The sequence below is a fragment of the Clostridioides sp. GD02404 genome (genome assembly GCF_045898275.1).
GTDB lineage: Bacteria > Bacillota > Clostridia > Peptostreptococcales > Peptostreptococcaceae > Clostridioides > Clostridioides difficile_A.
On sequence record NZ_JBJOCA010000013.1, the window covers coordinates 1 to 112,995 of the forward strand.

Annotated in this window: 100 protein-coding genes, 1 other RNA gene, 1 pseudogene and 1 riboswitch; of the genes and pseudogenes, 82 read left to right on the forward strand and 20 right to left on the reverse strand. The window is 28.8% G+C overall.

Annotation, left to right across the window (positions count from 1 at the left end; genetic code table 11):
- The 14 genes from Q3287_RS09475 to eno all read left to right on the forward strand — a co-directional run.
- A partial coding sequence (locus Q3287_RS09475; RefSeq protein WP_407963975.1) for a M20/M25/M40 family metallo-hydrolase occupies nt 1-421 on the forward strand: 421 nt, incomplete at its 5' end.
- A 15-nt stretch (nt 422-436) separates the two neighbouring features.
- Nucleotides 437-2,020 carry an amidohydrolase family protein gene (locus Q3287_RS09480; protein WP_054277602.1) on the forward strand — a complete coding sequence of 528 codons (1,584 nt, stop codon included), beginning with the start codon at nt 437-439 and terminating at the stop codon, nt 2,018-2,020.
- Nucleotides 2,021-2,047: 27 nt separating this feature from the next.
- The gene (gene ssnA / locus Q3287_RS09485) at nt 2,048-3,376 is read left to right on the forward strand and encodes a putative aminohydrolase SsnA (RefSeq protein ID WP_407963976.1); all 1,329 of its coding nucleotides are present in this window, start codon (nt 2,048-2,050) and stop codon (nt 3,374-3,376) included.
- 100 nt (nt 3,377-3,476) lie between these two features.
- Nucleotides 3,477-4,829: a nucleobase:cation symporter-2 family protein gene (locus tag Q3287_RS09490; protein ID WP_054277600.1), complete on the forward strand. Its 1,353-nt coding sequence runs from the start codon at nt 3,477-3,479 to the stop codon at nt 4,827-4,829.
- A 96-nt stretch (nt 4,830-4,925) separates the two neighbouring features.
- Nucleotides 4,926-6,035 carry a 4Fe-4S binding protein gene (locus Q3287_RS09495; RefSeq protein WP_407963977.1) on the forward strand — a complete coding sequence of 370 codons (1,110 nt, stop codon included), beginning with the start codon at nt 4,926-4,928 and terminating at the stop codon, nt 6,033-6,035.
- Nucleotides 6,036-6,251: 216 nt separating this feature from the next.
- Nucleotides 6,252-7,643 carry a dihydropyrimidinase gene (gene hydA / locus Q3287_RS09500; protein ID WP_054271655.1) on the forward strand — a complete coding sequence of 464 codons (1,392 nt, stop codon included), beginning with the start codon at nt 6,252-6,254 and terminating at the stop codon, nt 7,641-7,643.
- Nucleotides 7,637-10,198 carry a selenium-dependent xanthine dehydrogenase gene (xdh, locus tag Q3287_RS09505; RefSeq protein ID WP_407963978.1) on the forward strand — a complete coding sequence of 854 codons (2,562 nt, stop codon included), beginning with the start codon at nt 7,637-7,639 and terminating at the stop codon, nt 10,196-10,198. Before hydA ends, xdh begins: the two co-directional genes overlap by 7 nt.
- 151 nt (nt 10,199-10,349) lie before the next feature.
- Nucleotides 10,350-11,696: an RNA polymerase factor sigma-54 gene (gene rpoN / locus Q3287_RS09510; protein ID WP_054277599.1), complete on the forward strand. Its 1,347-nt coding sequence runs from the start codon at nt 10,350-10,352 to the stop codon at nt 11,694-11,696.
- A 449-nt stretch (nt 11,697-12,145) separates the two neighbouring features.
- Nucleotides 12,146-13,168: a sugar-binding transcriptional regulator gene (locus tag Q3287_RS09515; RefSeq protein ID WP_054271652.1), complete on the forward strand. Its 1,023-nt coding sequence runs from the start codon at nt 12,146-12,148 to the stop codon at nt 13,166-13,168.
- Between the two features lie 59 nt (nt 13,169-13,227).
- Nucleotides 13,228-14,235: a type I glyceraldehyde-3-phosphate dehydrogenase gene (gene gap / locus Q3287_RS09520; RefSeq protein WP_021385974.1), complete on the forward strand. Its 1,008-nt coding sequence runs from the start codon at nt 13,228-13,230 to the stop codon at nt 14,233-14,235.
- A 221-nt stretch (nt 14,236-14,456) separates the two neighbouring features.
- Nucleotides 14,457-15,659, forward strand: coding sequence for a phosphoglycerate kinase (locus tag Q3287_RS09525; protein ID WP_054271651.1), 1,203 nt, complete (start codon nt 14,457-14,459; stop codon nt 15,657-15,659).
- A 25-nt stretch (nt 15,660-15,684) separates the two neighbouring features.
- Nucleotides 15,685-16,428 (forward strand): triose-phosphate isomerase, encoded by a 744-nt coding sequence (tpiA, locus tag Q3287_RS09530; protein WP_054271650.1) that lies wholly within the window; start codon nt 15,685-15,687, stop codon nt 16,426-16,428.
- Between the two features lie 11 nt (nt 16,429-16,439).
- Complete coding sequence (gpmI, locus tag Q3287_RS09535) at nt 16,440-17,969, forward strand: 2,3-bisphosphoglycerate-independent phosphoglycerate mutase (RefSeq protein ID WP_407963979.1); 1,530 nt, start codon at nt 16,440-16,442, stop codon at nt 17,967-17,969.
- A 339-nt stretch (nt 17,970-18,308) separates the two neighbouring features.
- Nucleotides 18,309-19,601 carry a phosphopyruvate hydratase gene (gene eno / locus Q3287_RS09540; protein ID WP_054271648.1) on the forward strand — a complete coding sequence of 431 codons (1,293 nt, stop codon included), beginning with the start codon at nt 18,309-18,311 and terminating at the stop codon, nt 19,599-19,601.
- Between the two features lie 140 nt (nt 19,602-19,741).
- On the opposite strand, the gene Q3287_RS09545 is transcribed toward eno, so the two are convergent.
- A complete protein-coding gene (locus Q3287_RS09545; RefSeq protein ID WP_054277596.1) occupies nt 19,742-20,170 on the reverse strand; it encodes a MarR family winged helix-turn-helix transcriptional regulator in 429 nt (142 codons plus the stop codon).
- Between the two features lie 84 nt (nt 20,171-20,254).
- Between Q3287_RS09545 and Q3287_RS09550 the strand changes: the two genes are divergently transcribed.
- A complete protein-coding gene (locus tag Q3287_RS09550; protein WP_054271646.1) occupies nt 20,255-20,761 on the forward strand; it encodes a GNAT family N-acetyltransferase in 507 nt (168 codons plus the stop codon).
- Between the two features lie 117 nt (nt 20,762-20,878).
- Nucleotides 20,879-21,103: a preprotein translocase subunit SecG gene (gene secG, locus Q3287_RS09555; RefSeq protein WP_003421948.1), complete on the forward strand. Its 225-nt coding sequence runs from the start codon at nt 20,879-20,881 to the stop codon at nt 21,101-21,103.
- 477 nt (nt 21,104-21,580) lie between these two features.
- On the opposite strand, the gene Q3287_RS09560 is transcribed toward secG, so the two are convergent.
- From Q3287_RS09560 to Q3287_RS09580, 5 genes are all read right to left on the reverse strand, one after another.
- The gene (locus tag Q3287_RS09560; RefSeq protein WP_407963980.1) at nt 21,581-22,519 is read right to left on the reverse strand and encodes an AEC family transporter; all 939 of its coding nucleotides are present in this window, start codon (nt 22,517-22,519) and stop codon (nt 21,581-21,583) included.
- 3 nt (nt 22,520-22,522) lie between these two features.
- Entirely contained in the window at nt 22,523-22,897 is a 375-nt protein-coding gene (locus tag Q3287_RS09565) for a VOC family protein (RefSeq protein WP_236877185.1), read from the reverse strand.
- 252 nt (nt 22,898-23,149) lie between these two features.
- The gene (locus tag Q3287_RS09570; RefSeq protein ID WP_054271644.1) at nt 23,150-23,647 is read right to left on the reverse strand and encodes a YbhB/YbcL family Raf kinase inhibitor-like protein; all 498 of its coding nucleotides are present in this window, start codon (nt 23,645-23,647) and stop codon (nt 23,150-23,152) included.
- 123 nt (nt 23,648-23,770) lie between these two features.
- Nucleotides 23,771-24,133 (reverse strand): winged helix-turn-helix transcriptional regulator, encoded by a 363-nt coding sequence (locus Q3287_RS09575; RefSeq protein ID WP_407963981.1) that lies wholly within the window; start codon nt 24,131-24,133, stop codon nt 23,771-23,773.
- A gap of 17 nt (nt 24,134-24,150) precedes the next feature.
- Nucleotides 24,151-24,765: a HEAT repeat domain-containing protein gene (locus Q3287_RS09580; RefSeq protein ID WP_074179913.1), complete on the reverse strand. Its 615-nt coding sequence runs from the start codon at nt 24,763-24,765 to the stop codon at nt 24,151-24,153.
- Between the two features lie 599 nt (nt 24,766-25,364).
- Between Q3287_RS09580 and rnr the strand changes: the two genes are divergently transcribed.
- From rnr to Q3287_RS09605, 5 genes are all read left to right on the forward strand, one after another.
- A complete protein-coding gene (gene rnr / locus Q3287_RS09585; RefSeq protein ID WP_054271641.1) occupies nt 25,365-27,500 on the forward strand; it encodes a ribonuclease R in 2,136 nt (711 codons plus the stop codon).
- A gap of 339 nt (nt 27,501-27,839) precedes the next feature.
- Nucleotides 27,840-28,331, forward strand: a complete 492-nt coding sequence (locus Q3287_RS09590; RefSeq protein WP_407963982.1) for a YfbM family protein — start codon at nt 27,840-27,842, stop codon at nt 28,329-28,331.
- Nucleotides 28,332-29,412: 1,081 nt separating this feature from the next.
- Complete coding sequence (locus Q3287_RS09595) at nt 29,413-30,285, forward strand: ABC transporter ATP-binding protein (RefSeq protein WP_407963983.1); 873 nt, start codon at nt 29,413-29,415, stop codon at nt 30,283-30,285.
- Entirely contained in the window at nt 30,282-31,571 is a 1,290-nt protein-coding gene (locus Q3287_RS09600; protein WP_407963984.1) for an ABC transporter permease, read from the forward strand. The genes Q3287_RS09595 and Q3287_RS09600 overlap by 4 nt, the downstream gene beginning before the upstream one ends.
- Nucleotides 31,501-32,145, forward strand: a complete 645-nt coding sequence (locus Q3287_RS09605) for an ABC transporter permease (protein WP_407963985.1) — start codon at nt 31,501-31,503, stop codon at nt 32,143-32,145. The genes Q3287_RS09600 and Q3287_RS09605 overlap by 71 nt, the downstream gene beginning before the upstream one ends.
- 374 nt (nt 32,146-32,519) lie before the next feature.
- Here the strand turns inward: Q3287_RS09605 and Q3287_RS09610 are convergent, their stop codons facing one another.
- Nucleotides 32,520-33,347, reverse strand: a complete 828-nt coding sequence (locus tag Q3287_RS09610) for an AIM24 family protein (protein ID WP_054271636.1) — start codon at nt 33,345-33,347, stop codon at nt 32,520-32,522.
- A gap of 516 nt (nt 33,348-33,863) precedes the next feature.
- On the opposite strand from Q3287_RS09610, the gene smpB reads away from it, so the two are divergent.
- From smpB to Q3287_RS09635, 5 genes are all read left to right on the forward strand, one after another.
- Complete coding sequence (smpB, locus tag Q3287_RS09615; RefSeq protein WP_054277589.1) at nt 33,864-34,319, forward strand: SsrA-binding protein SmpB; 456 nt, start codon at nt 33,864-33,866, stop codon at nt 34,317-34,319.
- Between the two features lie 157 nt (nt 34,320-34,476).
- Nucleotides 34,477-34,826: a transfer-messenger RNA gene (gene ssrA / locus Q3287_RS09620) on the forward strand.
- A 295-nt stretch (nt 34,827-35,121) separates the two neighbouring features.
- Nucleotides 35,122-35,337 (forward strand): DUF3791 domain-containing protein, encoded by a 216-nt coding sequence (locus Q3287_RS09625; protein ID WP_021426802.1) that lies wholly within the window; start codon nt 35,122-35,124, stop codon nt 35,335-35,337.
- Nucleotides 35,337-35,816, forward strand: a complete 480-nt coding sequence (locus tag Q3287_RS09630; RefSeq protein WP_103950662.1) for a DUF3990 domain-containing protein — start codon at nt 35,337-35,339, stop codon at nt 35,814-35,816. The genes Q3287_RS09625 and Q3287_RS09630 overlap by 1 nt, the downstream gene beginning before the upstream one ends.
- Nucleotides 35,817-35,821: 5 nt before the next feature.
- Nucleotides 35,822-36,052, forward strand: a complete 231-nt coding sequence (locus tag Q3287_RS09635) for a hypothetical protein (RefSeq protein ID WP_407963986.1) — start codon at nt 35,822-35,824, stop codon at nt 36,050-36,052.
- Between the two features lie 116 nt (nt 36,053-36,168).
- On the opposite strand, the gene Q3287_RS09640 is transcribed toward Q3287_RS09635, so the two are convergent.
- From Q3287_RS09640 to Q3287_RS09650, 3 genes are read right to left on the reverse strand one after another with little or no spacing between them, the layout of a single operon-like run.
- Nucleotides 36,169-37,335: a tyrosine-type recombinase/integrase gene (locus Q3287_RS09640; protein ID WP_407963987.1), complete on the reverse strand. Its 1,167-nt coding sequence runs from the start codon at nt 37,333-37,335 to the stop codon at nt 36,169-36,171.
- Nucleotides 37,325-38,077: a Fic family protein gene (locus Q3287_RS09645; RefSeq protein ID WP_169470057.1), complete on the reverse strand. Its 753-nt coding sequence runs from the start codon at nt 38,075-38,077 to the stop codon at nt 37,325-37,327. The genes Q3287_RS09640 and Q3287_RS09645 overlap by 11 nt, the downstream gene beginning before the upstream one ends.
- A gap of 48 nt (nt 38,078-38,125) precedes the next feature.
- Complete coding sequence (locus Q3287_RS09650) at nt 38,126-38,899, reverse strand: helix-turn-helix domain-containing protein (protein ID WP_407963988.1); 774 nt, start codon at nt 38,897-38,899, stop codon at nt 38,126-38,128.
- Between the two features lie 137 nt (nt 38,900-39,036).
- Here Q3287_RS09650 and Q3287_RS09655 point away from each other — a divergent pair, with 137 nt between their 5' ends.
- Both Q3287_RS09655 and Q3287_RS09660 read left to right on the forward strand, forming a co-directional pair.
- Entirely contained in the window at nt 39,037-39,237 is a 201-nt protein-coding gene (locus tag Q3287_RS09655) for a helix-turn-helix transcriptional regulator (RefSeq protein WP_407963989.1), read from the forward strand.
- A 459-nt stretch (nt 39,238-39,696) separates the two neighbouring features.
- The gene (locus tag Q3287_RS09660; RefSeq protein WP_407963990.1) at nt 39,697-39,852 is read left to right on the forward strand and encodes a hypothetical protein; all 156 of its coding nucleotides are present in this window, start codon (nt 39,697-39,699) and stop codon (nt 39,850-39,852) included.
- 100 nt (nt 39,853-39,952) lie between these two features.
- Here the strand turns inward: Q3287_RS09660 and Q3287_RS09665 are convergent, their stop codons facing one another.
- Nucleotides 39,953-40,252, reverse strand: a complete 300-nt coding sequence (locus Q3287_RS09665) for a tyrosine-type recombinase/integrase (protein ID WP_407963991.1) — start codon at nt 40,250-40,252, stop codon at nt 39,953-39,955.
- A gap of 257 nt (nt 40,253-40,509) precedes the next feature.
- On the opposite strand from Q3287_RS09665, the gene Q3287_RS09670 reads away from it, so the two are divergent.
- The 21 genes from Q3287_RS09670 (at nt 40,510) to Q3287_RS09770 (ending at nt 64,167) form a co-directional block, all read left to right on the forward strand.
- Entirely contained in the window at nt 40,510-40,647 is a 138-nt protein-coding gene (locus tag Q3287_RS09670) for a hypothetical protein (protein ID WP_407963992.1), read from the forward strand.
- Nucleotides 40,648-41,106: 459 nt separating this feature from the next.
- On the forward strand, nt 41,107-41,652 hold the full coding sequence (locus Q3287_RS09675) for a tyrosine-type recombinase/integrase (RefSeq protein WP_407963993.1): 546 nt from the start codon (nt 41,107-41,109) through the stop codon (nt 41,650-41,652).
- 26 nt (nt 41,653-41,678) lie between these two features.
- Nucleotides 41,679-42,752 carry a DNA cytosine methyltransferase gene (locus Q3287_RS09680; protein WP_407963994.1) on the forward strand — a complete coding sequence of 358 codons (1,074 nt, stop codon included), beginning with the start codon at nt 41,679-41,681 and terminating at the stop codon, nt 42,750-42,752.
- Nucleotides 42,742-43,791, forward strand: a complete 1,050-nt coding sequence (locus Q3287_RS09685) for a DNA cytosine methyltransferase (RefSeq protein ID WP_407963995.1) — start codon at nt 42,742-42,744, stop codon at nt 43,789-43,791. Before Q3287_RS09680 ends, Q3287_RS09685 begins: the two co-directional genes overlap by 11 nt.
- A 78-nt stretch (nt 43,792-43,869) precedes the next feature.
- The gene (locus Q3287_RS09690; RefSeq protein WP_407963996.1) at nt 43,870-44,727 is read left to right on the forward strand and encodes a restriction endonuclease; all 858 of its coding nucleotides are present in this window, start codon (nt 43,870-43,872) and stop codon (nt 44,725-44,727) included.
- Between the two features lie 49 nt (nt 44,728-44,776).
- Nucleotides 44,777-46,753 carry an AAA family ATPase gene (locus tag Q3287_RS09695; protein ID WP_407963997.1) on the forward strand — a complete coding sequence of 659 codons (1,977 nt, stop codon included), beginning with the start codon at nt 44,777-44,779 and terminating at the stop codon, nt 46,751-46,753.
- Nucleotides 46,743-48,071, forward strand: coding sequence for a 5-methylcytosine restriction system specificity protein McrC (locus Q3287_RS09700; RefSeq protein WP_407963998.1), 1,329 nt, complete (start codon nt 46,743-46,745; stop codon nt 48,069-48,071). Before Q3287_RS09695 ends, Q3287_RS09700 begins: the two co-directional genes overlap by 11 nt.
- Before the next feature lie 855 nt (nt 48,072-48,926).
- Entirely contained in the window at nt 48,927-49,889 is a 963-nt protein-coding gene (locus tag Q3287_RS09705; protein WP_407963999.1) for a helix-turn-helix transcriptional regulator, read from the forward strand.
- A gap of 77 nt (nt 49,890-49,966) precedes the next feature.
- Nucleotides 49,967-50,596 (forward strand): type 1 glutamine amidotransferase family protein, encoded by a 630-nt coding sequence (locus Q3287_RS09710; protein ID WP_407814187.1) that lies wholly within the window; start codon nt 49,967-49,969, stop codon nt 50,594-50,596.
- 495 nt (nt 50,597-51,091) lie between these two features.
- The gene (locus Q3287_RS09715; RefSeq protein WP_054277576.1) at nt 51,092-51,505 is read left to right on the forward strand and encodes a hypothetical protein; all 414 of its coding nucleotides are present in this window, start codon (nt 51,092-51,094) and stop codon (nt 51,503-51,505) included.
- Between the two features lie 60 nt (nt 51,506-51,565).
- The gene (locus Q3287_RS09720; protein WP_407814189.1) at nt 51,566-51,982 is read left to right on the forward strand and encodes a hypothetical protein; all 417 of its coding nucleotides are present in this window, start codon (nt 51,566-51,568) and stop codon (nt 51,980-51,982) included.
- A 12-nt stretch (nt 51,983-51,994) separates the two neighbouring features.
- Nucleotides 51,995-52,195, forward strand: a complete 201-nt coding sequence (locus Q3287_RS09725) for a helix-turn-helix transcriptional regulator (RefSeq protein WP_407964023.1) — start codon at nt 51,995-51,997, stop codon at nt 52,193-52,195.
- Between the two features lie 470 nt (nt 52,196-52,665).
- The gene (locus Q3287_RS09730; RefSeq protein ID WP_407964000.1) at nt 52,666-53,709 is read left to right on the forward strand and encodes an extracellular solute-binding protein; all 1,044 of its coding nucleotides are present in this window, start codon (nt 52,666-52,668) and stop codon (nt 53,707-53,709) included.
- 238 nt (nt 53,710-53,947) lie between these two features.
- Entirely contained in the window at nt 53,948-54,940 is a 993-nt protein-coding gene (locus tag Q3287_RS09735; protein ID WP_407964001.1) for an ABC transporter ATP-binding protein, read from the forward strand.
- Nucleotide 54,941: 1 nt separating this feature from the next.
- The gene (locus tag Q3287_RS09740; RefSeq protein ID WP_407964002.1) at nt 54,942-56,636 is read left to right on the forward strand and encodes an ABC transporter permease; all 1,695 of its coding nucleotides are present in this window, start codon (nt 54,942-54,944) and stop codon (nt 56,634-56,636) included.
- Between the two features lie 671 nt (nt 56,637-57,307).
- The gene (locus tag Q3287_RS09745; protein ID WP_054271611.1) at nt 57,308-58,198 is read left to right on the forward strand and encodes a ketose-bisphosphate aldolase; all 891 of its coding nucleotides are present in this window, start codon (nt 57,308-57,310) and stop codon (nt 58,196-58,198) included.
- Nucleotides 58,199-58,222: 24 nt separating this feature from the next.
- Nucleotides 58,223-60,118 carry a fructose-specific PTS transporter subunit EIIC gene (locus Q3287_RS09750; protein ID WP_407964003.1) on the forward strand — a complete coding sequence of 632 codons (1,896 nt, stop codon included), beginning with the start codon at nt 58,223-58,225 and terminating at the stop codon, nt 60,116-60,118.
- A 215-nt stretch (nt 60,119-60,333) separates the two neighbouring features.
- Nucleotides 60,334-62,241 (forward strand): BglG family transcription antiterminator, encoded by a 1,908-nt coding sequence (locus Q3287_RS09755; protein ID WP_407964004.1) that lies wholly within the window; start codon nt 60,334-60,336, stop codon nt 62,239-62,241.
- Nucleotides 62,231-62,680, forward strand: a complete 450-nt coding sequence (locus tag Q3287_RS09760) for a PTS sugar transporter subunit IIA (RefSeq protein ID WP_054271608.1) — start codon at nt 62,231-62,233, stop codon at nt 62,678-62,680. The genes Q3287_RS09755 and Q3287_RS09760 overlap by 11 nt, the downstream gene beginning before the upstream one ends.
- 329 nt (nt 62,681-63,009) lie before the next feature.
- Nucleotides 63,010-63,786: a nitroreductase family protein gene (locus tag Q3287_RS09765; RefSeq protein ID WP_054271606.1), complete on the forward strand. Its 777-nt coding sequence runs from the start codon at nt 63,010-63,012 to the stop codon at nt 63,784-63,786.
- Between the two features lie 15 nt (nt 63,787-63,801).
- A complete protein-coding gene (locus Q3287_RS09770) occupies nt 63,802-64,167 on the forward strand; it encodes a helix-turn-helix transcriptional regulator (RefSeq protein WP_054271605.1) in 366 nt (121 codons plus the stop codon).
- Between the two features lie 164 nt (nt 64,168-64,331).
- Here the strand turns inward: Q3287_RS09770 and Q3287_RS09775 are convergent, their stop codons facing one another.
- Nucleotides 64,332-65,081, reverse strand: a complete 750-nt coding sequence (locus Q3287_RS09775; protein ID WP_407964005.1) for an EFR1 family ferrodoxin — start codon at nt 65,079-65,081, stop codon at nt 64,332-64,334.
- Nucleotides 65,082-65,443: 362 nt separating this feature from the next.
- On the opposite strand from Q3287_RS09775, the gene licT reads away from it, so the two are divergent.
- From licT to Q3287_RS09790, 3 genes are all read left to right on the forward strand, one after another.
- Nucleotides 65,444-66,286, forward strand: a complete 843-nt coding sequence (gene licT, locus Q3287_RS09780) for a BglG family transcription antiterminator LicT (protein WP_054271603.1) — start codon at nt 65,444-65,446, stop codon at nt 66,284-66,286.
- A 146-nt stretch (nt 66,287-66,432) separates the two neighbouring features.
- Nucleotides 66,433-68,361, forward strand: a complete 1,929-nt coding sequence (locus Q3287_RS09785; protein WP_407964006.1) for a beta-glucoside-specific PTS transporter subunit IIABC — start codon at nt 66,433-66,435, stop codon at nt 68,359-68,361.
- A 97-nt stretch (nt 68,362-68,458) separates the two neighbouring features.
- A complete protein-coding gene (locus Q3287_RS09790; protein ID WP_054277566.1) occupies nt 68,459-69,886 on the forward strand; it encodes a 6-phospho-beta-glucosidase in 1,428 nt (475 codons plus the stop codon).
- Nucleotides 69,887-70,247: 361 nt separating this feature from the next.
- On the opposite strand, the gene Q3287_RS09795 is transcribed toward Q3287_RS09790, so the two are convergent.
- Nucleotides 70,248-70,796, reverse strand: coding sequence for a PadR family transcriptional regulator (locus Q3287_RS09795; protein ID WP_054277565.1), 549 nt, complete (start codon nt 70,794-70,796; stop codon nt 70,248-70,250).
- Between the two features lie 191 nt (nt 70,797-70,987).
- Between Q3287_RS09795 and Q3287_RS09800 the strand changes: the two genes are divergently transcribed.
- The 4 genes from Q3287_RS09800 (at nt 70,988) to Q3287_RS09815 (ending at nt 77,761) form a co-directional block, all read left to right on the forward strand.
- Complete coding sequence (locus tag Q3287_RS09800; RefSeq protein WP_407811498.1) at nt 70,988-72,244, forward strand: OFA family MFS transporter; 1,257 nt, start codon at nt 70,988-70,990, stop codon at nt 72,242-72,244.
- An 18-nt stretch (nt 72,245-72,262) separates the two neighbouring features.
- Complete coding sequence (locus Q3287_RS09805; protein WP_407964007.1) at nt 72,263-74,218, forward strand: FAD-dependent oxidoreductase; 1,956 nt, start codon at nt 72,263-72,265, stop codon at nt 74,216-74,218.
- 925 nt (nt 74,219-75,143) lie between these two features.
- Entirely contained in the window at nt 75,144-76,352 is a 1,209-nt protein-coding gene (locus tag Q3287_RS09810) for a hypothetical protein (RefSeq protein WP_054277562.1), read from the forward strand.
- Nucleotides 76,353-76,381: 29 nt separating this feature from the next.
- On the forward strand, nt 76,382-77,761 hold the full coding sequence (locus tag Q3287_RS09815) for a M20 family metallopeptidase (RefSeq protein WP_407964008.1): 1,380 nt from the start codon (nt 76,382-76,384) through the stop codon (nt 77,759-77,761).
- A 164-nt stretch (nt 77,762-77,925) separates the two neighbouring features.
- Here Q3287_RS09815 and Q3287_RS09820 read toward each other — a convergent pair whose 3' ends face one another.
- Nucleotides 77,926-79,251 (reverse strand): hypothetical protein, encoded by a 1,326-nt coding sequence (locus Q3287_RS09820; RefSeq protein ID WP_407964009.1) that lies wholly within the window; start codon nt 79,249-79,251, stop codon nt 77,926-77,928.
- A gap of 124 nt (nt 79,252-79,375) precedes the next feature.
- A complete protein-coding gene (locus Q3287_RS09825; protein WP_407964010.1) occupies nt 79,376-79,552 on the reverse strand; it encodes a hypothetical protein in 177 nt (58 codons plus the stop codon).
- A gap of 229 nt (nt 79,553-79,781) precedes the next feature.
- On the opposite strand from Q3287_RS09825, the pseudogene Q3287_RS09830 reads away from it, so the two are divergent.
- The 11 genes and pseudogenes from Q3287_RS09830 to gatY all read left to right on the forward strand — a co-directional run.
- Nucleotides 79,782-79,964: pseudogene (locus Q3287_RS09830) on the forward strand (helix-turn-helix transcriptional regulator); the annotation flags it as partial.
- A gap of 27 nt (nt 79,965-79,991) precedes the next feature.
- Nucleotides 79,992-80,207, forward strand: coding sequence for an AbrB/MazE/SpoVT family DNA-binding domain-containing protein (locus Q3287_RS09835; RefSeq protein ID WP_407964024.1), 216 nt, complete (start codon nt 79,992-79,994; stop codon nt 80,205-80,207).
- A 32-nt stretch (nt 80,208-80,239) separates the two neighbouring features.
- Complete coding sequence (locus Q3287_RS09840; protein WP_407964011.1) at nt 80,240-81,415, forward strand: macrolide family glycosyltransferase; 1,176 nt, start codon at nt 80,240-80,242, stop codon at nt 81,413-81,415.
- 293 nt (nt 81,416-81,708) lie between these two features.
- On the forward strand, nt 81,709-82,110 hold the full coding sequence (locus Q3287_RS09845; protein ID WP_407964012.1) for a DUF3139 domain-containing protein: 402 nt from the start codon (nt 81,709-81,711) through the stop codon (nt 82,108-82,110).
- 313 nt (nt 82,111-82,423) lie between these two features.
- Nucleotides 82,424-82,603: riboswitch (Lysine riboswitch) on the forward strand.
- 146 nt (nt 82,604-82,749) lie between these two features.
- Nucleotides 82,750-84,141 (forward strand): YfcC family protein, encoded by a 1,392-nt coding sequence (locus tag Q3287_RS09850; RefSeq protein WP_054271585.1) that lies wholly within the window; start codon nt 82,750-82,752, stop codon nt 84,139-84,141.
- A gap of 13 nt (nt 84,142-84,154) precedes the next feature.
- The gene (locus Q3287_RS09855) at nt 84,155-85,342 is read left to right on the forward strand and encodes a M20 family metallopeptidase (RefSeq protein WP_054277543.1); all 1,188 of its coding nucleotides are present in this window, start codon (nt 84,155-84,157) and stop codon (nt 85,340-85,342) included.
- A 95-nt stretch (nt 85,343-85,437) separates the two neighbouring features.
- Nucleotides 85,438-86,598, forward strand: coding sequence for a glycerate kinase (locus Q3287_RS09860; protein WP_054277542.1), 1,161 nt, complete (start codon nt 85,438-85,440; stop codon nt 86,596-86,598).
- A gap of 254 nt (nt 86,599-86,852) precedes the next feature.
- Entirely contained in the window at nt 86,853-87,605 is a 753-nt protein-coding gene (locus Q3287_RS09865; protein WP_054271582.1) for a MurR/RpiR family transcriptional regulator, read from the forward strand.
- A 101-nt stretch (nt 87,606-87,706) separates the two neighbouring features.
- Nucleotides 87,707-88,627 (forward strand): 1-phosphofructokinase family hexose kinase, encoded by a 921-nt coding sequence (locus tag Q3287_RS09870; RefSeq protein WP_054271581.1) that lies wholly within the window; start codon nt 87,707-87,709, stop codon nt 88,625-88,627.
- A gap of 2 nt (nt 88,628-88,629) precedes the next feature.
- Entirely contained in the window at nt 88,630-90,561 is a 1,932-nt protein-coding gene (locus Q3287_RS09875; protein WP_407964013.1) for a fructose-specific PTS transporter subunit EIIC, read from the forward strand.
- 11 nt (nt 90,562-90,572) lie between these two features.
- Nucleotides 90,573-91,442 carry a tagatose-bisphosphate aldolase subunit GatY gene (gene gatY / locus Q3287_RS09880; RefSeq protein ID WP_407964014.1) on the forward strand — a complete coding sequence of 290 codons (870 nt, stop codon included), beginning with the start codon at nt 90,573-90,575 and terminating at the stop codon, nt 91,440-91,442.
- A gap of 463 nt (nt 91,443-91,905) precedes the next feature.
- On the opposite strand, the gene Q3287_RS09885 is transcribed toward gatY, so the two are convergent.
- Nucleotides 91,906-92,472 carry a CD3073 family putative ECF transporter S component gene (locus Q3287_RS09885; RefSeq protein WP_054271578.1) on the reverse strand — a complete coding sequence of 189 codons (567 nt, stop codon included), beginning with the start codon at nt 92,470-92,472 and terminating at the stop codon, nt 91,906-91,908.
- 164 nt (nt 92,473-92,636) lie between these two features.
- On the opposite strand from Q3287_RS09885, the gene Q3287_RS09890 reads away from it, so the two are divergent.
- The 6 genes from Q3287_RS09890 to Q3287_RS09915 all read left to right on the forward strand — a co-directional run bounded on the left by Q3287_RS09890 (nt 92,637) and on the right by Q3287_RS09915 (nt 98,333).
- Complete coding sequence (locus Q3287_RS09890) at nt 92,637-93,158, forward strand: CD3072 family TudS-related putative desulfidase (protein WP_407964015.1); 522 nt, start codon at nt 92,637-92,639, stop codon at nt 93,156-93,158.
- A gap of 588 nt (nt 93,159-93,746) precedes the next feature.
- Nucleotides 93,747-95,825: a TIM-barrel domain-containing protein gene (locus Q3287_RS09895; RefSeq protein WP_407964016.1), complete on the forward strand. Its 2,079-nt coding sequence runs from the start codon at nt 93,747-93,749 to the stop codon at nt 95,823-95,825.
- Nucleotides 95,825-96,604, forward strand: coding sequence for a PTS sugar transporter subunit IIC (locus tag Q3287_RS09900; RefSeq protein ID WP_021385973.1), 780 nt, complete (start codon nt 95,825-95,827; stop codon nt 96,602-96,604). The genes Q3287_RS09895 and Q3287_RS09900 overlap by 1 nt, the downstream gene beginning before the upstream one ends.
- Nucleotides 96,591-97,406: a PTS system mannose/fructose/sorbose family transporter subunit IID gene (locus Q3287_RS09905; protein WP_223153229.1), complete on the forward strand. Its 816-nt coding sequence runs from the start codon at nt 96,591-96,593 to the stop codon at nt 97,404-97,406. Before Q3287_RS09900 ends, Q3287_RS09905 begins: the two co-directional genes overlap by 14 nt.
- 19 nt (nt 97,407-97,425) lie before the next feature.
- Entirely contained in the window at nt 97,426-97,908 is a 483-nt protein-coding gene (locus tag Q3287_RS09910; RefSeq protein ID WP_044213929.1) for a PTS sugar transporter subunit IIB, read from the forward strand.
- Between the two features lie 20 nt (nt 97,909-97,928).
- Complete coding sequence (locus Q3287_RS09915) at nt 97,929-98,333, forward strand: PTS sugar transporter subunit IIA (RefSeq protein WP_054271575.1); 405 nt, start codon at nt 97,929-97,931, stop codon at nt 98,331-98,333.
- Between the two features lie 471 nt (nt 98,334-98,804).
- Here the strand turns inward: Q3287_RS09915 and Q3287_RS09920 are convergent, their stop codons facing one another.
- Nucleotides 98,805-99,986 (reverse strand): ROK family transcriptional regulator, encoded by a 1,182-nt coding sequence (locus tag Q3287_RS09920; protein ID WP_227832069.1) that lies wholly within the window; start codon nt 99,984-99,986, stop codon nt 98,805-98,807.
- A gap of 208 nt (nt 99,987-100,194) precedes the next feature.
- On the opposite strand from Q3287_RS09920, the gene xylB reads away from it, so the two are divergent.
- Together xylB and xylA are read left to right on the forward strand one after the other, a co-directional pair.
- A complete protein-coding gene (xylB, locus tag Q3287_RS09925; RefSeq protein WP_176702542.1) occupies nt 100,195-101,745 on the forward strand; it encodes a xylulokinase in 1,551 nt (516 codons plus the stop codon).
- 88 nt (nt 101,746-101,833) lie between these two features.
- Nucleotides 101,834-103,171, forward strand: a complete 1,338-nt coding sequence (gene xylA, locus Q3287_RS09930) for a xylose isomerase (RefSeq protein ID WP_407964017.1) — start codon at nt 101,834-101,836, stop codon at nt 103,169-103,171.
- 87 nt (nt 103,172-103,258) lie between these two features.
- On the opposite strand, the gene Q3287_RS09935 is transcribed toward xylA, so the two are convergent.
- From Q3287_RS09935 to Q3287_RS09945, 3 genes are read right to left on the reverse strand one after another with little or no spacing between them, the layout of a single operon-like run.
- Nucleotides 103,259-103,417, reverse strand: a complete 159-nt coding sequence (locus tag Q3287_RS09935; RefSeq protein WP_153885150.1) for a hypothetical protein — start codon at nt 103,415-103,417, stop codon at nt 103,259-103,261.
- Between the two features lie 16 nt (nt 103,418-103,433).
- Complete coding sequence (locus Q3287_RS09940; protein ID WP_407964018.1) at nt 103,434-104,693, reverse strand: DUF1254 domain-containing protein; 1,260 nt, start codon at nt 104,691-104,693, stop codon at nt 103,434-103,436.
- Between the two features lie 14 nt (nt 104,694-104,707).
- Nucleotides 104,708-105,481: a sulfite exporter TauE/SafE family protein gene (locus Q3287_RS09945; RefSeq protein ID WP_054271569.1), complete on the reverse strand. Its 774-nt coding sequence runs from the start codon at nt 105,479-105,481 to the stop codon at nt 104,708-104,710.
- A 335-nt stretch (nt 105,482-105,816) separates the two neighbouring features.
- Between Q3287_RS09945 and Q3287_RS09950 the strand changes: the two genes are divergently transcribed.
- The 7 genes from Q3287_RS09950 to Q3287_RS09980 all read left to right on the forward strand — a co-directional run bounded on the left by Q3287_RS09950 (nt 105,817) and on the right by Q3287_RS09980 (nt 112,848).
- Nucleotides 105,817-107,016, forward strand: coding sequence for a S41 family peptidase (locus Q3287_RS09950; RefSeq protein WP_407964019.1), 1,200 nt, complete (start codon nt 105,817-105,819; stop codon nt 107,014-107,016).
- Nucleotides 107,017-107,347: 331 nt separating this feature from the next.
- Nucleotides 107,348-107,806 carry a helix-turn-helix domain-containing protein gene (locus tag Q3287_RS09955; protein WP_054271567.1) on the forward strand — a complete coding sequence of 153 codons (459 nt, stop codon included), beginning with the start codon at nt 107,348-107,350 and terminating at the stop codon, nt 107,804-107,806.
- 20 nt (nt 107,807-107,826) lie between these two features.
- Nucleotides 107,827-108,183 (forward strand): DUF4180 domain-containing protein, encoded by a 357-nt coding sequence (locus Q3287_RS09960; protein WP_407964020.1) that lies wholly within the window; start codon nt 107,827-107,829, stop codon nt 108,181-108,183.
- Nucleotides 108,184-108,342: 159 nt separating this feature from the next.
- Nucleotides 108,343-109,095: an ABC transporter ATP-binding protein gene (locus Q3287_RS09965; RefSeq protein WP_054271565.1), complete on the forward strand. Its 753-nt coding sequence runs from the start codon at nt 108,343-108,345 to the stop codon at nt 109,093-109,095.
- Nucleotides 109,096-111,003: an FtsX-like permease family protein gene (locus Q3287_RS09970; protein WP_407964021.1), complete on the forward strand. Its 1,908-nt coding sequence runs from the start codon at nt 109,096-109,098 to the stop codon at nt 111,001-111,003.
- Nucleotides 111,004-111,154: 151 nt separating this feature from the next.
- Nucleotides 111,155-111,832, forward strand: coding sequence for a response regulator transcription factor (locus Q3287_RS09975; protein ID WP_054271563.1), 678 nt, complete (start codon nt 111,155-111,157; stop codon nt 111,830-111,832).
- Nucleotides 111,829-112,848 carry a sensor histidine kinase gene (locus tag Q3287_RS09980; RefSeq protein ID WP_407964022.1) on the forward strand — a complete coding sequence of 340 codons (1,020 nt, stop codon included), beginning with the start codon at nt 111,829-111,831 and terminating at the stop codon, nt 112,846-112,848. Before Q3287_RS09975 ends, Q3287_RS09980 begins: the two co-directional genes overlap by 4 nt.
- Nucleotides 112,849-112,995 lie beyond the last annotated feature (147 nt).

Consider the following 112,995-nt stretch of genomic DNA (forward strand, 5'->3'; position numbering starts at 1 on the left):
GGTTGGTGAAACAAGAGAAGGAGTATTAGCTCCAATACAAGCATTATTAGATGAAATGATGAAAGAAGACCCAGAGTTAAATGCAAAAGTTTCTTATGCAGTTGAAAAAGCTGATTGTTACACAGGAAATACTATAGAAAGTGAAAGATTCTTCCCAGGTTGGTTATATGATGAAGAAGATGAATTTGTTCAAGCAGCATATAAAGGATTAAAAGAAGCTGGAATAGATTCAGAAATAACTCAATACTCATTCTGTACAAATGGAAGCCATTATGCAGGTGAGGCTGGAATAAGAACAATAGGATTTGGTCCTTCTAAAGAAAATCTTGCTCACACAATAGATGAGCATATAGAATTAGACCAATTATTCAAAGGTGCAGAAGGATATTATGGTATATTAAAATCAGTTTATAAAAAATAATTAGGAGATGGTTTTGTGAGAACTTTAATAAAACATGGGCTTATAGTAGATGGAAGTAAAACACCAGCATATGAAGGAGATATTTTAATAGAAAATGAGAAAATATTAAAAATATCACAGGATTTAAATGAAGAAGCTGACAAAGTTATAGATGCAAAAGGTAGAGTTATATGTCCAGGTTTCATAGATACTCATAGCCATTCAGACCTAGTGATTTTAGTTAATCCATATAATGAGGTAAAGATTAGACAGGGAATTACAACAGAAGTGTTGGGCCAAGATGGTATATCTATGGCCCCTCTACCTCAAGAACATATATCTTCTTGGAGAAAAAATTTAGCAGGCCTAGATGGTGAAAGTGATGAAATTGATTGGAAATATGAAACAACAGAGAATTATCTAAAAATGATGGATAACAATGGGGTAGGTTTAAATGAAACTTATCTAGTACCTCATGGAAACGTTAGAATGGAAGCAATGGGACTTGAAGATAGACCTGCCACTAAAGAAGAAATTCAAAAGATGTGTGAAATCACAGAGAGAGAATTAAAAGCAGGAGCTATAGGATTGTCTACTGGACTTATATATATACCTTGTGCATATTCATTGACAGAAGAAATTATAGAGATGTGTAAGGTTGTAGCAAAATATGATGGAGTATTTGTAGTTCACCAAAGAAGTGAAGCAGATACAATTTTAACATCAATGGAAGAAATCATAGAAATTGGAAAACAATCAGGAGTAAAAGTTCATTTTTCACACTTTAAGGTTTGTGGTAAATCAAATTGGAAGTATATACCTCAAGTTATAGAGCTTTTAGAAAAAGCTGAAAAAGAAGGAATAAGAGTATCTTTTGACCAGTATCCATATGCAGCAGGAAGTACAATGCTTGGAGTAGTTTTACCTCCTTGGGCACATTCTGGAGGAACTGATAAGTTAATAGAAAGACTAAGTGATGAAAACGAAAGAGCAAAAATGAAAAAAGATATAGCAAATGGAATAGAAGGTTGGGATAACTTTATAGAGTTTGCAGGGATAGACCAAATATTTGTAACAAGTGTAAAGACAGAAAAAAATAAAGACACAATTGGTAAGAGCTTGTTAGAAATTGGAGAAATGAGAGGAAAAGACCCATTAGATGCAACGTTTGATTTATTAAAAGAAGAAGAAAATGCAGTTGGAATGGTAGATTTCTATGGATTGGAAGAACATATAATAGGATTTATGAAAAGAGACGAGCAAAATGTATGTACAGATGGTCTTTTAGCAGGTAAACCACATCCAAGAGCATATGGTTCTTTCCCTAAAATACTAGGAAGATATGTTAGGGAGTTGAATGTACTAACAATTGAAGAAGCTGTCTATAAAATGACTAAAAAAGCAGCTACAAGCTTTAGTATAAAAGATAGAGGCGAATTAAAAGAAGGATATTTTGCAGATATAGTTATATTTGACAAGGATACAGTTAGTGGATGTGATGATTTTATCAATTCTATGCAGTACCCTACAGGTATAGATTATGTAATTATAAATGGAAATTGTGTTGTTGAAGAAGGAAAATACAATAAAATTAAAGCAGGAAAAGTACTTAAAAATTAAATCTTAGCTTTAAGGAGGAATAAATTTATGATTTTAGTGGGGAATGGGAGGCTAATAAGCCAAGATTCTTTAAATCCCTATATGGAAGATGGATGTGTAGTAATAAACGATAATCTAATTGAAGATATAGGTACTACAGAAGAAATGAAAGCTAAATATCCAGTACATGAATTTATAGATGCAGGCAAGAAGATAATCATGCCTGGTCTAATAAATTCACACATGCATATATACAGTTCATTTGCTAGAGGAATGGCAGTTCCAGGAAAACCTTCTGAGAATTTTTTAGAGATACTGAACAATTTATGGTGGAGACTTGATAAGCAACTTACACTAGAAGATACTAAGTACAGTGCATATGCAACGTATATAGAATGTATAAAAAATGGTGTGACAACAGTTTATGACCATCATGCAAGTCCAAATGCAATCGAAGGAAGTTTGTTTACAATATCAGATGTTGCAAAGGATTTGGGAATAAGAACATGCCTTTGCTATGAAGTATCTGATAGAGATGGTGGAGATACAATCCAACAAGGAATCAATGAAAACGTAAACTTTATAAAATATGCTCAAAAAGATGATACAGATATGATAAAAGGGATGTTTGGTCTTCATGCTGCATTTACACTATCTGATAATACATTAAATAAGTGTGCTTCAGAAATGGATGGTCTTGATACAGGGTATCATGTACATGTTGCTGAGGGTATAGATGATTTACAATACAATGTAGACAAATATGGAAAGAGAGTTTTAGAAAGATTTAATGATTTTGGAGTACTAAAGGAAAAGACTATAGCAGTTCATTGTATATATATAAGTACAGATGAAATTAGTCTTTTAAATAAAACGAATACATTTGTAGTTCATAATCCAGAATCTAATATGGGAAATGCAGTTGGATGCTCTCCAGCAATAGAGTTATTAAAAAGAGATGTTACAGTAGGTCTAGGAACTGATGGATATACTAGCGATATGTTTGAATCACTAAAAGTTGCCAATATAATTCACAAACATCACTTAAAAGACCCAAGAGTTGGATTTGGAGAGTCACAAACAATGTTATTCGATAACAATAGAAAAATAGCTAAAGCTTATTATAAAAATGACCTAGGAGTACTTAAAAAAGGTGCTTATGCAGATGTAATAGTAGTTGATTATATACCACATACTCCATTGACAGAAAATACAATAGGGGGACACACTATCTTTGGTATGAGTGGAAGAAGTGTAGATACAACTATTATAAATGGAAAAGTACTTATGAAAGATAGAAAGTTAGTAAACATAGACGAAGAAAGTATTTTAGCTAAAAGTAGAGAATTAAGCCAAAATCTATGGAATAGAATTTAAACATTGTAAAATATAACTTGGACAAAAATAGGAATTTAAATGAAATATATAGATAAAAAATATATGGAATAGAATATTAAATATAGAAGGGAGACCCAAAATGTCTCAAGATAAAAGCCCTAAAATAGCTCCAGTAGATGAAAGGTTACCCATATCCAAATCTTGGGTATTTTCACTACAGCACGTTTTGGCAATGTGTGCAGGAGCAGTAGCAGTTCCTATGATGATAGGAAGTGCTGCACGACTAGATCATGCTAGTATTGTTTTTTTAATAAATGCTTGCTTATTTATGGCAGGGATAGGAACACTCATACAAAGTGTTGGTATAGGAAATATTGTAGGTGCTAAAATACCAGTAATAGAAGGAACTAGTTTTGCCGCTGTGGCAGGTATGACAGCAATAGCCTCATCATATAGTGATTCTCAGGTTGCAATACAGACAGTATTTGGCTCTGTAATCGTAGCTGGATTGTTTTGTATATTACTTGCTCCAGTGTTTGAAAAATTAATAAGATTTTTCCCTAGTGTAGTTACTGGAACAGTTGTTATGGTAATAGGTATTTCACTATTTCCAGTTGGGATAAAGTGGATAACTGACAACAAATTGGAAGCGGTTGAACCAAACTCATTAGCATTAGCTTTGGCAGTATTGGCAATAACTTTACTTTCATTTAAATTCTTAAAAGGAATTTGGAATAGTACAGCTATATTGGTAGGTATAGTACTTGGTACACTACTTTCCATGGCAGTTGGAATGGCAGATTTTAGTGCAGTAAATGGAGTTGGTTGGCTTAACTTAAATGTACCTTTAAAATTTGGAATGCCTAGATTTGAACCATCTGCAATACTATCATTGTGCTTAATTATGTTAGTACTTATGACAGAATCAGTTGGTAATATGATAGCTATCCATGAGATGGTAGATAAAGAAGTAACAGGTAAAAATATCAAAAGAGGTCTATTTGGAGATGGAATATCTACAGCTTTATCTGGAATATTCAACTCATTCCCAATAACTCCATTTGGTCAAAATACAGGGATAGTAGGTCTTACAGGTATAAAATCAAGATTTATAGCAGTTTATGCAGGGGTTATATTGCTAGTACTTGGTTTCTTACCAAAATTTGCAGCAATAATAGGAGCAATACCTAAGCCTGTTCTTGGAGGAGTAGGGTTTGCAATGTTTGGAATGGTAATGGTTGGGGGAGTAAAAACTCTAAGTAAAGTAAAGTTTGATGGAACTAAAAATGGAGTTATAGTAGCAGTTAGTGTTGGTTTATCTATGATACCACTAACAAATCCTGCTTTCTATAATAATTTCCCAACTTGGGTACAAACAATATTCCATAGTGGAATAACAACAGGTAGTTTATCAGCAGTACTTTTAAATATATTCTTCAATGAATTAGGTTCTAAAAAAGAGAAGAATAATAAAGTTGAAGAAGCAAAATAGAAATAATATAAAAAGAAGATAAATAACAAATACAAATACAAATAAAAGAATATAAGCTAAATATTAAAAATATTTAATTAAGGGAGAGATAATAATATGGCTAATTTAAAAGTTAATTTATATGGAATGGAATTCTTAAATCCAATTATGACAGCAGCAGGTCCTGGAGCAAAAGATGGTGCTCTCTGTCAAGAAGCAGCAAAAGGTGGAGCAGGAGCTATATGTACAAAAACTATATCTGTATTACCAGCAGATGTACCAAGACCATGTATGGCAAAAACTAATAGTGGTTTCTTAAATACAGAATTATGGTCAGAGCTTCCAAAAGAACAATGGATAGAAGAAGAATACAAAAAAGTAAAAGAAACAGGACTTCCAGTAATAGTAAGTATGGGATATTCAGCAGAGCAAATAGCTGAGGTTGCTCCTTTAGTAAAACCTTATGCTGATGCAGTTGAATTATCTACTCATTATGTAGGTACAGATGTTGCTCCAATAGTAAATGCTTTAAAAGCAGCAAAAGCTGTTTTAGACGTACCAGTGTTTATGAAAATGAGTCCTCATACTGATATTCAAACTATTGCAAAAGCTGTTGAAGAAGCAGGAGCAGATGGACTTGTAATGATAAACTCATTTGGACCATGTATGGCTATAGATGTAAATACAGGATACCCTATAATGGGAAGTAAAGCTGGATATGGATGGTTATCAGGTGCACCAATAAGACCTTTAGCAATAAGATGTATATATGAAGCTTCTCAAGTTGTAAATATACCAATAATAGGTGTTGGTGGAATCACTTGTGGAAAAGATGTAGCTGAAATGATGATGGCTGGAGCAAGCGCTGTTCAAGTATGTACAGAAGCAATTCTTAAAGGGCCTTCTATCTATGGAAAAATTGCTAAAGAATTAAATGAATTTTTAGATGAAAACGGATATTCTGATGTTAATGAAATAAAAGGATTAACTCATAAGAAAATGGCAGCTAGAGGATTTAGAACTCATTCAGTAGCTCCAGTTGTAGATGATAGCAAGTGTATCAAATGTAAGCAATGTGTAACAAGCTGTGTATATGAAGCATTAGAAGTTACAGATAAATTAAATATAGATGCAGACAAATGTTTTGGATGTGGATTATGTGTAACTAGATGTCCAAAAGGAGCTTTAAGCATCTGCTACAATCAAGTAGAAGCTGTAAATGAATAATATTGTATAGAATTTTAATAATTAACTTAGAGTAATATGTACTGAAATGATAAATATATATGATTAGTAGACGAGCTATAGTAATAATCTAATATAAAGCAATATACAAAACTATTCTAGCACAGTTTAGGTGGTATAAGAGTTCTAGTAAAATTACTTTAAGTTAATTGCTTGAGATAAAATAAATTGATACGTTATAAGTAAGGTGGAGTCTATATGGGAATTGTTTTAAAAGGTGGGAAAGTAGTAACAAGTGAAAAAACTTACTGTGCAGATGTAAGAATAGAAGATGAAAAAATAGTCGATATAGGTTTTGATATATCAAAAGAAAATGATGAAATAGTCGATGTTAGTGATTCTTATGTTATACCAGGAGGTATAGATACACACACTCACTTTGACTTAGATACAGGGGTTACTAAAACAGCAGATAACTTTGAGACAGGAACAAAAGCTGCTATAGTTGGAGGAACTACTACTATATTGGATTTTGCTACACAAGCTAAGGGATGTTCTTTAAGAGAAGGATTAGAAGAATGGCATGAAAAAGCCAAAGATAAATCTTACTCAGATTATGGTTTTCACATGGCTATAACAGACTGGAATGACTCAGTTTGTAATGAAATGGAAGATATGGTAAAAGAGGGTGTATCTTCATTTAAATTGTATATGGCATATAAAGGAAGTCTCCAAGTTGATGATGGTGTCATATTTGAAGCCTTGAGAAAAGCAGAAGAGATAGGTGGAATTATTGGATTCCATTGTGAAAATGGGGATATAATATGTGAACTTGTGGATAAAGCGAGGGCAGAAAATAATTTGTCTCCAAAATATCATCAATTAACTAGACCAGCTATACTCGAGGCAGAAGCTACATCAAGGCTTATGAAGATAGCTGAAGTTGCAAATTCTAAGGTGTATGTAGTTCATCTAAGTTGCAAAGAATCCTTGGATGAAGTTTTAAAAGCTAAGCAAAGAGGTGTGGATGTAATAGTTGAAACTTGTCCTCAGTACCTTCTATTAAATGATAAATTGTATGATTTAGATGGATTTGAAAGTGCTAAATATGTTATGTCACCACCTTTAAGAGATAAAGAAAATAATGAAATATTATGGAATGCTATTTCAGATAGTCAAATAGATACTATAGGAACAGACCATTGTTCTTTTAATTATAGGGGACAAAAGGAGCTTGGAATAAACGATTTCAGCAAGATACCAAATGGTTCTCCAGGTGTAGAACATAGGATGAGTCTTTTATACACATATGGAGTATGTAAAAATAAAATATCTATTAACAAAATGGTAGAAGTAACATCAACTAATGCAGCAAAATTATTTGGAATGTATCCTAGCAAAGGAACTATAGAAATAGGTAGTGATGCAGATATATTAGTCTTAAATCCAAACAAGAAAACTAAAATAGAAGCAAAGAAACAATTGCAAAATGTAGATTATACACCTTATGAAGGGTATGAAGTGGATTGTCAAATAGAACATGTTTATTTAAGAGGAAAAGAAGTAGTTAAAGAGGGAGAGTTAATCTGTAATACTCCAAGTGGGAAATATATAAAGAGGCGTCTAACAAAGGGGGCTAGAGAATGGTAGAATTTATATTAAATGGAAAGAAAGTTGTTGCAAAAGAAGGAAAAAAGCTTTTGGACTTCCTTAGAGAAGATATGAATATAACTTCAGTTAAAAATGGGTGCTCAGAAGGTGCTTGTGGAACATGTATGGTTATAATAGATGGCAAAGCAACTAAAGCATGTGTATTTAAAACTGATAAATTAGCTGGAAAAAACATAACGACTATAGAGGGATTATCAGAAAGAGAAAGAGATGTTTTTGCATATTCTTTTGCTAGCCAAGGAGCTGTACAATGTGGATTTTGTATTCCAGGTATGGTAATTAGTTCAAAAGCACTCATAGACGTTAACGATAATCCTACTGAAGAGGATATAAAGAAAGCTTTAAAAGGTAATATATGTAGATGTACAGGATATGTAAAAATAATTAAAGCTGTCGATTTAGCAGCAAAGATTTTTAGAGAAGATATAGATGTACCAAAAGTAAACTGTAAAGGTCTAGTAGGTGAAAATCTTCCTAGAGTTGATGCAGTAGGTAAAGCACTTGGATATTCTGAATATGTAGATGATATGAGAATTGAGGGTATGATTTATGGTTCAGCAGTTAGAGCAAAATATCCTAGAGCTTTAGTCAAAAAAATAGATATAGAAGAAGCAAAAGCCTATCCAGGAGTTGTTGCAGTGTTAACAGCTAAAGATATTCCAGGAACTATAAAAGTAGGTCACCTAAAGAAGGATTGGGACACTTTAATACCAGAAGGTGAAATAACTAGATATTTAGGTGATGGAATAGTCTTAGTAGCAGCAGAAACTAGAGAAGCATTAGAAGAAGCAAAAAAGCTAGTTAAAATAGATTATGAAGAATTAACACCATTAAGTACTACAGCAGATGCTCTTAGAGAGGATGCTCCAAAGATACATGAGACAGGTAATATACTTGTTAAGGAACATTTAGTAAGAGGAAACGCTGAAGAAAAGATAGAAAATTCAAAATATGTTGTAACTAAAAGATATACTACACCTGCTACAGAACATGCATTTTTAGAGCCTGAGTGTGCAGTAGCTGGTCCTTATGAAGAAGATGGAGTAATAATCTATTCAACAGACCAAGGAGTATTTGCTACTCAGCATGAATGTGCAGACATGTTAGGGTTACCACATGAAAAAGTAAGAGTGATAAATAAAATGGTAGGTGGAGGATTTGGTGGAAAAGAAGATATGAGCGTTCAACACCATGCAGCCTTACTTGCTTATCATACGAAAAGATTTGTAAAGGTACAGTTAACAAGAAAAGAAAGTATTATTGTTCATCCAAAACGACATGCCACAGAAATGGAATTTACGACAGCATGTGATGAAAATGGATATTTAACAGGGATGAAAGCAACTATAATATCTGATACAGGTGCATATGCATCTCTTGGAGGTCCAGTACTACAAAGATTGTGTACTCATGCAGCAGGACCATATAATTATCAAGATATTGATATAACAGGAACGGCAGTATATACTAATAATCCTCCTGGTGGAGCATTTAGAGGTTTTGGAGTTACACAGAGTTGTTTTGCAACAGAATGTAACCTAAATTTACTTGCTGAAATGGCAGGCATATCACCTTGGGAAATAAGATATAAGAATGCAATAAGACCTGGGCAAGTTTTACCAAATGGTCAATTTGCAGATGAAGGAACAGCAATGGCAGAAACGCTAGAAGCTGTGAAAGAAGAGTATGAGAAGCACCCACGTGCAGGTATAGCTTGTGCAATGAAAAATAGTGGAGTTGGCGTTGGTATACCTGATGTTGGAAGATGCAGATTAGTAATAAAAGATGGAAGAGTTCATATAAGAACAAGTGCTTCTTGTATAGGTCAAGGTCTTGGTACTGTTATGACTCAAGTAGTTTGTGAAGCTACTGGTTTACCACCTGAAAGTATAGTGCATGAAGTTCCAGATACTCATCTTACACCAGATTCTGGTAATACTACTGCTTCAAGACAGACAGTATTTACAGGAGAAGCTACTAAAGTTGCATCAAATAAATTAAAAGAAGTTTTAGAATTTGGTAAAACTTTACATGAGCTAGAAGGAGAAGAGTTTTACGGAGAATATTCAAGTGTTACAGATAAAATGGGTTGTGATAAGGAAAATCCAGTAAGCCATGTCGCTTATGGGTATGCGACACAAGTTGTAATGCTAGATGAAAATGGAAAATTGGAAAAAGTAGTGGCAGCGCATGACGTTGGAAGAGCTATAAATCCAATCAGTTTAGAAGGACAAATAGAAGGTGGAGTAGTTATGGGTCTTGGATACGCTCTAACTGAGGATTACCCAGTAGTTAACTCTGTACCTACAGCTAAATTTGGTACATTAGGTTTATTTAAGTCTACAGATATACCAGAAATACAAGCTGTGATAGTTGAAAAGAACAAAGATTTACTGGCTTATGGAGCAAAAGGTGTAGGAGAAATTTGTACAGTTCCTACTGCACCAGCAGTACAAAATGCTTATTATGTATTTGATAAAGAGTTTAGAACTGAACTACCATTACAAAATACTCCATATAGCAAAAAAAAGTAACAAAAAAAAGAAATATTAAATAAAAAAATAGATGAAATTGTAAATAAAAAAAACCCTTTTGCATAAGGTATATTTTAAATGATAGAATATACATATACAGGAGGGTTTTTCTTTTATAAAATAAGTTTAATAAAATTGAGAGGTGAGCAGAATGAATTTTAATAATAGTCTAGAATTAACTCAGTCTCAGAAGCTAATAATGACTACACAACTCAAGCAATCATTATCAATATTAAATATGAGTAAGTTAGAATTAGAAGAAGAGATTAAAAGAGAGGCAGAGAATAACCCATTAGTTGAAGTTGAAAAAAGTGGGGAAATAAATTGGGAAGAATATATAAAGGATATGGACAAGTCAAGACGTTTAGACAGAACAGAGATAAGCTATAATCCTGATAATGAAGTTAATCTAGAAAATTTAGTTAAATATTCGTCAAATTTATATGAGGATTTGAAATTTCAAATAAGCTTATATAAACTTACAGATAAAGAATTGGAAGTCTGTGAGTATATAATTGACAGTTTAGATGAGGATGGATATTTAAGAACTGAGGAAAAAGTAATTGTTGATACTTTAAAGATAGATGAGGAACTTTTTGAAAAATGTTTGATTAGTGTTCAGCAGTTGGAACCTAGTGGAGTAGGAGCAAGAAGTCTTTCAGAATGTCTTATGATTCAAATGGCAAGTTTAGGAATATATAATGAAATTTTAGAGGAAATCGTTACAAAAGACTTAAATTTGATTGCAAATAATAAATACAAAGAGATAAGTAAAAAATACAATATGTCACTACAAAAGTGTGTTGAACTAATAAATATAATTAAAACATTAGACCCAAAACCAGGAAGAACTTGCTCAGTAGAAAAAAGTGTGTACATTCAACCCGATGTAACTGTAGAAAAAATTGATGATGAATTTATTGTATATTTAAATGAAAAAGATTCTTATCAGATAAGAATCAATAATTATTATAAAGACATATTAAAAAATTCACAGTCTGATGAAAGTGCAAAGGAATTTATAAAAGAAAGACTAAATTCAGCAACAGGACTTATGAAAAATATAGAAAGTAGGAAAACTACTGTACTTAAGATTGCAGAAGAAATAGTAAAAGCTCAAGATGAATTTTTGAGAAAAGGGACAAAATATATAAAACCTTTAAAAATGAAAGACATAGCAGAAAAATTGGAATTCCATGAATCTACTATAAGTAGAGGTGTAAATGGTAAATATATGCTGACACCTTTTGGTGTGTATGAATTTAGATATTTCTTTAGTAGTGCCATTGAAACTGAGAATAATGAAATGGCATCTAGTACAAGCATAAAAAAAATTATAAAGGAAACAATAAAAGACGAAAATAAAAAGAAACCTTTAAGTGATGACCATATATCTAAGCTGCTAAAAGAAAAAGGAATCAATGTTGCAAGAAGAACAGTTGCCAAATATCGTGAAGAATTAGGAATTTTATCTTCAAGTAAGAGAAAAGAATACTAATAAGTAAAATACAAATATCAGTAGAACAAGGGGAAAAGGCTAATTAAAAGGGGAATGAAAATTAGGCTAAAAATGTTATGAAATAAAATACTAAAAAAATAGAAAACATAATTTAAATAAAAGTTTGGAAAGAATGATTAAATATTAGAACAAGAAGAATACTGGTATAAATAAAATATTATTAAATTTAATAATTACAAAAGGAAAAACACATAGAGTATAAATAAGACAAAAATATAAAAACATATATAAAAAACCTTATATAAAAAGAAAAAATACTGTACTTTGAAAATGGTGGAGAAATATTCTACAAAACAAAAAAATAAAAAAGTTTTTGAAAAACTATTGAAATCTATACGCAAATCCTATAAAATAAAAATATCTTGTGGGACTTAAATAAACACTAGGGACACAAAAAGTCCCGAAAGGAAAGTAATAAGGAGTATGTTATGAAGAACTTATTAGAAATTCAAAAGAAATTAATTCCACAGGCAATTGAACTTATGGAAAGAAGATACTCTATTTTAAGACAAATATCTTTAAGCGAGCCAATAGGTAGAAGAACCTTATCAAATGTATTAGAAATTAGTGAAAGAATAATTAGGTCAGAGACAGAGTTTTTAAAAGAGCAAGGGCTTATAGATGTGGCTGTATCTGGAATGACCATCACTAAAGAAGGTTCAGATTTGTTAGACAAACTTAAAGACATCATGAGTGACATCATGGGATTGTCTAAGTTACAAGATAGAGTTAGAGAAAAGCTTGGAATAAAAAAGGTAATACTAGTTCCTGGAAGCTGTGATGAAAATGGAAGTTTACTAAAAGATGTAACTCGATATGGATGTGAGTATTTCTTAAACATCTTGAAAGATGGAGATATTGTTTCAATAACTGGTGGAAGCACTATGTTGGAGTTTTCAAACGTTATTAAAACTGATAAGAGATACCCAAACTCTACAATAGTACCAGCTAGAGGAAGTATGGGAACTGATGTAGAGATGCAATCTAATAACATAGTTGCTTCAGTAAGTAAGAAGTTACATTCTAATTGCAAACTTTTACATATACCAGATGAGTTGGATGAAAGTGCAATGAAAACTCTTAGCCAAGTGCCAGAGATTAAGACAACTTTGGAGTATATTAAAAGAACAGACATTTTAGTTTTTAGTATAGGTAGAGCAGATGTCATGGCAAAGAGAAGAAAACTTCCAGAAGATAAGGTTGATGAGATATTATCTAAAAATGCAGTTGGAGAAGCATTTGGATATTATTTCAATAAAGATGGAGAAATAGTTTATAAATTGAATACTGTTGGAATTGATTTGGAGACAGTTAAACAAGTAAAAGAAACTATTGCAATCTTTGCAGGTACTGAAAAAGTAGAAGCCTTATTAGCCATATCGAATATGCATAAAAACATGGTTCTTGTAACAGATGAAGAAAGTGCTTATAAGATATTGTCATTATTATAAAAGTCAAGACCTAGCACAGAGCTAGAAAACATACATTTACTTTATAGGAGGTAGCGAAAATGGTTAAAGTAGCTATAAATGGATTTGGAAGAATAGGAAGATTAGCATTAAGAAAAATGATGGAGCAACAAGATATGTTCGAGGTTGTTGCAATAAACGACTTAACAGACGCTAAAATGTTAGCTCATTTATTTAAATATGATACAGCTCAAGGAAGATTTAATGGAGAGATAGAAGTTAAAGAAGGTGCTTTTGTAGTAAACGGAAAAGAAATAAAAGTAACAGCAGAAAGAAATCCTGCTGACCTACCATGGGCTGAACTAGGAGTAGATATAGTATTAGAATGTACAGGATTCTTTACATCTAAAGATAAAGCTGAAGCTCATATACAAGCAGGAGCTAAAAAAGTTGTTATATCTGCACCAGCTACTGGAGATTTAAAAACAATAGTATTCAACACAAACAGTGACATATTAGATGGTTCTGAAACAGTTATATCAGGAGCTTCTTGTACAACTAACTGTTTAGCTCCAATGGCTAAAGTATTAAACGACAAATACGGTATAGAAAAAGGATTAATGACTACTATACATGCATACACTAATGACCAAAACACTTTAGATGGTCCTCATCCAAAAGGTGACTTAAGAAGAGCTAGAGCTGCTGCTGGAAACATAGTTCCAAACACTACAGGAGCTGCAAAAGCAATCGGTCTAGTAATACCTTCATTAAAAGGAAAATTAGATGGTGCAGCACAAAGAGTACCAGTTGTAACTGGTTCAATAACTGAATTAGTTTGTACATTAGGAAAAAATGTTACAGTTGAAGAAATAAATGCAGCTATGAAAGAAGCTTCAAACGAATCTTTCGGATACACTGAAGAAATGTTAGTATCTTCTGACATAATCGGAATAAGCTACGGTTCATTATTTGACGCTACTCAAACAAAAGTTATGGAAGTAGATGGAAAGCAATTAGTTAAAGTTGTTTCTTGGTATGATAATGAAATGTCTTATACTTCTCAATTAATAAGAACTTTAGGATACTTTGCACAATTAGCAAAATAGTCAGCTTTGAGAAAATAGAAAAGTAGATTGACAAAGTCCGAGTTTGTAGTTTAATACTACGGACTCAGGACTTTTTTTAAGAAAAAATATATAAAATACACCTAAATAATGTTACATACTATATATAAAAATATGATAATATGATATATTTAATAGGGTAAAAGTATGTACTATATTATACTTGGCAATAAAAAATTACTTTATTAAAAGGAGAGATATTTATGTCAATGCTTAACAAAAAAACTATAGAAGATATTGATGTGTGCGGAAAAAAAGTATTAGTGAGATGTGACTTTAATGTGCCATTACAAGATGGTGTAATTACTGATGAAAATAGATTGAACGGAGCTTTACCAACGATTCAATATTTGATTTCTAAAGGAGCAAAAGTTATATTATGCTCTCATTTAGGAAAACCAAAGGGAGAAGCTAAACCAGAATTATCTTTAGCACCAGTTGCAAAGAGATTATCTGAAATGTTAGGTAAAGAAGTGGTATTTGCAGCGGACGATAATGTTGTAGGAGAAAATGCAAAAAAAGCTACTGAGAACATGGAAAACGGAGATGTAGTATTATTAGAGAATACTAGATATAGAAAAGAAGAAACTAAAAACGAAGAAAACTACTCTAAAGAATTAGCTTCACTTGCTGAAATATTTGTAAATGATGCATTTGGAACTGCTCATAGAGCGCACTGTTCAACAGTTGGAGCGGGAGAATTTTTACAAGAGAGAGTTTGCGGATACTTAATCCAAAAAGAATTAAAATTCTTAGGAGAAGCTGTTGCAAATCCAGTGAGACCATTTACGGCTATACTTGGAGGAGCTAAGGTTTCTGATAAATTAGCTGTTATAAATGAATTATTAGAAAAAGTTGATAACCTAATAATAGGTGGAGGAATGGCTTATACATTCTTAAAAGCTCAAGGTTATGAAGTAGGAACATCTCTACTTGAAATAGATAAGGTAGAATATGCAAAAGAAATGATGGAGAAAGCTAAAAATAAAGGGGTTAATTTACTATTACCAGTAGATGTTGTTATGGCAGACCACTTTGCACCAGATGCAACTCCAATAGTAACAGAAGATGCTAATGTAAAAGAAGATTATATGGGATTAGACATGGGACCTAAGACTATAGCAAACTTTGTAAAAACTATAAAAGAATCAAAAACTGTAGTATGGAATGGACCAATGGGAGTGTTTGAATTTGAGAACTTTGCAAATGGAACATTATCAGTAGCTAAGGCTATGGCAGAGTTAACTGATGCGACTACTGTAATTGGTGGTGGAGATAGTGCAGCTGCAGTTAATCAATTAGGATTTGGTGATAAGATGACTCACGTATCAACAGGTGGTGGAGCATCACTAGAATTTTTAGAAGGTAAAGAATTACCAGGTATTGCAGCATTAGATAATAAATAAACTAATATATAGAGGAGATTGTAAAATGAGAAAACCTATAATTGCAGGAAACTGGAAAATGCATAAAACAATAAAAGAAGCTTTAGAATTTGTAAATGAAGTAAAAGATAAAGTGAATTCTGATAAAGTAGAAGCTGTTATATGTGCACCATTTACTTTATTAAAGGATTTAAAAGAAGCTACTAAGGGTACAAATATAAAGATAGGTGCTCAAAATATGCACTTTGAAGAAAAGGGAGCATTTACAGGAGAAGTTTCACCTCTTATGTTAAAAGAAATAGATATGGACTATGTTGTAATAGGACATTCAGAAAGAAGACAATACTTCAATGAAACTGATGAAACTGTAAATAAAAAAGTTTTAAAAGCTTTAGAAGTAGAGATAGACCCAATACTATGCGTTGGAGAAACTTTAGAGCAAAGAGAAGCTGGAAAAACTAAAGATGTTTGTAAAGTTCAAGTTGAAAAAGCTTTAGAAAATGTTCTTAAAGATGATTTAGCAAAAGTAGTCGTTGCATATGAGCCAATCTGGGCTATTGGAACTGGTAAAACTGCAACTGCTGAAGATGCTAATGATGTTATATCATATATAAGAGAAGTTATAAAAGGATTATATGGAGAATTAGCTAATGAAGTTAGAATACAATATGGTGGAAGTGTTAAACCTTCAAATGTAGCTGAAATAATGGGTCAAAGTGATATAGATGGAGCTTTAGTAGGTGGAGCTAGTTTAGCTAGTAATGACTACCTAGACCTTGTTAATTTCTAAGGAGTGAAATGATGAAAAAACCAGTTGCTTTAATTATTATGGACGGGTTTGGATATAATAAGGATGTTAATGGAAATGCAATTGCTAAGTCCAAAACTCCTAACTTAGATAAAATAATGAAAGAGTATCCAAACACATTGATAAATGCTAGTGGTCTTGATGTTGGTTTACCTGATGGTCAAATGGGAAATTCAGAAGTTGGTCATACTAATATAGGTGCAGGTAGAATTGTGTATCAGGATTTAACTAGAATAACAAAATCTATAAAAGATGGTGACTTTTTTAATAATGAAGTTTTATGTGAAGCTATGGATAATGCAAAAGAGCATTCTCTTCATGTAATGGGACTTTTGTCTGATGGAGGAGTACATTCACATATAGACCATCTTAAAGCTATAATCAAAATGGCAAAAGATAAAGGTATAAAAAAGGTGTATGTTCATGCATTTACTGATGGTAGAGACACTGACCCTCAGAGTGCACTTGAATATGCTAAAGAAGTACAAGCTAGTATGGATGAAATTGGAGTAGGAGAATTTGCTACAGTTTCTGGTAGATATTATGCTATGGATAGAGATAAGAGATGGGAAAGAGTAGAGCTTGCATACAATGCTATGGTTAGAGGTATTGGTGAAAAAGCAACTTCTATTGAGGAAGCTATTCAAAACTCTTATGACAATGGAAAAAATGATGAGTTTATAATGCCAACAGTTATTATGAAAGATGATAAGGCAGTTGGAAGTATAAAGGAAAATGATTCAATTATATTCTTTAACTTTAGACCAGATAGAGCTAGACAAATAACTAGAGCTCTAGTTTGTGAAGAGTTTGATGGATTTAAAAGAGAAGATATTAAAAACTTCTTTGTGTGCTTAACAGAGTACGATATAACTATAAAAAACGTGCATATAGCATTTGGGCCTCAATCTTTAGCTAATACTCTAGGTGAGTATCTAGCTAACAATGGAAAGACTCAACTTAGAGCTGCTGAAACTGAAAAGTATGCACATGTAACTTTCTTCTTCAATGGTGGAGTAGAAGAACCAAATAAAGGCGAAGAAAGATTATTGATACCTTCTCCAAAGGTTGCAACTTATGATTTACAACCAGAAATGTCAGCATATGAATTGACAGATAAAGCTTTGGAGAAATTAGGAGAAGATAAGTTTGACTTTATAGTGTTAAACTTTGCAAACCCTGATATGGTAGGTCACACAGGAAGTGTAGAGGCGGCTATAAAAGCTGTTGAGACTGTGGATACTTGTGTAGGAAAATTAATAGATAGAATAGTAGAATTAGGTGGAAGTGCAATAATAACTGCTGACCACGGAAATGCTGAATATATGTTAGACCCAGAAACAGGAAAGACTGTAACAGCTCATTCTATTAATCCAGTACCATTTATTGTAGTTGGTCAAGAATTTGAAAGTGCAAAGTTATTGGATGGAGGAAGATTGTCCGATATAGCACCAACTGTTTTAGATATGATGAAGTTAGAAAAACCAGAAGAAATGACTGGTCATTCACTTATCTCAAGATAATTAACTCTGATAAGTAGAAAAGAAAATATAAATATAAGCAAAAATTTTAGAATCATTAGTTGTACATTTTATGTTTAATGTTTTAAATCTAGTTATAATGTTATGTATTAAAGGTTACTTTTGAATTTTAGTCAAGTTTTTTAATACTATATAAGTTAAAATATTATAAAAAATAAAATAAAAATAGGAACTTTTACAAATTTACCCATCAAATAAATTTGTACCTAATTTTCAAAAAAGTCTTTATGTACTATAATATAAAAAGTAGAGTAAAATAGTAGACGTAAGTTTACATCAAATGAAAATTTAACTAATAGAAAATCGAAGGGAGATATACAAATGTCAGTTATTGAATTAGTATATGCTAGAGAAGTATTAGACTCAAGAGGAAATCCAACTGTAGAAGTTGAAGTAGTATTAGAAGATGGAGCGATGGGAAGAGCAATAGTTCCATCAGGAGCATCTACAGGAGCTTTTGAAGCTGTTGAATTAAGAGATGGAGATAAAGACAGATACTTAGGAAAAGGTGTAGAAATAGCTGTTGCTAACGTAAATGAAATAATAGCACCAGAAATAGAAGGAATGGATGCATTTGACCAACCAGCTATAGATGCAATAATGATAGAGTTAGATGGAACTCCAAACAAAGGAAAATTAGGAGCTAATGCTATATTAGGTGTTTCAATGGCAGTAGCTAGAGCAGCTGCTGATGAAATAGGTCTTCCATTATTCCAATATTTAGGTGGAGTAAATGCTAAGCAATTACCTGTTCCAATGATGAACATATTAAATGGTGGAGAGCATGCTGATAATAACGTTGATGTTCAAGAGTTCATGATATTACCAGTAGGTGCTTGTTGCTTTAAAGAAGGTTTAAGAATGGGTGCAGAAGTATTCCATTCATTAAAGAAAGTTTTAGGAGAAAAAGGATTAGCTTGTGGTGTTGGTGACGAAGGTGGATTTGCTCCAAACTTAGGTTCAAACAGAGAAGCTTTAGAATTAATAGTTGAAGCTATAACAAAAGCTGGATATAAGCCAGGGGAAGATGTTATGTTAGGACTTGACGTTGCTGCTACAGAAATGTACAACAAAGATACTAAAAAATATGTTTTAGCAGGAGAAGGAAAAGAGTTAACTGCTGCTGAAATGGTTGCTTTATATGAAGATTGGTCAAACAACTTCCCAATAATAACTATAGAAGATGGTTTAGATGAAGAAGATTGGGATGGATGGAAATTATTAACTGAAAAATTAGGAAATAAATTACAATTAGTTGGTGACGACTTATTTGTTACTAATACAGAGAGATTAGAAAAAGGAATTGAAAATGGAGTAGCTAACTCTATATTAGTTAAAGTTAACCAAATAGGTACAATAACTGAGACTTTAGATGCTATAGAAATGGCTAAGAGAGCAGGATATACTGCTGTTATATCTCATAGATCAGGAGAAACTGAAGATTCTACTATAGCAGATTTAGCTGTTGCAGTAAACGCTGGTCAAATAAAAACTGGTGCTCCATCAAGAACTGATAGAGTTGCTAAGTACAACCAATTATTAAGAATAGAAGAAATGGTTGGAGAGCAAGCTAGATACTGTGGATTAAAATCTTTCTATAATTTAAAAAAATAGTTATTGAAGATTAAAAATATGGTATTAAAGATTAAAAATATGGTATTAAAGATTAAAAAGATAACATAAAAGATAAAAATTCATCTTATAAGGGATAAGTGATAGTTGATTTTTCAATTCACTTATCCTTTTTTTATGTTTCATTTCTTACTTTTATTCACAGCTTTAGAAAAAATACGAATAAAAGTTTCTATTTCATCTTTATCTAATTGATGTAAGAGATTTCTAAATACAATTATTTCTATATCTCTATGTTCTTGTTGAGCCTTTAAACCTAATTCAGTTAAGACTAAGTTATACCCCCTTTTATCTTTAATACAGGGATTCTTTTTAATAAATTTTTTTAATTCAAGACGTTTTACAGCACTTGTTAATGTGCTTTTTGGCAATTCTAAAATTTCACTAATTTCTTTCATCATACTATTTGGATACTGTTCAACTATTTCTAAAATACTTAATTCTACTAAAGAAATACCATGAATAGTAGGATACTTACCACTACACATTTCTGTTTTCATCTGCATACTAACAATATGCCACAGGTTGTTTAGCTCTTTTACAGGATTCATTGACTTTTACCTCCATATATGATACGATTGTCGTACTAATATAGTACGATAATCGGATTAATTTGTCAATAGGATGGTGTTTTTATGAATTTAGAGATTATACGAGCTACAATTGAAAATGCTACAGAAATGGGTCTTATACATTCTTGTTCATGGAGAAAAGCGTATAAAGGAATTATTCCAGATAAGATAATAGATGAATTCACTTCTGAAAAAAGAGCAGAAGTTTTCCAAAGTGTTATTCCAAAAGCTGAAGAGGAATATTATCTTTTTAAAGTGAATGATATACCTGCTGGTTTTGCTTCATTAAATAGAAGCCAAGAGGATAATGCTCCAAAATGTATTGGAGAAATATATTCTATATATTTCCATCCTGATTTTTGGGGAACATCTGTTACAAAAAAAGGATTACAATTTTGCATTGATAGATTAAGCAATTTAGGATATTCACATATAACGATATGGGTTCTAAAAGACAATACTAGAGCTATAAAATTCTATAAAAAAAATGGTTTTACTTGTGATGATTTTGAGAAAGAGATACATATTGGGAACAAATTATTAGAAGTACGTTATTCAAAAAAGATATAGTAATTGCATATTATTTTTGTTTGTTATTTATGGCTTAATAGTCTTGAAATGACTATATTATTGTGATACACTAAAGAGTAATGAAATTTAAGTAATAAATAGATAGGAGGGGCAATAATGAGCAACATTTTAATGGGTGTGCAAGTAGTACTAGGGATTTTACTAGTAATTAGCATAATGCCTCAAGATTCAAAGAATGCTTTGCCTTCAGAGTTTGGTGGAGAAGGAAGTCAAGCTTACTTTAAACCAAAAGGTAAACAAGCATTTCTTGCTAGAGTTACAAAGATAACAGCAGTATTATTTTTTATAAATGCATTGGCATTACTTATAGTTAAGAAGTAATGATATTGTTGAATAACTGGCCATTATTTAATTAGTGCATTTGGAAAATATTTAAAAATTAAATTTAGTTTTTAATGAAAATACGTAAAGTAAAAAATAAAACAGGACTAATAATTTTACATTGTTAGTCCTGTTTTTATTTTAAAGATTAAGTTAGATATTTTGATTATTTATATTTATGTGTATCTTTATCAAACCAGATAATTAGTTTATTACAACTTGGACAAGTGCCACAAAATAAGCCACAAATAGCAGCAGTATTTTTACAAGGTTTCATAAAGTCATCTCCATTAAGTTTTATAGTATGGCTAGTATTTTGTAAATATAAATAACACTTTCATAATATTTTATAAAATAATCTTCAATAAGGCTTATATCGTAAACATTATGTAGAAGTAAAAGCATACAACTATAAAATGTCATATAAGCAAATTTGAACATTTAATAAGTAAATCTAAATATTTAGATAAGATTAATTTAAATAAGATTATTCTGTTTTAAAATAAATATTATTAAAAATACTGTAATTATAGAAAATGCAGAGGTAAATACTACAATTTGACCAGCTAGTTCACTATCAGAATCCATCTGTTGTGCCATTGTAAATGAAGAAACAGCAGTTGGAGCAGATAACATTATCATAAGTGAGGCTAATTCTACATTTCTAAATCCAAGAAGAATACTAATTGGCAAGAATATAGTAGGTACAAGTATAAGTCTTCCACATACCCCCAATAAAATGGGTCTTAGATGTCCCTTTATAGAAGAAAAACTAAAAGAGCCTCCTAATATTATAAGGGATAAAGGTGTTGCAATTTTAGATATATCTCCAATTGTCTTATGTAAAAATGTAGGGATATTAATATCTAAAATTAACATAATAAGACCTATTGCAGAAGCTATTATAAGTGGATTTGTTATAATACCTTTAATCATATGTTTTATGTTTACTTTTCCACCTCTAAAAATTTCAAGTATTACAACAGATAATACATTAAACATAGGTACAATGACTGCAATTAATAAAGATGTGACTCCAATGCTCTTATCTCCAAATAGTGAGATTGTTATAGGTATACCAAATATAACGAAATTGCTACGGAATATACCTTGTATTAATGCACCTCTTGATTTATTATCTTTTTCAATTTTAGGGATAATAAAAACTAGGATTAAGAAGGTTGAAAAAATGATTATAACAGCTACAATCATAAGTCTAAAATTAAGAGAGCCATTTAAATCTGTGTTATATATGTTAAAAAATAATAATAATGGCAAGAAGGATTTGAAACAAACATTATTCATTTTATTTAAAGTGTGTTCATCAAATAAGCCTAATTTTTTTAGAACATATCCAAGTGACATTGTGAGAAACAAAGGAAGAACAACATTTACTGATAAAATTAAATTTTCCAAAGTCTATTCTCCATAACTCGATAATTCAATTAAATTTCCATCAGGGTCCCTTAAATAAATGGATTTCATTTTACCAAAGACTCCTGTACGCTCTACAATTCCTTGTTCAACTTGAATATCATTTTGTTCTAAGTATTTTTTTGTCTCATCAATATTTTCATTTATTTCAAAACATAAATCAGCACTACCCGTTTGTACGTTTTTGCTATGTGGTGAAAGTTCATGACCTTTTATATGGACATTTATCTTAAAATCTCCAGCATAAAGCTCATATCTTTTATTCATTTCCTTAAATGTAAAACCAATTTTTGTATAAAATTTGATACAATTTTCTATATTATTAGTAGTAATTACTATATGGTCTATTTTTTTTATCATAACAACTCCTTAAGATTTTATATATTGATAAACTTAACATAAATTTATTTGATTTTATAAACTGATACGATTTATCTTGATTGTTGAATTTTATATTTATTATTGAATTTCATGTAGAGTGTTAAATTTTATGTAAATCGCAGGATTTAATGTAATCTATTAATTAAAATATAAAAAATACTCTAATAACAATTAAGCTAATCATTAATCAAATGTAGACATTTAATTAATGATTAGCTATAGTCAATCTAATTAGTTAGAATAACTTCCTTTTAATGTAAATGTATCTAAAACGTGTCCATCCATAGCTTTAAAAAACTCATTCATATAGAATCCTTTTTCAAGGTCAAGAATAGTATCAAGTGCAAATACATGTATTTCATAAACATGAGGTCTGTCTGGAGGTGCCATACCACCATATACACTGGCTTCTAATCTGTCAAGACCTCCTAGTTTACCATGCCAGCTAGTAGTCCCTTGAACAAAATCAGTAGCTGTTATACTTTCATTTTCACTTAATTCATCTCTTGTTATATTTACAGCTAACCAATGTATCCACGCAAATCCACATACAGGGACAGAATCTTTGTCTTCTAAAAATACTGCAAAGGATACTGTATTCTTTGGAGCATCTTCAAACTTTAGAGGTAGTGAGTATGTAGGCATACCACCTTCATTGAATTGAGTTCCTCTTTTTCCATATTTATCTTCTATAACGCCATTTACTATACCAGTACTAGTTACTTTCATAATAATTTACCTCCTAAATATATAATAAATTAATAGAATATTTCTGTAATTTAATTATATACCAATTGAAAATAATGGTAAATTACTTACTTTTTTGTGTGTATCTATTTAGGGGGTATCTATTTATTTTAAAATACCTTTTTCCTTAAGTATATCTTCCATGCCATTATCGAGCATAAAGTTAATTCCTATATCTTGCATTATAGCCAAAGCATCTAACATTTGCTTTCCTCGAATAGGTGTAAGTGAATACTCAACCTTAAGTGGGTAACCATCATATGTCTTTTTATCTACAAGACCAAATTCGATTAATTCTTTAAGCTGTTCAAGCAACATTTTTTGATTAATACCATTAATCTCCTTCTCAAGTTTTGATAGAGAAGTTGGTCCCATACGTAATCTCCATAATATAATAGATTTCCATTTGCCTTTTATCATATCATGTGTTAATTCTAAGGGGCAAGTATATTCATCACGAATTTTCAAATAAGGTCACCTCCAATTTATTTTGCTAATATACGTTTTGAAGCAAGCTTATATACAAACTCAACTTTTTTATTTGTGATATCCCATGAGTCTAATTCTTTTTTTATTAAATCCGGATATTTTTTACTTATATCTCTAAGAGCATTACCAACAGATTTTCTTAAGTATTCACTATCATTATCTTTTAAACTAGAAAGTAGAGATATAGCGACATCAGGATTAGATTTAAAATAATCTCGATTGGTCCAAATCCTAAGGCCTTCTGTGACAGCTCTTTTTACGTTTGGATTGTCAGAATTAATCCATTCTTTTATTACAGGAAGTGCTTTTTCATATCCTACCTCACTACAATAATAATCAAATGATTTAGCTAGTATTTCCTGTACTCTCCAGTTTTCATCTTTACTAACATTATCTTTTAAAAATAACAACGCTTCAGAAATTGTTATTGATATAAATCCAAGTATAAACACTGCCAATTCTCTTACTTGATAGTATTCTGATCTATATAAGTAGATTGACAGATAATAACATTTTTTTGATTCATTATTTTTTACAATCTTTTTAGCTATAGTTTCAATTTCTTTAAATCCATTTTCTATAGTAATAATTTTTGCAATTACTTCTTCCAATTTTATCTCCTCCAATAAGTAGATTAGTTTAAATTTCATGTATTTATTTGTAAAAAAAAGTTTGTTTAGTTTAGATAAAATAAAGACTTGTCAAAAAACGTTTGCAAGTCTTTAGTACTAGCATAAATAAAAAATAATAAAAAATCAACCTCATTTAACATATAAATTTACTTTTATTATGAGTTTTATATTATTAAGTTGTGTTTAAAAAATTAATTGAGTTATATAAATTTTACATGATTTGAGTATACTAATAGAATAAATTATTATATAGTAATACTTATATGAGATGAATATTTTACCAATCCTATCTGATAGTGTATAATTAGGTGATAAAGTAGATAATAAACAGTAATTTAAACAATCATAATGACATTTATACAGATAATTTATTCTTAAAGAATCAGCATAATAGTGTTTTAAGCTATTACTTTACAATTTATAATAAATACAAAATATAAATAAGTAATTTAACTTGTAGGAATAATAAAAAGTATAAAAAGTTATATGTAATTAATAAAAAAGCTTTGTTCTAAGGAATATAAAAGGTAATGTAATATAAACAATAATATAATGAAAGATTAAAATAGGAGGGAAAAATGATACCAGGACTTAAAGAGAGTTTGTTAGGATTAATAAATGAAAGCGCATATAATCCTCTAAAGAAAGAAGAATTAGCAGAAATTTTTGATATACATTCATCAGAAATGCCAATGTTCTATAATTTTTTAAATGAATTAGAAGAAGATGGTTATATAAGTTTTACTAAGAAAGGAAAAATAATATCTCCAAATCAAATGGGATATTTTGTTGGAAAATTTGTATCACATAAAAAAGGATTTGGATTTGTTGAGTCTGATGCTGAGTATACGCAAGATTTATTTATTTCAAGTGACAATATAAATGGAGCTATGCACAATGATAGAGTTATGGCAGAAATAGTTGTACCTGCGACTGAAGAAAAGAGAGCTGAAGGAAGAATAGTAAAAGTTATAAAGAGAGAGATAACTAGAATAGTGGGTACTTTTCAATCAAGTAAAACTTTTGGCTTTGTAACACCAGATAACAAGAAGTTTACTAAAGATATATATATACCTAAAAAACATTTTAGTGGAGCAGTAGATAATGATAAAGTAGTATGTGAAATTACAGTATGGCCACAAGAGGATAGAAAACCAGAAGGAAAAATTATAGAGATACTAGGTCAAAAAGGTGAAAGAGGCGTAGAAATAGACTCTATAATAAGAGAACATGGTCTTCCAGAAGAGTTTCCAAAAAAAGTATTGCAAGAAGCTGAGGCTGTGGCTGTTGAAATTCCTCAAGAAGAGATAAAAAGAAGAAGAGATTTAAGAGATTTAAACATATTTACTATAGATGGAGATGACGCAAAAGATTTAGATGATGCTATATCAATAGAAATATTACCTAATAAAAACTTTAAATTAGGAGTTCATATAGCTGATGTCACACATTATGTAAGAGAAAAAAATAAACTCGATAAAGAAGCTTTAAAAAGGGCTACATCAGTTTATCTAGTAGATAAAGTAATCCCAATGTTGCCAAAAACTCTTTCAAATGGAGTATGTAGTTTAAATCCATTTGAAGATAAGTTAACTCTTTCTATATTTATGGAAATAGACCATAAAGGAAATGTAGTTAAACATGAGATATGTGAATCTATAATAAATTCAAAAGCTAGAATGACTTATACAGAAGTGTCTGACATATTAGAAAAAGATGATGAAAAACTTAAAAAGACTTTTGAACATGTTGCAGATGACTTTAAGAATGCTGAGGTCTTAGCTAGGATTCTTATGTCAAGAAGGGAAAAAAGAGGGGCTATAGATTTCAATTTCCCAGAAGCAAAGATAATTCTAAATGGAAACGGTGAAGTTGCAGATATAAAGCCATATGAGAGAAGAATATCTAATAAGATAATAGAAGAATTTATGCTTATAAGTAATGAGACAATTGCAGAACATTTTTATTGGATGGGGATACCATTTGTGTATAGAATACATGAGACACCATCTTTGGAAAAAATGGAAGAATTGAGTAAGTTTATATCTACATTTGGATATGTAATAAAGGGTGACAAAGAGGAAGTACATCCAAAGGCATTACAAGGTATAATAGAGAAGATAAAGGGCAAAAAAGAAGAAGGTGCTATTAGTACTATAATGCTTCGTTCTTTAAAACAAGCTAAGTATTCACCAGAATGTAGTGGACATTTTGGATTAGCAGCTAAATTCTACTGTCACTTTACTTCACCAATAAGAAGATATCCTGACCTTCAGATTCATAGAATAATAAAAGAATCTTTAAATAATAAGATAAGTGGAAAGAGACAGGAACAGCTTACTACTATAGTGGATTATGCATCTGTTCAATCATCTGAAAAAGAAAGAAAAGCAGAATTGGCTGAAAGGGATGTACATGATTTCTATAAGGCTCTTTATATGAAGGATAAAGTTGGTCAAGAGTTTGAAGGCGTTGTATCTAGTGTAACTTCATTTGGAATATTTGTTGAGCTAGATAATACTATAGAAGGATTGATAAGACTTGCAAATATGAATGATGATTATTATATTTATGATGAGAGTTCTTATAGTGTTGTAGGAGAAAGAACTAAGAAGTCATATAAGATAGGTGATTTAGTTAAGATAAAAGTTGAGGGTGTAAATGTAGACTTTAAAGAAATTGATTTTGAAATAGTTGAAAAAATAGAGGAATAAGTAAAACATCTAAAATAGATATGAGAAGTTGTAGTATTTATGGTATAACTAAATTTGTAATACTCAATGTGCAATGAAAATTAGAAGTTAAAAAATATTTAATGAGAATAGATAATATAAAAATATTTGATGAAAATAGGTAGTACAAAAATACTTAGTTAAAAACAGATATTTAAAAAATAAATTTTTAATATAAAATAAGTGTATCATTTAAAACTTGAGATACACTTATTTTTTTGTTCTACATAAATTTTTGTTTTATTTAATTTATAACGATATATTACTTTGTATAAATTTAGTGTTAAAATAAAAAAAACACTACTTAGGAGGAATAGAATTATGGGTATGATAGGATGTTATATTAGAATAAGTGAAGAAAATGTTTTGAAATTACAACAAGCAGAAGATAACTTACAAGGTTTATTTTTTGGAGATATGGATGAAGATAATACTATCAGTATTGATAAAGCATGGCATGCTATTCACTTTACTTTAACAGGTTGTCCATTTGGAGGAGAGGATGATAATATATTTAGCAAACTAGTAATGAGTGGAAATGTATTTATGGAGATTGATGGAGAACCTCCTGCAATGCTGATTACAGCTAATGATGTAAAGAAGCTATCAGAAGCAATGGACAGTTTGGAAGAGCAGCAGTTTAGAGAAAAATTTAATATTAGTGAGATGTTAGAAAATAATATTTACCCTGTTATGGATGATGAGAATGAAGAAGAGTTTTTTGATTATGTATGGGCAAATTTGATTGAACTTAAAAAGTTTATAGAAGAAGCTGCTAATGAGAGACAAGCAGTAATATTTTATATAATGTGATGATTACTAAAAAACTATGAACGATTAATACATTTATATATCTTAGAGATGAGGAAGTATGATTTTATAAGGGAAGATACATATTAGCCTTTTAATTATTTATTTAATAGTAGCATTTTAAAATATATCAATTATTTTTGGATTCTTGTGGTGTGTAGCTACATATATTTTATTTATCTTAAAAGGCTAAATGATTTATCCTAAGTTAGTATCATTAGGATACAAGTATGTGATAAATATTTCTTAGAACAGATTATATAATATGATTCTGAAATATATGAGTCTATAATAAGCATTTAATAATCTTCCAGATTCTAATTTAATTGATAAAATAGAGGATTTTTTAATTATAGTTTTGAGTCTATTATATTTTTGAAATTTATCTATTGTGTTCTATAATTCTCTTGTATATCTATAATATTTTTTCATTATGTGACTCGATTTATTTTTGAAGCTAACCTATCATATTCAATAATTCTTTTAATTAGATAGTATGTTTTTTTATTATGTGAATTAATTTTTTAAAAAATTTATCTCTTATATCCAACAATTCTTTTGTATACTTATCTTATTTTTTCATTATGCAAATCAACTATCTTCTGAAGCTAATCTATTATATCCAACAATTCTTTTGTATACTTATCTTATTTCTCATTATGCAAATCAACTATCTTTTGAAGCTAAACTCTTATATCCAACAATTCTTTTGTATACTTATCCTATTTTTCATTATGCAAATCAATTATCTTTTGAAGCTAATCTCTTATATCCAATAATTTTTTTAGTTATCTGCAATATTTTTTCGTTATAGCAACTTACCATCATATTGAAAGCTATCCATTATAAATAATTCGTTTAGCCATCCACCATATCTTTTTATTATATAAAACGGATTCACAAATAAAGTAAGTAAAAATTAAAAAAATATATACTCTAATTAAAAGTAGAAAAATTAAAATCTTTAGGAAAAATTTAGAAATTTATAAATAATATTTTAAGTTTTAGAATTTATTATGAAAATACAATAAAAAATTTATAGAAATACAATTCTATAAAACTATTTCTGGGGGTGTATTTATATATGGAAATGAAAATATCAGTGTCTAATCTTAGTAAAAGATTTGGAACAAAAAGTGCTCTTGATAGTATAAATCTTGAAATTGACAGTGGGATGTTTGGGCTTTTAGGAAGAAATGGAGCAGGAAAAACGACTTTTATGAGAATTTTAGCTACCTTATTATCCAAAACAGAAGGTTCAATAGATATGTGTGGGGTTCCTATTGAGAATACTAAAGATATTAGGAATATGGTTGGCTATTTACCACAAGATTTTTCAATGTATCCCAATATGACAGTATACAAAGCAATGGATTATTTGGCAGTTTTATCGAATATACCACTAAGGAAAAGAAGAAAAGTTATATGCAAGTTATTAAGTAAAGTAAACCTTACTAATCATCAAAATGTTAAGGTAAAGTCTTTATCTGGAGGTATGAATAGAAGGCTTGGCATAGCACAAGCACTAATTCATAATCCAAGAGTTTTAATAGTAGATGAACCAACAGCAGGTCTTGACCCAGAAGAGCGTATAAGATTTAGAAATCTATTATGTGAAATTGCAAATGATAGAATTGTTATATTATCAACGCATATTGTTGGAGATATAGAAGCTACATGTGAAAATGTGGCTATATTAGATAGTGGAAAAGTTATATACAATGGCTCTACTGAGGCTTTAGCAAAACTAGCTCAAGGAAAAGTATATAGTATTGAAGTAGATAAAAAAGATATTGAAAATATAAAAAATAAATTTGTAGTTATAGGTATGCTGACTCAAGGTGGAAAGGCTACACTTAGGGTCATATCAGATGATAAACCTTTTGAAAATGCAGTAGAATGTAATCCAACTATTGAAGATGGCTATATGCTTATAATGGGAGGAGAGAAGATATGAATCTATTTTTAAAAGAATGTAAAAATATATTAAAAAGTATAGTATATTATGTTTTTATTATAGTTTTAGTGTTTTTCTATGTTTCTCAACTTGGGGGTTCAGTTTCTAAAGATGTAAGTAAAAATGTTCCTAATGATGGGAATCCATTAGTTGCTCCTCAAAGGGTAGAAGATATTGAGGAATATTATTCTATACACAATCAATATCCATATGGTCAAAAAGAATCTATGAAAACAGAAGAAGTCATTCCAAATGCAACTATAAATTTAATTAGAGAATATCAAGAAAACTCATATACAACATATCCAACAGGAATAGTTAAATCTATAAAATTGGACCAAAATAAAACCAAGACCCTAGAACAATATATAGAAGAAATAACTGGTAGAAGTATTGAGGAAATAAATTCACTATGGAAAAATGGAGATAGCATAAAAATAGATTATTCAAGAGTATCTATTGGAAGATTTGAAGAAATAATGCAAAGAGTAGATGATATTTTAGGCGGAGGGTCTGCATATGCCTTTGATAAGTTGCAAAGATTTGGAGTAGTTCCAATTTCTTATAATGAAGCGATGCAGAATTATAACTATACAATAGAAAAAGATAAAGTTACTAGTGGCTATGCAAGAATTTTTTGTGATTATATAGGTATAGTCTTAAGTATATTTCCAGTGTTTGTGGCAGTTTTCATGTCGCTTAAAGATAAACGTTCAAGAATGAGAGAAATTATTTATTCAAAACAAGTATCATCATACAAAATAGTTTTATCAAGATATTTTGCACTTGTTTTTATGATGTTATTACCAGTATTAATTTTAGGTATAAAAGATTTGCTTCCTTTGATTTCATTTGGCAAAAATGAAGGGATATCAGTTGATAATTTAGCATTTATAAAATATACAATATGGTGGCTACTTCCAACACTTATGATAGCTACAGCTATAGGTATGAGCCTTACTATATTAACAGATACACCAATAGCAATTATTGTTCAATTAATTTGGTGGTTTTACAGTATAAATTCTACAGGTCTTAAAGGTGATTATCCAACAATGGGGTTAATGATAAGACATAATAGTGTGCTAAGTGGGAATATTGTTGCACAAAACTTTAATCAAATTATGAGTAATAGATTTATGATGAGTCTAGGTGCATTAGTGATTGTTTTGCTAACGATATTCTTATATGAGCAAAAAAGAAGGGGGAATCTTGATGTTGCATCAAAGCTTTCAAAACTGTTTAGTTTTAATAAAAGAAAACTTCAAATTAAGCACTTTAATTAATTTGATATGTTCAATTATATTGTTATGTTTGATTCCTCTAATACAAGGAGTAGCTAATTTAGATAGAATTTCGTCAGCCATATGTTTAGAAAATTATGTTGTAATAGTAGGAATAATAATGTTGGTACCTATATTTTCACTAGAACAATCAAAAGAGATTGATGAAATAGTATCATCAAAATCACTATCTCAAGTTATTGTACAATCAATTAGAATACTGATGTCAATTATAAGTATAGCTGTTTTAATCATAGGTTTTGTAAATGTTTTAATCTATTTAGGTGGAGATTTTCCAGTAACTGAGTATATTGTTGGAAGTTTTGCATCAGCTATGTTTGTAGGAAGTTTGGGAATGTTTTTTTCGAATTTATTTAACAATACAATCATTGGATATATGGTGTCTATAGGATATTTAATTTTAAATATGATGACTAAAGATAAGTATGTTGGAAATTTCTTTATAATGTCTATGAGTCAAGGCAGTTTTGATGAAAAATATTGGTTGATATCTGGAAGTGTAGTGTTGATAATCATATCTCTATTGATAAAACCTATAAAAAGGAAGGTTAGATAAATAATGTGAGAGCTTTAATAAAATGAAGGTAATAGAAATAAAAAGTACATTTATGAAATACAAGTTTATTTTTATATACACAATATATAATTTGATATTTATGTATGTAAATAGATGTATCTATCTATTAGTATAAGAATATATATATTGAATTTTATTAAAAGCTCTCAAATTTATATTTTATAGTGATTTCACAATAATAGTTTAATAAAATCTATAGTAATTTTATAAATTATATAGTGAATTCATAATAATAGTCAAATAAAACCGATAGTAATTTTATAAATTTCATAATGATTTCACAGTGATAGTCAAATAAAACCTATAACAATTTTATAAATTTCATAATGATTTAGTAAGTATTTATAAAACTACTATTTTTGTCTAGAAACTTTATTATTCATATTATCATTAGTAGGCATTGAACCAAAGCTTAATTTTTCATACATTACTTGAGTTGGTGCTAACCAAACTGTACCATTACCAGTAAACGTATTTAAGAAACCTTCACCATTTAAAGCAGAACCAATTAAAGATTTATCTGATTTAGTAACAGAGAAATTAACTCCAGATGTTCTTGCTATTGCAAAGTTACCATCTACCTTTAATTCTTCTCCATTTTTTAATTCATATTCTACAATTTCACTTTGAGGAACAACGCATTCTAGAACGATTACACCAGTACCACTTAATTCTATTTGGAAGAAACCTTCACCACCAAGTAAAGCAGATGAGAAGTTCTTTTGTGTAAATGCCTTTACTTCTATTGTATCAGAACAGCAATAGAATAATCCTTTATCAACAACTATTGAATCATTATCAAGACTCATAAATAAGTAATGTCTAAAAGAAGGTTCTAAGTAAACTTCGCCAGTACCTTTATATACAGGTTTCATCATTGATTCATTAGTAAGTGCTCCTGATATTCCTTTTTTGAAAAGGCCTCCAACGCCACCAATCTTAGTTTCAGAGGAGATATTACCTTTATAATAATATAATGCACCAGCTTCTGTTTTTATTGATGAATTATTTAACTTTATCTTAATTTGTCTAGCTCTTAAGCCAGCTTCTCTAGCAAAATATAATCCCATTGCCATCATTGGGCTAGAAGCACCTTCAAGTTTTTCAAATTCTAATATTTCAAATTCACTTTTGCCATCTGATGCATTTTCTAAAATTCTTACTTTTTTGCTTAAATCCATACAAATTTCTCCCTACTATAGTTAATATTTATCTCTAAAATATTACAAGATATAATTATATATTACATTTTTTTTGGAAAAATGGCTACTTTATCATCAAATTTTTACATCTTTTAAGAAACTTTAAGATGGTTATAGCTGAAGTAGGATTTTTTAAGGATATGTGATTATTTAAATGGATATTTTGAGTATTATTTATTATTTGTGGGTATTATATTTTATGGGCATATTAAAAGATAAAAGATAGATATTTAGAGTAGTTTTTGTTTTGAAGTTAATAAATTGATTTTAGCAGTTAAATTTAGCTTGGGATTGAATGTATTTGATATGGCTTGTTATTTATTTTGCTTTACTATTTATCATATTACTTAAGAAACTTAATATATTAGTGTAATCTTGACTAAAATTCCTAAATATGTTATTATACAGGTTAGTCAAATGATTTAGTAGAATGAAAAATTTAGCAAATTATTAATATCAATTGAAAAAATTTCTAGCAAAGAAGGTGAGATTTATATGGCTGGTAAGAAAGTATTAGCAACAAACAAAAGAGCAAGACATGAATATTTTATAGAAGAAACTTATGAATGTGGAATTGAATTAAAAGGAACAGAAGTAAAATCAATAAGACAAGGTAAAGTTAACCTAGGTGATGGATATGCATCTGTAGATAATAGTGAAGTATTTTTGAAACAAGTTCATATAAGTCCATATGAGCAAGGAAATATATTCAATGTTGATTCTTTAAGAGTTAGAAAATTATTGCTTCATAAGCATGAGATAAGAAAACTTATTGGAGCAACTACTATAAAGGGGTATTCACTTATACCACTTAGTTTATATCTAAAAAATGGTAAAGTTAAAGTAGAAATTGCTTTAGCAAAAGGGAAGAAGTTATATGATAAGCGTCAAGATATGGCTAAGAAAGATGCACAAAGACGTATAGAAAGAGAAATGACAGGCAAGTATTAAATTAGATAAAAGTGTATTTTTTAGAATAAAATTCTTTATTATCTAGAACATAACATTGATTTTTATTCTTAAAAGTATTATATTATATATACATTAAAAATTTAATAAAAATGGTGATAAAGTTTGCGAAAAGTCTAATGGACTATAAACTACTCAAGGGGTCGTAAAGGTTTCGACGTGGGTTTGGAACTTGAGGCTGCATGTCGTGTTACTCTGGGTCACGTAAAAACTGGGGAACTTTAAAATAAACGCAGACGATAATTTCGCGATAGCAGCCTAGTTGCTGCTCGTCCCTCTTAGTCCTCCTGCCGACTAAGACTGGACGTCATTATGCAGGGAACTACTTTAGGGGTGTCTCGACTTAAAGTAGATTAATTGGGACTGGCTAAGCATAGAGCCTGCCACTTGGCGTTATGTGAGGCGAGATACTAGTGAAGTTGGCTAAGCATGTAGATGCAACGAGGAAAAGACTTACGGACAGGGGTTCGACTCCCCTCGTCTCCACCAATTTTAAAAAAAGAATGATGAAATACTTGGAAATACTAGTCTTTATTGACTAGTATTTTTTATTTTGGAGATGAAATCCACCAACTGTACCCCAACCACAGAAAAAGAGGTTTTTTTGAGGGTATATTGGGGTGCATTTAGGGTGTATAAAAAACCTTTATTTATTATGATATTAGGTAACATAGAATTTTAATATCTACTTTATGATATAATATTTTTATAAATGTAAAATAGTTTAAGTTGTTAATTAATAAAAATATATATTATATAAGTTTGATAGGAGTTGAGGTTTGTAATGGATGAAAGAAAACTAGAATTTTCTATTTTTTGCATTGAAGCTTTAGCAGAAAAGTTGAATATAGATTCAGAAGGAGTTTATAAACTTCTTAAACATGATACTGATATTTTAGATAACTATATAATACCTTGCTATGAAGCACTACATTCTCAAAGTAAAAGTTATATAGTGCAAGATTTAATACAAGTACTTAAAGAAAAGGGCGTGATATAATGATTGTATATCATGGTTCATACTGTGTGGTAAAAACGCCTAATATTACCTTTTCAAGAGATTCTTTAGATTTTGGAAAAGGATTCTATTTAACTAGTATAAAAACACAGGCACTTAACTGGACAGAACGTTTTAAGAAAAGGGGTAAAAAAGCATATTTAAATAGCTATTCTTTAGATATTGATGAATTAAAAAAAATTTGTAATGTAAAAATATTCGATAGTTATAATTTAGAATGGCTTGACTTTATATTAGAATGTAGAAATATGAGTGATGTATATATGAAATATGATGTTATAATAGGTGGAATTGCTGATGATAAGATTTACAATACAATAGAACTGTATCAAGATAATCTTATTGAAAAAGATGAAGCTTTAAAAAGATTAAAATACTATAAACCAAATGAACAAATATGTATAACCAATCAAAATGTAATAGATAAATATTTAAAGTTTAGGTATGAAGAGGAGGTATAGTGATTATGGAAGCAAATAAAACATTATTACAAATACTATATAAAAAAATCATATTAGAATTTTCTAAGCAAACAGGTAAGAGCTTGGAAGAAAGTATGGATTATTTATATACTTCTGAAATATATAAACTTATAAGTGAGGGTGTATCAGATATGCACTGTAAGGGTCATATATACTTGGCTCAAGAACTAATGCTAGAAAATGGATTAATGTATCATAAAGGCTATCCAAGATAAATATTGAAAAAACTAGATAAGAATAAGGATACAAGATAATATTAAATTAATTTGTATCCTTATTTTGATTTTGTAATTAACTATATTAAATCACAATATTTATATGTATTTGATTTTTACAATGAAAATATTTTATCCAATTTTTCTATAGCTTCAACCTTCTTATCTTCAATAACTTGAGTATATATATTTAAAGTTATTGATATATCATAATGACCCATTAAAACTTGTACAGTTTTAGGAGGGACATCATTCTCAAAAAGTCTAGTTGCATAAGTTTTTCTAAGACCATGAAACTTTATAGGCTCTATATTTAAGCTATTTAATATGGACTTTAAATTCCTTAAAGGTCTTTTATCATCTATAGGGATACCCAATTCATTGCAAAATACATAATTATCATTTCTATATAATTCTCCAGCCTTTAATATATCTGTATTTTGATTTACTTTATGTTCTTTCAATTTATTTAAGACATCCTTTGGAGTAGGTACAGTTCTGTAAGAATTTGATGTCTTTGGCTCTTGCTCCAATACTTTAAGCTCTCTATTTCCAGTTTTATCTATAAGATATGTTCTTTGAAGAGTTCTTTTAACTGTTAAATTGGACTTTTTAAAATCAATATCAAACCATTTAAGTCCTAATAATTCTCCTAATCTAAGTCCAGTACCAAGGGCAAGTAAAAATAATGCCTCTAATTTATGACCATCTATAGTTTTTATAAAACTCTTTTGTTGTTCAAGAGTCAATATTTCAAGTTTATTTTCCTTTTTCTCAATTGGTATATTTACCATAGTACAATAGTTACGTTGTATAAGACCTTGTTTTTCAGCTTCTGATAAGCAGGTTTTTAGTTTAGTGTTTATTTGCCTTATAGTAGCTATACTTTTATTGGAATCAAGCAATCTATTGTAATATTTTTGTATGTGAGATACTCTTAAGTCCTTTAATTTAACATTGCCTAAATCAGTATCTTTAATATAATTACGATAGATGCTTTCATATCTTTCAAATGACTTAGGTTTTAAATCTTTTATTCTATATTCAAACAACCAATTGTAAAACCAATGCTCTAAAGTTATTTTATCATCTGAAATGTCAGAGCTTAAATAATATTGTTTTTTATAAGCATCTAGTTTATCTTTAACTTCCTTTTGAGTCTTACCATAAAATTCTTTTCTTATTGGTTTACCATCTTCATTATAGCCAATCATTATACGGGAACGCCAACCATCTTTATATTTTCCGATAGAGCCTTCTCCATTAGCTCTTTTAGTTGCCATTTTTAAACAGCTCCTTATATGATTTATAGTTATATCCATCAAAGAATGTAATACATTTCTCTAATAAGAATTTTATAACTTCATCAGCTTCTAGTGTTTCATAGAAGTTTAGCATTAATGTGTTGTACTCTTGTTTATGTTTAGCTGGTATTGATAGAACTCCTATATCATTACTTATAAGTATTAGGTTTGAGGTAAGTCTAGCAGTTCTTTTGTTGCCATCATAGAAGAATTGGCAATAGGATAACCATAAATTTATTATTATAGCCTTTTCTAAGGGGTTAGTTATTTTATTTATGATATTTATGTCACTTACAAATAAATCATTTAATAGAGTGGCTTCTATGCATTCATATTGAGTAGTACCAGCTATACCTATGTTACCGTTTCTAAAATCTCCAACGATTAGAGCTTCATCTTTTGCAACTATTTTATGTATAGAGCAAATTGTATCTTTATTTAAAGATAAGTTTTCTTTGTTACTTAATTTTATTACATAATCCCATGATGATTTTATATTTAGTATTTGATTTTGGTCACTTAATTTATGTCCACCCACTGTTATACCATCAAGTAATGTTTGTACTTCTGGGAATGTAAAGGGGTTATTTTCTAGGTTACTCATATCATATACAAATTCACTTATCATTCTTCTAATGTATGTTAAAGTATATTTTTTATCTCCATGAGGTAGATTAGTAGGGAATTTATGTGTGTATTTTGGTATATATGATTTATTCATGATTGTAGCTCCTTTCATAGTTTTTTACCATTGTTTTAGATACTATTTTTATATTTTATTTAGTAGTTTTTTTATTTCTTTAAGTGTATTTTCAAGCTTTTTATTTTTTTCCTTTAATTCATTATTTTCTTGTAATAATTTAAAGTAATCATTATTTTTAATAGTCATATTTTCTTTTTGAGATATTAACTTTTTTAGTCGAATGTTACTCCCATTATCTGTTGCCTCACTAAAGTAATCATAGATTGTTTCTATATTTTCTTCTGATAAACCAATATCTAATAATTCATCAATTGATTGTTTTGTAAGAACATCATTTTTAATAATTTCTTTTATATCATCAGGATATAATGAAAAATCTAATTCAGTATTAGATATACAATCTGAAAGTATCCAATTATAAACTTGATTTTCATTTAGTTCTAATTTTTCACCAAGTTTATAATATTGGTCTTTATCAGACCAAGCGCCTAGCAATAAACTTGAGGTAATCCTAATATCATCATCTTCCATAAGATTTGAAATAGCATTTAAAAATTCATCAAAAGAATAGTATTCTTCTGGGAATAAAGACTGTAAAAAGTATAAAATATCTTCATTAGTCATTACTTCATTTTCAATATCAAAATAAAAGATAGTCTTTTCAATTTTCAAAGCTTTAGCGAGTTTTGATAAGGTATCTATACTAGGTATTCTTTTATCATTTTCATAATTTATTAGAGCATTTCTTGAGATGCCACTAATTTCAGCAAGTTGAATCTGTGTTAGTTCTTTTTGTTTTCTTATCTTTTTTAAGTTTTTTCCAATTTGCAATATTATCACCTCGTATAAAGTATATCCCAAAAGTACACAAATGAGAACAGAAAAATAATATATTCTTATTGACAGTACACATATATCGACATTATAATTAAAATGTAAAGTTTACGAATGTAAACTAGAAAAAAGGAAGAAAAAGTATGGGAATCAATTTAAAAATATTTAGTATTAAAAAAGGTCTAAATCAACAAGACCTGGCAGATAGAGTTGGTATATCAAGATATTATTTATCTAATTTGGAAAGAGGTAAGGCTAATAATCCAAGAAATGATTTGATGGTTAAACTGTTTAGTGCTTTAGATACAATAGTAGAAGAATTATTTTTTAGTAAAGAGGAGTAAAAATATGGATTAAAGAATATTTTAGTAGAAAAAATACAGGTGGTGTAATTAATTATACAGGAACTGCAATTCAAGATTGTGTAAGTCTAATTTATTTATTTGATAATATAGATAAGAAAGATTATCAAGAGATAACTTTTGAACAAATAAATGATTTTACTATTATTTTTAAGGATTATGAAGTATCTGTACAGGTGAAGTCAAATTACTTTGATTTTAAATCAGTAAGTACATTATTAGAAAAGCTAGATATAAAGCATGGTAAAAAATATGTATTTGCATGTTCCAAATATGATAATCAATTTCAAATATTTGATATAAAATTATAACAAATGAAAAATGTTATAAACTCTTCTAGATTAAATAAGTAAAAATTATATAAATGATCTAGCATTAAAATATAAATCAAGAAAAATAGATAAGAATTCTACAGAATATATTAAATTTGTAGATAATAATATGAACTTAATTTTAGAAGCATTAAAATTTGATTCTAGCTTATATGAAATGTTCAAACAACAATTAAATATGACTAGGTCTTATATATATCAAAATGATTTTAAAAACGCATTGAAAGAAATAGAAACTGTATCAAAATATGAACAAGTGTTTTAAAAGTATAAATTTTTTCTATTAAATATTAATGAATTTAATTTATATATAATCTATGCTTTTTTATCTTCCATAATATGAGTGTAAATATCAATAGTAATACTTATATTAGAGTGGCCAAGTAGGGTTGAGTTGTTTTAGGTAGAATCTTAGCTTCGAATAACCTAGTGGAATATGTATATCTTAAGGCATGGAATTTGATAGGATCAATCCAGCTTTTATTTAAAATAGTAGTTAAGATTTTATTAGGTTTATTTTCATTAAACAGTTCTCCTAATTCATTACAAAATACATAGTTAGAGTCTTTATATAAACCTGATGATATAAGTTTAAATTCATTTTGATTAGCTTTAAGAGTTTTTAATTTAATGGATATATCTCTAGATATAACTATAGTTTCCATTGAGTTTTTTGTTTAAGGAAAGAAGATCGAACTATGTAATCCAAGAGATAGAGCTAAAAAAAGCAAGTCAAAGAAATAGTAAGTATTTAGAAATATACACATGGAGCTTTACAATAAGTGGTAAGTGCTTCGAGAAGTCTTCATATAGATAAAGTTCAAAAGTTCTTGATAGTTCAATCAAAAATGACTATAAAATATCGATACATGAAAGCTATATGGAAAATAGAGAAGTTAAAAATAAGTAATAGTATACAAGTATGAAAGAACACTATAGCATAATTCAATATGGTTTCGAACTGTGGAAAGTTGAAAATGAATTAGATGCGATTGTTTATCAGAAGCTTGACCTGTTTATTGAAAAGATAACTGAGAGATATTATAAAACTGAAGAGTAAAAATTATTTGTCTAAGGAGCTAAATAAAATAATATCTTAAATATTAGTTATGATGATATAGAAGAGACTAAATTCATAGTAAATAAACTAAATAGAGGTATAAGAATGTTTCTAAGGCACTATGGATATAATTTATAGGTGATGATTAAAGATGTGCTAATATGAGGTGATATCTTAGGGCTAGATATCCTTGTGAATACTATATATGGATTTAGATATTAAAGAGAGGGTAGAGCATTATATAGAGAAGAGTATGGCCAGAGCTATCGAAGCGATTATGTAGATTGTACGAGAACGATTAAGAGTAAGTTAAAAAAAGAGATCCATAATATAAAAAGTTGTAGAAATTATGTATAAATAAAAAAATATTGAAAAAATAATAATAAATATATATAATTAAATACAGCAAAAGTAAAAAAATAGATATTAAGATGTATTAATAGTTAGGATTGATTAATTATGAAATTAGTAGAACCTATAAAAAATATAGAAGACATAAATAAAATAAAAAAATATTTGAAGTCAAAGAACTTAAGAAATTATTTGATTTTTGTAATGGGGATAAATACGGGTATAAAAACTTGTAAAATACTAAATCTCAAAATTGAAGATATATTAGATTCTAATAATATTAGAGATTCAATAAGTATCAATGGAATCAAATATGACATTACAAAAAATACAAGAGATGCTATAAAAGAATATCTTTTATTTAACAATATAGGGGATGAAAGAAATAAGTATTTGTTTAAAAGTAATAGAGGAGAAGAACCTATAGATAGATCTCATTTATATAGGATTTTAAATGAAGCAGCAAAAAAATGTGATTTAGACATATCTATAGGAAATGAAACTTTGAGAAAAACTTTTGGATATCATTATTACTATCAAGTGGGTAACTTAAAGTATTTGCAATTAGTATTGAATCAAAAATCTATGAGCAAGTTACGTGATTATTTAAATATCGAAAATGAAACAAATTTTAATAAAAGATTTAATTTATAAATAGCAACGGAAATGAGGTAATAAAAATGGCATATAAAGTATTAGACTTATTCTGTGGATGTGGAGGAATTAGTTTAGGTTTTGAACTAGCAGGTTGCGAAATATTTGGAGGTATAGATGTAAATCAAGATGCTATAAATACATTCCAACATAATTTTCCAAAGTCCCAAGCTAAATGTATAGACTTGTTAGCCCTAGATAATGAGGATATTCCTAATATGTTTACAAATATAAAAGATGTAGACATTATAATAGGAGGTCCACCATGTCAAGGATTTTCCACGGCCAATAGATATAAAAAAGAAGATGAAGACCCAAGAAACAAGTTGTTTTTTGAATATATGAAGTTTGTTGAACTTGTAAGACCAAAAGCAGTTTTAATAGAAAATGTAAAAGGCATATTAACGATTAACAATGGATATGCAAAAGAAAAAATATATAGTATATTTAAAGAATTAGGATATTCTATAAATTCAAGAGTTTTAAGTGCTAGTGATTATGGAGTTCCTCAGAGAAGAGAAAGAGCATTTTTTGTTGCGATAAGAGATGGAATTGAATTTGATTTTGATAGTCTTAAAAAAATAGGAAAAATAGTGACAGTTAAAGAGGCAATAGGTGAATTATATCACTTAAGAGAAGGACAAGATATATATTTATTAGATACAGATCCACAAACGGATTATCAGAAATATTTAAGAAATAGTCAAAATACAATAATGAATCATCTTATAAAATATCCAGCCCAAAAAGTTCAAGATAGAATAGCTTGTGTTCCACAAGGTGGAAACTGGAGAGATATACCACTAGAATTATTTGATAATCAAAGAAGTAATAGACATTCATCAGCTTATAAAAGATTAAATGAAGTAGATTGTTCAGTAACTATTGATACAGGTAATGCACATAGTAATTATTTCCATCCTTTGTATCATAGAATACCAACAGTTAGAGAAGCAGCTAGATTACAATCATTTAATGATGAATTCGAATTCTTAGGGTCTAGAACTAGCCAATATAGACAAGTAGGTAATGCAGTTCCACCGTTATTAGCAAAAGCTATAGCGAAAGGTATAATGGAGGTTTTAGATAATGAGCAATAAGCCAAAGATAATAGACTTATTTTGTGGTCTTGGAGGATTTAGCCAAGGATTTGAAAAGGCTGGATTTGAAAGTATTTTAGCAATAGACGTATGGAAAGATGCTATAGAAACATATAATTACAATCGTGAAAATAAAATAGCAAAAAATATGGATATAAAGCTATTAGACAATGAAATGATAAAAGAAATAACTTCAAAGCATCATATTACAGGAATAATAGGTGGACCTCCATGTCAAGGATTTAGTACAGTTGGAACTAGGAATGTAGAAGATGATAGAAACTTTTTATATTTAGAATACTATAGAGTTGTAAAAGAAGTTATGCCAGATTTCTTTGTTATAGAGAATGTAAAAGGACTACTTACATTAAACAAAGGAATGTTCTATTATGATATAAAAGAAAGATTTGGATCATTAGGATATACAGTAGAAGCTAAGATATTAGATTCATCTGATTATGGAGTACCACAAAAAAGGCTGAGAGTATTTTTTGTTGGGTTAAAGAATGGTAAAAAGTTTGAGTTCCCTGAATCGTTAGGATATAAGATATCTACGAAAGAAGCTTTAGGAGATTTACCATCATTAGATAAATTAAATAATGCTGATGAAGGATTAAAATATAATAATGAACCATTAAATGATTTCCAAAGAGAGATTAGAAATGATAGTGTTGAAATATACAATCATGAACAAACAAAACATACAGAACAAACTATAGATATAATATCTCAAATAAAAGATGGTGGAAGTATTAAAGATTTACCAGAAGAATTTTGGAATGTCAGAAAATATAATAAGGCTTTCCAAAGAATGAATAGTCAAGAGCCATCACACACAGTAGATACAGGTCATAGAAACTACTTCCATTATGAAGAGAATAGAATTCCATCTGTTAGAGAGTGTTGTAGATTACAATCGATACCAGATAATTTTATTATAACAGGGTCAAAGACTAGTCAATATAAACAAGTTGGGAACTGTGTTCCTGTTAATTTAGCATTTAATTTAGCAAGTAAGATAAAGACATATTTGGATTAAATTAGTAAAATGGTATTATGGAGAATGATACCATTTCTGTTTTTATAAAAACAAATTTTAGATAATTAGGGGGAATTTATGTTTAATTATACATATGAAGATTTAATGATTCCATGTTTTCAAGCAATAGATACTCTTGGAGGGTCAGCTACTATTAGTGAAATAGATGATGAGATTGCCAAAATATTAAATTTAACAGATGAAGAAATAAATTATATGCATGATAATAGTACTACTAAATTAAAATATAGAGCAGCTTGGGCTAGAACTAATTTGAAAAATGTTGGATATATTGAAAATAGTAAAAGAGGAGTATGGTCTATAACTTCAGTTGGTAAAGAAGTAGAAGATATACAATCAGTTGATTTAATCAATAGAGCAAGGCAGGTAAAGAGTAAAAAGAATAAAAAAGATTCAGATTTAGAACTTATAGTAGATAATCAAGCAATTGATATTGAATGTGGCAATGATGAGTATGTATGGAAAGATGAGATACTTGAAATAGTAAAAAAAATTGAACCAGATAGATTTGAAAAATTATGCCAACGCTTATTAAGAGAATTAGGATTTGTAAATGTGGAAGTAACTAAAAGATCATGTGATGGAGGTATTGACGGAAAGGGGATATTAAAACTAGGTGGAGTATTATCATTTCATGTAGTATTTCAGGCTAAAAGATATTCAGGTACTGTTGGAGCTTCTATAATAAGAGACTTTAGAGGTGCTATGGTAGGAAGAGCAGATAAAGGATTAGTAATAACGACAGGTATATTTTCAAGAAAAGCTATAAAAGAAGCTCAGAGAGATGGCGCTACACCAATAGACGTAATAGATGGAGATGAACTAACAAAACACTTAAAAGAACTGGGATTAGGTGTAGAAGTAGAAATGGTCGAAAAAATAACTATAGATAAAGATTGGTTTGAAAATATATAACATAAAAGGTTAAAATAGGAAATATAACGATTTATGGAGGGAATTCTTTATGAGTAAAAAACAAATATTATACTATGGACCGCCAGGGACAGGAAAAACATATGAAGCTAGAGAGGCTGCGCTTAGAATAATAAATCCTAATATAGATAATGAACTAAAGAATTTAGGGGCAGAAACTAGTACAGAAAATAATAATACAGAAATAAATTTACAAATAGCTAACAAAGCATTTGAAAAATTCTTTGAATATGATAAAGTTGAAAATGAAAGTAAATCAAAATTTTTAAATGATAGAGAATATAAGCCAGGAAAGACTTGTTATAGGAATATGTCAGCACTAAATAAATTCATGGCTATAATGATAGAAAAAGATGATATAAGTATTTCAAGAGAGCAATGGCCAGACAAAGGATCTTCTACATTTGCTCAATATTCAAGAGCAGTAACTAACTTTGATTTAGGAGTAGAAGAGAAGCTACAAGGTAATAAAAAGGGTGTTAGATTAAATCAAGAAGGTATAAGAATAAAAGAAGAATACAAAAATTTAATAAATTTAAATGAAGGTATAAATCTACACAACTTAAGAAACTTACCTGACTTTGCTAAAGATGCAGTATTAAATTCTATAAAAAATACTGATAGACACAATATGAGTATGTGGAAGAGTACTATAATTGGAGCATTATGGTTTATAGCTAGAAATGGATATATATTTAAATATAGTACACCTAAAAGTATACAAAGAACTGAAAAAGAAAATAAGTTATTAAAAATATGTTTAGGATATAAAGCTGAAGACAATGAATTTTTAAGCTGGGTTATACCATACTTATTAGATTTAGGACTTGTTGTAGAATCTGAAGCACAAGATTCTAGATATATAAGTGAATATTATTTAAGTGAAGAAGGTAAAGACTTATTAAGAAATATGAAAATAGTTACTGATGTTACTAATACTGAATATTCATTAGGTATGGTAGCTGAAGAGGATTCTATATACCAAACGCAAAGTGAAAAAATATATAGACTAAATGATTCTTTCATAAGTAAGAGATCGAAGCTTAAAGAACTATTCTCTAGGTATAGAGACAATGAAGAAAATAACATAGATATGATAACTTTACATCCATCATTTGAATATGAAAATTTCATAGAAGGTATATCTGTAAAAACTATAGATACAGGAATTGCATATTACAATAAAAATGGAGTATTAAAAGACATTTGTTATAAAGCTCTTAAGAATCTAATAAAGAAGAATCTTTCAAATCAAGTTGAGAATCAAGAAATTACAGAAGCTGAGAAAGATGAAGTATTAAGTATCATAAAAAATTGGAAAACTTGCTATGAAAAATATAGATTATTAGAAAGTACATTATCATGGGATTATTGTGATAACTTTGTATTAATAATAGATGAAATCAATAGAGGTGATATGCCAAAGGTATTCGGAGAAACTATTACACTATTAGAAACAGATAAGAGGTTAGGATCTCACAATGAACAAGTTGTTAAATTACCTTTTACAAATGATACATTTGGAATACCTAAAAATATATTTATTTTAGCAACAATGAATACTAGTGATAAAAGTATAGCTAATATGGATATAGCACTTAGAAGAAGATTTGGATTTGTTAAGTGTAATCCTAAATTAGACTTAATAAAAGAACTATACACATTTGTATCTACTGAAAATGATAATAGAAATTTATTATATGAATCAGTTGATGCAATAGAAAATATAAATAAAAAACTATCTAAGATAAGTTTTATAGGACCTGATAAGATGATAGGTCATTCATATCTAATGGGAAAAGATGTATTCAAAGATGAGAATATAGTTGATGTGTGGACACAAGATATAATACCTTTGTTAGAAGAATATTTCTTAGGAGAATATGATGAAATTATAGATGTAATACCTGAAAGGTTTATAGAAAGAGAAACAAGTAATTTTGTATATGAAGATAGTGAAGACATACTAGAATTAATAAAAGAGTTGGCTATTAAAGATGAGCAATAGACCAAAAGATAAAAAGATATATAACTTAAGTGAAAATGAAAGCTTTTCACTTAGGAATTCTTCTAAGGAGTTATCGTATATTAAACAGAAATTTAAAACTTGCTTCGAGTTCACAAAAGGAAAAAATGAGACAATAGTAAAAGGAAAAAACATAGTTGGAGTATTAGATTTAGGTGATAGTATTTATAGGATATACCCTAAAGTTGGAGATGTCCTAAACATATTTAATATGATAAATAGAGTTGCTACATCTGATTATGAAAATATAAATGGAAGAGGATATTTATACTTAGACCCAAAAGTATTAGTGAATGTTGAAGAAGGTAATACAAAATTAATTGAAGCTCTTATATTAACATTTTTAAATGAATTATGTAAAATAAGTAAAATTGGGTACACAAAAAATTATAATAAAAATATAGAGAATATATATTTTCTAAGAGGAAAATTAGATGTCAGTAAACAGGTAAGAAAAAATATTTTAGGGACTAAATTTTATTGTAAATTTAATGAATTAACATTTTATACACCTGAAAATATTATTCTATATAAAGCAATAGATAAGCTTCTTACACGATATAAGTTAGGTAAGGATATTAGGAGTAAGTTACTATTTTATAAAAATGAGCTTTCAGTATTAATAAATCCTGCAGTTATAAATAATATAGATATAAATCGTACTTTTTATTGTAAAAATAGGACTAATTCACATTATGAAACTTTAATAGCTATCTCTCAAATAATTTTAAAAGATAGATTTGCATCATCATTAAGGCATGGGAAAGGACTATTTTGTAACTTTATGATAAAAACAGATTTACTATTTGAGCAATATATTTTTATATTATTAAATGAGCTAATAAATGAAGAATATAAAAATTATTATTTAAGATATCAACATACTATAGACTCTATAGTAAAAGTTGATAATAATTTTAATAAATTAAACAACAATAGTTTTTTAAAGATGGATGCAGATTTTTTAATATTAGAGAAAGATACAGAAAGACCTATTTTAGTTATAGATACAAAGTATGTAGATATATATGAAAAAAATAAGTTAGGAAATTATGCATATTATCAGATGATATCCTATCTAACAGGACTAAATATAGGAGTACATAGAAATAAAGGTATATCATCAATATTATTAGCTCATGGAGATGAAGGAAACACGTATAAAGTTGCTAATGAAGAGTGTGATATGTACATAATGACAAAGGGAATAGATATATTAGAGAATGAAATCAGTGTAAAAAATAGATTGGATGCTATAATAGGATTATTTTTATCAAATGAAAGGATAATCAATAAATAATATGATTGATTGAGTTTAGGAAGCTCATTAGCATTGTCATAGTTACTATTGATTAAGAGAAAAAATAACTTTTATTAATCTTGATTATATACTAAAGTGAGAATAAAGGCTTAACAATCATAATTAGGTAAATAAATAGAACTGAAATTTATAGAAAAGTCAGGTATATAGGCGAATCTTTTGGTGTTGATGATAGCTAAGGGGATTATTTATATTCAATATATAACCCTAGCCATTTAGGTAATAGTTTAAACAGTGAAAAATGGGAAGTCATAGAAGACTACTCAAGAAATCTAAAAAGCAACATGGAAAAGTATGGATACAAACAAGAATGTGTAAGTGAACTTAGTAGAAGCATTAAGAGTGATAAAGAAATTTAAAAGTTTAAACAACAAACTAAATTTAAAGATAAACTGTAGCAATGGCAGGGAATTGAAGGGCTTATGGTGGTTACACTCGAGCATTAGATAATGAATCTGAAATAGCAAGTATAGAGATAGATGCTAAGTACATATATGATATTTACTAATATGAAATAGAATCAATAGAAGTTAGATAAAAGCGCTTATTTATTGCTATAGAAAACATTTAAAAGTATAATATCTAATTTGTACCCATTCTATAATTCCTTAATTATAAGATATTTATATAAATAAGGAAAATTAAATGTTGAATTCATTGAAAATACTAAACTAAAATAAAAACTAAATTATATAAAAAGTAGATAGTAGACTCCCCTCGTCTCCACCATTAAAATCCAAGAAAAATATTAGCACTTTGCTAATATTTTTTTGTGAAAACTAATCATAACCTATATAATTAACTTATAAAACACACATGAAGAGGTAAAACTATATGGCTAAAATTGATAATATGATGTCCATATTATGGATGCTAAACTCAGATAAAAAAATCACCGCAAAACAAATATCTGAAAAACTAGAAATAAACATAAGAACTGTTTACAGACACATTGATGCATTATCTGCTAGTGGAATACCTATAATTTCAGATACAGGTCATAATGGTGGATATACACTTTTGAATAATTTCATCAAAGCACCTCTTTTTTTTGATACAGAAGAGCAAACTGCTCTACTTCATGCAGCTATATTTGCTAAAGAAGAAGGGTGTTTCTTAGATGAAACACTAGATAAAGCAACGTCAAAGTTAAAAATGTATTCAAATCAAAAACAAGAAGAAATTTTAACAAAACATTTAATAGGTTTTGAAGTAATAAAACCCACTGGAAAAATATCCATAGAATCTGTACTTAAAAAGTTGAAAAATAGTATAGCAAATGAATCATCTGTAGAAATTAACTATCGTACAGCTCATGAAGAAAAATCAAAATGTAGGATTATAAATCCATATGGAATTGTTCGTTGGAATAATAATTGGTACATAGTAGCATTTTGCCAAATGAGAAATGAGATTCGCAGCTTTAGGTTAGATAGAATTAGTAGTGTTATAGAAACATCAAATACTTTTAATAGACCAAAGGAATTTTCAGCAAGTGAATTCTTTATAAAGGGGATTATGGACGAAACAAAAGATGAAGATAATACTATACAATTAGTTATAGAAGGAAAGATAAATGCATTGGACAACTTATGCCAGCATTGGCTTCTAGGATATTATTTGAAAGAAAGGACTTCAAATAAAGTAATATTTAAACTTCAAGAAGAGATAATATTTACATATGTACCAAATATACTTATACCTTATAGAAAATCTATACAAATAATTGAACCATTAAGTCTTAGGGATAAAATGGTTAAAGATTTGTTCGAATTAATTAATCATTATCAAATTTAATAACTTAACTGACAGAGTATGTCAGTTAAGTTATTTTACAATGTAGGTATATTAATTGATAAGATAAGGAGTAAAAGATGAAAAATAGAAAAGTATATATGTATGTATTCGATACTATGTCAGATTGGGAAGTTGGATATTTAACTGCTGAATTAAATACAGGAAGATATTTCAAAAAAGGATTAAAGCCACTAAAAGTAATTACAGTAGGAGTTGATAAAAATCCTATTATAACAATGGGTGGATTAAAAGTTTTACCTGAGATTACAATTGATGAGCTTAATATTGAAAGTAATGATTTATTAATTTTGCCAGGGGGAAATACTTGGATGTCTATGGGTCATGAGAAAATATTAGAAAAATCTAAGGGGGCTTTGGAACAAGGGTCTATAGTTGCAGCTATTTGTGGTGCTACTTTAGGGTTAGCTAAAACAGGTTTACTAGATTTTAGAAATCATACAAGTAATGATTTAGAATTTCTAAAAATGGTGATACCAAGTTATTCTGGAGAAAAATATTATAAAATGGAATCTGCAGTTAGTGATGAAAATTTAATTACTGCTTCAGGAATTGCACCATTAGAATTTACGATACAAGTTTTAAAAGTTTTAGATGTTTTTAAAGAAGAAGCATTAACTTCTTGGCTAAATCTTTATAAGACACATGACTCTAAATATTTTTTCGAATTAATGAATTGTAATAAATAAATTTAAGATTTATTTTTAAATTCAAATTCTAAACCACTTTCTCTATGGCAATAGATAAGTGGTTTTTTATTTTGATTATGAAATCCAAAACCATACCCCAGCCGCAAGAAAAGGTATTTTTGAAGAATATTGAAGTGAATTTAGGTTGTATAACTATACATTTCAATTATTGCTTATTAATTAGGATAATAGTTATTAAATGATATGATTGAGAGAATAGATATAATAAACTAATCTAGTACTGTACTGCTTACTAAAGAATAAATTTTTATGGTATAAGAATTTTTTAGAGAGCTGGTTATATAGGAGTGAATAAAAAAGTAATTTTATAATATTATTTGTAAGCATTAAATATCTATTATGAAATCTTTTATGGACTATACTTGTAAAAATATTATTAAGTATTTACAATATTTTCTTGCAATTTATTTGGAAAAGTTATATATTTATAACATGGGGTGTTATAAATATATAACTTTTAAGGGGTGATTTTATATGTCTAGATTGAAGCTTGGTGTTAAAGCAAATCTTGTTTCAGAATTCCTGATGCTATCCTATTTCTTTATAGACTTATTATTAGAAAAGTTTATTTTTAAAGGCGAAGGTATTTGGATTACTTTTATAATCTTATTAGTTTTTTGGGTATTTGACTCAATGTATAATAAAAAATATAATGATTTAGTCGATGAGGCATCAAAACTTATGTTATTAAAGGTTGATCAAATTGCATCAAAAATAATGCTGTACTCTATGTTTGTAATAGCTGTTCTCTTTTCAGCTAATCATACAAGAGCTTTGGATGTATCAAATTTGGATATAGGTATAATTCTATTAGCAGTTTTATTTATACAATCGTTATCTAAATTAATTCTGTATATATATTTTGATAAAAGAGGTATATGTAATTAAGTAATTATATTAATGAAAACAAAAACTAAAGAATATATAACTTTTAAGGAGGATTTTTATATGTCTAAATCAGAAACTGGAGTAAAATCAAAGCTTATCTTAGAATTACTTGTAATAACTTATTTTTTTATAGCAGTATTAGCGACTAAGTATATTTTTAAAGGTCCAAGTACGGCTTCTCTTCCAGGGCTGAGCTGGTTAATAGTTTTTGGTTGTTATCTAATTTATAATAAAAAATATAATGATTTAGTTGATGAATCATCTAAATTTATACTATCAAAAGTTAATCAGATTGCAATAAAAATAATGATGTATTCTATAGTTATAATTGCTATTTTCTTTGCAACTCCTTATACAAGGAATATAAATATATCAAATATGGACACTGGCATAATTCTTATTGCAGTATTATTTATACAATCATTATCTAAATTAATTTTGTATGTGTATTTTGATAAAAGGGGGATATGTAACTAAGTGGCAATATTGATGAGGACAAAAATTAAAGAATATAGGGAAAAACTCCTTATGACACAAAATGAACTTGCTAAATCGGTTGGAGTAAGACGTGAGACTATTGTACACTTAGAAAATGGAAAATATAATCCTTCTTTAAAGTTAGCTATGGATATTGCTAAAGTATTCAATACTACAGTGGAAAATTTATTTGAATTTATTGAGGAAGAATAGTGGATAGGTTATATAACTATTTATAAGATGGTTAATGAAATATAGCTATTTAATTGTTAAGTTTGCTAAAAATATTTGCATGTAACATAATTTGTGATTAAAGTTAGATTATAATTATTTTAAGATAAAAAGAGTATTGTAAATGATAAAAATAATAAGTGATTTAAGAAAATATCTCATATACCATAAAATCATTAGTTCAGATGACCTATTTATAGGTCATTTTTTATGTATATAATGATAATACTAATACTTAAAATATGTCTTGAAGAAATAAAATACTAATATTAAAAAAGGATTAATGTGAATACAAAAATTATATGTATAAAAATAAACATGGATATAGAAAAAAACAATAACAAAATAAGTAATTATAGAAAAATACAATTATATAGATTATTGTCGAATCGTTGACTATAAGAATAATAACATTTAAAATGAACATGGAGAATATGGGGGGAGGAGTCAATATGAAGAGAAAAATAGCAGCTATTTTATCAACTGTAGTGATGTCATTATCACTTGTAGCTTGTAGCAATGATAATACAGCAAAAAGTGATAAATTAGAGGATACATTAGTAGTATATACTACTCATGGTGAGGATATGCTAGGAGCGATTTCTGAAGAATTTACAAAGGAAACAGGAGTTAATGTTGAATTTATAAACTTAAAGGGTGAACTAGCAGATCGTGTTAGAAGTGAAAAAGATAATCCACAAGCAGACATAATGTTTGGTGGAGATACGTCTACATATATGCAATTAAAAGAAGAAGGATTATATGAAAAGACTGAACCAAGTTGGAATAATGAATTGGACAAGTCTTATAAAGATTCAGAAGGATATTGGTATGGAACTATAAAAACACCAGTAATGATGTTTTATAACACAAAATTATTATCAGCTGATAAAGCACCAAAAGATTGGAGCGATTTAACAAAAGAAGAATATAAAGATTTAATAGTTACTAGAGATTCATTATCATCATCTATGCGTTCTACTGTTAGTAACTTAATCAATTACTATTCAACTACTAAGAGTGAAGCTGAAGCTTGGAAGTATCTTGAAGATTTAAATAAAAATATAAAGAACTACTACAATAGTGGAAGTGTTATGTATTCAGCAATAGGTAAAGGTGAAGCTGCTATATCTGTTGCAGTGTTAAGTGATATAATAGATAATAAAGAAAAAAATAATATGCCATTAGAAGTTGTGGATGCAGAGAGTGGTTCTGTAGTAATTACAGACTGTGTAGCAGCTCTAAAGAATGCTCCACATCCAAATGTAGCAGCTAAATTTGTAGATTTTGTTGGAAGTGCTAAGGTTCAATCTATGGTTGCAAATGATTTTAATCGTATACCAACATTAGATTCTGCACTTAAAGATTCACCAAAGTGGATGTCGAAAGAATATAAAGCTATGGATGTAGATTGGTCTGTAATTGGAAAAAATCAATCTAACTGGATTGAAAAGTGGGAAACAGATATAATAGATAATAATAAAACTATAAAATAGTCTAGTTAGATAATTTAATATTATATACAAAAATAGTGAGGATTTTCCTCGCTATTTTACGTATAAGGGAACTATAGTATATCATGGTTTTTGTGTAATTCACGCTACCTAATGATGCTAATACTCTGATATTAAATAAAATAGCTTTTGAGTAATTAATGAAGTAGTCAATGATGTGAAGTGATTCATCATGTGTATATTTAAAATTTATAAATATTAGATAATTTGTGGGGTCGATATGAAGAATATAGAATTAAAGGAAATTAATCATTATTATGGAAAAGAAAAAGTATTACATGATATTAATATATCCATCAAAGAAGGCGAATTTTTTACTTTATTAGGACCTTCTGGATGTGGTAAAACAACCATTTTAAGAATAATTGGTGGATTTATAAAACCTTCTTCTGGAAGTATTTATATTGATGATAAGAATATTACCAACCTAGAACCAGAAAATAGAAATATGGGAACTGTTTTTCAAAACTATGCATTGTTTCCAAATATGACTGTAGAAGAAAATGTATCTTATGGATTAAAAATAAAAAAATTATCTAAAAAAATTATAGTAGAAAAATGTGATACTTATTTAGAACTGGCAGGAATGAAAGATTTTAGGAAAAAAAAGATTGATGAATTATCTGGTGGACAGCAACAAAGAGTGGCAGTAGCAAGAGCATTAGCTATTGAGCCTACTATGCTTTTATTAGATGAACCAATGTCTAATCTAGACGTAGCTTTAAGAGTCAAAATGAGGGAAGAAATAAGAGAGATACAGCAAAAAATTGGTATTACTACTTTATTTATTACTCATGATCAACAAGAGGCCTTGGCTATTTCTGATAGAATAGCTGTAATGGATAAGGGTAAAGTTCTTCAAATTGGTATGCCAATGGAAGTCTACAAAAGACCATTGAATGATTTTGTGGCAAACTTTGTAGGCACTTCAAACTGTATTAAAAAAGAGGATTATGTTAATTTTAATATTGAAAAAGAGACAAAGCCTTATATTTATAAAAGACCTGAAGAAATGGTATTGTTGCAAAATACTAACCAAAGTGGGTTTGTAAAAGTAAAAGTAGAATCTAAGCGTTTCTTAGGGCCAATTTTAGAATATACAGTATCAAATAATGAGAAAAAATATCAAGTGACTGAACTTAATAGGCTGAATAATAGTAATAAATTAAATGTAGGGGATAGGGCATATTTAGGTGTGCTACAGGGTGAATAATATGATTAAAAAAAGAAACCATAGTAAATTCACATCTAAAAATATTATTTCTATTATTTTATACAGTATATTATTTTGGATTCTGATTGGATATATTATCGTTCCAATAGCTAACACCTTTGCACAAGCATTTCAAGGTGAAGGTGGATATTCTTTTGAAGTATTCAAAGAATATTTTTCAAATACTAATAATTTAAGGGTAGTAAGCAATACTATAATTTTGGGATTGGGTTCTGTACTTGTATGTGGAATTATGGGTATATCACTTGCCTTGTATATGACATTTGTTTGTGATAAACACAAAAAAATCATACATATTCTTTTACTAAGTCCGATGATGATTCCTGGAGTAATTATGGTAATTGCATGTATTCAGCTTTATGGAGAAAGTGGGATAGTTACAAAATCTATAGAAATTTTACTCTCATTTATCAACAAACCCTATGATTTTAGTGGATTAAAGGGAATTTTATTTGTAGTTGCCTATACTCAGTATGTGTATTTTTATTTAAATGTATATGTTGCCTTAAAATATGTGGATTACTCAACAGTTGAAGCTGCAAAGGGAATGGGAGCATCAAAGTTAAGAGTATTTTTCGATGTAATATGGCCTGTTATTACACCAGCTGTTATAACTTCTACTATTATAACTTTTGCATCAGGGATTAGTTCTTTCTCAGCACCAAATCTTATAGGTGGTGGTTTTAAAGTTTTGAGTACTCAGATTGTTAGGTCTAAGGCTAATAACCATATGGATATAGCCTCAGTTCAAGTGATTACTTTGTTACTAATGGGGATTGCATTTATGCTTTTGTTACAGTATTATGGCAAAAAATATGGAGTAGTATCATCCCTAAAATCTCAAAGTTATAAAGTTGATAATAGAAAAAAAGACTTATTTACATTTGTATGTAAGATTATTATTGAAATACAAATTATTATTATTATACTCCCTATAATTACTATTGTATACTTATCATTTGTAAGTACACATTCAATTATGACGACCATATTTCCTAGAGATTTTACACTGGAAAACTACCAGATGATTTTCCAAAAAACACGTGTATTACAGCCTATTTTAAACAGTTTGAAAATGTCTTTAATGGCAGTGGCATTAGGATTGATAATTACAGTACCAGTATCATATTTAGTAATTAAAAAGGATAATACATATAATCGACTAGCAAAATTTATTATAATGTTACCTTGGAGTATGCCTGCAAGTGCCATTGCAGTTAACCTAATTAATACATTTAATCAAAAAAGTATATTTGCTTTTAATGAGTCCTTAATAGGTGGTTTTTATATTTTGCCTATAGCATATACAATTTATGCCTTGCCATTACTATTTTCATCCAATGAGGTTGCTATGAAGTCAATAAATTTAGGTCTAGAAGAATCATCAAGGAGTTTAGGTGCTGGAAGAATACAAACCTTTTATAATATAATAATTCCAAATATGATGCCAGGAATAATTTCAGGGGCTATATTAGTATTTATTCGTACAATTGGAGAATATACAATGTCAGCCTTGCTTTATGGCGTTTACAATAGACCTATTTCAATATCCATTGTAACTAATATGCAAGAATTTAAGATAGGAGTATCTATGGCTTATGGTGTATTAGTAATTGGGATATGTTATATAGCATTAGGAATAATTTTTAAATTAGATAGAAAAAGATTTACATAAAATAGTAGAGACTAATTTATAAATTAGTGATTAGAAAACCAAGTTTCTTTATTTCTTAGAAATGAACTCAAGAAGTATGATTTTGGTATGTTATGTCAAGCTTATGACATCTAAAAATTAGATAATTGTGAGTATGATTCCTATAAATCATCTCTAACATGGAAATGTACAAAAAGATATTGGCTATCTGGCTAATATCTTTTTGATTTTTTGATATCAATATAACATTAACTATAGTGCTAGTGTTTTAAAATTTATAGCTATAGGTATGTAAAATATAACATCTATGTAAGATATACTATTATTGAATGTTAATTTTCAAGTAAATGAAAGTAGGGTATTTGATATGTTTGTATCTTTTGATAAATTGATGATATAGCTAGAGGATAGAATTTAAATGAAGATTTACAAAGTAATCACAATTATTAGAGTCAGCTTTTGAGCTTATTGAGTATTTATAATAAATAAGTTTAAGAAATATAATTAACTGTGATACAGACTTCTAAAAGCTCCTTATTGAAAAGGAACTAAGAATATATAATAAAAGTTCCTTTTCAATAAGGAAAACGATTGTTATTTTCTGACTTTTATTACCCTGATATTATTTAAATATAAACAACAACAAAATCAATAACAAATAAATCAAAATTAAAAATATCAGGAGGTACAATATGTTAATAAATATGAAGGAAATGTTACAAGTGGCACAAGAAAATCAATTTGCAGTACCAGCATTTAATATAGGGAGTGGGCAAATACTTAAAGCGGTAGTACAGAGTGCTAATGAAAAAAATGCACCAGTAATCCTTGCAATTCACCCAAATGAGTTAAGTTTTCTAGAAGATAGTTTTGTAGCTAGTTGTATAGAAGAAGCACATAAGAGTAAGGTACCTATGGTAATACACTTAGACCATGGAGCAAATAAAAGTCAAATATTAAGAGCTATAAGATGTGGATTTACATCAGTAATGATTGATGGGTCACATTTACCATACGAAGAAAATGTAGCTATATCTAGAGAAATAGTGGAAATAGCAAAAGGATTAAATGTATCTGTAGAAGGAGAACTTGGGACAATAGGGACAACTGGAACATCAGGAGAAGGTGGTTCTGATGAAATAATATATACAAATCCACAATTAGCTAGGGATTTTGTTGAAAAAACAGGAGTAGATACGCTAGCTATTGCAATTGGTACAGCACATGGTATATATCCAAAAGGGTTTAAACCAGAACTTAGATTAGACTTATTGAAAGAAATAAAAGAAGTAGTAGATATACCTTTAGTCCTTCATGGAGGCTCATCAAATCCAGATGAAGAAATAGCACAAGCAGTTAAACTAGGAGTTTGTAAAGTAAATATTTCAAGTGATGTTAAATCAGCATATTATAAGAAGTGCAGAGAAGTATTACAACAAAACCCAAGTCTATATGAACCAGATGCTATATATCCACAATGTATAGAAGCTGCAAGGGAGGTTATAGAGTTTAAAATGAATTTATTTAATGACATAGATAAATTAAAATGCTTTTCACAAAAAGAAGAATTAGTAATTGGATAATAAATTACGAGGAGATGAGAGTCTATGATAGAGCAAATATTACGTAGTGATTGTATTGTATTAGATAAACAATTTAAAACTAAGAAAGATGTAATTGATTATATGGCAAATCATTTGTATCATGGAAATTATATAAATAATAAAGAAAAATTTATAATTGATATTAATAAACGAGAAAAAGAATCACCAACCAACATGGGAAATTTAATAGCTATCCCCCATGCCAAGTCAAGTGCAGTAAATCAACCTGTAATGATGTATTTAAGAACAGATAAGGAGATTGTGGATAATGATGGTCAAAAACTTAGGTCATTTTTTATGATAGCAATTCCAGAATCAGGTTTAGACATTCATCTTAAGATTATATCTAAATTAGCTACATATTTAATGGATGAAAATCTTATTAAGAATCTACTAAATGCAGAAACTCCATATGAAATATTAAATATATTTAATTGTAAGGCAGTAGAATCAGGAGATTTAAGTAATAATCAAAGTAAAGGTCTTATAGTTGGAATAACAGGGTGTCCAACAGGGATAGCCCATACTTTTATGGCAAAAAAAGCGTTAGAGGAAGCAGGGCAAGAGCTCGGATATGAAGTAAAAATAGAAACACATGGAGCTATAGGTATAGAAAATAAGTTAACTAAAGAGGATATAAAAAGAGCGGAGTACGTGATAATAGCTTGTGATAGAGAAATTCAAACAAGTAGATTTATAGGAAAGAAAGTATTACAAAAGAAAGTAGCAGATGCTAAGAATGTTTCATTAGCAAAAAATTTAATTATAAATGCTGAAAATGGCATGGCTAAAGAAATTAAGCCAGGTGGAAAAACTTTAGAAGATTCAAAAGAAATACTTCAAGGAGCAGAGAAAAAAGGTATTTATAAACACTTAATGAATGGTGTATCTGAAATGATTCCATTTGTAGTAATAGGTGGGATTGGTATAGCTATAGCATTTATGTTTGGTATATTTGCATCAGACCCAACTCATGAAACATACAATCCTATAGCTGGATTCTTTGGACAACTTGGAGGCGACTCAGCATTTAAGTTATTCATACCAATACTTGCTGGTTTTATAGCTAAATCAATTGCTGGAAGGCAAGGTTTTGCTCCTGCTATGATATCTGGTTTTATGGCAGTTATTGGAGGTTCAGGATTTCTAGGTGGTATGGTAGCCGGATTTGCAACAGGATATATAGCTTTAGGAGTAATGAAGATAACAGAAAACTTACCAGATGTATTAAAGGGAGTAAATGCTGTACTGATATGTCCACTATTGATTGCATTCACGAGTGGGGCTATAATGTTCTTCATAGTTAATACGCCAGCATCATGGTTAAATGAAGCTTTACAGTCTTGGTTACAAGGTATGTCTGGAACTAATAAAATATTATTAGGTGCAATATTAGCAGGAATGATGGCTTCAGATATGGGAGGACCTATTAATAAAACAGCTTCAGCATTTGGATTGGCTATGTTCTCTAGTAATGTATTTGAACCATCAGCAGCATTAATGGTAGGTGGAATGGTACCTCCATTAGCAATAGCATTAGCTATGTTAATATTCAAAAATAAGTTTACTAAAGAAGAAAGAAAGTCAGCACTGCCAACTGCTATAATGGGTGCATCTTTTATAACAGAAGGAGCAATACCATTTGCAGCTGCAGACCCATTAAGAATGATTCCAGCAAATATAATTGGTTCTTGTATAGGTGGAGCAATATGTATGAGTTTAGATATAACTTTGATGGCACCACATGGAGGAATATTTGTAATACCATTTGCATGTAGTTCGCCAATTGCGTATATAGCTTGCATATTAGTTGGCACAGTGATAACAACATTAATTATAGGAATAACAAAACCTACTATAAAGAGTGAAAGTAGTGAATTTGAAGTACTTAGTGCTTAAATTATAAATAAGATTGAAAATAAGGATATTGAAGAAGTAGTTGGCTACATCTCAATATCCTTATTTTTTATTTTGAAATTATATTATATGAATTTTGCAAAGTGTATCATAAATTCTTTTATGATACAGAAGTATCTTAGTATTCTTACATAGCTATGAAATATGCTAAAATAGTACTTAATAGAAATATCAAAAAATAGGTAGGGGGCATAAGTATGCTTGTATCAAGACAAATTGAATTTCTTAAATTGATATTAAATGAAAATGAATATAGACCTATAAAATACTTTAAAGATAAATTAAATGTATCAGATAAAACATTACAGAAAGATTTGAAGGTTATTGAGGTATATTTAGAAACTTTTAATATAAAAATTGATATAAAAAGAGGTTGTGGAATATTAATAGAAGCTTCAGCAAAGAACAATATAGACCTAATTAATAGTTTAAATATACAACCAAAAGGAAATAAATCTTTATCAGTAGAGCAAAGACGAATGGAAATTTTAAAATATCTATTATTAAATTCAAGTAATATAACTTCAATAAATCAGTTATCAGATAAATATTATGTAAGTAAAACCTCTATAGTAAATGATTTTAAATATATAGAGGAATGGATAAAGGAATATAATTTAAAACTTAATAAAACCCTAGAGGGAACTAAAATTATAGGTAAAGAAGTGGATATAAGGAAATCGATTGCTAAGATGGTGGACGACTTATTAGATGAAAATTATGAACAGCATGATATATCTGAGTTAACAAGATTAGATTCTGCCACATTTAGTGCATTGATAAATTTATTTGATATTGATTCCATTATATTTGTAGAAACTATAATTACAGAATTGGAAGATAATTTAGGATATGTTATAAGTCAGCCCTACTATATAAATTTAATTACACATATACTTATATGTTTAAAGAGAGTTGAAGAAGGTAATCAAATAGAGTTTCAGGAGGAAAAGGAAGTTTCTATATGTAATTTAGATGAGTTAGTATATGAAAAGGTAACTACACTTATAGGAAAAATAGAAAATAGATATAGAGTAAAAATAACTAAAGATGAAATTAAATATATTTATATATATTTAGTATCATCTGGATTTAGTAGCGAAAGTAATAAGAGTAGCAATGATGAATCAGAGATATTAAGTGATAGTGAAAAAGTATCATCTATAATGATAGAGAATATGTCACAGTTTTTAAATATAAATCTTAGAGATGATGAATTATTACAAAAAAGTCTAACATCTCATGTAAGACACATGTTAAACAGATTAAGATATGATATCCAAATAAAAAACCCATTATTAGAAGAGATACAAGAGCGATTTTCAGATGTATTGGGGTTGTGTATGATGACTTTAAATATTATGACAGAGTATTATAATTTAAAAAATATTAGTATAGATGAAGTTTCATATCTAGCTACATATTTTCAGGCAGCTATAGAAAGAAATATGAGTGATAAAAGAGTAATAGTAGTTTGTAATACAGGGTATGGAACATCTCAGCTTCTTGCAGCTAGATTAAAAAGAGAATTTCCTGAGTGGACTATAGTTGATATAATCCCTATGCATCAATTGAATAAGCGAAATTTAGATGATGTAGATTTTGTAATATCTACTGTAAATTTAGACTTGAAAGACAAATTACATATAGTTGTATCAGTACTATTAATGGAAAGTGACATTAATAATATAAAAAATGCTCTACTTAATAAACCTCAAAATAACAAAGACTTAGATACAAACTTATTAGGAGTATATTTAAAAGATAATATATATTTTAATTCTGATATAAGTCAGATGAAAAGTCTAATAGGTATGAATTTAAGTAGTAAATATGAATCTATCTCATTAGGAAAAGATTTAAATATATATATATGCAATCAAAGCAAAGTAAATAGAGGAATAATGAATGTCAATAATATTAATAGAACGATTAATCTTTATTTAGAAACTAGTAATCGTAGCTTTTTAAAGCATATTCTGATTGAAGTATCAAATCTATATAGGCAAAAGAACTATATAAATTATATAATAGATTGTGAGAGAAAAGAGGATATCAAAATATTATTTAATAACAATGTACTGGAGAAAATAAATGGAAATTAGAGATATATTAAGCGAAGAAAGTATTATCTTAGACTTAAAATCAACTACAAAAGAAGGCATAATACAAGAATTAGTAGATAAATTATACGATGAAGGAAGTATAACTTCAAAAAGTAAGTTCATAAAGGCACTAAAGCATAGAGAGAAAATAGGCTCTACAAGTATAGGTTATCAGATGGCGATGCCACATGGAAAAACAAAGTATGTAAAGAAAGCATCTGTGGTAATAGGTAAATCTAGAGAAGGTGTAGATTGGCCAAGTATAGATGGGTTGCCTGTAAAAGTAATAATTATGTTTTCTATGCCACAATCTGAAGGAAATGAAGATATAATATTAATATCTAAAATATCTTATATTTTAGGTGGTAAAGATATAAGTAAAAAGCTTTTAAATGCACATACTAAAAAAGAAATATTAGATGTGTTTTATGAAGCATAGATATTGTATAAACTAGAAATTTGAATTTACCTTGGGGTATTGAATTAATCTAAAAAAATCTAGTGAAATCTACATGGATTATAATCTTTATAAAAGATATATTTATTTAAAATGTGCATCTGATTTGGGATGTGCTTTTTGTTATTTGTTATAAATACAAATAAAAGAAAGTTATTATATGAAAACCATAATACTTTAAAATCTATAAAAAGATTGTGTAATATAGATGGTAAAAATTTAATGGTAATCAAATTCTTTACCAATGAATATAAAAAATATCTACGTGTTATAATAGTTTAAACTAATGAACGAAAGGTAGATAAAAGCATATGAGATATAAGCATATAATTGAAGTTAATAAAGAACTCTGTATTGGATGTGGACTTTGTAAAAATGATTGTCCAGTAAATAATATAGATATAAAAAATAAAAAATCAGTAATAAAAAATCAAGATTGTCTAATGTGTGGACATTGTTCAGCAATCTGTCCAAAAGAAGCTATTACACTAACAGGATTTGATGAACCACCAATAGAACTTACAAAGAAGCCAAATCTGGACCCAGATGAATTGCTAATGGCAATAAAATCAAGAAGAAGTATTCGTAAGTTTAAAGATAAAGATGTTTCTTCAGAGATTGTAAAGCAAATTATAGAAGCAGGTAGATATACACCTAGTGCTAAAAACTCACAAGATGTTTCATATATTGTTTTGGATAATAAAAAATCAATATATGAGAAGGAAGCAGTAAAGTTTTTTAGAAAAATAAAACCTATTGCAAATATTACTGTTAAACATTCAAAGGAAGTCTCGATTGATGATAACTTTTTTTTCAAGAATGCTCCTATTGCAATAATGATAGTTACAAAAGATAAGATTAGTGGTTCACTTGCAGCATCAAATATGGCACTAATGGCAGAATCTTATGGGTTAGGAGTTTTATTTAGTGGATATTTTTCAGATGTAGCAAATAATTCACCAAAATTAAAAAAACTTTTAGGTCTGAAACATAGGGCTCATGTACTTACAACACTAGTGATTGGATATCCAGATGTTAAATATAGACGTACTGCACAAAAAGAACCAGCAAATGTTAGATACTTATAAGAGATGGAGGATTTTATGGAAAAAGAATGTCAGCAAAGAATGCAAGAAATAACATCTAGATTTAAAGAATGTCGCAAAGCTATCTCTGCTATGGGTGATGAAACTAGACAGTTAATTTTAATTACGCTTTTAGAGAGTGATTTTAATGGAATACGAGTGGGCGAGATTACAGAAAAAACACATCTTTCTCGTCCTGCTGTATCTCATCATCTTAAAATATTGAAAGAAGCAGAAATTGTCAATGTACGTAGAGAAGGAACAAAAAACTATTATTATCTTGATTCAAAAAAATCACAATGGAAATCACTAACAGAACTAATAAATCTTATATTTATTGGGATACAACATATTGGTGAAAATGATATAAGAAAAGGTGAGTAAAATAATTTAACAAAAAGGGAGTATCTCAAAATCAACTTTTTAGTTCATGAGGTTCTCTTTTTTGTATGAAATCAAATATATTTCTATGATTTTAACAATGAAAAAGGGGCTTATCTCAATTTTGAGACTGCCCCTTTTATAATGGTTTAAATAGCAAAAATATATTATTCTAAATAGTATCTTTCTTTATTCTGAGTATTATTTTTATACTCAATAGCTTCAGTAGGGCAACCGCAAATACATGCCATACAATGAGTACAGTTATTTCCCCAATTTGGTTTTTGATTTTTTAAGTTAATATTATTTAAAGGACATAGTTCTACACATTTTCCACAACCAATACATTTATCAGTATAGCGAAATCCTTTAGCATTAATAATCATTTTATAAAAAACTATATTTGTTATCCCACTTTTAATTGTACCTCCTAAACCACTAGGGGTAATGATTTCAAATTCATTTTCATTATTTATATCAGAAATAATTTTATATATTTGTTTATCTGCTTCTTTAATAATTTGTTTTGATGTTTCTTTATCTGGTGTAGGAAATAAAGCTATATAGTTTTCTGGCATTTTAATTTCTGCCATACCTTTTAGTTGCCAATCTTTATATTCACACAATTTTTTAATATAGTTTATGGATTTTGCTGTATCACCACCACAAGTCATTATAAAGTAAACTTTTTTGTTTCCCAAAAACTTTGTTTTTTTTATAAAATCTGTAACAACTATTGGTAATCTCCATGCATAAGTAGGGCATACGAATATGAATGGCTTGTTTGTTGATATTAAGTCATCTGTTTTTTCTTCTTTTATAAGTTGATTTAATGATATTAACTCATCGCTTAATTCTTGTGCAATTTTACGAGCTATATATCGGCTATTGCCAGTACCACTAAAATATAAAATCATAATTATATCTCCCTAACTATTTTTTATTTTAATTCTTAATACTTTTGTTCTGATAAAGTATTTTATGGATATATTGTATTATAATAAACATAAAATTTACTAGTTAAAGAAATTATAGCACATTAATCTTTCTTATACTTATTGGTAAAGAATTTGATTACCATTAAATAATAGTCATAGAAGATGAAATATATAAAGAAAACGTTGACAAAATATGTCTAATGTTTTATCATAATAATTGGAATTAGGTAGTAATTGTTTAAGTACAAGCTAAGCTTATTCATTAATAATAGCAGTATCCTAGGAAGGAGTATGCCCATTATTATGGATAAGCTTTTTTTATGCTTAAAAGGAGGATAATCATGATAATTAATAAGATATTAAACAATAATGTTGTAATCACATTAGATGAAAATGATGAAGAAATTATCGTCATGGGTAAAGGCATTGGTTATCAAAAATCAAAAGGTAGTCTAATAGATAAAACTAAAGTAAACAAAGTATTTAGAATATCGAACAAGGAAATATCAAATAAGCTACAAGAATTACTTAATAACATTCCTATAGAACACATGAAATTATCAAGTGAAATTATAGAGTATGCACAGACAAAGTTAAACAAGAAGTTAAATGAAAGTATTTATATATCACTAAGTGACCATACATATTCTGCAATTCAAAGAATGAAAGAAGGAATAAACGTAAAAAATGCAATACTTTGGGAGATTAAAAGGTTTTACAAAGAAGAGTTTGAAATTGGAATGAAAGCACTAGACATTATCGAAAGCAAAACAGGTGTAAAATTACCTGAAGATGAAGCTGGCTTTATAGCTTTTCATATAGTAAATGCCCAGCTAAGTGAAGGTCATACTTTAGCATCTGATATTACAAAGTTAATACAAGAAGTACTTAGTATAGTTAGATACCATTTTAGGATAGAATTTCATGAAGAATCAGTATTTTATTATAGATTTATAATGCATCTTAAATTCTTTGCGCAGAGATTACTTTTAAATAGTGCACATGAAGGTGAGACAGATAAAGAGTTATTAAGTATTATTAAGTCTAAGTACAATAAAGAGTTTGAATGTGTAATCAAGATTAAGAATTTTATTAAAAAACAATATAATTACATATTAACAGATGATGAACTTATATATTTAACTATACATTTAGCTAAAGTAGTTAAAGATTCAAAAATATAAGTTGAATAATCTTGTAGTAGTTTATATAGGAATAGCTATTGAAAGGAGTGATACTAAAAAGATATACCTATGGTTGGATGGTAACATTGAGTTGGCCAAACCTTCAAATTTCAAAAAATTAATTTAAACGAAATATGGAGGAGAAAATGGGAAAATACAAACAATTAGCACAAGACATAGTAAAAAATGTTGGAGGAAAAGAAAATATTAGTGGATTAGTACACTGTATTACGAGATTACGTTTTACATTAAAAGATGAAAGTATAGCAAATGACGATGTGTTGAAAAATATGGAAGGTATTGTTACTGTAATGAAAAGTGGAGGGCAATATCAAGTAGTTATAGGAAATCATGTTGAAGCTGTATATAAAGATGTAGTTGAAATAATTGACTTAGATGACTCAAGTGAAAATTTGGAAACAAAGAAGTCAGGTAGTATGTTGGATAAATGTATAGATATAATATCAGGAATTTTCCAGCCAGTACTAGGAATAATGGCAGCCTGTGGTATGTTAAAAGGTTTTAATGCTTTATTTGTAGCAATGGGACTATATAGTGATGTATCTGGTATATATATGGTAATAAATGCAACAGGAGATGCATTATTTACATTTCTTCCTTTATTTTTAGGATATACTTCAGCTAAAAAATTTGGTTTAAAACCAATGTTGGGATTAGCACTAGGAGCTGCAATGTGTTATCCTGCTATACAAGGTAGCAGTATATCAGCAGGTACAGATGCGATGTATACTTTATTTAAAGGGACTATGTTTGCATCACCAGTATATATTGATTTCCTTGGATTACCAATAATATCAATGGATTACACTGGAACAGTTGTACCAATTATATTTATAGTGTATTTTGCATCTAAGTGTGAAAAATTATTTAATAAGTTTATTCCAGACTTAGTTAAGTTCTTCTTTGTACCAATGCTCACATTATTAGTTACATTACCTGTTGCACTTATAGTTATAGGTCCTATAGCAACATTTGGTTCTACACTTATTTCACAAGTTGTACTTTCAGTAAGAGATTTTAGTCCATTATTAGCAGGTGCTATAGTAGGATTTACTTGGCAAATTCTTGTTATTTTTGGTATGCACTGGGGATTTATTCCTGTATATATAAATAATGTCATGACTTTAGGATACGATAATGTTATGATGCCGTTCTTTGCTTGTACATTTGCAAGTTCAGCAGTTGTATTAGCTATATTTTTTAAGACTAAAAATAAGAAATTAAGAGAGATGGCAATACCAAACTTTATATCTGGTATATTTGGAGTTACAGAGCCAGCAATTTATGGGATACTACTACCTTTAAAGAAACCATTTATAATAAGTTGTATTGCTAGTGGTATTGGAGGAGCTTTCTATGGATTCTTTAATCTTAGAAAGTTTATAACTGGAGGGATGGGAATATTCGAACTTCCAGCAATGATTGAACCAGATGGAGGAATGGGCAACTTAATAGTAGCTCTTTCTGGTATAGCTATATCAATGGTTGTAGCTTTTGTATTAACTATGGTTTTATATAAAGATGAGAAAACAGAAGAATCTAAAAAGGTAAACAATAAAGTAGAAGAAGAAACAAAAGGAGTTAAGTCTGTTAAATTAGAAAAAGAGATAATAGCAAGCCCTATAAAAGGAGAAGTATTAAATTTAAGTGATATAGAAGATGCAGCATTTGCATCTGGTGTACTGGGTCAAGGTGTAGCAATAATACCTAGTGATGGAAAAGTAGTTGCACCAGTAGATGGAGTGGTTACGACCTTATTCCCAAGCTTGCATGCTATAGGAATCATTTCAGATGCAGGTGTTGAGGTACTTATTCATATTGGATTAAATACTATTCAATTAGAAGGAAGAGGTTTTGAGGCATATATAAAACAAGGTGACAGGATTACAAAAGGTCAAACAATACTAAAATTTGATATTGATGTAATAAAAGAGTCAGGATATAGTGTTGTAACTCCAATTGTTATTACAAATTCATCGCAGTTTTTAGATGTGGTAGAAACAGAAAGTAAAAATACTGAATTAAAAGATAATCTAATTACAGTTATATTTTAGTAAAAGATTAAGGAATTAATAAAATACTAAGGTATTAATAAAAGACTAAAGTATTAGCATAAGTTAATGCTTTAGTGTAATTTTAGGAGGCTTAACTATGAGTTTTAAAAAAGATTTTCTCTGGGGAGGAGCTACTGCTGCTAATCAATGTGAAGGTGGATATAATGAAGATGGAAGAGGTCTAGCAAATGTAGATGTATGTCCAACAGGAAAAGATAGAACAGCAGTTATTACAGGAAAATTAAAAATGTTTGATTTTGATGATGAACATTATTATCCAGCTCAAACTGGTATTGATATGTACCATAATTATAAAGAAGATATAAAGTTATTTGGTGAAATGGGATTTAAAGTATACAGAATGAGTATTGCATGGAGTAGAATATTCCCAAAAGGTGATGAAGAAACGCCAAATGAAAAGGGTCTTCAATTTTATGAAAATATATTTAATGAATGTAAAAAGTATAATATAGAACCATTAGTTACTATTACACATTTTGATTGTCCTATGCATTTAATTGAAAAGTATGGTGCATGGCGTAATCGAAAGATGATAGGTTTTTATGAGAAACTATGCAATGTAATCTTTAGAAGGTATAAAGGATTAGTGAAGTATTGGTTGACTTTTAATGAAATAAATATGATTTTGCATGCTCCATTTATGGGTGCTGGTATTTGTTTTGAAGAAGGAGAAGATGTTGAAAAGATAAAATATCAAGCTGCCCATCATGAACTTGTGGCTAGTGCAGTCGCAACTAAAATAGCACATGAAGTTGATGAAAATAACTCAGTTGGATGTATGTTTGCAGCTGGAAGTGTATATCCTTATAGTTGTAATCCTAATGATGTATGGGAAGCTACGAAGCTAGATAGAGAAAACTATTTTTTTATAGATGTACAATCTAGAGGAAAATATCCTAATTATGCCTTAAAGTATATGGAACAAAAAGGTATTACACCAGAGATGGAACCTGGTGATATTGAATTATTAAATAAACACACTGTAGATTTTATTGCATTCTCATACTATAATAGCCGTTGTGTTAGAACTGATAAAAGTGTAGATGATGTAGCTGAAGGAAATATATTTACATCTGCTAAAAATCCATATCTTTCATATAGTCAATGGGGATGGCCAATTGACCCACTAGGTCTAAGAATTACGTTAAATCATGTATATGATAGATATGAAAAGCCATTATTTATTGTAGAAAATGGATTAGGAGCTAAAGATATAGCTGATGAAAATGGTTACGTAGAAGATGATTATAGAATCGATTATTTAAGAGAACATATAAAAGCTATGTATGATGCAGTTTCTATAGATGGAGTAGATTTACTAGGATATACTATGTGGGGTCCTATTGATTTAGTAAGTGCTAGTACGGGTGAAATGGAAAAGCGTTATGGATTTATATATGTAGATAGAGATAATAGTGGTAATGGAAGTTTGAAAAGAAGTAAAAAGAAAAGTTTTGAATGGTATAAGAAAGTAATTGCTTCAAATGGTGAAGATTTAGATTAAATAAAAAAATATGAAACTAATAATGGGCATAATTTTTTAGTTTTGTGTCGACTATTTAAACTAGCAAAAATGAACTGGATAAATAACTTATAATTATTATGTTAGATTGATTGAGATGAAAATTCATTTTAATAGACATAAAAATTCATGAAAATAGAGTTAAATTAAAATGTACCCTATAGAGTAGATATATAATGTCTATTTTGTAGGGTATTTTTAAAGATTTAAAAGATGAAATAGATTAGTATGTTTATGACTATAATAATTAAAAGAATTAATGAGTACAAAAAAGATGGTTCCTACTCAATATAGGAATCATCTAATTAATATTGTATAGATTTAAAAAAATTATTTTTGATATTTATTTTTTACTTTGTTGTAGGCAAATATCTATACAATTACTTAGCCATTTAATTTGACCTTCTTCTCTTATAATCGCCCCATCTAATACAAGATAATCACCAAAATAATCATCATAAAAGTCAGGAATTTCAGCATAAGCATCTTTTTGGCTCATTAAAAATTCAAGTCTTTTACTATGCTGAATAAGTTGATGTTTAAGTAAATCAATTCTATTTTCTAAATCTAGATTATTGTAAAAATATACTCTCAGTCTAAACTTATTTTTAGGAGTAGGCTCCATTGGGATGTCTTTAGATAGCCAAGTTAAAAATTCATCCTTTCCTTTTTCTGTTATGTAGTAAACCTTTTTTTCTAACACATCACCACTAATTTCAACTTCATGAACTATTAAATCTTCATTAGTTAATTTTTTTAACTCTGGATAAATTTGACTATGTTTTGCACTCCAAAATTCATTTAGTTGAAAATTAAATTCTTTACTTAAATCGTATCCTGTCATAGGTTTTCTGTTTAATAGTCCTAATATTGCATATTTAAGGGTTCCCATATTTCACCTCTTTAGTTTTATTATCAATAAGTCTATTATATCATTATTTATAAAAAAATAGGTTAAATAAAAAAAAGATGTAAATACAAACATGTAATAAATTACATGTTTGTATTTACATGAAAACATTATTATGATAATATTAACCTAAATAAAAGGAATAGATTGAATTGTTTGGAGGGGAAAAAATAATGAACTATACTAAAAAAAGATGGATTATATTAATCGCAAGTTGTTTTATTAATTTGTGTATTGGGTCAATCTATGCATGGAGTGTATTTGCTACACCTATGGCAGAATACTTAAGTGGAATTAATGGAACAGCATTTACTGCAGGCACTTTAGCAATAGTATTCACAGTTACTAATTCAGTTGGACCCATAACTATGATTACTGGAGGTCGAATAAATGATAAGTTTGGACCTAAGAAAGTTATTTTTGTAGGCGGTCTTATATTTGGTATTGGTATGATTTTATCTGGATTTTCAAAAAGCTTACCAATGTTAGTATTAACATATGGAATCGTACTAGGTCTTGGAGTTGGAATGGTATATGGGTGTACAATAAGCAACTCTGTTAAATTTTTCCCAGATAAGCGTGGATTAGTAGGGGGAATAACAACTGCTGCTTATGGATTTAGTTCTGTAATTATACCACCAATAGCAAATAGCATAACTACTAGTTTTGGTATTACAACAGCATTTAAGTCAATTGGGATAGTATTTCTTATAGTTGTATGTGGAGCATCATTTTTTATTGAAAAATGTCCAGATGATTTTGTACCAGAAGGATGGACATCACCAGTTATGCAAGGGAAGCAGTCAAAAAATAAAAATTGGAGAGAAATGCTTTCTTCATCAATATTCTATGTGATGATTATTTTACTAACATGTGGAGCTTTTTATGGATTGATGTGTACATCCATGGCATCTGCTTTAGCACAAAATATGATAGGCATGACATCAGCAACAGCTGCAATGGCAGTTTCCGTTTTAGCTTTATTCAATACAGCAGGTCGTATTGTAGCAGGTTATATATCAGATAAGATAGGTAGAATAAATACCTTATCAATGGCATTTATAATTTCAATTGTAGGTTTATTTTGTTTATCAACTTCAGTACAAGGAGAAGTAGTGAAGTTTTACATAGGAATTTCTATTATAGGAGTATGTTTTGGGGCATTTATGGGGGTATTCCCAGGGTTTACAGTAGACCAGTTTGGTCCTAAAAATAATAGCGTTAATTATGGAATCATGTTTATAGGATTTGCATTTGCAGGATACATTGGACCTACAGTAATGAAAAATGTTTACGCAGTGGATGGTAATTATACAAGAGCATTCACAATAGGAATTGTTATGGCGATAATAGGCTTAGGATTAACCTTTGTTTATAGATTTGTAAATAATAAAGAAATATCAAAATATCAGAGCAAAAAAATAAGTTAATATGGAGGAGATAATATTATGAAAAGAAAATATCCAAATTTATGTAAACCAATTCAAATAGGAAATGTAATATTCAAAAATAGAATGTTTTCTGCACCAATGGGTGGAACAGATATAACAGCCGACTGTACAATAGGACCAAAGTCAACAACATTTTATGAATTAAGAGCAAAGGGTGGGGCTGGAGCTGTAACTATAAGTGAATGTATGGTTCATCCAGAGACTGATGGTTCACATGCGTATCACTTAGATTTAAAAATAGTTGATTCTTTAGCCAGTTTTACATATACAGCAGATGCTATAAGACGTCATGGTGCAATACCAAGTGTAGAACTATCACATTCTGGTCAATATGCAGGAACTTACCTAGTGGACAAAAACAAAAAGCAAGGTTTGTCACAGTATGGAGTAAGTCCAAGTACAAGAGCTGATGGTCTAGAAATAAAGGAATTAACTCAAGAATTAATAGATGATATAGTAAAGTCTTATGGAGAAGTTGCAGGTATTGCCAAAAGAGCTGGGTTTGAAATGATAATGGTTCATGGAGGACATGGATGGTTAATCAATCAATTCTTATCACCATACTTTAATAAAAGAACTGATAAATATGGAGGTACTTTAGAAAATAGGGTACGTTTTGCACAAGAAGTATTAGATAGTGTTCGTAAAGCTGTAGGTCCAGGATTCCCAATAGAATTTAGATTAAGTGGCTCTGAGTTATTTGAAGGTGGATATGATTTAGCTGAGGGTATTGAAATATCTAAGCTATTAGAGTCAAGAATTGACTTGCTTCATGTTTCAGCAGGAACATATCAAAGAGGGTTTGGAATAACACATCCATCTATGTTTGTACCTCATGGATGCAATGTTTATCTTGCAGCGGAAATCAAAAAACATGTAAGTGTACCAGTTGCAACTCTTGGCGGACTAAATGACCCAGCTCAAATGGAAGAGATAATAGCAAGTGGAAAAGCTGATGTAGTTGAAATGGCAAGAGCATTATTAGCAGACCACGAACTTCCAAAAAAGGTAATGTCAAATAGAGATGAGGATATAGTCAAGTGTTTAAGATGTTTCACTTGTATGGCTGAAAGAGCTGCAACTTCCACTAGAAGATGTACAGTAAATCCACTTATAGGTCGTGAAATAGAAGGTATGGAAATAACTCCAGTATTAAAACCTAAAAAAGTTTTAGTAGCAGGTGGAGGGCCAGGAGGATTAAAAGCAGCGATAACAGCAGCACAACGTGGTCATAAAGTAATACTTTGTGAAAAAGCAGATGCATTAGGTGGAATCTTAAAAGGAGAAAAAGCTATACCATTTAAATATGAAATGTATGAACTTGGAAATACTTTTAGCAAATTAGCAAAAGATGAAGGTGTAGAAATACGTCTAAATACAAAAGTTACTAAGGAGTATGTAGAAAAAGAAAATGTGGATGCCCTAATAATAGCAGTAGGTTCATCTCCATTAGTTCCTCCAATTCCAGGACTTGATGGCGATAATGTAGTAGTTGTAAACAATTATTATCTAGAAAGAGATAAGGTAGAAACTGTGAAAGAAATAATAGTACTTGGTGGAGGTCTTGCTGGATGTGAAACAGCGATACATTTAGCTAAAGAAGGTAAGAAGGTTCATATAGTGGAAATGAGAAGTGAACTTGCTCCAGATGCAAATATAAGACATCGTCCAATACTTTTAGATGAAATAGAAAAACAAGGTGTTGAAGTACATACAGAATTTAAAGGATTAAAAGTATCAGAGGAAGGCGTTCTTTGTGCTGATAAAAATGGTAATGAAATTTTAGTACCAGGAACACATGTTATATGTGCACTTGGACAGAGAGCTAATAGAAATATAGTAGAAGAGTTAATAGATTGTGCTCCATATGTAGCACAAATCGGTGATTGTGTACGTCCATCTACTATAACTACTGCAGTATATCAAGGATATCATGCAGCACTTGATATATAATATATGTGAAGTCAATTAAATAAAAAAATATTTAGGAAAAAGTTGACAGATTTACATATATAGCATACAGAATATAAAATTAAACGAAAAAGAGCTCTAATTATGGCGATGTAGTCATGATTTTGAGTATGTTACTAATTAGAATTTAGAACTCAAATATATATGTATAGAGAAACTCTCTATACATATATATTTGGGTCATTTTTATCAAAAGAAGATTAATATTTCTGATTATAAAAAAATGTCAGAATATATTGACAAAAATAAACTTTGAAATTATAATTTATATCAAGAATAGTATCATAATATGAAAGTTAGTACATTTAAAATTTAATAATTTTTTGTAGTTATTTTAGGAATAATTTAAGACTAGTAATAAACTATAATTTATCGATGATTTAATATGATAAATTACTTTGTTTCTTAAAATGTGATTTTCAAAGTTATTAGACAAAGTTTATTTTGAAGGGGGGAGAATAATATCAAATATAAGTTTAGGTTTAAACTTAAAGAAGACTTGGATTAAGATATCTTTTAACAATAGTAATAGATACGTTATTAATTTATATTAGATATTTTAGGAATAATTTAAGACGTATATAAAGTGTAAATATTATATCAATATTTAAATAAATATAAGTTTTCTAACATGTATATTAAAATTAAAGATAATTGTGGTACAATTCTACATTTATCTAATAATGCAGAGGCTTAAAGGTTCAAAAGAAATCTAGTAATTTAATAGTTTATAGCTAACATTTAAAAGATTAACTATAGATATATTTATTTAGGTATTTTGAGAATAATTTAAGACGCATGGAAATGTCAAGTTGTGCTATATGTAGTTAAAATTAACTACAGAATATACATTTTATAATTATTGTTTTATTGATAAAAAAATTATTATATTCAGGAGGAAACAACAATGGAAAATTTTTGGAATCCACTTACATGCTTTACTGTATGTGTAATGATTTATGCTTTTAGTGAGTTTTTATCTAAGAAAACAAAAGGTGCAATTTCGACATTGCTATTTGTGTGTATTATATTTTTATTGGGATTTTGGACAAATATTCTACCAAAAGACATTACAGGTGCATCAGGCATATTGGCTGCAATGAGTAACTTTGGCATAGCATTACTAATAACTAACTTAGGAACACTTATAAATCTTGAAGACTTATGTCGTGAATGGAAAACGGTTGTAATTGCATTAGTAGGGATTGTAGGCATAGCAGTTGGCTGTCTCACAGTGGGTAGTATGTTATTTGGGAGAGAGTATGCTTTAATAGCAGCACCTCCAATAGCAGGTTCTACTGTTGCTGGTATTATTGTAACAACTGTAGCAGAAGCAGCAAATAGACCTGAACTTGCAGCATTTGTAATTCTAGTATTATCATTTCAAAAATTCTTTGGTATTCCTATAACAACATATTGTATAAATAAAGAATTAAAATCTAAAAGAGATAAAGGTGATTTCTTAAAGGATGAAATAAAAAGTAATTTTAGACTTCCAAGTATGAAGATTTTTAAGGAAGATTCAAGTAAGAAATCATCCACTCTAGTATATCTTGCGAAACTTTCAATTGTAGCCATGATTGGTAATTTTGTAGGATTGGCAACTATAATACCTGGATTTACTCCTACAAACTATTATTTAAATCCCAATATAGCATGTTTGTTGGTAGGGTTAATTTTTACAAGGATAGGGTTTTTAGAAAAAGGGATTTTAGATAAATCTCAATCTAATGGAATTATAATGTTTGGTTGTATGCTGATGTTACCTGGAGGGCTTGCCAAGGTGACTCCAACAGCATTATTTGGTATGATTGTTCCGACTATAGGAATACTTGTTGTAGGTTCTGTATTTATAATACTATTTACTGCAACTGTGGGAAAAATGTTAGGATATTCTCCAAGAATGTCAGCTGCAATTGGGGTAACTTGTATGCTTGCATATCCGGCAACACAGATAATTTCTAATGAAGGTATTGATGCAATGGAAGGCTCTGAAGAAGAAAAGCAAAGAGCAACAGATTATTTATTACCAAAGATGATTATAGGAGGATTTGTTACTGTAACTATTGCCTCAGTGGCATTTGCTAGTATAATAGGTCCGCTTATATTTGGTTAATATGTAATAATTTATAGGGGGTAGAAGTAATGATAGGAAGTATATCTATAAGTGAGATAGATGATAAAAGATTTAAACTTGATGATTTGAGTAAGAAAATATGGAGAAATCCAGAAAAGGCATTTAAAGAGTTCAAAGCATGTGAAAATACAGCAAACTTTCTAAGATGCGAAGGATTTGATGTGGAAGTAGGAGTAGGAGGTCTAGCTACAGCTATTAAGGCAAGCTTTGGTTCAGGTAAACCAGTTATAGGTTTTATGGGAGAATTTGATGCACTACCTGGTTTAAATCAAAAAGTTTCAACAAAGCAAGAAGCATTTGAATTGGGAGGTTATGGTCATGGGTGTGGACATAATTTATTATGTACTGCACATGTAGGCGCAGTAGTAGGACTTAAAAGAGAAATGATAGAAAACAATTTAAGTGGGACTATAGTGTTTTATGCATGTCCAGGAGAAGAGCAATTAACAGGTAAAGGGTTTATGGCTAGAGGTGGCGCATTTGAAGGATTAGACTTAGCTATAAATTTCCATCCAAATAAGATTAGTGAAGCTACAATTGGTATATCAACAGCTGTTAACTCTGTAAAATTTCATTTTAAAGGAAGAACTGCACATGCTGGTTCAGACCCTCAAAATGGAAGAAGTGCTTTAGATGCTGTGGAACTTACTAACGTAGGAGCTAATTATTTGAGAGAACATGTTACTTCTGATGTAAGAATTCATTATACCATTACAGATGGAGGAGTAGCACCTAACATAGTTCCTGATAAAGCATCAGTATGGTATTATACAAGAGCTTTAAGTAGGGAAGCTGTGGAAAATACATATGAAAGACTTATAAAAGTAGCAAAAGGAGCTGCAATGATGACTGAGACTGAGGTTGAAGTGGAGTTTTTAGGAGGGTGTTATAATACTTTAAACAATCATGTCTTAGCAAATCTTGTGTCAGAATGTATGGATGATATTAAACAAGAGCCTTGGACTCAAGATGAATTGGACTTTGCAGCTGAGTTGGATAGACAAAGTCCTCAACAATATAGTGCTATGATAAGTAAATATAATTTGCCAGAAGGAACTCATCTATATTATGGTGGAGGAAATGTTACAAACTTCAATAGTTATGGGTCTACTGATATTGGAGATGTAATGCATATAGTTCCTACAGCATACTTTTTTACAGGATGCGCAAATCTAGGTGCTCCTGGGCATAGCTGGCAGTTTACAGCTTGTGCAGGGAGTTCTATTGGAGAAAAAGGTATGATATATGCAGCAAAAATTATGGCTATGTTTGGAGCTAAAATACTTAGCAATCCAGAAATAGCCAAAAAAGCAAAAGAAGAATTTGATAAATCTATGAATGGAAAAACATATAAGTGTCCTATTCCAGATGATATTCCAACTCCTTAAATGAGATATAAAGTTTAAAATATAATTTAACAAACAATAACATAAATTATTAATAAATATTACAAAAGGTATATCTTAAATCATAAATATAAGATATACCTTTTAAAAACTTATATAATTTTATTTACTGATTAATGATAAAATATTTTCTTATACACTATATTTTAATATTTATTTTCTGATATAAATAATTTGTATACTCTCTCAGGTCTACCTTTTGTTGAGTTCTGCTTCTCATATAATATGGTAGCATTTCCAGATTTCAAGAGACTACTTAAAAATCTATTGGCAGTTCTTACTGTTACATTTAAACATGAAGATAATTCCTTAGGAGTAACTTCATCTTTTTGTAGAATTTCAATAACAGATATAATTTTTTGAATAGTAAGAGTAGACAATTTAGAATCTTTGGCAATTGTATTTATGTGTGGAGTTACTTTATTTGAAACTGTAAGTAACTTATCACATAGTAAAGGCCCTATTGTCTCATAACTTTCATTAACTAAGAAACTGTAGTTTAAAGGATTTATTTTAGATTCCTTATTAGCATTTATGGCATTAGACATGGCTTGTTTTATGTTATTACCAATCCCATATCCAACGCATATTTTAAGGTTTATACTATTTTCAATAGATTCTTTTATATAACATGTAGTGAAATTTTTAGTTAATGATTTAATGGTCTCACATTTAGTAAAAATCTTAAAAGAGCTACTATCTTTCTCAATTATAAAATCAGTTAATTTATCTTTTTTTAGATTGTTTAATATTTTATAAATTTGGTCTATAGTATAATCATCATGGTTCGTATCTTTAACTGTTATATATATTATACCTGGTTGGTTTATCTTCATTCTATGTAAATTGATGTCTTTTATTAAGCTGTTAAAAGTATTTTTTAATAAATCTATGTCAGGATATATGAAATGAAAATTTACTCCTGCATCTTGTAGTATAGGAACAATACTACTAAAACGAGTAGTAGAAAAATCAATTTTACCTTCCTTCCATAAATCAATATGTTTTTTTGCAATACTTTTTTCAAGTTCTGCTATATCGTATAAACTCATTTTAGAGGCATTTTCATTAATACTACACATTAAGTCTCCAAATGTGCCATTTGATAGATAATATGATATGTCTTTTGGATTAACTGCCCAATCCATTAGGTCAAAGTATGCTCTAGAAAAATCTAATGTATTGTATTTAAAAATAAGTTTTAGAAACATATCATAATAACTTTGTAAATCAGTACCAAAATCAACTAAAGGTTTTTTTATAGTAGCAACTTTTTTTGTAATAGCTTCCTTAGGTATGGGTCCACTGACTGCGAATCCATCAAACTTATCCTCGATTTCTAGATATAAATCTCCAACATGAGAAAAGTTTTTATAAATATATATTTCAACTTCTGCATTGATATTTAATTTTTTTATAGAATTCTCTACAAATTCTTTTAAAAATTCAGTTGTTATGATTGCTATTTTCATATATTACTTCCTTTTCAATTATTATAGTTATTTATATAACTTTTACTTTTTTTATTCATGGCAAAACTATATTTCTTTGTACTATTATATATAATAATATCATGCTCAAATATTTATTGTCTAACTAATTATAATGTATTAAAAATGGGTGATAGACATCATTACTGAAAATCATCTCCATTATGGAAATCTTTGAAGTAGCTGTCACATAACGTTTTATAATTGCTAGTGTGACAGCCATAAGTTCATTTAAATTTCGTTTTAAAAATTCTGTAAAACAATTTTGTACTAGTAAAGCCATAATATTCTAATATATTACAAAAAGTCCCACTTGTACTTTTATAAATAGAAGATGACATTTTAGATAAATTAAAGATTGTATCTATTAATTATAAATTTTCTTATAATATATTTATTAAAGGGTAAATGTGTACAAGAGAAATGTATATCAATATATACATAAATGTTAAAATTAGTTGATAGAATTTAAATAATAAATTTAGTACGATAAATATAGGAGATATTAAAATATGCTTAATACAAATTTGAAAAGACTAAGAAAAATTCATCAGTATACGCAAGAGGATTTAGCTGAAAAACTTAATATATCTAGACAATCAGTAGCAAAATGGGAAAGTGGAGAATCCACTCCTGATATAGATAGTTGTATTAAACTTGCAAAATTGTACAATGTCAAACTAGATGATTTAGTCAATCATTCAGAAGAAAAAACAGGTATTATAATACCACCTAAAGGAAAATTTTTCTTTGGAGCTGTTGTAGTTGGAGAATGTGGTCAGATTGTTATTCCAAAAGAAGCAAGAGATATATTTAATATAAATACAGGAGATAAATTATTGATACTTGGAGATGAAGAAAGAGGACTAGGAATTGTTCATCAACATGATTTGGTAAATTTTATAGGTCATATGGGAGTAACAGATAAAGAAGAATAATTTTAAAAAAATTATAAAAGGATGGATAAAATATGAGTAAAATAGTTTTTTTCAGCATTCCTGCATATGGTCATACTAATCCAACCATTGAAGTAGTTCGTGAATTAGTAGATAGAGGGAATGAAGTATTGTATTATTCTTTTAATGAATTTAAAGATAAAATTGAAGATACTGGAGCAAAATTTATTAGTTGTGATAAATATCTCCCAGAATTACGTCCTGAAGATGAGAAAAAAATTGGCAAGGATTTCTCTGGGTTAATTGAGATGATAGCAGACACTACAATATCTTTAGATGAAAAAGTATGTAGAGAACTCAAAGTTTTTAATCCAGATTGTATTGTATCAGACTCATTAAGCTTTTGGGGAAAGTTATTTGCACAAAAACTTAATATTCCATATATATGCTCTACAACAACTTTTGCATTTAATAAACATACAGCAAAAATGATGAAGCAAAGTTTTATGGAAGTTGTTCATATGTTTTTTGGGATGAAATGTATTAATAAAAAAATAAAGCTCTTACAAAGAAAAGGATATTATGTAAAAAACTTTGTTTCTATGATTTCTAATGATAATGATACAAATACTATTGTATATACATCAAAAGAATTTCAGCCAATGTCAGAAACTTTTTCCAGTAAATATTCTTTTGTAGGGCCATCAGTATCAAAGTTGATTGTTAAGCCTAAAGATAAAAAGAGAAAACTTATATATATTTCACTTGGTACGATTAATAATAAAAATGTTGATTTTTATGAAAACTGTATAAAAGCATTTAAAGATTGTGATGTTGATATAATTATGTCTGTTGGTAGAGATACTGACATTAAAAGTTTAGGGAACATACCAAATAACTTTGAAGTTAAAAATAGTGTTGAACAGATTGCTATACTTCAAGAAGCTGATGTGTTTATCACTCATTGTGGTATGAATAGTGTAAATGAAAGTTTATATTATGGGGTACCTATGGTCTTATTTCCACAACATTCAGAGCAGAGAATGGTAGCTAATAGAGTTGCTTATTTAGGTGCAGGACTGATGTTAAAAGAAAATAGGTCAAAAAATATTAAAGATACTGTATTTAAAGTTATGAATGATAATGAATACAAAGAAGAGGCAATTAAACTATCAAAAAGCTTTTATAATGCAGGTGGTTCAAATAAGGCAGCTGATGTAATATTACAGCTTATAAAGTCATATTGCTGAATATATAAATTTAGAAGCTTAATATGATACTTATTATGTTAATTGAAATATTGCAATAGATATTTTAAAACAAATACTTGTGAAATTTTTATAATAATGAAATAAAACTACATTGAAAGTAGGAAATATATATACTACTTAATAAAAATACTGACAGTGGGGTCTTTTAACCGACCAGTTAGGGCATGTATATTGATACTAAATACGAGGGATGTTATATTTTAATAGAAAAATATAACATCTTTTTTTAGTGAATTATAATAGTTTTAAATAATAAAAGAAGGGGAATTAGCATGAGAAAATATAGAATTATTTTAGTAGTATTAATTATAGGTATTGTAGGTATAGCAGGAAGTGTTGTATATAATAACTATTTCAAACCATGGAAGGAGGCTGAGATATATATCAATAAATATATGGTAAAGCAAGGTATTTCGGAAGATGATATAAAGAGTATTACAAAAGAAAAAGCAAAGAAAGCAAGCTATAATGGAATACTGTATAGAGTAAATTATAAAGATGATTCACAATATGAATATCAGTATTTTTATAGTGATGATTATTATGCCCTATATGTAAATAAAGTTATGTTACAAATTTATAATGTAGAAAACAATAAGCTTCTAAAAAGTAGTGAAGAATTAAAAAGTGTTAAGTATCCACCAATTTATCTTAAAAAAGAATTGAATAAATAGTTGAGGATACAATAGAATGATTTTTATGGTAATCAATTATTAATAAACATCTAATAAAAATATCCAAAGATTCACTTAATAGAGAAAGTATAATTTGTTACATATAAAAACATATATCTTCAGACTTTAAAAAATTAGATATAAAAATATACTACATTCTTTGAATGTATGTGCAGATATAAAGTTTATTGATGTGGAAAATAAAATTTAATTCTAAGTATATTATATTGAAAATATTTACAATCTCGACATATTATGCTACAATTATTTACAATAAATAAAATTTAATAAGCATTACCTCATCTAATAAAAAGATTGAGGTAGAGGTTGCATTTACTAAGATTAGTATTGAAGAGGTTGGAAACCAATGAAGCAATATAAAAGGAGTAAGTGCCGAAGTGCTAGTGTCCAAAGCTAGTGCTGGGACTGTATTTAATAGGTACAGTACTGTCATCAAATTCATCCCGAATTTTGATGGAGAGCTATCTTAGATAAGATAAAGGGAAGATGTAGGTATATTGTATTTAGCACATTTAGCTCAACATGTATCCATGTTGAGCTTTTTTACATCTATACAAAATAGGATAGAAAAGGGATGCAATAATAAAATATTTTAATTTAAAAGTGGGGAGAATAAAAATGAGCAGTTTAAAAAAGAAGAGGTTTACTATGCCGCAGACACTTACTATAATATTCTTATTAATAGTAGTAATGGCAGTTCTTACTTGGATAGTACCAAGTGGAAATTTTGAAAGGGTAGATATAGACGGAAGGTCAGTTGTTGTAGCTGGAACTTATGAAAAAGCACCATCAAATCCACAAGGTATTACTGATGTATTTTCAGCTCCTATAAATGGATTTATAGATGCGGCTGAAGTAGTTGGATTTGTTTTGATAGTTGGAGGGGCTTTTGGAATAGTTAATAAAACAGGTGCAATAGAAGCCATTATAGCGCACACTGTAAATAAAATGAAGAAGTTTCAATTTTTAATAATACCTATATCTATGATTTTATTTGGTCTTGGTGGTACAACTTTTGGAATGAGTGAAGAAACATTACCTTTTTATATGATATTTATTCCACTTATGACCAGCATGGGATATGATTCATTAACCGCGGTGGCAACAGTATTTATAGGGGCAACAGCTGGATTTGGAGCGGCGACTACTAATCCTTTCTCTGTAGGAATAGCACAGGCATTGTCACAAATAGCACCAGGTTCTGGAATAGAGTTTAGAGTTGTTATGTTTATAATATATATGGCTATATCTATAGCATTTGTTATGATGTATGCTAATAAAGTAAAAAAAGACCCTAAAAAGTCTTTAGTACATGATATATCACTGAATCAAGAATCAATGGTTAATAGTGATACAAACATAAAAGAATTTACAAAAAGAGAAGCCATTGTAATAGCAATTTTCGTAATAGGTATGGGAATTATGATATTTGGTGTTTTAAAATTAGGATGGTATATAGCTGAAATTGCAATGATATTTACAGCCATAGGTATAATATCTGGAATAGCATCAGGGCTTAAGCAAGATGAAATAGTTAATTCATTTATAAGTGGAGCTGGAGATTTAATGACAGCAGGATTATGTATAGCATTTGCACGTGGAATCGTAATAATAGCAGAAAATGGATTTATAATAGATACAATTTTAAATTCTGCGGCAAATTTATTAAATGGATTACCAAAAACTATATTTATAAACTTAACTTTCTTAATAGAAGGATTAATAGCATTTTTAATACCATCAGCATCAGGGCTTGCATCACTTACAATACCTGTACTTGCACCACTTGGAGACTTAGTAGATGTATCTAGACAAATGATAGTTACAGCTTATCAATTTGGGATAGGTGTAACTAACTTAATAACACCTACATCAGGTGTTTTAATGGGAGCACTAGCAGTAGCTAATATCCCTTGGTCAAAGTGGGTTAGATTCATAGTTCCTCTAATGGTAGTATTAACAATTCTTGTAATGGTATTTTTGACAGTAGGATTATATCTAGGATTCTAATAGGAGGTAAGTTATGATAGAGAGTATAAAGAAAAGAGCTTATGAGATAGAGAATGAACTTGGAAAAGAAATTGAAGAAGTATGCGATTTTATATTCAACAACCCAGAGCTAGGAGATGAAGAATATATATCATCAAAATATTTAGTAGAGAAAATGAAGGAATATGGATTTGATACAACATATCCATACTGTAATATGGATACTGCTTTTAGAGCAGAGCTAGGAGATAGTGATGGTCCTACTATAGCATTTTTAGCTGAGTATGATGCACTTCCTGGATATGGAGAAGATAAAGAGCCAGGTCATGCTTGTGGTCATAACTGGATTGCAGCATCTACACTAGGAGCTTGTATAGTATTAAGCAAGTTAAAAGAAAGTTTTAAAGGAAAAATTGTATTAATAGGAACACCAGCTGAAGAAACAACAGGAGGAAAATGTGACTTAGTTAAAGCAGGAGCTTTTGATGATATTGATGTAAGCTATCAGATGCATATAGAAGCTTTTAATAATATAAACTGCAAAGCTTTAGCAATAGACTCATTAGAGTTTAGCTTTGAAGGTGTATCAGCACATGCGGCTAGTCATCCTCATATGGGAGTTAATGCATTGGATGCAGTACAACTTACTTTTGCTGGAATAAATGCTCTAAGACAACATGTAAAATCAGATGTTAGAATACATGGTATAGTTTCAAATGGAGGAGAAGCTCCAAATATAGTTCCAGAAAAAGCTGCTTGTAAGTTTTTCGTAAGAGCTGCTGAAAGAAGTTATTTAGATGAAGTTACTAAAAAAGTTATAAACTGTGCAAAAGGTGCAGAGTTAATGACAGGAGCTAAGCTATCTTATAGATACTTTGAAAATTCTTTTGACAATATAATAAATAATAAAGTACTTCAAAATATAACAAAAAATAATTTGATTGAAGCAGGTATAACAGATATACTAGAGGGAAAAGATGGACCAGTGGGTTCTACAGATATAGGTAATGTAAGTCAAGTTTGCCCTACTATGTATACAGAAATAGCTTTAGATATAAATCCAATGGTATATGTTCATGAAAAAGAATTTTTAAATTATGCAAATTCTACAGAAGCTTATGATAAACTTCATAAAGCAGTAAAGGCAATGGTGGGTTGTGCATTAGAAATTTATTTAGAAGATGGACTACTTGATGAGATTAAGAAAAATCACATAAATTAATTTAAAAATAAAACAAAGAGGTATTACTTGAAAATCGGTAATACCTCTTTTATTAATATTATAAAATCGTATATTAAAATAAGGAGTAGATAAATATGAAAATATTAATCTCTATAGATTCCTTTAAGGGGAGTTTATCCTCAATTGAAGCAGCAAATGCAATCAAAAAAGGGATATTAAAAGTTGAAAAAAATGCAAAAGTAAAGATACTACCACTTGCTGATGGTGGTGAAGGAACAGTAGATGCTTTAGTTCAAGGAATGAATGGGACAAAAGAAACTATAGAAGTTACTGGGCCAATAATTAAGAAAGTAAATGCGACATATGGATTATTAAAAGATACTAATACTGCAATAATAGAAATTGCTCAAGCATCAGGATTGACATTAGTCCCAACTGAACTTAGAAATCCTTTATACACTACAACTTATGGTGTTGGAGAAATAATAAAAGAAGCAATAAATAAGGGCTGTAGAAATTTTATAGTAGGATTAGGTGGAAGTGCTACCAATGATGCAGGAGTAGGTATGCTTCAAGCTTTAGGGTTTGAGTTTTATGATAAGAATAATAAATTAGTAGATTTAGGTGGAAAAGTTTTAAACAAAATAAGACACATAAAAATAGATAATAGACTAAAAGAATTAGATGAATGTAACTTTAAAATAGCTTGTGATGTAAACAATCCACTGTTTGGAGAAAATGGAGCTGGATACATATATGGACCTCAAAAAGGTGCAACACGAGAAATAATTGAAGAGTTAGATAATGGGCTTAGAAATTTTTCTAATGTAGTTAAAAATGATTTGGACAAAGATATAGCCAATGTAGAAGGGGTAGGAGCAGCAGGTGGATTAGGATTTGCCTTTTTAGGATTCTTAAATTCAAAGTTAGAATCTGGCATAAAAATAATATTAGAAGAAATTAAATTAGAGGATGAGTTGAAAGATGTAGACTTTGTAATAACAGGAGAAGGTAGATTGGATAAGCAAACTGCTATGGGCAAGGCACCAATAGGAGTTGCAAAATTGGCTAAAAAATATGGGATAAAAGTAATAGGTTTGGCTGGAGCAACAACAGAAGATGCAGTTAAGTGTAATGAAGACGGCATAGATGCTTATTTTTCTATAGTAAATAGAGCTATGACAATAGAAGAGGCTATGGATAAAAAAATTGCTAGTGATAATATGACTGCTACCACAATACAAATATTTAATCTCATAACTAGTGTACAACAGTTAGGAAATAAGTCATATTAAAAATAAGAGATGCTAGATAAAAAAGAAAGCTAATACACCTGAATATAGATTTTTTCAGTGGTATAGCCTGTTTATTTTTATTACAGAATATTATAATAAATTGAAGTACGAAATTATGATATTATAAATTTACATATATAGACATTGACTAAATCTTAATTGTGTATAAAAATAAGTAGTTAAGAGGGAATATATTATTTATATAATATTTGATAAAATTAGATAGACAAACTTAGATATAAGGAGAGAAAAATATGATAATTGAGCTAAACAAAAGTAATTCTGAAAATCTAACCAAGACAGAACTTGAAATAATTAAATTTATAAATGAAAATGAGTCGATATTACCAGAATTATCTATAGTAGAGATTGCTCATGAAACATATTCATCTCCAGCAACTGTTTCAAGGGCAATTAGAAAATGTGGTTTAAATGGATTTAATGAACTAAGGTATAGATTAACAGTAAAAGATGAAAATGATGATATACAAAATATGGGGGATATAATAAATAAATCTTTTATTGAAGCACAAAGGGTTATAGAACAAATATCTTTAACTACATTAATTAATATAATAAAAGCTATAAACGAGTCTAGTAAGATATATATTTTAGCAAGAGGACTTACTGAATATGTAGCAAAAGAGTTTAGTCTTAAATTGCAACTGCTCGATTTCAATGTGGTCTTTATAAATGACCCTAATATAATGAAAATAAAATCTAAATCAATAAAAAAAGATGAGCTTATAATTATTTTTTCATTGAATGGAAATACTGTGGAACTTGTAGAGTCAGCACAAAATGCCAATTTAGGAGGAGCTAAAGTTATAACATGTTGTTGTAGTGAAAATGCAAAACTTATAAAGTATTCAGATTTATATATTGTAGGATATAAGCATGAGCATATATCAATTTCTGAATATGAAGTATCATCTAGGTTACCCTTGTATATTATATCTAGGATAATTATAGACTATATGGTTAGGTATAATAATTCTGAGAATTAAATTGAAGAGTCTATGAAAATCGATTTTCTATTTGTGAAAAGATTTTCATAGACTTTTTTATTATAATGAAAATATACACAACAGAAGCAAGGGGGAAGACAATGATATATACATTAACTACTAATCCAGCAATAGACATGAATATATCTACTAATGGTATAAAAAGCAAATTAGTAAATCGTACATCTAATGCTATATATTCTCCTAATGGAAAAGGTCTAAATGTATCATTTGTACTAGGTCATTATGGTATAGAATCCAAAATATTAGGTTTTTTTGGAGGATTTTCAGGAAGATATATAGTTGAGGAAAGTGAAAAAAGAGGGTTTGATGTATTACCCACTTGGGTAGAAGATACGACTCGTATAAATATATTTTTAAATGATGGGAGTGACGAGTTTAAATTTGTTAACTCTGGGTCATATGTAGATGAAAAACAAAAGCTAGATATGTTGGAGAAGATAGAGTCTCTAGAAGATATAAGTCATCTATCGATAAGTGGGAGTCTACCACCTGGAATTGATGATAATTACTATGAAGAGATATTTAAAATTTGTAAAAATAAAAATATAAAAATAATACTGGATATAAGTTCACCAAAACTAAAGGAATTACTACAATATAATCCATATTTGATAAAGCCAAATGATGAAGAAATCAAAGATATATTTGGAATTATTGTAAGAGATGAAGAAGATATTAAAGATGTACTTAAGCTATTACACTTGAAAGGTGCTCAAAATATCTTGCTAACTCTAGGGGAAAAGGGTTCTTATTTTTATAATGGAAAATCGATTTATTATGCTAGTACTCAACCGGTTACAGTTGTTAGTTCTGCTTGTGCTGGAGATTCTGCATTGGCTGCTTTTTTGAGTATATGGTTAGAAAATCAAGAAGATATTGAAAATGCATTAAAAAGGTCATCAGCAACAGGTGCAAGTGTAGCTGAAAGTAATGGTATAGGTAATTTGGAGAATGTAGAAGATTATATAAAAAATATAAAAGTTAGAAAGGTGGTATAAAAATGGGTAAGAGGATGATTCTAGGTGTAACAGGTTGCCCAACTGGGATAGCTCATACTTTTATGGCAGAAGAAGCATTAAAAAAAGCTGCCAAAGAATTAGGTTGTGATATAAAAGTTGAAACGAATGGAGCTATAGGAGTAGAAAATAAACTAACAGCAAAAGATATTGAAATGGCAGATGCAATAATAGTGGCTTGTGATAAAAACGTCGATATGGATAGATTCAATGGAAAGCCAGTAATAGAAGTACCTGTCAAAGAAGGTATACACAAAGCTACTGAACTTATACAAAAATGTATTGATGAGAAAGCCCCTATTAGAAAAGGAAGTACATCAAGTAGCAAACTTAAAGAAGAAGGTAATTTATCATTTGGTCAAAAGTTATATAAGGACTTAATGAATGGTGTATCTCATATGTTACCTTTAGTAGTAGCAGGTGGAGTACTAACTGCCATATCATTTTTGTGGGGTATTTACTCATTTGACCCAAATTCAGAACAGTATAATCAGATAGCAGCTACATTAAAATCTGTTGGTGGATATTCTATGAATTTGATGGTTCCTGTATTAGCAGCATTTATAGCTCAATCTATATCAGGAAGACCTGGTATGTTAGCGGGTCTTGTTGGAGGAATGATATCCTTTGACACAGGTTCAGGATTTTTAGGTGGAATTATAGCAGGATTTTTAGCAGGTTACTTAGTAAATTTATTTGTACATATATTAAGAAAATTACCAAGACAGTTAGAAGGTCTTAAATCAATTTTTATAATCCCTATAGTCAGTGTAGGTTTTGTCGGTGTAGTTATGTTATTGCTTGGAGGGCCATGTTCAGCACTTAACAATGCTATGATGAACTTCCTTTCAGGATTACAAAATTCAAGTCCTATAATATTAGGAATCGTAATAGGTTGTATGTCAGCATTTGATATGGGAGGTCCAGTGAATAAAGCAGCATATGTAACTGGAACAATGCTTCTAGGACAAGGAAACTATTTATTTATGGCAGGTGTATCTGCAGCTTGTATAACACCACCATTAGTAATAGCAATAGCATCTACTTTATTTAAAAACAGATTTACAGAAGAAGATAGAGCAGCAGGGTTAATTAACTATATACTAGGTAGTACTCATATAACAGAAGGAGCAATACCTTTTGCAGCAAAGAATCCATTAAAAGTGTTGCCAGTACTTATGATTGGTTCATCAATATCAGCAATTTTAACTTATATAATGAAAATAGAGGTACCAGCTCCACATGGAGGATTTTTGGTTCTAGGATTAGTCAATAAGCCACTTTTATGGGTAGGGTGTATATTGGTAGGTTCATTAGTAGGAGCCATACTTTATATGGTGGTTACACCTAAAGTAGTAAATAACAAAACTACTACAGAAAATTCAACTGAAATTAAAAATGAAAATAGACATAAAAGCACAGATAACATTACAAGATTGGAAAACGTATCTAATGGCATAACTTTATATGATGAAGAAACAGTAGTTTTAAATGTTAAGGGAAAAAAGAAAGCAGATGTAATTGATGAGATGGTTGAAATACTTGATAAATCAGGTGTTCTTTCAGATAAGAATAAATTTAAAGAAGAAATTTATAAGAGAGAAGAAATATCGTCTACAGGTTTTGGGATGGGGATAGCTATACCACATGCAAAGACAGATGCAGTAAAAATACCACGTGTAGCAGTAGGCGTATCAAAAGAAGGATTTGATTTTGAATCAGAGGATGGAAGTTTAGTAAATATTATATTTATGATAGCAGCAACAGATAGTGATGATAATTTACACTTAAAGACACTGGCTCAGCTATCTTCAAAGTTAATGCACGAAGAATTTTTAAATGAGTTACTAAATAGTAAAACAAGTAGAGAAATAGTATCGAAATTAAATAATGAAGAAATCAGTATAAGTATATAGGAGGATGAATTATGGCATTAGTGACAACTAAACAAATATTATTAGATGCACAAGAAGGACATTATGCAGTAGGTGCATTTAATGTAGAAAATATGGAGATGGTTATGGCAGTAATAGATGCTGCTGAGGAACTTAAATCACCTGTAATACTACAAACGACACCTTCAACAATAAAGTATGCAGGGCTAGATTATTATTTAGCAAATGTAAAGGTAGCATCAGAAAAGGCAAGTATACCTGTAGCAATGCACTTAGACCACGGTTCAAGTTTTGAACTAGCTATGCAAGCACTTAGAGTTGGATATACTTCTATTATGATTGATGGTTCTCATGAAAGTTACGAAGACAATATTTCAATATCCAAATCTGTTGTAGATGCATGTATGCCTTCAGATATACCTGTTGAAGCTGAATTAGGTAAAGTTGGAGGTAAGGAAGACGACTTAGATGGTGGAGATGGTGGAGCATACACAGACCCACTAGAAGCAAAAGAGTTTGTAGAGAGAACAGGAGTATCATCTCTAGCAGTAGCAATAGGTACAGCACATGGTCTATATAAAGGAGAACCAAAGCTTGATTTAGATAGATTGTCCCAGATTAGAGAAGTGGTATCAGTTCCATTAGTGTTACATGGAGGGTCTGGAATACCAGATGAGATGATTAAAGAATCTATAAAAAGAGGAATTTGTAAGGTTAATTATGCAACAGAATTAAGGATTGCTTATAGTAATGGAGTTAAGGATGTACTTAATTCTGACCCAGAAGTGATTGACCCTAAGAAGTATGGTAAAAAAGGTTTAGATTCAGTTAAAGAGTTTGTTAAGAGTAGAATGGAAGTTTGTGGATGTGTAGGAAAAGCAGTAGGAACAGTAGAGTGTTAATAAAAGAAAATAATTTTATGAACATTTGAGATAAAGTTATATACAATTACAGAAAAATTAAAAAATAAAATAGAGAAGATTTAGTGTGTATTTATTTAACTAAATAACTAGTTCTTCAAGTATCTAGATAAATCTAGTTAAAAGATATTATACAAGTTTTAAAGTTACAATTGTATTATAATATATAGAGGATTCTGTATATAAGTCAAATAATCTTAACAAGTATAAAGAATAAATTTATAGTTTAATAGTAGATTAAAATAAACAATTGAATATGGATAACATAGAAATACAAAAAGAGATATTGAATGTTTCTGCAATATCTCTTTTTGAGTAATAAATTAGATAATTAAATTAATTTAAATACTATCTAATTAAATTGTTAATATTAAGGCCTAATAAAAAATATTATACAAAGATAAGTCTATGACTTTATTAAGAAATCATATGTATAAATAACTCATTAAGACGAACTAGACGTATTTCTACTATATTGGCTTATAAAACCTTTAGGCATTTTACTTATAAAATATACAACCATGATACAAGATAAAGGCTTGTCCACTATATTGCTGAGAATTCTTGGAAAGAATGCAGCAGTAAATATCTTCTGCCCAGATTGAACTAAAAAACCAACCAATAAATCAGCACCACTTCCACTTAATCCTCCAAATAATAAAACTGAAATAGGAGTACCAATTAAAGGACAAACAACAGCTAAAATTATTCCTGTGATAAGAGCCTCTTTATAGCCAAACCCTTTTTTCTTAGAAATATAACCAACAATAAGACCAAGAGCAATATTTACAAGAGCAAAAGGAATATTTGTAGGTCCTGATATAACACCTAAAACTAAGTTTGTGCATCCACCAATAAGAGCACCCCAAAAAGGACCTAATACAACAGCCCCAAGTACAGTACCAACTGTATCTAAAAATAATAAAGGTATGTTTATCATAGATATAAATATACCTAAGACAATGTTAATAACTATACACATTGAAGAAAACGTGATTTTTTTAGTATTCAATTATAATACCTCCTAAAAAATGTATACATTTATCATATTATAGATTATAAAAGATTACTAATTGTATATTTCTATATAGAATATTACGAATATAGAGCAAATAAATAATATAATTGGCGAAATATATAGTATTATTAAAGTTAAGAATAACTAAGGAGATTATTATGAAAAGAAGTAGAGAGATTGTAGTAGTATGTCATTGTATATTAAACTGTAACTCCAAAGTAGAGGGCTCATCAGAATTTAAAGGTGCACAAAATATAGCAGTAGATTTAATAAATAATGGATATGGAATAATTCAACTACCTTGCCCAGAGATAATTATGCATGGAATAAATAGATGGGGACATGTAAAAGAACAGTTTGATAATATGTTTTTTAGAGAACAGTGTAGACAAATGTTGGTACCTTATATAATGCAGTTTGATGAATACTTAAAAAATAATTACAATATAAAAAGTATTATTGCAATAGATGGTAGCCCAAGCTGTGGTTATAATAAGACATGTAGTTCTGAGAAGTGGTCTGGTGAATTATGCGGTTGCACTGATTTGAGAAACAAAATAAATGATGTACAAATGGTAGATGGTAAAGGAATTTTTATAGAAGAGTTGGAAAAATTACTTAATGAATACAATTTGAATATACCAATAGTTGGATTTGATGAATCTGAAGAAGAAAAATAAATATATTTTTAGAAAGTATGATAATTATTTACTATTAAAAGAGTATTGAATACCTATAATAATATAAATGAATTTATAAAATGATTATTTATATAAATTAAATTTGTAGTAATTTTAAAATTAAAAGAATAAAACTCTTGAAGATACTAGTTTGTTAAAGCTAGTATCTTTTGTTTTTGTCATAAAATCCATAAATTATATTTAAAACATGTATTAATTAATTAAATTACTAACAAATTCAAATTATACCAATTACCATTATAGAATGATTTAATACATATGGGGCAGTACAAAAAAATTACTAAAAATATATGATTTGTTATACTTTCTAATCATGACAAACTAAAAAATATAAATTAAAAGAAATTTAAGACATTAAAAAGTATTATTTTTTATTAAATTGGAAAATTACGTTAAATTATGGAAAACGATTGACAAATAGAGTCAAATAAAGTATATTATTGGTAAGTTAGTTTAATGTACAAATAAATGATAAGATAAAATCATCTACATCAATTCATCTATTAAAGTAGTTGACCTAACAGTACATTAAATATAACACTATATCATCTATTTAGGAGGGTGGCTGTGGTAAGAATATTTGAAGATTATATTGAAAAAAGATTTGACAATGAACTATTGCGAATAGAAGCATGGGGAAAAAATTCTTTACGTATCAGGTCATTTGTAGACCAAAATTTTGTTGATGAAAACTATGCTCTTAACGAAAAACCTAAGTTAAATAAAGACGATATTATAATTAATAAAAATGAAGATGGTAGTGTAATCATTAAAAATGGAAAGATAAAGGCTGTCTTAGACCATAGAGATAGAATCACTTTTTACAATGATAAAAATGAAATATTATTGAAAGAGTATATTCGATTAAGAGCTGTAAAACATGATGATGGTGGGGAAGATGTAGGTACAATAGAAATTACCAAAGACTTCAACTCTACTCTTAAATTAAAATCAAGAGAATATCGACCAAGTTATAATGGAGACTTTGAAGTGACTACTAGATTTGAGTCTGAGCCTTCTGAAAAAGTTTTTGGAATGGGACAATATCAACATAAATTTTTAGATTTAAAGAATACTGTGCTAGAATTGGCACAAAGAAATTCTCAAATATCAGTTCCTTTTTATATTTCTAGTTTAGGTTATGGATTTTTATGGAATAATCCAGGGATTGGAAAAGTATCTTTTGCCAAAAATATGACAGAATGGAAGATGTTTTCTACGAAATTTATAGACTATTGGATTACTTGTGGAGAAAGCCCAAAAGAGCTAAATAAAAATTACTCTCAAGTTACAGGAACTGTTCCTATGATGCCTGAAAACCTTTTGGGGCTATGGCAAAGTAAATTAAGATATAGAACTTCAGAAGAAGTTTTAGATGTTGTGGAAGAATATTCTAAAAGGGGAATTAAACTTTCATCAATTGCAATTGACTATTTTCATTGGCCTAAACAAGGTGAATATAAATTTGACCTAGATTATTGGAAAAATCCCAAGGAATTAGTTAGGAAACTAAAAGAAGAGTATTCAGTAGAGCCAATGGTATCTGTATGGCCTACAGTTCAAAGTGATGCAGAAAACTACAATGATTATTTAGAAAATGGTTATTTAGTTAATGTTAATCGCGGTGTCAGAATGACAATGCAAATTCAAGGAAATACGGTATTTGTAGATATGACAAACAGAGATGCAAGAGACTATGTTTGGGATAGAATAGATAAAAATTATAAACAGCTTGGAATTAACTATTATTGGTTAGATGTAGCTGAACCTGGATATTCTGTTTATGATTTTGATAACTATAGATATAAAAAAGGAAATGTTTTAAGTTGTGGTAACATTTATCCTATTGATTATTTAAAAATGATTTATCATGGTTTACATGATGATACAGAGTCTGTTGTAACTCTTGTAAGAGGAGCTTGGGCAGGAGCTCAAAAGTATGGAGCTTTAGTATGGTCTGGTGATATTGATTCTAGTTTTGAAGCTTTTAATAATCAAGTAAATACAGGATTAAATATGGGACTAGCAGGTATACCATGGTGGACAACAGATATTGGAGGTTTCCATGGAGGAAATCCTAAAGACCCAGAATTTAGAGAACTTATGGTAAGATGGTTCCAATATGCTACTTTTTCACCAATTTTAAGAATGCATGGAGATAGATTGCCTCATAGCAAACCATTATCAAATAAAGGTGGAGGTTCAATGGTAACAGGAGCTCCTAATGAAATATGGTCTTATGGTGAAGAAGTTGAAACAATCCTTACAAAGTTTATCAAAATTAGAGAGAGTATAAAAACTTATTTATCAAAATTGATGAAAGAAGCTCATGAAGAAGGCATACCAGTTATGAGAACTTTATTTTATGAATTTCCTAAAGATGATAAAGCTTGGGAGATTGATAATACATATATGCTTGGAGATGAAATTTTGGTTGCTCCAATAATGAATTATAAAGATAGAAGTAGAAAAGTATATTTGCCAAAAGGATATACATGGGAGAATATCTTTAGTGGGGTCAGTTATGAAGGTGGAAAAATTTATGAGATTAAATGCCCTCTTGAAGAAATTCCTATTTTCTTAAAGCAAAATTCTAAATATAACTTTGAAGAGTTAAAAAATATTTTGAGCGAGGTGAAATCATAATGGAACCACAATTATGGCAATTATTATTAATAGTAGTATATGGATTTTTTATAAACTATGAAAAAAATTCAACAATGTTTGGAACATATCAACCAGTAACAGCAGGTTTTATTACTGGTCTTATCTTAGGTGATATAAACACAGGTTTATATATCGGAGGGACACTACAATTATTATCATTAGGTATTAGTAACTTTGGTGGAGCATCAATACCTGATTATCAGACAGCAAGTATAGTAGCAACATTTATAACTATTACAACTAAGCAAGAAGCATCTGTAGGAATCTCTATAGGTATTCCAGTTGCTTTATTGATGGTACAGTTAGATGTTCTTAGAAATACTATTGGTATATGGCTAGTTCATAAAGCAGAAGATGGAGCTAGAAAAGGAAATTACAAAAATATAACATATATGCAAATGTTAGGAGTATTATTAACAGCAGCTACAACAGGTATTCCAGTTGCTTTATCTGTAATATTTGGACCTTCTTTAATTAACACAATTTTAAAATATACACCTGAATGGTTAACAGGTGGTTTAACAGTAGCTGGAGGATTACTTCCAGCAGTAGGAATAGGATTATTACTTAGATACCTTCCTGCTAAGGAGTATTTTAGTTATTTAGTAATTGGTTTTGTTTTAGCAGTATATATGAAAGTACCATTGTTAGGTGTAGCTTTAATTGGAGGAGCAATTGCACTTATAATTTACAAAAAGAATGTAGAAAATCAAGCACAACATTATACTGTGGCAGGAGGTATGGATGAAGATGAGTGATAATGTATCAGTAAATAAATCAAATGAAAAAGTTAAGAAAAGTGTTCTATGGCGTTGGTTTTTCACAAGTTCTGTTTCTTCAAATTATGAGAAGATGCAAGCTTTAGCATATTGTTATGCAGTACTACCATTTTTAAAGGTAGTATATAAAGATAACCCAGAAAAACTTCAAAAAGCTGTGTTAAATCATTTACAGTTTTTCAATACTAATCCATGGGTTGCACCTTATATTTTGGGTATTAATGTAGCTATGGAGGAATTATCAAGTGAAGATACTGAAGAGGCTGTTACTTCAATTAAAACAGGATTGATGGGACCAGTGGCAGGTTTAGGAGATAGTTTATTTGTTGTTATTCCATGGACAATCTTTGGAGCAATAGCAGCTAACATGGCTATAGATGGAAGTCCATTTGGAATCTTATTATGGATTGCAGTGAGTGTAGCGTTAAAATTATTAAGTATACCACTATTTAATGCTGGATATACATCAGGTACTAAGCTAATATCTTCAATTGAAAAAAGTTTGAAGATTTTAACTGAGAGCACATCTATTTTAGGATTAATGGTGGTGGGAGCATTAATACCATCTGTAGTAAAAGCTAATGTTGCTTTGAATTTTCAACAAGGGGACTTTACAATGAAAGGTCAAGAAATATTAGACCAAATTATGCCTGGACTAGTTCCTGCAATTTTAGTTTTAGTTGTTTATTGGGCTCTTAAAAAGAACATAAAGCCTATATACTTAATTTTAGGTGTAATGGTTGTTTCAATAATTTTATATGCATTAGGTATTTTAAAATAAGGAAAGGGTGATATTAGATATGGAAATGAAAGGTATAAAAAATATTCGTATAGATGACCGTTTAATCCATGGTCAAGTTGCAACTATGTGGAGTAATAAGTTAGGTGTTACAAGATTAATGGTAGTAAATGATGCAGTAGCTAATAATTCTGTTCAAAAACAAGTTCTAAGAATGGCTACACCTGCTGGAATAGCATCATCCATAATTACAGAAGAGACTGCTATAAAAAATATTACTGCTGGAAAGTATGAAGGGCAAAATGTATTATTAATTGTTAAGTCTCCTGTTGACCTTATTCCATTTGTAGAAGCTGGATTAAAAATACACAATATAAATGTAGGAAATATGTCAAGTAGAAAAGATACAACAGTATTAAAACCTAATATCAGTGTTACAGAGGAAGAGAAAGAAGCATTTAAAAAACTTTTAGATGAAGGAATTGAAATAACGACTATAATGACACCTGATGACAAGAAAACTTATCTTGTAGATATTTTATAGATTTAGAGAGGTGTATTAAAATGAATAGTATTATTTTAATGAGTCATGGAAATATGGCTGAGGAAGTATTAAATTCTGCAAAAATGATAATAGGAAATTCTATAGATTATCCTACTGTAAATATGAAACAAGATGATGGAATTGAAGGAACAATAAAAAAACTTAAAAAGGCTTTGGAAGTATACAAGGAAAGTTCAGAAATAGTCATAATGGTAGATTTACTAGGTGGAACACCATGCAATGCAGCGTTATTAGAGGCTAGTAGTGATAACAGAATTAAGATTATTTCAGGGCTAAATTTAGGTATGGTTGTTGAATCAGCTTTTTCAGACGCAAAAGAATTAGCAGTAAAACTGGAGAAAATAGGTAAAGATAATATTTCTATTGTTGAGCCAACAGCAAGTTTATTATCTGATGATGAATAAATACAATATATATTAAGATTTAATTAATATATAACTTCTGAGAAAAGAATGCAAATAATTTTGTATTAACTACAGAATAAATTTGATTTTGGAATATACAATTTAAAGGGGTTATGGCTATATAGTCATAACCCTTATTTAAGATTATTTATATCCTTATAAAAATAGAACATGTCTGAAGATATTCTTAACTTTTTTGACTTTCATAATTACTATAACTAATATTTAATTAAGATGAATATTTTATTGATTTAATAATTAGGTCAGTTTCTAAGACTTTGAATTCACTTATATAATCTTAAAGCTATTAAATAAAGTGACTTATGAAGTGATTCATCCGTTGTAAATGCTGATTTAGATGTAGTTGTATTTTTTATCCTATTACAATCTTAGTAAAAGTAATAGATAGATTCAATTTGATATTAAAAAATGTAACTAGCTTAAATAAGCTAGTTCTCAGATTATTCAATATTATAATACAGCTATTTTATCATTTATTTCATTCATCAAAGTTAGGTTTTGTATATTTAAGAAGCTTTTAATATTGACAGCAGAGCCACCATATAGAGATGCCTCAGAACCCAATGATGAAATTTCTATATTTATGCCTTTGTTAAAAGAGCTAACTAGCATATCTTTTGTAATCTCTAATATTTCAGGTATATTTCTGATTATTTGGCTGTTTAAATATATTATCTCAGGAGCATAAGTTGCAATAGCGTTGTTTATAGCTAGTGATAGATAACTACAAAACTCATGGATAACTTTTTTAGTATTCTCATTATCTTCATAGTATAGTTGTTTTACCATATCAGGGTCTATTTTAGGAATATTTTCTAAAGAACAAATTTGTTCAAACACTTTCTTCTCTGAGCAGTATTGTTCTAAACAACCACGATTTCCACAAGGACATAGTTTACCATTAGGCATGATAATAGTGTGACCAATTTCGCCACTCATGCCATTTCTACCACTATATAATTTATTGTTTATTATAATGCCTGAACCAAATCCACTATGAATACTAAGACTAAGTAGTGAATTATGTACAGTTGAAAAAGTACTCTCAGCTAAAGCTGTTAAGTTTGCTTCGTTTTCTATATGAATAGGGAAGTCGTATTTTTTACTTAGGATACCATATAAATCAATCTCATTGAGGTTATAATATGGAGTGAATAATATGTTATTTTCACAAGTAATCCCATGTATAGCTAAAGTAAGCCCTATTACATTATAAGGAGTATCTATTTTGGATATGTTATAGCTATCTATAATTTCATCTATTAATTGTATAACATTATCTTTATTTACTTGTATATCCATTAATTTCTTAGATTTTATAATAGTCCCATCTAAGTAAGATAGAGAAGAAAATATATAGTCATATCCAATATCCATACTTAAAGAAATCCCTGCACATTTGTTGAATACTAAAAGTATGGGCTTTCTTCCGCCACTATGAGTACTATTTCCAATTCCTATTTCATGAATCAGAGACTCATCGATAAGTTTTTTGGTAATAGCAGATATAGTTGCTTTATTTAATCCTATAGTAGAGGCTATACTTGCTCTAGAAATAGGACCATTCTTTATAATTTGTTCAAGTACCAATCTTTCATTCATTTCTCGAATAGTGTATTTATCAGTAACCAATTTGATATTCCTCCTTAAAATAATATTGTAATACTTTTTAGACAAAAATAAAAGGCTATTTTGCATTGACAAAGATAATTAAATATTTTATTATTAGTTCATAAGTTAGTTTAATATACTAACAAAAATAAAGCAAGTAAAATATGCCTAAAATATAAAAAAATTGAATTAGGAAAACGATAATTATTAAGTGATGTCTCAAGGAGGGATGAAGTTGGAGTATGTATTAGGTGTAGATATTGGTACATCAGGTACTAAGACAGTCTTATTTGATAAACTAGGAAATACTATAGAAAGTTGTACATATGAATATCCTCTTATACAAGAGAAAGCAGGTTGGGCAGAACAGGATGCAAATGATTGGTGGGAAGCTGTAGTTGAATCTATAAGACATGTAATTCAAAGTTCAGATATAAGCAGTGAATGTATAAAAGGAATTGGATTATCAGGACAGATGCATGGTTTAGTTATGCTAGATAAAGAAGGGAATACCCTAAGAAACTCTATAATATGGTGTGACCAACGTACAGTAAAAGAATGTGAAGAGATAACTGATTTGGTAGGTAAAGAAAGATTGATTGAAATAACTGCCAATCCAGCGCTTACAGGATTTACAGCATCAAAAATATTGTGGGTTAGAAATAATGAGCCTGACATTTATAAAAATACTAATAAAATACTTCTTCCAAAAGATTATATAAGATACAAATTAACAGGCGAATATGCTACAGAAGTATCAGATGCGAGTGGTATGCAGTTACTTGATATAAGAAAAAGAAATTGGAGTAATGAAGTACTAGACAAGTTAAATATAGATAAAAGTCTTTTAGGTAAAGTTTATGAATCTCAAGAGATTACAGGATATGTGACTAGGGAAGTAGCAAACTTAACAGGACTTAAAGAAGGAACAATAGTTGTAGGTGGAGCTGGAGACCAAGCAGCAGGAGCAATAGGAAATGGAATAGTTAAAGATGGAATAGTTTCATCTACTATTGGTACATCTGGTGTAGTCTTTGCATATACAAAGGAACCGAAAATTGATAAGGAAGGTAGAGTTCATACTTTTTGTCATGCAATACCAAATACATGGCATGTTATGGGAGTTACTCAAGGAGCTGGATTGTCACTAAAATGGTTTAAAGATAATTTCTGTCAAAGCGAGCTGGAAGTGTCAAACTCTTTAGGTAAAGATGTATATGAAATTATAAATAGTCAAGTAAGTCAAGTACCAACAGGATGTAATGGATTACTTTATCTACCATACATGATGGGGGAGAGAACTCCTCATCTCGACCCTTATGCAAGAGGAGTATTCTTTGGATTATCTCCAATACATTCTAAAAGAGAAATGGCAAGGGCAATTATGGAGGGCGTTTCATATAGTCTAAAAGATTGTATGGATATAATAGAAAAACTTAATATAGAAGTAAATGAAGTAAGAGCCTCAGGTGGAGGTGGAAAAAGTAAAGTATGGAGACAGATGCAAGCAGACCTGTTTAATCAAGATGTATATACTATAAATTCAAGTGAAGGGCCAGCACTAGGAGTTGCAATTCTTGCATTAGTAGGAGCTGGTATATACGAAAATGTCCAGAAAGCTTGTGAGACTATAATAAAAACTTCAACTAAATTAGAGCCAATAAATCAAAATGTAGATACATACAAGAGATATCATAGATTGTATAAAAAGATATATAAATCTTTAAAAGATGATTTTAAATTATTAGATGAAGTAGTTAATTTTAAAGATGAAGAATAAAAATATTTTAAGAATGAAAATAAAAGATAGTTTAAATTGAGAAAAATATTACATACATCATATGTGTAAAACATTAGGAGGATATGAAATGAGTGAAATATTTAAAGGAATAGGACAGATAAACTTTGAGGGAGCACAATCTAACAATGAGTTAGCATTTAGATACTACAATCCTGAACAAGTAGTAGGAAATAAGACTATGAAAGAGCACTTAAGATTTGCAATGAGTTACTGGCATACTTTATGTGGAGAAGGTAATGACCCATTTGGAGTAGGTACAGTGGAGAGACCTTGGAATAATATAACAGACCCAATTGAAATTGCAAAGATTAAAGTTGATGCAGGATTTGAATTTATGTCTAAAATGGGAATTGAGTATTTCTGTTTTCATGACAGAGATATAGCTCCAGAAGGCAAAAATTTAGAAGAAACAAACAAGATATTAGATGAAATAGTTGAATACATAAAAGTTAAGATGAAAGAAACAGGTATAAAGTTATTATGGGGAACTGCTAATATGTTTGGAAACCCAAGATTTGTTCATGGTGCATCTACAACATGTAATGCTAATGTTTACGCTTATGCAGCAGCTCAAGTTAAGAAAGCCATGGAAATAACTAAGTATTTAGGAGGAGAAAACTTTGTATTCTGGGGTGGAAGAGAGGGTTATGAAACTTTACTTAACACTAATACAGAGCTTGAAATGGACAACTTCGCAAGATTTCTACAAATGGCTATAGATTATGCTAAAGAAATAGGATTTACTGGGCAGTTTTTAATAGAACCTAAACCAAAAGAGCCAACTAAACATCAATATGATTTTGATACTGCTACTGTTTTGGGATTTTTGAGAAAGTATAATCTAGATAAATACTTCAAAATGAATATAGAAGCAAACCATGCTACACTTGCAGGTCATACTTTCCAACATGAATTGAATATGGCAAGAATAAATGATGTTTTAGGAAGTATAGATGCGAATCAAGGAGACCTATTATTAGGGTGGGATACAGACCAGTTTCCAACAAATATATATGATGCAACACTTGCTATGTATGAAGTGTTAAAACAAGGGGGAATAGCTCCAGGAGGCTTCAATTTCGATTCTAAAGTAAGAAGAGCATCTTTTGAAGTGGAAGACTTATTCCTAGCATATATTGCAGGTATGGATACATTTGCAAAGGGATTATTAGTAGCTCATAAATTATTAGAAGATGAGGTATTTGAAAACTTTACTAAAGAAAGATACTCAAGCTTTAGTGAAGGTATAGGTAAAGACATAGTAGATGGTAAAGTTGGATTTAAAGAATTAGAAACTTATGCACTACAAATGCCAGTGATAAAGAATAAGTCTGGAAGACAAGAAATGCTAGAAGCTATACTTAATAGATATATATATGAAGTAGATACAATATCTAAGAAGTAGATATAATATATAAAATACAAAATCAAATTAAAATCATAATAAAATACCTATTTTGAAATAACAAATTCAAAATAGGTATTTTAAAATTTACTGCAACCAAAATGGTATATTTACAAATGGAGTAAACTTATCAAATAAGTCTAAATAATCTTGAGCTTTTTTAGGGTTATCACATTGAACTAGACCATTTTCAATTTCGCCTGTTTTATAAATTTTCTGTTCTATTGTTTTAGAATGCTTGGTCAATCTGGGATTAACAAATTTATTGATTTACTCTAGTAACAACTGGAGGTAACCATTTACCTAAAATAGCATCTTCACTTGGACCATATAATCTTAGTGTCATGTAAAATTTATCTTTAGGTGATGGTAGCCAGTTTGATATTTTATTTTTATCTTTAGGTGATTTATTTTGTATATATATGGTTAGTGAACCATCTTCATCGTAAAATAGCCCTTTTGTACGGTCTCCAATAGAGTAGCGGTCAATTTCATTATCTACTAAGAACGCATTTTTAAACAAATACATCGTTAATGACCAAAATTGGCTAACAGGAGGAAGTTCATTTTTATTGAACTTTATCTCATAATCAAAATTTCCATCTAAAAATTGACCAGTACTATCTTGGAAAGTGCTTGGGTATAAAGATTCTTCTGGTTGATTAGCTAAAGCACCTTTATGCCACACTACTGAACGTTGTAAATAATCTTCTCCATAATTACCAATACCTTTTCGAGCAACTCTCCAGAAGTTATGGGATTCTCCAAATGCTAAGCCACCTTCATTAATAAGTTTTTTCGCACTATTACAAGCTTCATTTAATATATCATCAGGAACTTCTTTTAGCTGTTTTGATGATAATATGTCTGTTCTAGTTTTTAAGGTTGGGATTAATAAAAGTATGTTATTAAGGGTTTCAAAAAATTCATGGTAATTTGAATTTTTATATATTGGCAAATCTTTGGTATCATGTTCATCATGATGTGTCTTGTTAGACATCTCGGAGAGTCTATGTATTCTAAACTTGTTTTGTATATCTTTAACTTCCTGAACATCATTTTTATCATTGATAAGAACCCTTAAAAATGCTAGTGCAAAAGGTGTATCACTTTTAATTACATTGGTATCTTTAGGTAAATCACCATTCCAATCTGGTCCAATAACAGTAAATTTATTTGATTTTGTCCCAGTTAATCTTCTACCAATATTAGTAATTGTTTCTGTAAATAAGTCTAATAATTGTATAGAGTAGTATCTATCATTGGTGTCTGGAACTTCTATTACTGCTGGTTGTTCACGTAAGTCTAGCCAAGCTCTTGAATATGTTGTATCATTGTTTGGTGCTGGTATAAATGATGTTTTTGGTGATGCTACAGTGGCAGTATGAGCAAATTCATTAAAACTTGTTGTCTTAGTCTTTGGGTTAATAATTTGTGTATAGAGTAATTCATACATACCTACTATTGGATATCCATAGATATAAGCATTTTTAACTGTTTCAAATAAATTAGTTTTGTTCATTTATAGTCTCTCCTTTAAAATAATCTTATTATATTCCACAGACATGTCATTATAACGAATAACATGACTGAATTATAAGCAATGATTAAATTACTTTTATTTATTTTTTTATTAATAGTTGTACCGAATATTCCACCTAAGATTGCAGCTGGAATTATATATAGTAACATCGATATTTCAAGTCCTGAAGGTATTGACTTTGAAATTAATAGAGTTATTATCTTTGAAGCTTGTGAGAATAGTATTAGTATTATTGAGTTAACAGATGCACTCTTTAAATTCATTGAGAAAAATAATGTCAGAGCAGTTATATTTATAGGGCCTCCACCTATTCCTAAAAAAGATGAAATCATTCCTAGAGTATATCCAAGTAAAACTGTAAATATACGATTCTTTATATGGAATTGTTTTTTGTTAGGTAGATTTATGTACACCAGTATAATTACTAATAAAGACAAAAGGAGTCCATTTTGAATTAGCTTTATAAACCTATCTTTGTTAATAAAATCAACTATAAATTCAAATATCTCAGTACCAATTAAACCACCTAAAATTGCACCTATTCCAAGTAGGACAGTCGTAGGTTTTTCAAATTTAGTTTTATATTTAATATGTTTAGTAACAGCAGAACAAGACATAGTAAATACTGCACATGTTGATAAAAAGTTTATAACTGAAGCATCTAGTTCAGTTACTGCATCTAGTACTGGTTTTATGATAATTCCGCCACCAAGACCAGAAATTGCACCTATAATAGAGGCTATAAATCCTACTATAAAAAATACCATATATATCTCTCCTATTCTGAAGTTTTATGTTGATTTCTTGATAGTAAGTGTTCCCTAAAATAGTAAAATAATTTATCTATTTTTACAAATACTTTAGATATATGATAAAATGTAGTAATTATTTGACCCTTACATTTTGATTTGTTTGAAGTTATTTTGAGTTAAAATAAATTAAAAAAGATAAGAATAGTAATTTCTATTTACGATAAGAATATTAAGATATTAAAGATGCCTAACTAATATACGAATTATAATAAAGTTTAAATATTATTGTTAGAGATTTATGATGGTACTAATATATTAAAATATAAAATTTGAAAGTTGATGAGAACTATATGAAAAAGAAAATATTGTTTTTAGTAATTATTTTAACATTTATAATTTTATTAGGTAATTCTACTTATTCCCAAAAGAATCAACTATCTGAAGAAGAAAAGATGGATGATTTTAAACATGTATATAATGTTATAAAAACAGGATATCCTTATTTAAATGTAAATAAAAGAATTAATAATACTGATTGGTTAGAAAATAAGGACGAATATATAAAAAGAATAAAGAGTACTGAAAATGATGAAGAATTTATAGAAGAAATGTCATCCATATTATCTGAATTAAATAATAAACATACAGAGCTAATCGACAATAAAAAACGATATGAGCTTTTTAAGAAATCATATTCTAATAATGATTGGTGCGATTTTCTTAATGATGAAAAAGTTGTTGATAGATACAATTCTATAAATCCTAAAATAAAAGCTCCAAATGATATTTTTGAGAAAAAAGAATTAATTTTGGAAGATGCAATCAAAGGTAAAGTAGGATACATGTATCTACCATCTATGTCATCAAAGCATGGACCTATAGACAATGATTTAAAAGCAATTGAAGCATATATTAATACTCTAGAAAAACATAAAGCTTTAATTATCGATATAAGAGGAAATTCAGGAGGAAGTGATAGATATTGGCAAGGAATTGTATCTAAACTTATAAAAAATGATGTTAAAATAAATGGATATAGAATCTATAGAAATAATAATGAAATAGTAAAAAAATACACAAGTGTAAGAAATATAAAATTAGAACCTGTAGAAAACTTACCAACAAACATAAAGAAAAATGCACCAGAAGAGATTATGAAAGATTTTAGTGGTTTTGAAAATACTTCCTATACCATAAAATCGAAAAGTGACTTAAAGTTTAAAGGCAATATATATTTGCTTGTAGATAAAAAAATATATTCATCATCAGAGGCATTTGCTATGTTTTGTAAGGAAACTAAATTTGCTACTTTAGTAGGTGAAACTACTGGAGGAGATGGTGGATGTATAGATCCTGTATTGTTTAACTTAAAAAATAGTGGTCTGATAGTTAGAATGGCAAGTTGTATGTATTTAAATAAGAATGGAGTATGTGATGAAGAATTTAAAACTATTCCAGACTTTAAAGTGAGAGATTGTGATAGAACTAAGAATTTTGAAGATGATAATTGTATAAAAAAGGTACTAGAGCTTGAAAATATTAAGAATTAGAAAGCTTTTAAAAGTTATCTTGTTAGTCGAAATATTGAAATATAAAAATGTAAAAATACACTGTGAAAAGCAATTTGAAAAGATTTTAAATTTTTTCAAATTGCTTTTTTACTTAAGAGATTTTTCATTATAGTTGGACATGATTAAGCAATTTAATTTATAAGTTTAGTAAAGATATTATAATAAGTTACTAGAAAATGTTAGAATGCAATAAGATGGAATTAAAGTGTATTAAAATCTAATAAATAGCAATAAAATACAAAATAAATTTGACTTTTTGATATTTCTAAATTAATATATTGTTATTATCAAATGAAAGGTAAGTGTAATTATGGACGAAAAGTTTTATACAATAGACCAAGTTGCAGAGATTTTAGAAATGCATCATAAGACAATAAGAAAATTTATAAAAGATGAAAAATTAAAAGCTAATAAAGTTGGCAAACAATGGAGGATATCAAAAGAAGATTTAGATAGGTTTATGGATGTAAAGAGTGATGAGAATAATGGTTTAGAATTTAAATTGAATTCATATAAGGAACTAGGATGTATTCCAAAGGTTAATGTATCTACAGTAGTTGATATAAATAGTATCTCGAATAATGAATACTCACGTTTATCAAACTTACTTTTGGCACTTGTAAATAATCCGACTTCAATGTCAAGTGGCTCCACTATTAACTTGAAATATAATGAAAATGAAAATAGGCTTAGAGTTATGTTATGGGGAGATATAAAGTTTATTGAGGATATGTTAGGTTCTATATCCATATTAATAGAAAACATTTAAAACAGAAATGAGGAATAAAAATGAATTATAATATAAAAAAACAAAATGACAGAAAATATATTTTTTTAGAGAGTAAGTTTAATTCTGAAGGAGAAATAATGGATATTATATCTATATGTATGGAGCATGGTATAAATTATCTTATGCTTAGTAATAATTCACTTTCAGATGATTTTTTAAATCTAAAAACTGGATTAGCAGGTATTGCATTACAAAAATTTATGACTTATAGGATACAAGCTGTTGCAATTATTGATGATGAAAGCAGGATAAATAAGAGATTTTCAGAATTAATGCTAGAGCTAAATAAATCAAATAATTTTAGAGTAGTGAACAATTTTGAGAGTGCTAAAAAACATATCTCAAATATAAATTGATAATATAAAGTTATAGACTAAATACTTTAATAGCCTTTTTGCCTATGTTACGAAAGTGTAATGTTAACAGTTAAAATGTAATATTTGCTTAAGGATTTATTTATATAAAACCTTTAAAATAAACATATATTAAAAAATTAGCAACTGGAGGCTATTATTATGAAAGAAATATTAAAAATAAAAAATATATCAAAAGATTATGGGATAAAAGGATTTAGAACAAATGTATTAAAAAATATATCTCTTACAGTCAATGAAGGTGATTTTATAGCAATAATGGGTCCATCTGGTGCAGGGAAAACAACATTACTAAATCTTATGTCTACACTTGATAAACAAACTTCAGGAGAGATAATCCTAGATGGAATTAATATATCAAAAGTAAAAAATAATGAACTGTCAAAACTAAGAAGAGAAAAAATAGGATTTATATTTCAAGACTACAATTTATTAGATAACATGAAGTTAATGGATAACATAGCACTTCCTCTAGCATTAGGAAAAAAGAAAAGTAAGGAAATAGAAGCTAAGGTATTTTCTATAGCCAAAAAATTTGGATTAGAAAATCATTTAGATAAATATCCTTATCAGTTATCAGGAGGGCAAAAACAAAGAGGAGCAGCAGCTAGGTCATTAATTACAAACCCAGCAGTTATATTTGCAGATGAACCAACAGGTGCTTTAGACTCTAAGTCAGCATATGAGCTTTTAGAATCATTAGAAAGAATAAATAGAGAAAATAATGCTACTATTATAATGATTACACATGACCCTCTAACTGCAAGTTATTCTAATGAAGTATACATGATAAATGATGGGAATATAAAGTGCAAATTAAACAAAGGAAGTAACAGAAAAGAATTTTATAAAAAAATTATGGATATGTTGGCCTCTATGGGAGGTGACATGTAAGTGAGTATACTTGGAATTGCGTATAATAATTTTAAGAGTAATATAAGAACGTATCTAGCATTTTTTATATCTATGGTTTTTTCAGTAGTTGTACTAACTAATTTTGAATTATTAAGATATGGTGATGCTATAAATGTATTGCAAGGAGAAAATAAAAATTTTACATTATCAGTGTTAATAGCTGTAATAATGATACTATCAGTATTTTTATTTTTCTTCATCTGGTATGCAACAAATATATTTTTTAAAAATAGGTCAAAAGAAATTGGGATATTGTCTTTTATGGGGTTAGACTTATATACAATAGGAAGAATATATTTTGTAGAAAATATGCTTATAGGGGTAAGTTCTTGTATAACAGGAATAATTATAGGAATAATAACTTCTAGATTTTTTCAAGTAGTGATAATAAAGTTATCTGGATTTGATATAAAGGTATCTAATGGGCTTAGCATGGAAGCTATACTATATACTACTTTGATATTTATTTCTATATTTATAGTAATGGCTATAAAAGGTTTTATAACAATATGTAGAAGTAGCGTAATAAATCTAATTAATACATCTAAAAAGCAAGAAAAAATACCTAAAGTAGGAATAGGGATATATATTTTAGCTATAATATCAATTATAGTAATAGGATATGGTTATTACCTTTCTACTAATATAAGGACTGGAAATATAATGAGTGTAATACCTGTTATAGCTATAATAATAGTTGGGACTTATGGACTATTTAAATCAGTTGTTCCTGTTATATTTGATATTATAATAAAAAATAAAAAAATATTATTTAATGGAAACAATATAATTGCAATAAACAATATAAATTACAGATTAAATAAAAACTATAAAACTTATGCTATAATAGCAATAATTATAACCACTACAATATCTACTCTTGGAGCATCAGTTGCAATGAAATTTATACATCAAAATGCTCAAGAGCAAAGAAATGTATATACTGTCAGTATAGTTTCATTGGACAAAGATGAAGTGAATAAAACACAAATAGAGAATATAATAAAAGATACTAATAAGATAAAATATTCAGTAAACCCAGAGCTAACAATTTTGGAAAACACAGATAGTAAGAATGTTTATGACAAAACTAATGCTATAATAAAATATAGCGATTTTAGCAATATCCTTAAAGAAAATGGTCATGATGAAGAATTAAAAGAGTATGGTGATAAGCTAGTTAGAGGAGATAATGTAATAGAGTTAAAAAGCCCTCAAACTATAGTAACAGTAGCTACAAAAGAAGCTCATGTAACCCTTGATGGACATTTATATAATATTTCAAAGGGAGAAGTAAAAGTTCCAGTGTTAGGCACAGGATTTAATCAAAGTATCATAGTAGTAAATGATGATACATATTTCAAATTAAGAAATAAAGGACAACAAGTATATTTTTATGGGGCAAAAGTATCTAAAGAAGAAAATAGCCAGGTGATGTTTAAAAATATTGAAAAGAATCTAAGTTTAAAAAATGGTTATATTCAAAATGGATATAAAGCTCAAAATGAAAGTCAATGGATGAAGTTTGCATATGTAGTGCTTGTATTTTTGTTCTTAGTATTTGCACTTGTGGCTGGAAGTATAATTTATATGAAAATATATAGTGATGCATATGAAGATAAAGATAAATACAAGATTTTATTGAAAATAGGTACTACAGAAAAAGATATAAATAGAGCTATACTTAAAGAAGTAGCTATCTTTTATACTTTACCAATGTTAAGTGCAACAATATCTAGCTATTTTGCATTGAGGTTAGCAGGAGAATTAATGATGGCTAATTTATTTAGTATATATATACTAAGTTTAGTTATATGCTTGATAATATTTATAATATATGGAGCAGTATCTGTCAGTAAGTTTAAGCGTGTAGTATATAAAAACTAATTGATAAATTACTAAAAAACGAGGAGATTCTTTTAATAAGAGTCTCTTTGTTGATTAACTAAAGAATTTGACCAATAAACCTATATAAAATATGTTATTATATTAATAATTTATAACATAATTAAATATTAAAATAATGGAGAGTACGCAAATGTATAGAATTTTATTAGTAGAAGACGATATTGATTTATCAAAAGAAATTGCTCTTGCATTGGATAAATGGGGATTTAATGTAGAATTAATTAATAACTTTGAAGCAGTTTTAGATGAATTTATAGACAAAAAACCAGATGTAGTACTTTTAGATGTAAACTTACCATTATATAATGGTTTTTACTGGTGTGAGAAAATTAGAGCTATTTCTAATGTACCAATAATATTTTTATCATCAAGAGATTCTGATATGGATTTAATAATGGGGATAAATAATGGAGCAGATGATTATATTACCAAACCATTTTCTATAGATATATTAGTTACCAAAATAAACGGTATAATAAGAAGAGTCTACAATTATAGTGACTCTAGTAGTATTATGTACTACGACGAGTTGATATTTGATGCAGGAAGAGGAATTATAAAGCACAAATACAAGGATGAAAGTTTAGAATTGACTAAAAATGAAATAAAAATTTTAACCTTATTATTAAAAAATAAGAATAGAGTTGTATCAAGGGAAAGTCTTATGATGACTCTATGGAATAATGATGAGTTTGTGACAGATAATGCACTTACTGTAAATATGAATAGATTGAGAAGTAAAGTTAAAGAGTTAGGTTTTGATGATTTTATAAAAACTAAGAAGGGCATAGGATATATAATACAATGATAGCGAAATATTTAAAAGGTAGGTCTAAGTATCTTATCATCTGTTTAATTATAGTCAGTATAATAAATATATACTTATTTGCTATAGATGTATTTAAAAATAAATATGCAGAGTTGGTATATTTGGATTTTTTAGTAATATTTATAACAATATTATTTTTTGTTGTGGATTATATCAGCTTCAGAAATAGTTATAAAAGTTTATATGATTGTATAGAAGATAATGGTGAAATAGATGGTTATTTGGTTGAGGGACAATCTTTTGAAGAGAATCTAATGAGAGCTATTATAGAAAATCTAAAAATAAAAAATAACAATGATATAGAAATTTATAAACAATCTTTAAAAGAATTAGATGAGTACATGGCTAAGTGGGTTCATGAAATAAAGATTCCAATATCTTCTTTGAATATAATTACAGATAGGTTAAGCAGTATAGAAGATAGTATAGATATTAAGAATCAAGTTGCTAAGATAAACTTTTTAGTTAACTCCATTTTATATAGTAGTAGAAGTAATACCATGTTTGAAGATGTATTTATAAATAAGGTTAAATTAGAAAAATTAGTAAAAATGGCTGTAAAAAATAACTCATTTTTGCTTATAAAAAATAACATTGAAGTTAGTTTAAATAAGCTAGACTATGATGTCTATACAGACTCTAAATGTATGTCATATATTTTAGACCAAATTATTAATAATGCCATAAAGTATTCTAAAAAAGTTGGTAAAATTGAGTTTGATTCAAGAGAGTTAGAAAATGGAGTAGTATTATCTATAAAAGATTTTGGAATAGGCATAAGTGAAGAAGATATAGTTAGGATTTTTGATAAAGGTTTTACAGGTACAAATGGAAGAAATCAATTGTATAAGTCTACTGGAATGGGGTTATATTTTGTAAAGAAAATGATAGATAATTTGGGTCATGACATTGATGTATGTTCAGAAAATAGTTCGTATACAATTTTTAATATCTATTTTTATGATATATCAGATTATTTAAACCTAGATAGTTAGGTTATTATAAAGACTATAACAATATTAGAGATAAAAATTTTTGTATAAATTTTATAAAGACTTTTATCTACTTTAAAATAAAAATATTACTGGAATAAAAAAATTCCAGTAATATTTTTATTTTAAACTTGTAACTATATTTAAATG

Excerpts from the sequence above, each read along its gene's own strand:
- ssnA (WP_407963976.1), top strand. The coding sequence starts at position 2,048 with ATGATTTTAGTGGGGAATGGGAGGCTAATAAGCCAAGATTCTTTAAAT.
- Q3287_RS09525 (WP_054271651.1), top strand. The coding sequence starts at position 14,457 with ATGTCAATGCTTAACAAAAAAACTATAGAAGATATTGATGTGTGCGGA.
- Q3287_RS09690 (WP_407963996.1), top strand. The coding sequence starts at position 43,870 with ATGTTTAATTATACATATGAAGATTTAATGATTCCATGTTTTCAAGCA.
- Q3287_RS09840 (WP_407964011.1), top strand. The coding sequence starts at position 80,240 with ATGAGTAAAATAGTTTTTTTCAGCATTCCTGCATATGGTCATACTAAT.
- Q3287_RS09495 (WP_407963977.1), top strand. The coding sequence starts at position 4,926 with ATGGCTAATTTAAAAGTTAATTTATATGGAATGGAATTCTTAAATCCA.
- Q3287_RS09815 (WP_407964008.1), top strand. The coding sequence starts at position 76,382 with ATGATAGGAAGTATATCTATAAGTGAGATAGATGATAAAAGATTTAAA.
- xdh (WP_407963978.1), top strand. The coding sequence starts at position 7,637 with ATGGTAGAATTTATATTAAATGGAAAGAAAGTTGTTGCAAAAGAAGGA.
- Q3287_RS09640 (WP_407963987.1), bottom strand. The coding sequence starts at position 37,335 with ATGGCAACTAAAAGAGCTAATGGAGAAGGCTCTATCGGAAAATATAAA.
- Q3287_RS09770 (WP_054271605.1), top strand. The coding sequence starts at position 63,802 with ATGGAAAAAGAATGTCAGCAAAGAATGCAAGAAATAACATCTAGATTT.
- Q3287_RS09915 (WP_054271575.1), top strand. The coding sequence starts at position 97,929 with ATGAATAGTATTATTTTAATGAGTCATGGAAATATGGCTGAGGAAGTA.
- Q3287_RS09700 (WP_407963998.1), top strand. The coding sequence starts at position 46,743 with ATGAGCAATAGACCAAAAGATAAAAAGATATATAACTTAAGTGAAAAT.
- Q3287_RS09565 (WP_236877185.1), bottom strand. The coding sequence starts at position 22,897 with ATGATAAAAAAAATAGACCATATAGTAATTACTACTAATAATATAGAA.
- Q3287_RS09660 (WP_407963990.1), top strand. The coding sequence starts at position 39,697 with ATGAACTTAATTTTAGAAGCATTAAAATTTGATTCTAGCTTATATGAA.
- Q3287_RS09980 (WP_407964022.1), top strand. The coding sequence starts at position 111,829 with ATGATAGCGAAATATTTAAAAGGTAGGTCTAAGTATCTTATCATCTGT.
- gpmI (WP_407963979.1), top strand. The coding sequence starts at position 16,440 with ATGAAAAAACCAGTTGCTTTAATTATTATGGACGGGTTTGGATATAAT.
- rnr (WP_054271641.1), top strand. The coding sequence starts at position 25,365 with ATGATACCAGGACTTAAAGAGAGTTTGTTAGGATTAATAAATGAAAGC.
- Q3287_RS09940 (WP_407964018.1), bottom strand. The coding sequence starts at position 104,693 with ATGAACAAAACTAATTTATTTGAAACAGTTAAAAATGCTTATATCTAT.
- Q3287_RS09720 (WP_407814189.1), top strand. The coding sequence starts at position 51,566 with ATGTCTAAATCAGAAACTGGAGTAAAATCAAAGCTTATCTTAGAATTA.
- Q3287_RS09755 (WP_407964004.1), top strand. The coding sequence starts at position 60,334 with ATGCTTGTATCAAGACAAATTGAATTTCTTAAATTGATATTAAATGAA.
- Q3287_RS09805 (WP_407964007.1), top strand. The coding sequence starts at position 72,263 with ATGAAAAGAAAATATCCAAATTTATGTAAACCAATTCAAATAGGAAAT.
- Q3287_RS09810 (WP_054277562.1), top strand. The coding sequence starts at position 75,144 with ATGGAAAATTTTTGGAATCCACTTACATGCTTTACTGTATGTGTAATG.
- Q3287_RS09900 (WP_021385973.1), top strand. The coding sequence starts at position 95,825 with ATGGAACCACAATTATGGCAATTATTATTAATAGTAGTATATGGATTT.
- Q3287_RS09490 (WP_054277600.1), top strand. The coding sequence starts at position 3,477 with ATGTCTCAAGATAAAAGCCCTAAAATAGCTCCAGTAGATGAAAGGTTA.
- Q3287_RS09675 (WP_407963993.1), top strand. The coding sequence starts at position 41,107 with ATGAAATTAGTAGAACCTATAAAAAATATAGAAGACATAAATAAAATA.
- Q3287_RS09665 (WP_407963991.1), bottom strand. The coding sequence starts at position 40,252 with ATGGAAACTATAGTTATATCTAGAGATATATCCATTAAATTAAAAACT.
- Q3287_RS09945 (WP_054271569.1), bottom strand. The coding sequence starts at position 105,481 with ATGGTATTTTTTATAGTAGGATTTATAGCCTCTATTATAGGTGCAATT.
- Q3287_RS09610 (WP_054271636.1), bottom strand. The coding sequence starts at position 33,347 with ATGGATTTAAGCAAAAAAGTAAGAATTTTAGAAAATGCATCAGATGGC.
- gap (WP_021385974.1), top strand. The coding sequence starts at position 13,228 with ATGGTTAAAGTAGCTATAAATGGATTTGGAAGAATAGGAAGATTAGCA.
- hydA (WP_054271655.1), top strand. The coding sequence starts at position 6,252 with ATGGGAATTGTTTTAAAAGGTGGGAAAGTAGTAACAAGTGAAAAAACT.
- Q3287_RS09705 (WP_407963999.1), top strand. The coding sequence starts at position 48,927 with ATGGCTAAAATTGATAATATGATGTCCATATTATGGATGCTAAACTCA.
- Q3287_RS09825 (WP_407964010.1), bottom strand. The coding sequence starts at position 79,552 with ATGGCTTTACTAGTACAAAATTGTTTTACAGAATTTTTAAAACGAAAT.
- tpiA (WP_054271650.1), top strand. The coding sequence starts at position 15,685 with ATGAGAAAACCTATAATTGCAGGAAACTGGAAAATGCATAAAACAATA.
- Q3287_RS09740 (WP_407964002.1), top strand. The coding sequence starts at position 54,942 with ATGATTAAAAAAAGAAACCATAGTAAATTCACATCTAAAAATATTATT.
- Q3287_RS09795 (WP_054277565.1), bottom strand. The coding sequence starts at position 70,796 with ATGGGAACCCTTAAATATGCAATATTAGGACTATTAAACAGAAAACCT.
- Q3287_RS09790 (WP_054277566.1), top strand. The coding sequence starts at position 68,459 with ATGAGTTTTAAAAAAGATTTTCTCTGGGGAGGAGCTACTGCTGCTAAT.
- Q3287_RS09680 (WP_407963994.1), top strand. The coding sequence starts at position 41,679 with ATGGCATATAAAGTATTAGACTTATTCTGTGGATGTGGAGGAATTAGT.
- licT (WP_054271603.1), top strand. The coding sequence starts at position 65,444 with ATGATAATTAATAAGATATTAAACAATAATGTTGTAATCACATTAGAT.
- smpB (WP_054277589.1), top strand. The coding sequence starts at position 33,864 with ATGGCTGGTAAGAAAGTATTAGCAACAAACAAAAGAGCAAGACATGAA.
- Q3287_RS09670 (WP_407963992.1), top strand. The coding sequence starts at position 40,510 with ATGAAAGAACACTATAGCATAATTCAATATGGTTTCGAACTGTGGAAA.
- Q3287_RS09765 (WP_054271606.1), top strand. The coding sequence starts at position 63,010 with ATGAGATATAAGCATATAATTGAAGTTAATAAAGAACTCTGTATTGGA.
- Q3287_RS09775 (WP_407964005.1), bottom strand. The coding sequence starts at position 65,081 with ATGATTTTATATTTTAGTGGTACTGGCAATAGCCGATATATAGCTCGT.
- Q3287_RS09845 (WP_407964012.1), top strand. The coding sequence starts at position 81,709 with ATGAGAAAATATAGAATTATTTTAGTAGTATTAATTATAGGTATTGTA.
- eno (WP_054271648.1), top strand. The coding sequence starts at position 18,309 with ATGTCAGTTATTGAATTAGTATATGCTAGAGAAGTATTAGACTCAAGA.
- Q3287_RS09865 (WP_054271582.1), top strand. The coding sequence starts at position 86,853 with ATGATAATTGAGCTAAACAAAAGTAATTCTGAAAATCTAACCAAGACA.
- Q3287_RS09685 (WP_407963995.1), top strand. The coding sequence starts at position 42,742 with ATGAGCAATAAGCCAAAGATAATAGACTTATTTTGTGGTCTTGGAGGA.
- Q3287_RS09760 (WP_054271608.1), top strand. The coding sequence starts at position 62,231 with ATGGAAATTAGAGATATATTAAGCGAAGAAAGTATTATCTTAGACTTA.
- Q3287_RS09710 (WP_407814187.1), top strand. The coding sequence starts at position 49,967 with ATGAAAAATAGAAAAGTATATATGTATGTATTCGATACTATGTCAGAT.
- Q3287_RS09645 (WP_169470057.1), bottom strand. The coding sequence starts at position 38,077 with ATGAATAAATCATATATACCAAAATACACACATAAATTCCCTACTAAT.
- Q3287_RS09875 (WP_407964013.1), top strand. The coding sequence starts at position 88,630 with ATGGGTAAGAGGATGATTCTAGGTGTAACAGGTTGCCCAACTGGGATA.
- Q3287_RS09870 (WP_054271581.1), top strand. The coding sequence starts at position 87,707 with ATGATATATACATTAACTACTAATCCAGCAATAGACATGAATATATCT.
- Q3287_RS09725 (WP_407964023.1), top strand. The coding sequence starts at position 51,995 with ATGAGGACAAAAATTAAAGAATATAGGGAAAAACTCCTTATGACACAA.
- Q3287_RS09820 (WP_407964009.1), bottom strand. The coding sequence starts at position 79,251 with ATGAAAATAGCAATCATAACAACTGAATTTTTAAAAGAATTTGTAGAG.
- Q3287_RS09570 (WP_054271644.1), bottom strand. The coding sequence starts at position 23,647 with ATGAAAGTAACTAGTACTGGTATAGTAAATGGCGTTATAGAAGATAAA.
- Q3287_RS09785 (WP_407964006.1), top strand. The coding sequence starts at position 66,433 with ATGGGAAAATACAAACAATTAGCACAAGACATAGTAAAAAATGTTGGA.
- Q3287_RS09635 (WP_407963986.1), top strand. The coding sequence starts at position 35,822 with ATGGAAGCAAATAAAACATTATTACAAATACTATATAAAAAAATCATA.
- Q3287_RS09695 (WP_407963997.1), top strand. The coding sequence starts at position 44,777 with ATGAGTAAAAAACAAATATTATACTATGGACCGCCAGGGACAGGAAAA.
- Q3287_RS09890 (WP_407964015.1), top strand. The coding sequence starts at position 92,637 with ATGAAAAGAAGTAGAGAGATTGTAGTAGTATGTCATTGTATATTAAAC.
- Q3287_RS09515 (WP_054271652.1), top strand. The coding sequence starts at position 12,146 with ATGAAGAACTTATTAGAAATTCAAAAGAAATTAATTCCACAGGCAATT.
- Q3287_RS09625 (WP_021426802.1), top strand. The coding sequence starts at position 35,122 with ATGGATGAAAGAAAACTAGAATTTTCTATTTTTTGCATTGAAGCTTTA.
- Q3287_RS09855 (WP_054277543.1), top strand. The coding sequence starts at position 84,155 with ATGATAGAGAGTATAAAGAAAAGAGCTTATGAGATAGAGAATGAACTT.
- Q3287_RS09850 (WP_054271585.1), top strand. The coding sequence starts at position 82,750 with ATGAGCAGTTTAAAAAAGAAGAGGTTTACTATGCCGCAGACACTTACT.
- Q3287_RS09550 (WP_054271646.1), top strand. The coding sequence starts at position 20,255 with ATGAATTTAGAGATTATACGAGCTACAATTGAAAATGCTACAGAAATG.
- Q3287_RS09605 (WP_407963985.1), top strand. The coding sequence starts at position 31,501 with ATGTTGCATCAAAGCTTTCAAAACTGTTTAGTTTTAATAAAAGAAAAC.
- Q3287_RS09545 (WP_054277596.1), bottom strand. The coding sequence starts at position 20,170 with ATGAATCCTGTAAAAGAGCTAAACAACCTGTGGCATATTGTTAGTATG.
- Q3287_RS09730 (WP_407964000.1), top strand. The coding sequence starts at position 52,666 with ATGAAGAGAAAAATAGCAGCTATTTTATCAACTGTAGTGATGTCATTA.
- Q3287_RS09950 (WP_407964019.1), top strand. The coding sequence starts at position 105,817 with ATGAAAAAGAAAATATTGTTTTTAGTAATTATTTTAACATTTATAATT.
- Q3287_RS09750 (WP_407964003.1), top strand. The coding sequence starts at position 58,223 with ATGATAGAGCAAATATTACGTAGTGATTGTATTGTATTAGATAAACAA.
- Q3287_RS09965 (WP_054271565.1), top strand. The coding sequence starts at position 108,343 with ATGAAAGAAATATTAAAAATAAAAAATATATCAAAAGATTATGGGATA.
- xylB (WP_176702542.1), top strand. The coding sequence starts at position 100,195 with ATGAAGTTGGAGTATGTATTAGGTGTAGATATTGGTACATCAGGTACT.
- gatY (WP_407964014.1), top strand. The coding sequence starts at position 90,573 with ATGGCATTAGTGACAACTAAACAAATATTATTAGATGCACAAGAAGGA.
- secG (WP_003421948.1), top strand. The coding sequence starts at position 20,879 with ATGAGCAACATTTTAATGGGTGTGCAAGTAGTACTAGGGATTTTACTA.
- Q3287_RS09905 (WP_223153229.1), top strand. The coding sequence starts at position 96,591 with ATGAAGATGAGTGATAATGTATCAGTAAATAAATCAAATGAAAAAGTT.
- Q3287_RS09655 (WP_407963989.1), top strand. The coding sequence starts at position 39,037 with ATGGGAATCAATTTAAAAATATTTAGTATTAAAAAAGGTCTAAATCAA.
- Q3287_RS09975 (WP_054271563.1), top strand. The coding sequence starts at position 111,155 with ATGTATAGAATTTTATTAGTAGAAGACGATATTGATTTATCAAAAGAA.
- xylA (WP_407964017.1), top strand. The coding sequence starts at position 101,834 with ATGAGTGAAATATTTAAAGGAATAGGACAGATAAACTTTGAGGGAGCA.
- Q3287_RS09735 (WP_407964001.1), top strand. The coding sequence starts at position 53,948 with ATGAAGAATATAGAATTAAAGGAAATTAATCATTATTATGGAAAAGAA.
- Q3287_RS09745 (WP_054271611.1), top strand. The coding sequence starts at position 57,308 with ATGTTAATAAATATGAAGGAAATGTTACAAGTGGCACAAGAAAATCAA.
- Q3287_RS09595 (WP_407963983.1), top strand. The coding sequence starts at position 29,413 with ATGGAAATGAAAATATCAGTGTCTAATCTTAGTAAAAGATTTGGAACA.
- Q3287_RS09715 (WP_054277576.1), top strand. The coding sequence starts at position 51,092 with ATGTCTAGATTGAAGCTTGGTGTTAAAGCAAATCTTGTTTCAGAATTC.
- Q3287_RS09800 (WP_407811498.1), top strand. The coding sequence starts at position 70,988 with ATGAACTATACTAAAAAAAGATGGATTATATTAATCGCAAGTTGTTTT.
- Q3287_RS09910 (WP_044213929.1), top strand. The coding sequence starts at position 97,426 with ATGGAAATGAAAGGTATAAAAAATATTCGTATAGATGACCGTTTAATC.
- Q3287_RS09955 (WP_054271567.1), top strand. The coding sequence starts at position 107,348 with ATGGACGAAAAGTTTTATACAATAGACCAAGTTGCAGAGATTTTAGAA.
- Q3287_RS09630 (WP_103950662.1), top strand. The coding sequence starts at position 35,337 with ATGATTGTATATCATGGTTCATACTGTGTGGTAAAAACGCCTAATATT.
- Q3287_RS09600 (WP_407963984.1), top strand. The coding sequence starts at position 30,282 with ATGAATCTATTTTTAAAAGAATGTAAAAATATATTAAAAAGTATAGTA.
- Q3287_RS09960 (WP_407964020.1), top strand. The coding sequence starts at position 107,827 with ATGAATTATAATATAAAAAAACAAAATGACAGAAAATATATTTTTTTA.
- Q3287_RS09590 (WP_407963982.1), top strand. The coding sequence starts at position 27,840 with ATGGGTATGATAGGATGTTATATTAGAATAAGTGAAGAAAATGTTTTG.
- rpoN (WP_054277599.1), top strand. The coding sequence starts at position 10,350 with ATGAATTTTAATAATAGTCTAGAATTAACTCAGTCTCAGAAGCTAATA.
- Q3287_RS09860 (WP_054277542.1), top strand. The coding sequence starts at position 85,438 with ATGAAAATATTAATCTCTATAGATTCCTTTAAGGGGAGTTTATCCTCA.